Source organism: Cellulomonas wangsupingiae (assembly GCF_024508275.1).
GTDB lineage: Bacteria > Actinomycetota > Actinomycetes > Actinomycetales > Cellulomonadaceae > Cellulomonas > Cellulomonas wangsupingiae.
In genome coordinates this window covers 4013313-4118098 of the sequence record NZ_CP101989.1, presented here as the reverse complement: position 1 = coordinate 4118098, position 104786 = coordinate 4013313, and the positions used below count along the sequence as shown (strand labels likewise).

The window sequence follows — 104786 nt, the reverse complement described above, 5'->3', positions numbered from 1 at the left end:
CACGCCGGGCCGGCACCACGGCGACACGCGTGACCTGCGGTAATGGGACGGGGGCCTGGGACACGGAGGCTCGGGTGCCGTCGGAGGCGTCCGTCCCCATTTGACCCCGCCGCCGGGCGCGGCGTAACGTGGTCCAGCCTTTCAACGGCTCCGTCCGGCGCGCCCTGACGCCGTCGCACGCCTCACCGCGTGCGTTCCCTGGAGCAGTGGACACGGCATCAGGACCTGGTCGCGCGACTGCGTGCGATCGCTACGACAAACGTGTGGAGAACGTCGTGACCAAGCGCACCTTCCAGCCGAACAACCGGCGCCGGGCCAAGACCCACGGCTTCCGTCTGCGCATGCGCACGCGCGCCGGCCGCGCCATCCTCGCGGCGCGTCGCCGCAAGGGGCGCACCGAGCTCTCGGCCTGACGCACGTCCGGTGCTCCCCGCAGCGCACCGGATGCGCCGCTCTGCCGACTTCCAGCAGGCGGTGCGTCGGGGCGCGCGCGGGGGCCGCGACACCCTCGTCGTCCACCTGACGACCACGACCGACCCCGGCCCGCCGGCGGTCGGTCTCGTCGTGTCCAAGGCGGTCGGCAACGCCGTGACGCGCAACCGGGTCAAGCGACGTCTCCGGGCGCTCGTGACGGCGCGGCTGGACGCGCTCCCGGCCGGTTCCCTGCTGGTCGTCCGGGCCCAGGCCGCGGCGGCCGGTGCCACCTCGAGCCGGCTGGCGCAGGACCTCGACGCGGCCCTGGCCGGCGCCGGGCGTCGGCTCGCGCGTCGGCAGGACGGGTAGGTCGTCCCATGAACCTGCGCGAGGTGTGGACGACGGTCCGGCGGCTGCCGGGCGGCGTGCTCCTCGGGCTGCTGTGGGTCTACCAGCACCTGATCTCGCCGCTGAGGCCGCCGACGTGCCGGTTCTACCCGTCGTGCTCCCAGTACGCGGTCATCGCGGTGCGGCGCCACGGTGCGCTGCGCGGGGCGTGGCTCGCGGTGCGCCGGGTGGCGCGCTGCCACCCCTGGAACCCCGGTGGTGTCGACGACGTTCCTCCGTCGCGCGACGACCACCACTCGCTCGACGCGGCCTCCGCCGCGCACTGACGCTCTCGAGGAGCACAGCTTCATGGACTGGATGGACGGCCTGCTCTTCCCGTTGATGGTCGTGGTCGCGTGGATCATGGTCCGCTTCCACGAGGCGCTGACCTGGATCGGGCTCGACCCGGCGAGCGGTGCCGCGTGGGGACTCTCGATCGTCGGCCTCGTGATCGTCATGCGGATCCTGCTCATCCCGCTGTTCTTCAAGCAGATCCGGGCGATGCGTGCGACCCAGCTGATCCAGCCGGAGCTCCAGGCGCTGCAGAAGCGGTACAAGGGCAAGACGGATCCGGCCTCCCGTGAGGCGCAGAGCCGGGAGATGATGGAGCTCTACAAGAAGCACGGGACGAACCCGCTCGCCTCGTGCCTCCCGATCCTCCTGCAGTCGCCGATCTTCTTCGCGCTGTTCCGGGTCCTGTACGAGCTGCCCCGCATCGCCGCCGGGACGTACGACCGCGCCGAGTCGATCGGCCCCATGACGCAGGACCTCGCCGCTCAGGCCGAGGCCGCGACCATCTGGGGTGCACCGCTGTCGGGGACGTTCCTCAACGCGGACGGCAACTGGCACATCCAGGTCGTCACGGTCGTCCTCATCATCGCGATGTCGGTGACGACGTTCACGACCCAGCGGCAGCTCACGATGAAGAACATGCCGCCGGCTGCGCTGCAGGGCCCGATGGCCCAGCAGCAGAAGATCATGCTCTACATGCTCCCGCTGATCTTCGCGTTCTCCGGCGTGAACTTCCCGATCGGTGTGCTCATCTACTGGACCACGACGAACCTGTGGTCGATGGGCCAGCAGTTCTACACGATCCGTCGCATGCCGGCGCCCGGCTCCGAGGCGGAGAAGGCGTACAAGGCGCGCCAGGCCCGCAAGGCGGCGGCGCGCGGGCAGGTCGTCGAGGACAGCGGGACCACCGCGGTCATCGAGGAGAAGCCGCGCGGGCAGCGTCAGCAGCCCAAGCGCAAGGACCGCGCCAAGGTCCGTCCGACCCAGCCCGGCGGTCCGACCACCCCCTCGGACGCCCAGACGCCGGACGCACCCACTGACGCACCCGTCGAGGACGTTCGCGACGCGACGCCGGCGCCCGAGACCCCCACGACGACACCGAAGAAGAAGCGCAAGGGCTCGCCCTCTGGCTCGACCGACGGCCCCGCACGATCCTGACCACCGCCCGCGCGCACGTCCGACGACGGACGTGTGCGGGCGAGACCTTCCTGAACGGAGAAGAGATGACCACATCGGAGCCGAGCACCGTCGACGACGGTGACCTCGTCACGCGCCTCGAGGAAGAGGGCGAGATCGCGGCGGACTACCTCGAGGAGTTCCTCGACATCGCCGACCTCGACGGCGACATCGACATCGACGTCGACCACGGGCGTGCCGCGGTCGAGATCGTGGCCGAGGACGGCACCGTCGACTCCCTGCGCCGCCTCGTCGGCAAGGACGGGCAGGTGCTGGACGCGCTCCAGGAGCTGACGCGCCTCGCCGTGCAGACGAAGACGGGGGAGCGCAGCCGCCTCATGCTCGACGTCGCGGGCTACCGCGCCGAGCGGCGCGCCCAGCTCGTCGAGATCGCGCGCGGTGCGATCGAGCAGGTCAAGGAGTCGGGCACCGCGGTGACGCTGGAGCCGATGAACCCCTTCGAGCGCAAGGTCGTCCATGACGCGGTCGCCGAGGCGGGGCTGGTCAGCGACTCGGAGGGTGTCGAGCCGGAGCGCCGCGTGGTGATCCGCGCGAGCTGACTGCAGCAGGGCACGACGAGAGGCGGGTGGCGACGCCACCCGCCTTTCGTGTGCCCGTCGTCGGGGAGTCACACGGGCGCCCGGAGAGCGGGCTGGGCGCAGAGACGGCGCACCGGGCGGTGTGTGTCGGGACCGGCGCGGTCGTCGCCCGCGCCGGGCGTCACGGCCGAGGTCGCCGTTTCACGTGAAACTGGCCCCCGGGCGGGCCTGTTTCACGTGGAACCGAGCGCTCGGTGCCGTCACTGAGTTACGGGCGGTAGGCGTTCGCAGGTCCGGGCGCGGTACTCAGCGAGGACGAGGTCGGGAACGTCGCCGCTATCCCGAACGGACCGCTCGACGGCCTGCGACAGGGCTGCGACGGCCCGTGACAGGTCTGCGACGCACGGATCCGTCGAGGACCGGACGACGTCGGGTGCATCCGGGAACGCTCCTCGACGGGAAGAGGGGGCAGGGCGTCGACGACGACGCCCCGCGGTGCGCACGCGTGCCGCCCGACCGCCCGCAAGGAGTCCTTCCATGAGGATCCGTCGTCTCGCAGCGTCCCTGGCCGCCACCGCCCTCGCCGGTGGTGCGGTCGTCGGTCTGGCACCGGCCGCGTCCGCCGCCGGCACCACCAGCCTCGCCTCGGTGCTCGCCGCCGACGGCGCGGGGTTCGACCGCAGCTGGTACGACTACGACATCGTCGACAACGCGGTGGCCGCCGTCCTCGCCGCCAAGCCCGGCAGCCCGGTCGCCGTGCTCGCGGACGGCACGGTCCCGCTCACCGCGTTCCTGCCGAACGACCGGGCGTTCCAGGTGCTCGCGTACGACCTGACGCACCGCTGGTACGGCTCGGAGGAGAAGGTGTTCGGTGCCCTCGCGCAGGCCGTGGGGATCGACGCGATCGAGCAGGTGCTGCTGTACCACGTCGTGCCCGGGGCCACGATCGACTCCGCCACCGCGCTCGCGTCCGACGGTGCGGCGCTCACCACCGCCCAGGGCGGCACCTTCACGGTCGACGTCCTGTCCAAGCGGATTCCGATCGTCGTGCTGCGCGACGCCGACCGCAACGACCTGAACCCGCTGCTGGTGCGCAGCCAGCTCGACATCAACGCCGGGAACGCGCAGATCGCTCACGGGATCTCGTTCGTGCTGCGCCCGCTCGACCTGTGACCCCCCGGCGCCCGCCCGGTGCCGACCGGGCGGGCGCCGGCACTGCGAGGCGTCGCAGGTCCGTCGGGCCGGGCCGCGCGCCGCTGACACAGCGCGCGCCGCTGGTGGCGCACGGGGGCGGCTGACGGATCCGAGCAGTGGCGCTTGCTTTCCACCCGCTACGACAGGTTCGCCGTCGGCCGCCCGGACGGGGCCGTGCTGGCCGCGATCCCCGCATCACTGCGCCGCTGAGACAGCGACGACCTCCACGGACCGACGGTCTGGGCGACCCACCGAAGACGGCGAGAGGCCCATCGCGCCCGCAGCACGAGGGCCTCCTTCGGACCCGGCCCGGCTCGAACGGGCGGCCAACCCCACCGACTGCGGGCTGGGCGCGCCCTACCGGGTAGACGCGCCTTGGGCGGCTCGGCACGGAGGTACATCGATCGCGATCAGCCGGATTGATGGAGAGACACGCCCTGGTCTGGGCGATCCCCCGGACGATCCGGTGGGACCCGCGACCGACGAGCGCCGCGGCTCGTTTGCGACGTGTTCACCTGGAGCTCCGGGTGCGGTTGCTCAGACGGGGGCGGAGACCTGGTGGTGCGGCCCGCGAGGAGTGGCGACCGCGTGGCTATCGCTGGTTCCACGTGAAACGCAACATTGGGCCGGCTCAGAACCCGCGCGTTGTCGCATCCCGACGGGAGTGGGTTCTGCGTCGCCGGGACGTCTTCGCCGACCGTGACATCCGGTTTTCGGGAAGGGCGTGGGTCTCGGCAGCCATGCGACGTGCGGCGCGGTACTCGAGGGAGCCCGCCGAGGGCCGGTGTGGCCAGCGGGAATCGTGTTTCACGTGGAACGGGGTAGAGCCCCGCCAGAAGCGGGGCGCGTTTCCCGTGAACAGCGTCTGGTCAATGACCAGCGGACTCGTACTCGCGTCGCGTTCGACGGGTAGCTCCAGTACGTGCTCGACGGGGCGTCGCCCGTTGCGGCGCCGGCCACACCGCCACGCGGAATGTGAATGGGCGCTGCCGGCGGACGGCCCCCGCGACTGTCGCCTGTTGCCGCCTCGCCGCGTGCGCCACCGCACCGCCACCACGCGGGCGCCCGGACGGCGGACGAGGGATACCGCCGCGGCGTCGTGGCTACGGTTGAGGGATGAAGCCCACCGTCACCATCGATGCGTGCGCGACGAGCCATCAGCTGCTGCTGGCCGGGCTCGCGCCGCTCGACGACGGGGACTTCCGTGCGCCGTGCCTGCTGCCCACCTACTCGCGGGGCCACCTGGTGACCCACGTCGCGAACAAAGCGCGAGCCCACGTGCGGATCTTCGAGGGCGCCGCCGTCGGCGAGGTGCGCAGGATCCACCCGGACGGGTACGACCCGGATCAGGCGGCGGGGGCAGGAGCGACCCGCCCGGCAACCGAGCTCCGTGCCGATCTGGCTGACTGCCTGCAACTCCTCGAGGGAGCGTGGGCGGCACTTGACGATGAGCAGTGGGCGGCGCGGGGGATCATGGCCGCCGGCCCTCGGACGATGGTCGAGATCATCGGCCACCACCTGCGGAACATCGAGGTCCACCACGTGGATCTCGACATCGGTCATCGCCCGTCCGACTGGCCGGCCCTCCTCGTCGAGACCGAGCTGCCCAAGCGTCTGCGGGCACTGCCCGACCGGGCCAGTCGTGCCGGCCTGCTCGCGTGGCTCATCGGGCGAGGGCCTGCGCCGGATCTGCTGGGGGAATGGTGAATGCAACCTGGTCGGTCGCCCTTGGTTGCCGGCCTTGCAGATTCTAGCCCTCTGGGGCGGGCGCCAGGGAGCCGGGCTGATGGACGAGAAGCTGACCAGTCAGCGACATTCCTGTCCCCGGCGGCGGTGATTGTCGAGGTGCGATTCCCGCGGGTTCAGACGGTCCGCCTGCTGGTGACGCAGCCGTCGGGGAGGGGTGGCGGGCCGTGGTGATGTGTACTTCCACGGGTCTCATGCACCCGACGACCGGCGTCCCCACGAGCCGCGCGACCCGGTCGGCACCGTTCGCGTCGTTGCTCGACGTGGCGCGCAGCATGCTCGAAGGCGATGTCGCGCCGGCCACGGGCGTGGCGAGGGACCCCGCGCGCACGGACGACACGCTCTAGCGGTGCGAACCTGCAGGTCAGTGCACTGAAGTGAGCCTGCGTGCCCGAGGTTGGGTCACCACGGGAGTGCTCGCTGTCCGGCCGGCGGACGGCCCGGCGCCCTTCGCGCGGCGCGCAGTTCGCGTGTGCGCGCGCCGGCGGTCGACGTGGTGTACCTGGGGGCCGGCCAGCCTGTGTCGCCTGTCGCTCAGCGGTCCACCACGGGTTCGTGGCGCGGGCGGGCTCGCGCATCGCCGTCTGCGAGGAAACCACATCGGCGAGCCCGACGCGCACCAGCGGAAAAGTGGACCGGCGGACAGGCACATGTGCCCAGCCGCACCGGAAGCTGGCGTTCTGCATGAATGGCTTGGTGAACGACGACGAGAAGTGCACGGGGATGACATTCTGGCCGAGAAATGCGGGGGTGGCGTTGTCACGTTGCTCTCCCGCGGATGTCAGCCGGTGCAGATGTGCCGGGCGGGCAGGAGGCCCGCGACCGGGTCCCCTGGACGTCGGCGTCGCGCTCGTAGCGACGGAACGAGACGTCGGTGCGTGGCCTGTCACGCGTCCGCCCTGGGGAGTGGGCGGGGACCAGCCACCGCAACATCGTTCCGGCGCGTAGCGGGGACTCGGCCCGTTGCACGCCTGGGCCGCGGGTCCTGGATCCGATGAGGCGGAGTGGCCCGGGGGGTGCCGAGGCACGTGCACGATCATCGGCAGTTCCAGACCGGCACAGGAGCGGCCAGGAGCGCCGAGGATCGCAGACAGTGCCCGCACGCTGAGAGGGAAGGCGCGCGCGGGAGCGCCAGGAGCGTGTTGCGGCGGTGACGGGTACCCCGACGCGTTGATCCACGAGGTCTGCCTCTCTAGCAGGTGGCCGCGTGGCGGCGAGAGGAGTGCCCACGCCATCATCCACACGCCCGGTGCGTCTGGCTCGCCCGCTGGCCACGCAGTCGCGTCGCGTCAGGTGGGCACACGGGTCTCCGAGCATGTGGTCCATACGCTCGGCCCAGGTCGGCGCTGGTGGGGCACGAGTGTGGTGCGTGCCGCGAGCGGGTTGGCGTGGTACTCGCCGCCAGTTTCACGTGAAACCGTCTGTTCCAGATCCGGGCCTGTTTCACGTGGAACGTGCGGGGCACGCCGCTGTGCGACATGCGCACAGGGATAGCCCGGGACCGTGTGCGGTGGGTCTCGGCGTCACCGCACCGGCGAAGCGTCAGGCGAGCAGCGTCTCGGGGCCACCGCCCACGGAGAGACGTGTGGCGGGCGGCATCTGGCGACCCACACGATCGTTGCCAGCTGCGCGGCAGCGGCGGGTGCGAGCGTGGGTCTGCAGGCGCTGCGCGGCCGTGGTGCGGAGGCGTGGTCGAGCGCGGGGGCGAGGCCTCGGCGCGGGTGCCCGCGGGCCGAGTGCGGGTCAAGGGGCACGTCTCGCCACAGGTTGTGCACCGGCCGGAGTGGGCTCCACCGGCGGGGGGTGTGGCGGGGTAGCGTAAGCGCGCGACGAACGTGCGACAGGAGCGGACGCGCGCCAGTCGACGTTCGTTTCACGTGGAACAGGAGCCATCGGGTGCCAGACGTGCCGCGCGACGACGCAGCGACCAGCGATGACGAGGGCGTGGCGGCTCTCAGCGCCGATCGTCCCGGCGTCGAGGGTGGCTCGCGCGAGGACGAGGTCGTGGCGGACCCGTGGGACGGGGACCCGCGCCTCCCCGCGTTCTTCGCGGACGCGTGGCCGGCTGTGGACGCGTTTCACCAGCTGCTCGTCGAGGAGGGCGAGCTGCGTGGGCTCATCGGACCGCGTGAGCTACCGCGCTTGTGGGAGCGGCACCTCCTCAACTCAGCCGCCGTGGTTCCGTTCCTGCCCGCACGTGGCCTGATCGTCGACGTGGGCTCGGGTGCCGGCCTGCCCGGTGTCGTCATCGCGGCGATGCTCCCGCAGGCCGAGATCGTGCTGGTGGAGCCGATGGAACGCCGCGTGACGTGGTTGCACGACGTCGTCGATCGCACGGGCCTGACCAACGTCGAGGTCCGACGCGCTCGTGCCCAGGAGCTCGAAGGTGCCCTCGAGGCAGATGCGGTCACCGCGCGTGCGGTGGCGTCACTGGACAAGCTGTTCCGCTGGACCGCTCCTCTCGTTCGTGAGGGCGGAACCGTCATCGCCATGAAGGGCGCGCGGGCTGAGGAAGAGCTCGCCGCAGCCTCGAAGGCGATGCGGGCGTCCGGTCTCACGAACGGCCAGGTGCACGAGGCGACGACCATCGCCGGAACCGAGCCCACCCGGGTCGTCTCCGCCGTCCGAGGAAGGGGTCCGCGTGTTCGGTAGGAAGAAGCGCCGCGAGGAGCGTGAAGCGGCGGAGCGTGCTGCAGCCGCCGGTGCGCAGCAGTCGGTCGGCACTCCGGATCCGGTGGCATCGGTCGCCAGCGCGGCAGAGGCAGGTGCTGCGCCGCTGCTGAACCCGGGCGGATCAGGAGGCACTGGTGCACCCGCAGTCGTGGGGGAGCGCAGTGCGGGAGACGGGACACCCCCGCCCTCGCCCTCGCCCTCGCAGCCCGTACCCGCGGTGCCGCAGATGGCCGCGTACGATGCGTCCTCCCCAGCGCAACCACCAGCGGGCCCTGGGCCCGATGCGCTCTCGCCTGCGCACCCGACCGCGACCGTCCCGGTCCCCGCCGCGACCGCGCCCGATCTGAGTGACACCACCACTGTTGGCCTCGACGATTCCAGTGACGGTTCGGGACCGGCTGCGATGGTCTCGTCGGCTGTGACACCCGCGGACGAGTCACCCCTCGTGTCCCGGACGCCGCGGTGGACGGCGAGAGACCTGGCAGGCGGCGCCGAGGTCGAGGCCGACTCCGAACGCTCGGCATCGCCGACGAACGCAGCAGGAGATGCCACGGACGGGGTGCCGCAGAGCATCCTCGGGTCTCAGGCTCCGGCCGATCCGTCGGAAACGGAAGATGCCACGGGTGCTGCCTCAGGGGCCGGCTATGTTCCACGTGAAACACGCGCCGCGGCGCAGGCCGAGACGTCGGATGCAGGCGCACCCGACGCGCCCGACGTCGTTTCACGTGGAACAGACGTTGCCCCCGAGGTGCGATCGCGCCGGACCAACCGGCCGCAGCCTGTGTCGGTCGCCGAGATGGGTGCCGCCTACCCGTGGCAGACCGAGGCGGGACAGCTGGCCCCGGACCTGAGCGGCGCGGCAGCGGCCCTCGGGGGCGAGCGGGCGAGCGACACGACCCGCGACGACATGAAGGCGTCACCTGCAGACGTCACCGAGCGAGCGACGGCAGCCGACGAGCCGGGGACCCCCGCGAACCCTGGCGACGTGCCGCTACCCCCGTCGGCTCAGGTGGCTTCGCCGGAGCGTCCGTCAGTCGACCAGCACCTGACCAGCGACGACGCGCCGAGCGGCGCGGGCGAGGACGAGAGAGGCATCGTGGAAGACCTGCCGGACCCGCACCGCGGGACCGACGCACTCACCGGTCCGGGCGCCACCGCGGCCGACCAGGACGCCGCACGCCGAGCCGAGCTCGTCGACAGCCTGCCCCGCCCGACCGCCGACACTCCGCTGCTCGCCGAGCTGCAGATCGACGCGCGCCGACGCATCGAGCTGCGCGGGCGCAAGTTCCCCCGGCCCGAGCGCACGCGGGTCATCACGGTCGCCAACCAGAAGGGTGGCGTCGGCAAGACGACCACCACGGTGAACCTGGCCGCCGCGCTCGCGCAGGCCGGGCTGCAGGTGCTCGTCCTCGACAACGACCCGCAGGGCAACGCCTCGACCGCTCTCGGCATCGACCACCGCGCGGGTACGCCGTCGATCTACGAGGTGCTCGTGGACGCGGCGCCCATGCACGAGGCCGTCCAGGAGAGCCCGGACGTGCCCGGCCTGTGGTGCCTGCCGGCCACCATCGACCTGTCCGGTGCCGAGATCGAGCTCGTCTCGATGGTCGCCCGTGAGACGCGCCTGCGGACGGCCCTGGACGGCTACTTCGACTGGCGGCGTCAGCAAGGGCTCGAGCAGATCGACTACGTCTTCGTCGACTGCCCTCCGAGCCTCGGTCTGCTCACGGTCAACGCCTTCGTCGTGGCACGCGAGGTCCTCATCCCCATCCAGTGCGAGTACTACGCGCTGGAGGGCCTGTCGCAGCTGCTCAAGACGATCGAGCTGATCCAGGCGCACCTGAACCCGCAGCTCGCTGTGTCGACCATCCTGCTGACGATGTACGACGCGCGGACGAACCTCGCGCAGCAGGTCGCCCAGGAGGTGCGCACGCACTTCCCGGAGCGCACGCTGCGCACGACCGTTCCGCGGTCCGTGAGGATCTCGGAGGCGCCGAGCTACGGGCAGACCGTGATGACCTATGACGGCGGCTCGTCCGGCGCCCTCGCGTACCTCGAGGCCGCCCGTGAGCTCGCCGAGCGTGCCGTGCGTACCTCCACCACCACCGACATCCCCGCCGGCGTGCCGGGCGGCCCCCCACAGGAGGACCAGTGAGCGAGAAGCGTCGCGGTCTCGGCCGCGGTCTGGGTGCACTCATCCCGACCGGCCTGGACACCCCGCGCAGCACCGGCGACCGCCCGGTCGACGTGTTCTTCCCGGACAACCGCAAGACGACGCCGGACCCGACCCAGGTCCCGGAGGCTGCCCCTGCGCCGTCCGCTGCGTCGGTGACCGCACCCGCACCGACGGACGTGCTGGTCAGCGAGCCGGCGGTGACCGAGGCCGCCCCGTCGGACGCCACCGCGGGATCGACCACCGGACCCGCGTCGGCGGGGGAGACCCCGGCTGACGATGCGCCGACGGACGCCTCCTCCGCCGCTTCGGCGACGCCCACGAGCCTGCCGGACTGGGACAGCGGGGACGTCGACGGGCTCGTGCCCGTGCCCGGCGCGCGGTTCGCCGAGCTGCCGGTGGACACGATCCGGCCGAACCCGCGTCAGCCCCGGCACGTCTTCGACGAGGACGCGCTGGCCGAGCTCGTCGGCTCCATCCGCGAGGTCGGGGTGCTGCAGCCCGTCGTCGTGCGGGCCGTCGACGACGGCTACGAGCTCATCATGGGCGAGCGCCGCTGGCGTGCCACCCAGGAGGCGGGCCTCACGACGATCCCCGCGATCATCCGGGAGACCGAGGACTCCGACCTCCTGCGGGACGCGCTGCTGGAGAACCTGCACCGGTCGCAGCTCAACCCGCTCGAGGAAGCGGCCGCGTACCAGCAGCTGCTCGACGACTTCGGCTGCACCCACGAGCAGCTCGCGACCCGCATCCACCGCTCGCGGCCGCAGATCTCCAACACGCTGCGCCTGCTGCGCCTGCCGCCCCTCGTGCAGCGCCGCGTCGCCGCGGGGGTCCTCTCGGCGGGTCACGCCCGGGCGCTGCTCGGACTGAGCGACGGCGCTGCGATCGAACGGCTGGCCCAGCGCGTCGTGTCCGAAGGCCTGTCGGTGCGTGCGGTCGAGGAGATCGTCGCCCTCGGCGGCGACGAGAAGGAACCGACACGGCGGCAGCGGCCGCGGGCCGGGATCCGGAACGAGGCGCTCGACGAGCTGGCTACGCGCCTGTCGGACCGTTTCGAGACCCGCGTCAAGGTCGACCTCGGCAAGACGCGGGGCAAGCTCACGGTCGAGTTCGCGTCCGTGCAGGACCTCAACCGCATCCTCGCGTCGCTGGCCCCGGAGGACCCCGGGGTGCTCAAGCCCTGACGCTCCGGTCCCTGGGTGTGTCGCGAGGCGGCCACCGCGTGCGGGTGGCCGCCTCGCGGCGGCTCCGGGCCCGTCCGCGACGACCTTGACGGCTCACCAGGGAGCCCGCGCGCCGGCCGTCGCGCCAACAGGCCGTGCCCGAGATGCCACGTCTGCCCCGATATCGCGGGCACTGTGAGTTCGTCAGGAACGATCCTGAGCGCCGGCGCGACCCGATCGGGACGCGATCACGGGCCGGATCGAGCCTCGTCGGCGCCTGGCGAACGGTGGACAGGGCCGTCACGCGTGTCGTGGACGTCGCGACGGCGGCCGTCTGTCGGTCCTTCGGCATCGGCGTCGGCGAGCATCACCCGTGCCGTCAGCTTCGCCGGGACAGGTGCCGCATGCCAGGGGGGAGACGAGGCACCTTCCCCCGATACCGGCCCCAGGTTCCGGTACGTACATCGCACGCCGGCTCATCTGTACGACAACCGTGCGCCACCGGACGCTTCAGCCCTGCACCAGCCGAGCCGGGCCGTCGGCCTGCCCGACGATCAGGCCTGCGCGGCGAGCAGCTCCTCGACGGCTTCCTTCAGCATGGCCTTCGGGCGAGCGCCCACCAGGCTCTTCTCCATCTCGCCCCCGGTGAAGAAGGCCATGTACGGGATCGACTGGACCTTGAAGTCCTCGCTGAGCCCCGGGTTCGCCTCGGTGTCGATCTTGACGAACTTGACGCGTCCGGCGTACTCCTCGGACAGCTCGTCGAGGACGGGGGAGACGAGCCGGCACGGCCCGCACCACTCCGCCCAGAACTCCACGACGACCGGCACGTCGCTGCGCAGCACCTCGGCCTCGAAGGTGAGATCGGTGACGTCGATCGTGCTCATGCCCGCACCTCCGGCAGACCCTCGGCCACCAGGGCCGAACCGGGCGACACGGGGTCGACGACGTCCGTCAGCGCCGCGAGGAAGTGCTGGGCGTCGAGCGCCGCGGAGCAGCCCGAGCCCGCGGCCGTGATCGCCTGGCGGTACGTGTGGTCGACGACGTCGCCGCACGCGAAGACGCCGGACAGGTTCGTCCGGGTGGAGCGGCCCTGCACCCGCACGTAGCCGTTCTCGTCGAGGTCCACCTGCCCGGCGAGGAGCTCGGTGCGCGGGACGTGCCCGATCGCGACGAACAGCCCGCCCGCCGCGACCTCGCGGGTCTCACCGGTCACCGTGTCCTGCAGGGTGACGCCGGTGAGCTTGTCCTCGCCGTGGATCGCGACGACCTGGGAGTTCCACGCGAACGAGATCTTGGGGTCCGCAGCGGCGCGGTCCGCCATGATCTTCGACGCCCGGAGCTGGTCACGGCGGTGCACCATCGTCACCGTCCTGCCGAACCGGGAGAGGAACGTGGCCTCCTCGACGGCCGAGTCGCCGCCGCCCACGACCAGGATGTCCTGGTCGCGGAAGAAGAACCCGTCGCACGTCGCGCACCACGAGACGCCGCGACCGGACAGGCGCTTCTCGTCCGGCAGGCCGAGCTCGCGGTACGCCGACCCGGTCGCGAGGATCACGGCGCGGGCGCGGAACACGTCACCGCTGCCCGTCGTCACGACCTTGACGTCGCCGGTGAGCTCGACCGACGTCACGTCGTCCCAGAGCACCTCGGCACCGAACTTCTCGGCCTGCTTCTGCATCGAGTCCATGAGCTCGGGGCCCTGGATCCCGTCGGGGAAGCCGGGGAAGTTCTCGACCTCGGTGGTGTTCATCAGCGCACCACCGGCCGTCACCGAACCGGCGACGACGACGGGCGCGAGCCCGGCCCGGGCGGCGTAGATCGCCGCGGTGTAGCCGGCCGGGCCGGAACCGACGATGACGAGGTCGCGCACGGCGGAGGAGGTGGGCTGCAGGTCGGGTTCGGTCACGGGGTGCCTCGCTGGGTCGGTCGGCGTCGCCGCGGGGGCGACGGGGCCGCAGGGTGGCCCGGTGTCTGGGTCGTCCAACCGATCGTAGGGCCCTTCTGTTCCCGGCACGTTCGGCGCCCCGGGGCGGGCCCGACGGCCGTGTCAGGAGACGGTGATCTCGGTGACCTCGACGCGGAACAGGCCCGCGGGGTTCGTCGGCAGCTCGGTGAAGTAGAGGACGAGCGTGGACGTGGTGACCGGCTCGGAGAACGTCAGGAGCGTGTCCTGGCTCAGCGTCCCCGACGCGAGGACGTCGCCCTGCGTCGGCGTGTCGCCGGACGTCGCCCGCACCTCGACGTTCCCGCCCGTGCCGTTGACGTGGAGCGTCACGCCGCTGACGGGGCTCTCGGCCGCGAGCGTGAGCTCCAGGCCCATGCCCTCCTTGAGGCCGGCGAAGTCGGGCGCCTTGTACGTGTAGGAGAACCAGAACGTCGAGGGGTCACCGTCGACGGCGAGCTCGACGTTCTCGACGCGCTCGCCCGCGGGGTCGGTGGGGTCGAACGTCCGCACGGAGGCGATGACGGGAGGCGGTCCCGCCTGCGGGGCCTCCTCGCTCGGCTCGTCGGCAGGGGACGGCGCGGCGTCCCCGCTGGGCTCCGGCTGCTGCTCGCTCGAGGTCTCGCCGGCGGCGGGCTCACGCTCGCCCCCGGGCGCGGCGAACAGCGCGCGGGCCGCGAAGATCAGCCCGATGAGCACGGCGATGCCGACGATCACGAGGACGAGCGCGGTCGGGTCGAACCGACGGCGTGGCTCGTCCTCCTGCTCCACGAACGCGAACGGGTCGTCCGTGAACCCGGGGCCGTCGTCCCACAGGTCGGGCTCGGGGTTCCGTGCCACCGGCGGGAGCGCGGCGGGCAGGGAGGGCGGAGGCGCCGCGGCACCGGACGCTGCTCCGACCACCGCGGTGGGAGGCGTCCCGCGGGCGTCCCCGCGCGGGGGGAAGGAGCTGCCTCGCGCCGGCACGGCCGGCGGCGGCGTGCCCGGACGCGGCACCCCTGCCGGCAGCTCCTCGAACGCCGAGCGCACGGACTGGCGTGCGACACGCACCGGTGCGGTCGGGCGCTCCGGGTCGGACTCGGGCGCGGCGAGCCCGCCGGCGGCAGCGGCCGCCACGGCCCCACCGACCCCGGCTGCGGCGTCGGTGTCGTCGGCGAAGCGTCCGACGCGGATCTCACCCCACGGCTCGAGCTCGTGGACCAGGTCGCCCGGCGTGTGCGGGCCGTCCTCGTGCGGGCCCAGGGTCACGGCGCACAGCGTGTCGAGGTCGTTGGGGACGTCGGCGACGAGCTCACCGGGCGCCACGGGCGCACCGTCGAGCACGGGTGCGGGCTGCACGGACGACTCGTGGACGTCGTCACGTCCAGCGGGCCAACGGCCGGTCAGGCCCGTGTAGAGCAGGCGCACGAGGTCGACGGTGTCGGAGCGGCTGGTGGCGCGGGCGTCACCGTGGGCGATGCCGAGCAGCGCCGCGTCGATGGCGAGGCCGGAGACCAGGACGCGCCCGTCGGCGGACACGTGCACGACGGCGGGGCGGAGCGCCAGGTGGTGCACGCCGCGGCGGCGCGCGACCTCGAGCGCCGCCGCCGCCTCGCCGACGACGGCACGGGCCTGGTCGGGCGTCAGGGGGCCGCGCTCGACGAGCTGGGCGAGGGACGCGCCGGTGATCTGCTCCGAGACGACGTACCCGACGCCCTCGTGCATGCCCACGTCGAGGACGCGCACGAGCCGCGCGTCGGTGACGAGGGCTGCGCGGCGGGCGGCGTCGAGCGCCGGCGCGACGGCACCGGACTGCAGCACGCGCACCCGCACGGGACGGTCGAGGATCAGGTCGGTCGCATGCCACACGGAGACGCCGGCGAGGTCCGTCGGCAACGGGTCGACCACCCGGTAGCGCCCGGCGAGCACGGTGCCCCGGCCGACCTCTTCCGTCACGGTGCCACCTCCGACGTCGCCCCCGACCTTGGGGCCTGCGGTCGCAGGTCCCGTGAGCATGCTAGACGGACCGCCGTCAGCGGCGCCCCCGGACGCGTCGCAGCACGGGCCCGAGCAGCTGGTCCAGCTCCCGCACCCGCAGCAGGCGCAGCAGGCCCAGGTAGACCAGGGTCATCACGGTCCCGACCGCCGCGCACTGCACGACGGCGCCCGGGAAGCCGTCCGGCCCGGTGCCTCCGACGGCGGCCAGGACGCCGTACCCGACGCCCCCGGCGACGAGCGCCGCGAGCCCCGCACGGGCGTGGGTCCGCAGGACGCGTGCGCCGTCGACCGCGCCGCCCAGCCGGCGCCGGAGCGCGAACATCGCCAGCAGGGTCCCCACGACGTACGACACGCTCATCGAGAGCCCGGCGCCCGCGACCCACGCGCTGTTGGGCAGCACCGCCTGGCCCAGCAGCGTCCCGGCGACCACGACGGTCGCCATCACGACCTGCACGGGGACCATGCCCTTGGCGTCCTCGTACGCGTAGTACACGCGCTGGCACATCGACCACGCACCGAACGCCGGCAGCCCGACGGCCATCGCCACCACGACGCCCGCGATCGCGTCGACGGTGCCCTGGGGCTGGCTCGGCAGGATGATGCGGACCACGGGCTCCGCGAGGACGACGAGGCCCGCGCCGGCGAGCAGCGTGAACAGCCCGACGACCCGCAGGCCGGACGACAGGCTCGCGCGGACCCCGGGCACGTCGCCGTCGTGCGCCTGCGCCGACAGCCGCGTGAAGAGGGCCGTCGCGAGGGAGACCGTCACCAGCGAGTGGGGGAGCATGAACAGCATGAACGCGTAGTCGTACGCCGCGTTGCCCGCGATCTGCGTCGTGGGGCTGCAGGTGGCGCCCGGCGCGGCGGAGGCGACGCGCGACACGACGACGTACCCCAGCTGGCCGATGGCCAGGCCGATGAACGTCCAGGTCGCCACGGTCCCCGCCCGGCCCAGGCCCGACCCGCGCAGCCCCCACCGCCACCGGTAGCGCACGCCTGCGCGACGCAGGAACGGCACGAGGACGAGGGCCTGGCACGCGACCCCGATCGTCGCGGACCCCGCGAAGAGCGCGATCTGCGCGTCGCTCCAGTCGTCGGCGGAGCGCACCTGCCCGGACAGCGCGATGAACAGGCCGAACCCGGCGATGGAGACGAGGTTGTTGACGACGGGCGCCCACATGTACGGCCCGAACGACCCGCGCGCGTTCAGCACCTGGCCGAGCAGCGCGTACGCGCCGTAGAAGAACAGCTGCGGGACGCACCAGTACGCGAACGAGGTCGCGAGCGCGATCTGGGCGTCGCTGCACGGGTCGGCGTACAGCCGCACGAGCCACGGCGCCGCCAGCGTCAGGACGACGGTGGCACCGGCGAGCACCGCGAACCCGAAGCTCAGGAGCCGGTCGACGTACTCCTGACCCGCGTGACGCTTGTAGGCCCGCACGACCTGCGGCACCAGCACCGCGTTGAGCACGCCGCCGGCGAGCAGCATGTAGAGCACGTTCGGCAGCTTGTTGGCCACCGAGAAGGCGTCGGCCGCCTGGCCCGTGCCGCCGATCGCGACGGCCAGCACCATGGCGCGCAGGAACCCCAGGAGGCGCGACACCGCGGTGCCGCCGGCCATGAGGGCCGCGCCGCGCCGGACGCCGTCACCGGGTCGTTCGGCCGGCCGGTCACCCCCGGCCGGCCGGTCGCCCCCGGTCGGCCGGACCGGCTCCGACGGCGACGCGGGGTCGCCCGGCAGGTCCTGCGGATCGCCGGGGGGCGGGGTCGCGCCGCTCACGCGTCCACCTCCGGGCTCCCGCCGAGCACCGGCAGCGGGCGCGTGCCCTCGTCGTCGTGCACGAGGCGGGCGCCGCGGCGGGCGCTCTGGCCGCGTCGGACGGTCCGCACGACGCCCAGCACGAGCCCCACCGCGAGCAGCACGCCGACCACGGCCGTGCCCACCGACTCCACCGTCGGCGACGCCCGCACCACGAACGTCACGGGCTGCGCCAGCGCCGTCCCGTCCTCGCTGGTCAGGAGCGCCTCGACCACGACCTCGCAGTTGGCGATCGCGTGCACGGCGACGGTCACGACCTCCTCGCCGGCGGGTGGGACGACGACCGCTGCGCTGGGCTCGGTCTGCAGGCACGCCTTGCGGGGCGTGGCCCGGACCCGCACCGTGGCCGCGGTCGGCAGGTCGTTGCGGACGGAGAACCGCACCTCGGTGTCCGCGCTGATGAGGTTCTGCGTGCTGGTCGGGGCCAGCGTCAGGCCGATGCGGCGCGCGTCGACCGCGGCGACGGCCGCGTCGACGAGGCGCCGACGGTCCGGCGGGTCCTGGCGCCACGCGGTCGCGAGCGGGGCGAGGACCGTCGTGTCCACACCGTCGAGCAGCGTCGCCGCGTCGTCGGTGACCTCGGCGAACGCGATGGTGGCGTCGCGCGACTGTGCCAGGCGCCGCACCTCGTCGGGCTCCAGCACGTCGGGCGCGCTCGCGTAGGCGGGCAGCGCCGCGCGGTCGTCCTCGCCGGTCGACCCGAGCAGTGCCGTCAGCGGCGCCGTGCGGGACCACGGAGCGTTCTGCACGGCGTCCAGCACGGCGCCGACGAGGGCGGGGTCGGGGTCGGCGTCACGCGGCAGGGCGATGAGGACGTGCTGGAGGCCCTCGTCGGAGCCGCGCGCCAGGATGGACAGCTCGGCGAGCACGCGCTGCGTGACGGTCGCCGGCGTGGCGTCGGGGTCGAGACGCTCGGGGTCCGCCAGGAGCGCGCCGAGGGTCCCGTCGGGCACGAGGCCGACGAGGGGGCCGGACGCCGTCGGCAGCGTGGTCCGGGCGCCGACGGCGTCGGTGTCGGAGGGCACGTCGTCGGGTGCCAGCACCAGCACCGAGGCGCCGCCGCGCGCCGCGAGGTCGGCGGTCGCCTGGTCGGTCGTCGGACCGGGCGCCCACATGACGTCGGTGCGGGCGGCCAGCGGCCTGCCGCCGTCGACGGCACCGGCCGTGGCGGCCGCGGACGACTGCACGGCGGCGTCGAGCAGCCCGACGGTGTCCGCGTGGGCCAGCGCGGTGAGGTCGGGGTCGGACCACGGCAGCGCGACGACGTCCCGGCCCACCGCCGTCGCGGCCAGCGCGTCCGCCCAGGCCGCGACGTCCTGCCCGCCGGCACGGGCGGCCGCCACGAGCGCGGGGTCCACGACCAGGGCGACGTCGGGGCTCGTGCGCGCGATCTCGAGCGTCGACGCGAGCCGTCCGCCCGGCTGCACGAGCTGCGCGAGCGTCGGCGGCCCGGGCGCCGGCACGTCGAGGTCCTGGGGGACGGTGGGCGGGCCGACGGCCGGGGCGAGCAGCGACACCCGCGCCTGCGCGACGTCGCCGCCGGTCGCCCACAGCACGAAGGACCGCTGCAGACCGACGCGGGCGCCGTCGGTCGCCTCGACCGCCAGCCCTCGTGCCCCCCACGTGTCGGGACGGTCGAGGAGCCCCACCTCGTCGGCGGGGACGGTGACCTGGAGCTCGACGGAGGCGCCGGGCTCGAGCGGGCCGTCCGCGGCCACCCAGGCGGCGCGGTCCCCGGCCCGCCGGCCCGTCGCCGGCTCGTCGAGCCAGCTCTGCAGGTCCTCGCGGGTGCCGGGCCGGACGCGCTCGAGCCGCACCACGGCCCGGGGTGCGGCGATGGTCTGGCTCGAGGTGTTGGTCAGCCGTGCGCTGACCACGAGGTCCTCGCCAGGGCTCAGCACGACCGGCGTGACCTGCGTGATCTGCACGCGCACCGGCAGCGCCCCGTCGTCGCCCGCGGCGGGTGACGGGCGTGGCGTGGCGGTGGCGGCCGGTGCCGTGAGCCCCGCGAGCGCGAGGAGGGCGACGAGCGCCACGAGCAGGAGGGACGAGGCCCGGCGGGCTGCTGTGCTCATCCGTCGGTGAGGACCGTCAGCGCCATGCCGGCCAGGCGTCGTTCGTTGGGGTAGGCGAGCCGCTCGGACAGGTCGGCCACACGGACCCACTCGACGTCCTCCGCCTCGCCGTCGGGGTCGTTCTCCACCGTGAGCTCACCGTGCAGGGCACCGAGCAGGAAGTGGTGGACCACCTTGTGCACCCGGTGCTCGTCCCCGGAGAACCAGTAGTCGATGACCCCGAGGCGGCGCAGGATCCGACCCGTGATGCCGGTCTCCTCCGCGATCTCGCGGACGGCGGCCTCCTCCGGCGTCTCGTCGCCCTCGAGGTGGCCCTTCGGCAGGCACCACTCGAGGCGGCCCGCCCGGTTGCGGCGCGCGATGACGGCCGCCGCGTAGTGCCCTTCCTGCCGCAGCACGACCAGTCCACCCGCGGACGTCTCGTCGACGACGGGCAGCGCGACGTGCGTCCGGTGGGCGATCCGCGACGGGTCGATGCGCAGGGGATGCCCTCCCGGCGGCGCCGGCACTCGCCCGTGACCGGGCGGACGGGCGGCGGTGGACATGCCGACACTGTAACGACTCCTCCTGACCCGTTCCGTTCGTGCCGACGACGTGTGCCTGCGCCGGTGCCCGCCCACGCCCCCCCGGGCCGTCCCGGCGACGCACGCCGGTCGCGACCTCTGGCACGCTTGTGCGGTGCCCGACGTCCCCACCGACCAGCCCGACGCCGCGGCCGTGCAGCAGCTGCGCCGCCGCGCCCTGGAGTCCCTCGCCGCGATGGCGCCCGACGCGATCGACCTGGGTCAGCGGTTCCGCGCCGCCGGCCACGAGCTCGCACTCGTCGGGGGGCCCGTGCGCGACGCGTTCCTGGGGCGCGTCAGCAACGACCTCGACCTGACGACGTCCGCGACGCCCGACGAGGCCGAGCCGTTGCTCGCTGCGTGGGGCGACGCGCACTGGGACATCGGCCGGGAGTTCGGGACGGTCGGGGCGCGGCGCTTCGCCGGCCGGCGCGGCGCGACGCAGGACGTCGTCGTCGAGGTGACGACGTACCGCACCGACGCGTACGACCCGACGTCCCGCAAGCCGCTCGTGCAGTTCGGCGACACCCTCGAGGGCGACCTGTCCCGGCGGGACTTCACCGTCAACGCCATGGCGGTGCGCGTGCCGGACCTCGTCTTCGTCGACCCCTTCGACGGTCTCGCCGACCTCGCGGCCGGCGTGCTGCGGACGCCCATCGACCCGCGCCGGTCCTTCGACGACGACCCGCTGCGGATGATGCGGGCCGCGCGCTTCGTCGCCCAGCTCGGGTTCCGGCTGGACGACGAGGCCCGCGCGGCGATCGTCGACATGGCGGGACGCATCGAGATCGTCTCGGCCGAGCGTGTCCGTGACGAGCTCACCAAGCTGCTGCTCGCGCCGTACCCCCGCGCGGGGCTCGAGGTGCTCGTCGACACCGGCCTGGCGGACCACGTCCTGCCCGAGCTGCCGGCGCTGCGGCTCGAGATCGACGAGCACCACCGTCACAAGGACGTCTACGAGCACTCCCTGATGGTGCTGGAGAAGGCGATCGCGCTGGAGACCGGCCCGGACGGCGCCGTCCCCGGCCCGGACCTGACGCTGCGCCTGGCGGCCCTGCTCCACGACATCGGCAAGCCCCGCACGCGCCGGTTCGAGCCGGCGGGCGGCGTCAGCTTCCACCACCACGAGGCCGTCGGCGCGAAGCTCGCGGCGAAGCGGCTCAAGGCCCTGCGGTTCGACAAGCAGACCGTCAACGACGTCGCCCGCCTGACCGAGCTGCACCTGCGGTTCCACGGGTACGGCGAGGGCGAGTGGACGGACTCCGCGGTCCGCCGGTACGTCACGGACGCCGGCCCGCTGCTGGAGCGGCTGCACCGCCTGACCCGTTCGGACTCCACGACGCGCAACCAGCGCAAGGCCGCACGTCTCAAGGCGGCGTACGACAGCCTCGAGCAGCGCATCGCCACGCTGCGCGAGGCGGAGGAGCTCGCGTCGATCCGGCCCGACCTCGACGGGACGCAGATCATGGAGATCCTCGGCATCCGTCCCGGGCGCGAGGTCGGCGAGGCGTACCGGTACCTGCTCGAGCAGCGCATGGAGCACGGACCGCTGGGCCAGGAGCGGGCGCGCGAGCTGCTGCTGGCGTGGTGGGCGCAGCGCGGGTCCTGAGCACCCCAACCGTTCTCGCCGTGCGGACGTTGTTCAGCGTGTGACGACCACCAGGCCCGGGGCGCGCGCGTGACGCGCTCCGACGACGTGCTCGACGAGCTCGTCCGCGTCCGCTACCCGGCGCTGCTCGCACGTGCCCGCATGCTCGTGCGGGACCCCGCGGCCGCGCAGGACCTCGTGCAGGACGCGCTCGTCGCGACGTTCGTCGGCCGCGCCCGGTTCGGCAGCGTGCCCGCCGCCGAGCAGTACGTCCGACGCGCTCTGGCGACCAGGTACGTCGACGGCCTGCGCCGCGGCGGCCGGGAGCGTGCGGGGGCCGCACGGCTCGCGGCACTGCCCGTCGCGGCTGCACCGGACCCTGCCGAGGCGTCGACCGCGCTCGCCGACGACGTCGAGCGGGCGCTCGCGACGCTCGCACCCCGCGAGCGGGCGTGCGTCGTGCTGCGGCACCTCGAGGACCTGTCGGTGCACGAGACCGCGGTGCTGCTGCGCCTGTCGGACGGGGCGGTCAAGCGCTACACCGCCGACGGGGTCCGCGCGCTCCAGGCGCTGCTGGGCGTGCGGGCGCCCGACCCCGAGCGGGCAGGCGTGCGCGTCCGCCTCGTGCCGACCGAGGAGGAGTCCCGTGGCTGAGTGGACGCCGGACCTGACGGACGTGCTGCACACGGCCGAGGCGCAGCGCGAGGCCGCGCTCGCGGCGTCGCCGACGGAGGCGAGCGTGGCGAGCGTGCGGACGGCGGTCCGCGCGGCCCGCACGCGCCGCACGGCGCTCGCGGTGACGGGCACGGCGGCCGCCGTGCTGCTCGTCGGCGGCGTGGTCCTGTGGTCGCCCCGCGCGCCCGTGCCGCCTGCGGCGCCCGCGTCGACGGTCCCGCAGCCGACCCGGCCGACGGCCTCCCCGACCCCGGCGGCGTCACCCCCCGTCGCGCCGAGCACGGCGACCGTCGAGGTCGGCGGGCTGCCCCCGATGCTGTCCGCCGCACCGGACGAGCTGCGCGACGCACCCCCCGGGACCGTCCTGGCGCTGTGGACGCCGGACACGCTGCTCGATCTCGCCGACGGTGCCCCGGACGCGGGGCACCGGGAGGTGCACCTCCTGCTGGTGCGTCCCGACGGCGAGGTGCGCCACGTCGTGCGCGCACCGGACCACGCGGTGACGGTCGGCGGGTGGGACCGAGCCGCGGCGTCGGCGAGCGTGATCACCGCGACGGGCGGCGGGGACAGCGAGAGCATCGCCGTCGACCTGCTGACGGGCGCGACCACGCCCGTGCCGCCGTCGGCGGAGAGTCTCCTGCCGACCTCCCCGGACGGCACGACGACCGCGGACGTCCAGGGCGCCGTCGTCCGCCTGCGGGCCGGCGCCGGCGAGCGCGAGCTGGAGCTGCCGAGCCGGTGGTGCCGGCCCGCGGGCTGGTCCGACGCCACGCACCTGCTCCTCACGTGCTTCGACCGCGAACCGCGCACGCTCGTCCCCGCCGAGGCCGACGGTCCGGCGCTCGTCCTCCTCGACACCGTCACCGGCGGCACGACCCGGCGCGCGCTGGTCACCGGTGACGTCGTCCCGACGGACCGCACGGGGATCCCGCTCGGCGACGGCAGCGTGGTGGCACAGGTCGACGTCGTCGGGCGCGAGGTGGACGGGGACGCGGTGGCCCGCGTGTGCGGGACCGGCCTGGGACGCTTCGACGGCCTGGCGGGCACGCCGCTTCCCGCGGTCCCTGCCGGGGACCTCGTGCACCGGGGACTCGTCGCGGCCCCGGGGCGCGTGGTCGTCGCCGGGCCCCCGGGGTGCCCCACGGACCTCACGGCCTCGGGGATGTGGGCGCTCGACCTCGCGACGGGCCGGGTCGACGAGCTCCTGCCGGTGCACGAGGACCCGGCGGCCCCGTTCGGCCTGCTCTCGTCGACGACCTGGCGCTGACGCGCCTCAGTCGAGCCGGACCACCAGCAGGCACACGTCGTCCTCCTGGTGCTCGTCGACGAGCGCGTCGGTGAGCGCGTCGCACACCTGCGTCGCGCTCGCGTCGTCCGGGACGGCGGACAGCGCGGCCGACAACGCGTCGATGCCCTCGCGCAGGCCGCGGTCGCGGCGCTCCACCAGACCGTCGGAGTAGAGCACCATGATCGCGCCGTGCGGCAGCTCGCCCGACACCTCGGGGACCGTGCCGGGGCGGACCGGGGGCAGGCCGATGGGTGTGCTGCGCCCGCCGTCGAGGCCGTGCACGTGCCCGCCGGGCAGCCGGACCAGCACCGGGGGGTGACCCGCGCTCGCCCAGGTGAGGTGCGCGCCGTCGTCGGTGCGCTCCCAGCGGACGAGCACGCAGGTGGCGACGTCGGCCACGTCGAGCGCCCGCACCAGGCCGTCCAGGCGCTCCAGCGCCTCACCGGGGCGGTCGCCCCGCCACACGGCCGCGCGCAGCAGCGAGCGCAGCTGCCCCATGGAGGCCGCGGCCCGCAGGTCGTGGCCCACGACGTCGCCGACGGCGAGGCTCACGGCACCGTCGGGCAGCACGAACGCGTCGAACCAGTCACCACCGACCTCGGCCCGGCGCCCCGACGGCAGGTACGAGGCGGCGACGTCGAGGCCGCCGACGTCGCCCAGCACCGGCAGCAGGCTGTGCTGCAGGGTGAGCGCCGCGTCGCGCTCCGCGAGGTACAGCCGCACGTTCTCCAGCAGGACGCCCGCACGTCGTCCCAGGTGGGCCGCGGTGACGACGATCTCGCGGTCGAACCCGTCGACCTCATGGTGCACCAGGCACAGCACGCCCAGCGCCCGGTCCCGGCCCGTCAGCGGGACGAGCAGCGCGCTGCCCAGGCCGAGGGTCTGCAGCAGCTGCAGCTCGTCGGGGGTCGTCCGCCCCGGGAGGCTCGCGATGTCCACGGGCAGCGGCATCGGGACGTGGTCGACGCCGGCGGCCAGCGTCTGGGCGACCCGCGGGGAGTGCATGAGCCACGTCGTGCCCTGCGTGCCGAGCGCGTGCGCGGCCGACGCGTGCTCCGGGTCCGACGCCACGACGTGGACCCGCTCCAGGCGGCCCGTCTCGGAGGTCATCGCGACGAAGCCCCACGTCGCCAGACGCGGGACCACCAGGTCCGCCAGCGCGTCGACGGCGTCGTCGTACTCCAGGTGCCGCGACACCTCCTCGCCGACGCGCGCGAGCAGCTCGAGCCGGTCCGCCGTGCGGTGCATGAGCGACAGCTCCAGGTCGCGGGCCGCGTCGCCCACGGCCTCCGCGGTCACGTCGACCTGCACGCCGACCCGGTGGGTCACGCGGCCCTCGTCGTCCCGCAGCTGCGTGATCGCCAGCTGGTTCCAGAACTGCGAACCGTCCTTGCGGGCGTTGAGGAGCACCTCCTGCACGTCGTGGCCGCGCTCCAGCGCGGCGCGGATGCGCGCGACGACCTGCGGGTCGGTGTCCTCGCACTGCAGCAACCGGCAGTTGCGGCCGCGGACCTCCTCCGCCGTGTACCCGGTCAGGGACGTGAACGCGGCGTTCGTCCACACCAGGGGGTCGCCCGGCAGGCGCGGGTCCGACACCGCCATCGCCAGGGGCCCGCCCTCGAGGATCGCGTGGGCGAGGGGCCCCGACAGGAGGTCGTCGGGACCGAGCGCGTCGTCGTACGCCGGCGCGCCGTCGGGCGTGACCGTGCCCGCGTCGCTCATGTGGGGGCACCGACCACGGGTGCCTCGACGACCGCCGGCGTCCGCGGTCCGCGGGCGAACGTGATCGCACCGGCCAGGTAGACCGCCGCGAGCGCCGCGAACAGCACCGGCGACCACCCCGTGTCCGGCAGCGCGACGGCGGCGAGCGCCGCGGCGCCGACGAACGCGGCGTTGTACATGACGTCGTACAGCGAGAACGCGCGGCCGCGGTACGCGTCGGCGGTGTCGTGCTGCACGATCGTGTCGACCGCGATCTTCGCGCCCTGCGCCGCGAGGCCCAGCGCGCCGCCGGCCAGCAGCACGGCGGGCAGCGACACGTTCACGACGAGGACGAGCTGGCTGACCACGGCGAGCAGCAGGCACAGCACGATCCAGACGTGCGGGCCGACGCGCGGGCTGAGCACCGGCGTCAGGACCACCGCGAGCGCGAACCCGACGGCGCTCGCGGCCAGCACGCTGCCGAACGTCGCCAGGCCGGCGGCCGCGTCCGCGGGGTCGGAGAGCAGGTTGCGGGAGATGAGGATGCTGGCGATGAACACGGCGCCGTAGCAGAACCGGTGCAGCGCCATGATGCCCAGCGCGTACGCCGGCGTGCGGCGCGCCACCAGGTACCGGGCCCCCGCGACGAGCCCGCGGGCCAGCTCGCCGAGCGCGGCGCGCACGTCGGAGCCGGCGGCACGCTGGTCCGGGCCGAGCTGGTCCGGCGCCAGCCGCGTGGCCAGCGCCGACGCGCAGCCCATGACGGCGGCGGCGACCAGCAGGCAGGCCGCGTCGCGCACCCGGCCCGTGGGCAGCAGCAGCCCCAGCACGAAGCCGAGCGCCCCGCCGACGCCCGCAGCGGCGGCCCCGAGCGTCGGGGTCAGCGAGTTCGCGGTCAGCAGCAGCGGGCCGTCGACGACCTTCGGCAGCGACGCGGACAGCGCCGCGAGCAGGAACCGGTTGACCGACAGCGTCACCAGCGCCAGGACGTACACCGCGGGCCCGACGCCGCTGGTCAGCATGATCGTCGCGATGACGAGCGTCAGGGCGACCCGCACGAGGTTGCCGTACAGCAGCACCTGCCGGCGCCGCCACCGGTCCAGCAGGACCCCGGCCCACGGCCCGACGATCGTGAACGGCAGCAGCAGCACCGCGAACGCGGCCGCGACGCCCGTGGCCGTCGACGCGTTCTCCGGCGAGAAGAAGAACAGGGTGGCGAGCCCGATCTGGAACATGCCGTCGGACGCCTGGCTGACCAGGCGGACGGCGAAGAGCCGGCGGAAGCCGGTCAGGGGCCACAGGGCCCTGAGGTCGGAGATCACCTGCACCTGCCAAGGTTACGTCCCCGTACCCCGCAGGCAGCCGATCGCCCCCCCAACCTTTCGGGGACGGGCTCCGTTCTCCATCCTGGGGTCCGCGGACGAGGAGGACGGTGTGGCCAGGAGCTGGGAACGGCTGCTCGACGAGGTGGCGCGGGAGCGCTACCCCCGGCTGCTGGCGCGCGCGGCGCTGCTCGTCACGACGCGCGCGGACGCGGAGGACCTCGTGCAGGACGCGCTCGTGGCGACCTTCGCGGGGCGGGCACGGTTCACGTCGGTCGGGGAGGCCGAGCAGTACGTGCGGCGCGCGATCGTGACCCGGTCCATCGACCGGGCACGGACGGCCGCCGCCGAGCGCCGCGCCGTCGAACGTCGCGTGTCCTGGCCCGACCCCGCCGACGAGCTCGTGCCGACAGGCCTCGACCGCGACATCGTCGAGGCCCTGCAGACCCTGTCGGTGCGGCAGCGCGCGTGCGTCGTCCTGCGGCACGTCGACGACCTGTCCGTCGAGCAGACCGCCACCGCTCTGGGCCTGAGCGCGGGGGCCGTCAAGAGGTACACGTCCGACGGCACCGCGCGCCTGCAGGCGCGCCTCGGGACCCCCGCGCTCACCGGTGGCACCGTCCCCGTCGAGCTGATCCCCGCACCGGAGGTGCGTCGTGACTGACCTCGGACACCTGCTCGGCGGCGTCGAGGAGCACGTCGAACGTGCCCACGCGGACGCCCGACCGTCCGACGCCGCGCTCGCGGTCGCCCGTCGCACGGTCCGTCGCCGTCGCGTCCTGCGCGACGTGCGCCGCGGTGGCGTCGGCGCGCTGGTCGTCGTCGCGGCGGCGGGACTGACGACGTGGGGTCCCCAGGGCGGGGTCGTGCCGCCCGCCGCTGTCGACCCGGTGCCCTCGGTCACGCCGAGCGCCGCCGTGCCGAGCGCCGCCCCGACCGCGTCGCCGGGCACCCTGCTGCCGCTGGGCGCACCGGTCCAGGTGGCCTCGCCGCGGGACGTCCCGGTCGCGGACCTGCTCGCGGCGGCCGGTCCCGGCTGGACGCTGGCGACGGTCGTCGAGGAGCGCGCGGGGCAGGGCGGCGCCGCCCCGTGGGACCCCGCGAACCGGCGCACGGTGATCGCGCTCGTCGCACCCACGGGCGAGCGGACCCCGCTGCTCGACGTCGACGGGGCCTTCGCCGCCGGTGTCGACGACTGGCGCGTCGGGGAGCCCACCGCCTTCGCAGCCGCGTCCCCCTGGGAGGGGGAGGGGTCCTTCGAGGGTCTGCTCGACCTGACCACCGGGGTCCTGACACCCGTGCCGTTCGACTGGGAACGTCACCCGCTCGGCCTCACCGCGACCGGGGAGTCCGCGTGGCTGTTCTCCGAGATGCCGGCGGAGCTGCTCGCGCTCGACGCGGAGCAGCGCTCCCACTACTCGCCGATCGCACCCGGGTACGGCGTCGCACTCGATCCGGAGCAGGCGGTGGCGGCGACCGGCGAGGACCCCGCGGCGGTGCTGCACACCGCCGGCACGCTGCGCCTGGTCGCCGCCGACGGCACGACCCGCGACCTGGGCGACGTGGCGCTGCCGCACCGGCTGCACCCCCTGAGCCCCGACCGCGCGTGGCTCGCCCTGCACGCGCCGGACGGCGGGCTGCTGGGCCTCGACGTGCGCACCGGCGCCACGCATCCCGTCGCCGGCGCACCCGCCGACCCCGCGTGCCGCCTCGCCGGGTGGGCCGGCGCCCACGCGGTGCTCACGGCCTGCCCGGACGGTGCCGGCGCGTGGCGCCTGGCCGCCGTCGACGTCGCGCAGGACCGACCCGCGACGCCCCTGGCGACCAGCGACGTCCCCGTGCGGGACGCCTGGCCCCTCGGTGACGGGCGCGTCGGGCTCGGACGGGTCGTGATGCCCGCGCCGTGCGACGTGACGTCCGACCCGGCCGTGCTCGAGGACGGCACGGTCCGCTCGCTCACCGAGGGCTGGTCGCCGTACGACCACGGCACGGACCTGACCTTCGCCGGCGGCGGCGTCTGGACGTTCCTCAACGGCTGCTACGCGGGTGGCCGGGCGGATCCGCAGCGCACCGTCCGCGTCGACCTGGCGACGGGTGACGTCACGACGGTGTCCTGGTTCGAGGACCGGGGCGACGTCGACCAGGTCGTCGAGGACGGGGACTGGCGGGTGACGTCCGTCGACGTCGTCCCTGCCCGCTGACGACCGTCGGCGCGAGGTGTGCAGGGTTGGTGGTGCTCAGGACCACGAACCCTGCACACCCACCCGGCAGTCGGGGGAGCAGCGGGCAGGTGAGCCGGGCCAGCCGCGGGCGCGCAGGGCCGCGGCGAGCTGGGCGGCGGTCGCGCACGGGGCACCCGCCACGTGGCGCCAGCGGTACCGCAGGGTCACGTCGCCGCGTTCGACGCGCACGGCGTTGTCGCGCCACACGTCGGCGTCGACGCGGCCGGCGTGCACGAGCCGGCCGTCGAGCTCGACCCGCACACCCCAGGCGGCGTACCGCCGGTCGGAGCGGATCCGTCGGCCGTCGACGCGGTCCGCCACCTGGCCGAGCGAGCGCGGCAGCCCGTGGGCCCGCTCGACGTCACGGTCGTACCGGTGCTCCAGCGGGGACTCGACCCGCGCCGTCGGGTCGCCGAGCACGTCCAGGAGGAGGGCACGGTGGCGCAGGCCCGTGCGCCCCGCGGCCTCGTCGACCACCTGGGAGGTCGGCACGCGCAGCCGCGCCGCGTCGCACAGCACTGCGACGACCGCGTCGTCGTCGGCCGTCTCGTGGACGAGGTCGAGCACCGTGCCGAAGATGTCCACGCTGCGCAGCGAGCCGGACGAGCGCGGCATCGTCCGTCGCCGTCGCACGGTCAGCCCTGGCCGGGCGACGACGTACCGCTGCGCCGGGACGCTCACGACGAAGCCGCTGCCCGGGTCGCGCAGGAGACCGTGCACGAACCCGGCCGACCGGTGCGACAGGGCGGCGCCCGGACCGGCGGCCAGCAGGGCCGCCCGGGCGAGCTGACGCCACGTCGGCGGGCCGGACTGCAGCACGACCACGCCGCGCACGGCCCGCTGCCAGTGGCCGCTGCGCACGCGGCGAGCCACGACCGACCTCTCGACGCCGCCGGCGGCGAGCTGCGCGGTCGTCGCGACACCGTCCTGCCGCACGACGGTCGCACGCAACGCGTCGCCCAGCTCCCGAAGCGCCGGGATCCCGCCGACGTCGACCCGCCGCGCCGACGCCGCGCCACGGCCGGACAGCAGCATCGACGCCCCGGGGACCGACCCCACCGAGCGCACCACGGACGAGCTCACCCCGCCACGCTCCCGCACCGGACGGCCCCCCGGGCCGGCGGACGCCGACCTTGTGGACGACGCGCCGGGGTGTGCAGGGTTCGTGGCGCTGAGCACCACGAACCCTGCACACCCGCGGGTCGGGACGGTCGTTGCGGTGTGCGCGACGGACGCACGGGCCGCGGCCGGTCGGCCCACAACCGGCGAGGGCCCTGCGACGTTGTAGTGCGAACGGCCGACGTGGGCCGGCGGAGACGGGGACGCTGAGATGACGGGGACGACGTGAGCCAGGGATGGGCGCCGATGCTCGACCGGCTCGTGCAGGAGCGGTACGGCGGGCTCGTGGCGTACGCGACCGTGCTCACGGGTGATCGCGCGCAGGCCCAGGACGTGGTGCACGACGCGCTGGTGAGCACGTTCAGCGCCCGGGCGTCGTTCGGGTCGGTGCCGCAGGCCGAGGCGTACGTGCGCCGGGCGGTGGCGTCCCGGTTCGTGGACGGCACGCGCCGCCGGGCCCGCGAGAGGACCGCGGTGGTGCGTCTGGCGCACGCCACCGCCGAGGACACCGAGCTGCGCTCGGAGATGCTCGACGCGGACGTCGCGGCCGCGCTCGGCTCGCTGTCGCCCCAGCAACGGGCGTGCGTCGTGCTGCGGCACCTCGACGACGTGTCCGTACGGGACACCGCACGTCTGCTCGGCATCAGCGAGGGGGCCGTCAAGCGGCACGTCTCGGACGGCGTCGCGACCCTCGACGCCCTGCTGGGCACCAGATCGGCTCCGGACGCCGAGGCGTCGTCCGTCACGCTCGTCGACCGTCGAGGAGGTGCGTCATGAGCGACGACCTGACCAGCCGCCTGGAGCGGAGCCTGCAGGTGCAGGAGCAGCTCGAGACCGGCACCCAGCCGTCCCCGCAGGCCCTGGAGGACCTGCACGCGCGGGTCCGCCGGGCGCGCCGGGGCCGCACGACGTCGTACTCGGCGGTGGCTGCCGCGACCGTGCTCGTCGTCGGTGCCGCGGGGTGGTTCGGGTTGCAGGACCGCGACGTGCCGCTGCCGGCGCACACCCCGACGCCGGCGCACACCCCGACGCCGACGTCGCCCGTCTCACCGCGACCCGTCGCGAGCCCGACGGCCACGGTGGACGCCGTGGAGCGCGTGGCCGTGGAGCGCGTCGGCATGCCGCCCATGCACGCGCTGGACGCCGCGACCCTCGCGGCGATCGGCCCCGGGTGGGGCGTCGTGGGCTACCAGAGCACCGGAGGTGACCCGTTCCAGGAGGACGGCACCGCTCTGCCGGTCGTCCTCGTCGTCGTCTCGCCGGCGGGGGAGCTCTTCCACGCCGTCGACCTGCCTGCCGACGTCTCGCCGGCGCCCGTCGCCTGGCCCGACGCCGACACGGTGGTGCTGGCCTCCGGGGGCCCGGACGAGACGCGCACGGTCGTCGACCTGCGCACCGGCGCCGTCACCCCCGACGGCCGTGGCCTGCCGCCCTACACGCTCCACGTGGGCAACCAGCCCGACGGCACCGAGGTGTGGCAGCAGATGAGCATGGGCGGGGTCGGGTCGACCCTGTGGACGGTGCCGAGGAGCGGTGCGGCGCAGCAGGTCCCGGGCGGGCCCTGGCTGCTCAGCCACCGCGCACAGCTGAGCCCCGACGGCCGGCGTGCCCTCCTGTGGCTCGACGCGTACCTCGACCCGGGGGGCAGCGGCGTCGAGGTCGTCGAGCTGGCCACCGGCACGTCCCTCAGCGCCTCGCTCGTGCCGGCCGGTCAGCAGTGCCGGCCGGGGGGGTGGACCGACGCGACGTCCGTCCTGCTCGTGTGTGCCGACGCCGGCACGTCCACGCCTCCGTCCGAGTCGTCGACGCGGCCGCGGCTGGTCCGCGCGGACGTGACGGGACAGCGGGAGCCGCTCGTCGTGCGTGAGCTGGTGACCGGCGACCCGGTGCCGTGGTTCGGTCAGCCGGCCGGGGACGGCGCACTGGCCGCTGGCGTCGCGCCGCTCGGCACGTCCCTCGATCCCTGGTGCACGACCCCCGCCGTCCTGGCGGCCGACGGGACGGTGCGACCGCTCGTCACCGACCGCGACATGGACGGTGCCGGGGGCGGTGTGGAGCCCGACCACGGCAACGGCGGGCTCCTGCCCGTCTCCACCGGCCCGGGGCCGTGCCCTGGTGACGGTTCGCCGCTCACGCTGCTGCTCGTCGACCCCGTGTCCGGCACCAGCGTGCGGGTGCCGCACGGCCCGGAAGGGCCGGACATGCTCAACCCGGTGGCGGCGGTGGCAGCGCCCCGAGGGTGACGCCCGGCACGACGCGCGAGGGCCCGGTGCGTGGTGCACCGGGCCCTCGGGGTGGAGCTGTCAGCGACGCCTCAGCGTGAGCTCAGCGCTCCAGCTCGCCGCGGATGAAGGCCTCGACCTTGACGCGGCCCTCGGTGTCCTCGGTCTGCACCGGCGGGGACTTCATGAAGTACGTCGACGCCGACAGCAGGGGGCCGCCGATGCCACGGTCCTTGGCGATCTTCGCCGCGCGCACCGCGTCGATGATGATGCCGGCCGAGTTCGGGGAGTCCCAGACCTCGAGCTTGTACTCCAGGCTCAGGGGCACCTCGCCGAACGCGCGGCCCTCGAGGCGCACGTACGCCCACTTGCGGTCGTCGAGCCACGCGACGTAGTCCGACGGGCCGATGTGGACGTTGCGGTCGTCCTTCTTGCCGGCCAGCGGGCCGTCGGTGAGGTTCGACGTGACGGCCTGCGTCTTGGAGATCTTCTTGGACTCCAGGCGCTCGCGCTCGAGCATGTTCTTGAAGTCCATGTTGCCGCCGACGTTCAGCTGGTACGTGCGGTCCAGGATGACGCCGCGGTCCTCGAAGAGGCGCGCGAGCACGCGGTGCGTGATGGTCGCGCCGACCTGCGACTTGATGTCGTCGCCGACGATCGGGACGCCGGCGGCCTCGAACTTCGCGGCCCACTCGGGGTCCGACGCGATGAACACGGGCAGCGCGTTGACGAAGGCGACGCCCGCGTCGATGGCGCACTGCGCGTAGAACTTCGCGGCGGCCTCGGAGCCGACGGGCAGGTAGCAGACCAGGACGTCGACCTGCAGGTCCTTGAGCGTCTGGACGACGTCGACGGGCTCGGCGTCCGACTCCTCGATCGTCTCGGAGTAGTACTTGCCGAGGCCGTCGAGCGTGTGACCGCGCGACACCGTCACACCGAGCGGCGGGACGTCGGAGATCTTGATCGTGTTGTTCTCCGAGCTGAAGATCGCCTCGGACAGGTCGAAGCCGACCTTCTTGGCGTCCACGTCGAACGCGGCCACGAACTCGATGTCGCGGACGTGGTAGTCGCCGAACTGCACGTGCATCAGGCCGGGGACCTTGCCCTGCGGGTCGGCGTCCCGGTAGTAGTGCACACCCTGGACAAGCGACGCGGCACAGTTGCCGACGCCGACGATGGCGACGCGGATGGAGGTCATCCTCGCTCCTTCTCGTTTCGCGCCTCGGAGATGCCCTCGGCGTCGTCTGCAGCGGCGGCCGGCCGGCCACCGCCCTCGGGGCGAGCGCGACGTACGCCGCGCTCGTTGTCGATGAGGTCGTCCAGCCAGCGGACCTCGCGCTCGACCTGCTCGAGACCGTGGCGCTGGAGCTCGAGCGTGTACTCGTCCATGCGCTCGCGGGTCCGGGCGAACGACTGCCGGACCGTCTCGAGCCGCTCGGTCAGCCGGGTGCGCCGCCCCTCGAGGATGCGCAGCCGCGTCTCGGCGTCGGTCTGGGCGAAGAACGCGAACCGTACGTCGAAGTTCTCGTCCTCCCACGTGGCCGGGCCGGACGAGGAGAGCACCTCCTGGAGGTGCTCCTTGCCGTCGGCGGTGAGCTCGTAGACGATGCGTGCGCGCTTGGAGGCCACGGCGCGGTCGCTGGGCGCCTCGGTGCCGACGATCCAGCCGCGGTCCGCGAGCCCCTTGAGGCACGGGTACAGCGAGCCGTACGACAGGGCGCGGAACGACCCGAGCACGAGGTTGAGGCGCTTGCGCAGCTCGTACCCGTGCATGGGGGACTCGGCGAGCAGGCCGAGGATGGCGGGCTCGAGCACGTCTGAACGTCCGCGCACCGGATCCTCCTGTCCTCACACGTCGGCTGCGGAACCGACTGTTCGGCGGATCCGATGTATCAACTCGATACATCCGGAGACTATGTCGATCTCGAGCGTCCGCACAACACGCGCGTGGGGGGCAGGCGGGGTGAGCGCGTCGACGCCCCGTGCCGATCGTGTGAAGGGTCGTGCCGATCCGGACGTCTTGGGCGTCGTCACGGCAGGCCGGCTCCGGACGTTCGTCCATACTGGGCGCGGCAGCGTCCGCCCGGCGCGCCCGGTGACGGGTGCCCGGCGACGCCAGGCAGCACCGTCGTCGGCACGAGAGGTCACCCGTTGGCAGCCAGCAAGCGCCGTGCAGCGCCGTCGCGCGCCAGGCGATCGACGCGTCGCACCGCGTCCGAGTCCGCCCCGCAGGAGTCCCGCGGGTTCTGGAACTACCCCCGCCGGGAGCACACCGGGCTGCACCGGTGGCTGCCCTCGTGGCGCGTGGTGCTGGGCACGTTCATCGGCGGGATGTTCCTCGTGCTGGGTGCCGGCGCGGCGGCGTTCGCGTTCATCGACCCGCCGTCCCCGCTCGCCGAGGCGAAGTTCGAGACGACGACCGTGTACTTCGCCGGTGACCAGCCCGGCCAGCCCGGTCCCGTCATGGGCACCTTCGCCGAGCAGCGGCGCGAGATCGTCGACTACGGGACGCTGCCCGCGCACATCGGCCAGGCCGTCGCCGCGGGCGAGGACAAGACCTTCTTCACGAACCGCGGCGTGTCGATCACCGGCATGGCCCGCGCCTTCATCAACAACATCCAGGGCAAGCCGACGCAGGGCGGGTCGACGCTGACCCAGCAGTACGTCGAGCGCTACTACCAGAACACCACGACGGACTACCTGGGCAAGGCCAAGGAAGCGATCCTCGCGATCAAGATCGCGCAGAGCGAGTCCAAGGAAGAGATCATGGGCCGCTACCTGAACACGATCTACTTCGGTCGTGACTCGTACGGGATCCAGGCCGCCGCGAAGTCCTACTTCGGCAAGAACGCCGCCGAGCTCACGGTCTCCGAGGCCGCGATGCTCGCCGCGCTGATCCCGTCGCCCAACAACTGGGACCCCGCCGTCGCGCCCGAGAAGTCCCAGCAGCGCTGGGGCCTGGTGCTCGACTCGATGGTCGACTCGGGGTGGCTCAGCGCCGAGGAGCGGGCCGCGCAGACGTTCCCGGCCACGATCCCGTTCCAGCAGTCCGAGACGTACCGCGGCCCCAACGGCTTCCTGCTCGAGATGGTCGAGAACGAGCTGCTCGCCACCAAGATGTGGACGGCCGGCGAGCTGCGCACCCGTGGCCTCGACATCATCACGACCATCGACCCCGCCGTGCAGCACATGGCGGTCGAGTCCGCCGAGGCGCTGCGGGCCGGCCAGCTGTCCGACGGCGAGCCGCCCAACGAGCGGCTGCGCGTCTCCGTGGTGTCCGTGGACCCGGCCACCGGCGGGATCGTGGCCCTGTACGGCGGCCCGGACTACCTGACGGACGCGAAGAACACGGCCACGTTCGACGAGATCCAGGCCGGTTCGACGTTCAAGCCGTTCACGCTCGTCACCGCTCTGCAGCAGGGCATCAGCCTGTCGAAGAAGTACGACGGCAGCTCCCCGCAGCGGTTCCCCGAGTGGGACGGCGGCAAGGTCGACGTGCAGAACTACGGCAACAAGGGCGCGGGCACGATCGACCTGGTCGAGGCCACCGCCAACTCCGTGAACACGGTGTACGCCGCGCTCAACATCGAGGTCGGGCCCGAGAACACGGCCAAGACGGCCGAGGCGGCGGGCATCACGACGCCGTTGACGACGGTGCCGTCCAACGTGCTGGGCTCCGACCACGTGCGTCCCCTGGACATGGCCGGTGCCTACGCGACGTTCGCCGCGCAGGGCGTGCGCCGCGCCCCGCACATCCTGCAGGTGGTCCTCGACAACGACGACCAGGTCGCGTGGCAGCCCGACACGACGGGGACGAACGCGTTCCCGGCCGACGTCATGGCGGACGCCACCTACGCGATGACGCAGGTCGTCGAGCGGGGGTCCGGCAAGGCCCAGATCAACAAGCTCGACCGGCCGATCGCCGGCAAGACCGGGACGTCGTCCTTCAACAAGTCGGCGTGGTTCGTGGGGTACGTGCCGCAGCTGGCGACGGCCGTGGCGCTGTCCCAGCAGGGTCAGGACGGCAAGTCGCTCGACACGATCAGCGAGTGGGGCGACTACAAGGAGATCACCGGGTCGTCGTACCCCGCGGTGCTCTGGGCGGACTACATGGGCAAGGTCTTCACGCACCCGAAGTACCAGGAGGTGCAGGACTTCCCGGCACGCGCCAACATCGGCGGCAAGGCCACTCCGACGCCCACGCAGACCGAGACCGCCACCCCGGAGCCCACGCCCGAGGAGCCCGCGCAGCCGGCCGACGTGCAGGTGCCGGGCGGGCTGGTGAACCGGACCGAGGCGGACGCCTCCGGCGTCCTGCAGGGTGCGGGCCTCGTGGCCGCCGTGGTCACCGAGCAGTCGCAGACGGTGCCCAAGGGCCGCGTCATCCGTGCGGAGCCCGGCGAGGGCGCGACGCTCCCGGCGGGGTCCACCGTGACGCTCGTCGTCTCCAGCGGTCCGCCGCCACCGCCGCAGCCCAGCCCCACACCGGCGCCCAGCACCAGCCCGAGCGCGCCCCCGGTCGAACCGCCGGGCGGCGGCGAGGACGCGGGCGGCGGAGCCTGATTCGGTTCCCGGCGTGCCACCCGGTACGCTGGGCCACCGCCGTCCGTTCGCGGACGGTTCGTCGTGCCCACTCTCCTGACACTCGTCGGGGACGGGCACGTCGAGACGCTTGAGAACCCTCCTGTCACGGAACGACCGTGACCGCGAAGACCAGAGGAGGTGGGTATGAGCCTGCGTCAGTACGAGATCATGATCATCCTCGACCCCGAGATCGAGGAGCGCACCGTCGCCCCGTCGCTCGACAAGTACCTGACGGTCGTCAAGACCGACGGTGGGACTGTCGACAAGGTGGACGTGTGGGGCCGTCGTCGCCTCGCGTACGACATCCAGAAGAAGGCCGAGGGCATCTACGCCGTCGTCGACTTCACCGCGTCGCCCGCCACGGCCAAGGAGCTGGACCGTCAGCTCGGCCTCAACGAGGTCGTCCTGCGTACGAAGGTCCTGCGCCGCGAGGCCTGAGACCTGCGTGTCGGTGCCCGTCGCTAGCGTCGGGCCCCAGCATCCGCGGCACCACGCCGCAGCCGAACCTTCCGAACGAGCGAGGAGGCCGTCATGGCCGGCGAGACCACCATCACGGTGATCGGGAACCTGACCGGGGACCCGGAGCTGCGCTTCACCCCGTCCGGTGCCGCGGTCGCGAACTTCACGGTCGCGTCCACGCCCCGCACGTTCGACCGCCAGTCCAACGAGTGGAAGGACGGCGAGACGCTGTTCCTCCGCTGCTCGATCTGGCGTGAGGCGGCCGAGTCCGTCGCCGAGTCCCTCACCAAGGGCACCCGCGTCATCGTGCAGGGCCGGCTCTCGCAGCGGTCGTACGAGACCCGCGAGGGCGAGAAGCGCACCGTGTACGAGCTGCAGGTCGACGAGGTCGGCCCGTCGCTGCGGTACGCGACCGCCAAGGTCACCCGGACCCAGCGCTCCGGCGGTGGCAACTTCGGTGGCGGTGGCAGCGGCGGTGGTGGCGGCGGCTTCGGCGGTGGCGGCTTCAGCGGCGGTGGCTCGTCCTCCGGCGGCGGCCAGACCGACGACCCGTGGGCGACGCCCGCGGGTGGTGGGTCCGGCGGCGGCTACTCCGACGAGCCCCCGTTCTGATCGGCGCCTCGCACACCTGAACTCTCATCCCCGAGCACGGCAACGCTCGGGGCTCCATAGACAAGGAGCACCGCGATGGCCAAGCCCGTCGTCCGCAAGCCCAAGAAGAAGCAGAACCCCCTCAAGGCCGCCAAGATCGACACGGTCGACTACAAGGACACGGCTCTGCTCCGCAAGTTCATCTCCGACCGCGGGAAGATCCGCGCGCGCCGAGTGACGGGCGTCTCCGTGCAGGAGCAGCGCCAGATCGCCCGTGCCGTCAAGAACGCACGCGAGATGGCTCTCCTGCCGTACTCGTCGTCGGCTCGCTGAGAAAGGACTGACCCATGGCGAAGATCATCCTGACCCACGAGGTCACCGGTCTCGGTGCACCTGGCGACATCGTCGAGGTGAAGGACGGGTACGCCCGTAACTACCTCATCCCGCGCAGCCTGGCCACGCCGTGGACCAAGGGTGCCGAGAAGGACGTGTCCGCGATCCGTCGTGCCCGCAAGGCCCGCGAGATCGCCACGCTCGACGACGCGAAGGCCGTGCGGGACTCCCTGCAGGCCAACCCCGTCACCGTCTCGGCCAAGTCCGGCGAGTCGGGTCGTCTGTTCGGTGCCGTCACGACGGCCGAGATCGCTGCCGCGATCAAGGCCGCCGGTGCCCCGGCCGTCGACAAGCGCAAGATCGAGGTCGCCCAGGCGATCAAGTCGACCGGCGAGTACACGGTGAAGGTCCGCCTGCACCCCGAGGTGTCGGCGGACGTGACCGTCAAGGTCGTGTCCGTCTGACCTGACTCGCTGCACGCGAGCTCGCGAGGCCCCGTACCGGTGATCCGGTGCGGGGCCTCGTCGTTCCACCGGTGCCCCCACGGGGTGAGGAGCGCGTCGGCCGGCCTCGTCCTTTCGATGGAGGGCCGGTCGTCCTGGAGGGGGTCGGCAGACGTCGGCCGGCTGCGTAGCGTCGGGAGCACGACGCGGGAGGGCCGCGACGGCACCGGGAGACGCAGATGAGCATCAGGCAGAGCTGGACGCGGGGCGAGCCCTGGCCGCCTGCCGTGCAGGTGGCGGCGAGCGTGGCGCTCGGCGTCGTCGTGGTCGTCATGGGCGTCCTGCGGGTGGGTCACGACCTGCCCATGGCCGTGGCGCTGATGACGATGGGGGTCGCGTCCCTGTCGCACGCCGTCATGCAGGTGTGGCGCGGCCGCGGGGCCGGTGCGGACGGCGCTGCCGTCGAGGCGGGCGACCGTCGCAGCGACCGGGACCTCGAGCCGGACGAGCTGACCCGGGCGTCGTCGGGCCGCGCCCTGGTCCTCAGCCGGTGAGCGGCGGCCCGCGCGACGTGGCCACAGGCTCGTTCTCGAGGCTGACCCCGTAGTTCGTCCCCGGGGCGGTGTCCCGGTCCCGGTGCTTCTCGTAGCGTCGTCATCATCCACGTACCCCCGACACCAGGAGACGAGATGACCGACCAGCGCCCCACCACCCGCCCCGCCCTCGCCGCCCTGTGGGCGGCCGCCTCCGCGATCGGGTTCGTCCTCCTGCTGCTGGGGCTCCGTGACGAGAGCGTCGTGGGGACGGCCCTCGTGGCGGGCGCGATCACGTGCTTCGTCGTCGCCGCAGGGGCCGTCGCCGCGGCTCGCGGTCGCCGCGTCCCGGTGCGAGGCTGACGGTCCCGTGACCGATGTCGAGGAGCGCACCGCATGACTGACGAGCAGGACGAGGCCGAGCGCGCCGTCGACGAGGGTGCGCAGGCTCCCGGCGACGCCGAGTCGCGGACCGACACGCAGGACGGGGCGTTCCTCGCCCTCGGGCTGGTGTTCTTCGTCCTGGGGCTCTCCGGCGTCGCCGGCGGGGACAGCAGCCGCACGGTCTTCCTCGCCGTCGGTGTCGTCTTCATCGCGCTGGCCGCGTCCCGGACGACGGCATCGCGTCGTGGCGGCCGCCGGGGTGGGCGCGGCGACGGATCGCCCGGCAGCTGACTGCCCCGCGGCTGACTGCCCCCGGCTGACTGCCCGCGGCTGACTTCCTGGCGGCGCGTCAGTCGCCCACGACCATCCAGGACGTCCCGCGTGCGCGCAGGCCCGTCGTGACGGCGCGCGCCGCCATGAAGAGGCCCGCGAAGGCGACCCACAGCCAGGCCAGCCCGGCGGCCCCCGACGGCGCCCACGCGTGCACCGCGAGGGCGGCCGGGACGTAGGCGACCAGCGTCGCGACCCCCGCCCAGGCGAGGAACCGGCCGTCACCGGCTCCGATGAGCACGCCGTCGAGGACGAACACCCACCCGGCCATCGGGAGCGCGACGGCGGCGACCACGAGGCCGGCGACGGCCGCGCGCTGGACGTCGGCGTCGGGGGTGAAGACCCGGACGTACACCGGCGCCAGCAGCCCGATCAGCAGGCCCATCACCGCGCCGGCGCCGACGCCCCACTGCAGCGTGCGGCGCAGCACCGCGCGGGTGCGGGCGACGTCCCGGGCGCCGAGCGCGTGCCCGACGAGCGCCTGCGCGGCGATCGCGAGGGCGTCGAGCGCGAAGGCGGTGAGGCCCCACACGGCGTTGACGACCTGGTGGCCGGCGAGGGCGGTCGCCCCCAGCCCGGTGGCCGTCCAGACGGTCAGCAGGATGGCCAGCCGCAGGGACGCCGTGCGGACCAGCAGCGGGACGCCGGCGCGCGCGTTGGCCCAGATGCCGCCCGCGGCGGGGGTCAGGCGCGCTCCGGTGCCCCGCGCGCCCCGCACGACCACGACGACGAGCCACGCCGCCATGCCGAGCTGCGCGAGCGCGGTCCCCAGGCCCGAGCCCGCGATGCCGAGCCCGGCACCGTAGATGAGCACGGCGTTCAGGGCGGCGTTGGCCACCGCGCCCGACGCGGCGACGACCAGCGGCGTGCGCGTGTCCTGCAGGCCGCGCAGCGCGCCCGTGGCGGCCAGGACGAGCAGCATGCCGGGCAGCCCGGGCACGGACCAGCGCAGGTAGCTGACGGCCTGCGTCGCGACCGCCCCGTCGGCGCCCAGCGCGCCGAGGAGCCAGGGTGCGGCGGCCCACGTCGCGGCCGCCAGCACGAGACCGAGGCCGAGGGCGAGCCACATGCCGTCGACGCCCGTCTGCAGCGCGCTCCGCAGGTCCCCGGCGCCGAGGCGGCGTGCGACGGCGGCGGTGGTGGCGTAGGCGAGGAAGACGCACAGACCGACGACCGTGACGAGGACGGTCGACGCGAGCGCGAGCCCCGCGAGGGCGTCGGTGCCCAGGTGCCCGACCATCGCGGAGTCGACGAGGACGAACAGCGGCTCGGCCACCAGGGCGCCCAGCGCGGGGACGGCGAGGGCGAGGATCTGGCGGTCGACGCCCGCGGGCCGGTCGGGGTGACGCGGTGGGGGATGCGCGGGAGCCACGGGGTCGTCGCGGTGTCCCCCGGACGGCCCAACGGGGCCGGGCGTGCCAGGGGAGGACGAGTCCGGGGTGTCCGAGGGCCGGTTCAGACGTCCACCAGGTGAACAGCGCAGGAATGTTCCTCGTTCCACAGCACGTGTACAGCGTAAGTGCCGGTCGGACGGCCTGCCGGGCGTCGTCACCCGCTCTGTCCACAGGTGTGTCCCCAACCTGTGCACACAGGGCCGAAGGGCTTGTCCACAGGCCGTCCACCGGTCCGTGCACACACCCGTTTGGGTCCCGGCGGTTCGCCGCCTAACCTCGCGAGGGCAGGTCCCCGGTGGGCGTCGACGTCCGTCAGGGACGCTCGAGGGGTGACTGTCAGAGGGTCCCGGTAGAACACGTGTTCGGCGGGGTGGGGACGAGCAGGAGCAGGTGACAGGTGACCATCGAGGACCTCCAGTACGGCGCGCCGCCGGACAGCGGGCGCAGCAGCGGCGGCGGCTTCGACCGCACCCCGCCGCAGGACCTCGAGGCCGAGCGTTCCGTGCTCGGCGGCATGCTGATCAGCAAGGACGCCATCGCCGACGTCATCGAGCAGATCAAGGGCACGGACTTCTACCGCCCGGCTCACGAGGCGATCTACGACGCGATCCTCGACCTGTACGGCCGCGGGGAGCCCGCCGACGCGATCACCGTCGCCGACGAGCTGACCAAGCGCGGCGAGATGGCCCGCGTCGGCGGTGCCGCGTACCTGCACACGCTCATCGCGGCTGTCCCGACCGCGGCCAACGCGGGCTTCTACGCGCGGATCGTGCGGGAGCGGGCCATCCTGCGCAAGCTCGTCGAGGCCGGCACCCGCATCGTGCAGCTCGGCTACGCGACCGACGGCGGCGACGTCGACGAGCTCGTCAACAACGCCCAGGCCGAGGTGTACGCCGTCACGGAGCGGCGCGCGTCCGAGGACTACCTGCCGCTGTCCGAGGTCATCGGCGGCACGGTCGACGAGATCGAGCGTGCCGGGCACCGTGGCGAGGGCATGATCGGCGTGCCGACCGGGTTCGCGGACCTCGACCGGCTGACGAACGGGCTGCACCCGGGGCAGATGATCGTGGTGGCGGCGCGTCCGGCAATTGGCAAAAGTACCCTGGGAATCGACATTGTCCGTTCTGCGGCCATCAAGAACAACCAGGCCGCAGTTGTCTTCTCCCTCGAGATGAGCCGCAACGAGATCACGATGCGTCTGCTCTCGGCCGAGGCGCGCGTGCACCTGCAGAAACTGCGCACGGGCGCGATGGGCGAGGACGACTGGGCCAAGATCGCCGCGACCATGGGCCGCATCAGCGAGGCCCCGCTGTTCATCGACGACTCGCCAAACATGTCGCTCATGGAGATCCGCGCCAAGTGCCGGCGCCTCAAGCAGCGCCACGACCTCAAGCTCGTCGTCATCGACTACCTCCAGCTGATGACGTCCGGCAAGCGCGTCGAGTCCCGCCAGCAGGAGGTCTCGGAGTTCTCGCGTGCGCTCAAGCTGCTCGCCAAGGAGCTCGAGGTCCCGGTGATCGCGATCTCGCAGCTGAACCGTGGTCCCGAGCAGCGCACCGACAAGCGGCCCGCGATGAGCGACCTGCGTGAGTCCGGCTCCATCGAGCAGGACGCCGACATGGTCATTCTTCTGCATCGTGAAGACGCCTATGAGAAGGAGTCTCCGCGCGCCGGTGAGGCTGATCTGATCGTTGCCAAGCACCGTAACGGCCCGACCGACACCATCACCGTGGCATTCCAGGGGCACTACTCGCGGTTCGTGGACATGCAGATGTAGGTGCGTTGCGTTGCGTTTATTGTTGTCGAGATGCAAGATAGTTTGACTAGACGGCGTCGATAGTCTGACCACCCAGTCGCGCGCCCCCCCCGACGACGACGAGGACGCCGGCACGCCCAGGGCTCGCTTGATTGGTAACGGTCGCGAGCGTGACTACCCGGTTCGAAGCGGATAGCGCTCAAGCACTTCCACGATGTCGTCCGACCACCAAGCGAGCGTCACCTCGTCTGCGGTCGCGCTGATGGGTAGTAGCTCCCTCAGGATCGCCACGTCGGTCTCGGGGAGTGCCTCGCCGATGGACAGGTGAGGCACGACCTCGTCGAACATCCCGCCGTACGGCGGCCACTGCGGAAAGGCCGCGGAGAAGATCTCCGTGAGCCGGATGAACGGCGCGCCAGGGTCGGGCACCAGGTACGTGAGTCCGCCGGCGAAGCGGCCGACCGCGGAGAGCTTGAAGCCAAATGCTCGGACGGGAGCCAGGAGCTCGCGGATGGTGCCGACGAGGGTTTCATCGACTCGGACCGATCGACGAACGGTCCGAGCAACGTGACGTGGGGGCACACGGGCGCGACCTCGAGCCGCGCAGCGATCGACTCCAGCACTGGAACGGGAACCTGGATCACCGTGTGCCCCATGCCCACCAGTCTGCCCATGAAGGCGCGGATGGACCGACGCAGCTTGCTGGCGGACCTGTCCGGACGACTGGGCCGTCAACGCACGACGCCTGACGCCGGTCAATCTGTCCTGCATTTCCACACCAGAATGGGCCGATGGACTTGAGCCCCGGCGAACACGCCGTGTACCACCGCAGCCGCCTGGCCTTCGGCGCGGCCACAGCAGCGGGTCTGCCGGGACGCTTCGAGGCATTCGAGCTCGGGGGCCTACGGGCGCTGCTGACCAACTCGCCCGGGCTGGGGTTCCTGAACTCGGTGACCGGGGCGAACGCGCGGACGGTTGCAGCTCTTCGGGATGTCGTTGCAGTCTTCACGGCCGCCGGTGCTCCGCTACCCGCGGTGGTGGGTACCTCAGGCGATCTCCCCTCGGCTGAGCGGCTGAGCGATCTTCGTGCGGCCCCCGGCCCTGTCCGACCGATCGCGGTGCTCGATCCGAGAAGCCGTGACGAACGTGTCGTCCCGAGCGACCACCTGCAGGTGCGACCGGCGGTGGGCGAGGACCTGGCGACCTTCTTCGAGGTGCTCTCCGCCGGCTACGCGGCACCGGTCGACGTTGACCGGTTCCTCGTCGCCGAACACTCGGACCCGAAGGTGCTGCGTTTCATGGCCTGGAAGGAAGACCGGCCCGTGGCAGCGGCGGCGATGTCATTGCACGACGACGTGGCGGTTCTGGGAGGAGCGGCGACCCTGCCGACCCACAGAAGCTGCGGAGCGCAGACCGCACTGCTGCACAGCCGCCTCGCCGCAGCAGCAGCCGCCGGTGCCCGCGGCGCTGTGGCGACTGCGGCCCCGGGCTCTCCCAGCGTCCGCAACCTGGCCCGCAATGGCTTCACCGTGCACCTACGCCGCAGTTGGCTCCTCGCTCCCGCCGAGGTGTGAGCTCCGGGACAGTTCGACCGACCCCGAGCGTCGTACTTTGACCGCTCGTGCCGCTGTCGAGATGCACGACACCTTGACTCCCTGGGGTCGGTAGTCTGACTAGCTGCTGCGCGGCACGCCCGGCCTCGTCGTATGCGGGCTGCGCGGCTGCGGCGGATGCCGGATCACGGAAACGCGCGTTGCGCGGACCGGGCGCGCGAACCCGTCAGTCGATCGGTGCGCTCGTCGCCGCTGGTAGGACCAGGCCGCCGCTTCAACCGATAGGAGCTCAGTGGGAGACGGCGCGGCAGCGGAGCTCCACGCGCTTGTCGCCGCCGCGCCCCGCCGTCCCGTCCTGGTCGGTATCGACGGTCAGGGCGGGCAAGTCCACGTTCGCCCGAGCTGTCGTCCCTCTGCTCGCCGGTGCAGTCGTCGTCGAGGGTGATGACTTCTACCGCGACATGGACAGCTGCACGCGTGCCGCGCTGTCTTCCGCTGCCGGTGTGCAGCGGTACTTCGACTGGCAGCGGCTGCGGAGCGAGGTTCTCGAGCCTGTACGCCGAGGCGACCCGACGCTGCGCTACCAGAGATACGACTGGGTACTCGAGGAGATGGGCGGGTGGGTCGAGATGCCCATGCCTGATGTCGTCCTCGTCGAGGGCGTGTACACCCTGCGGCCTCAGCTTCTCGACCTCGTCGACATCGCGGTGTGGGTGGACGCATCTGCGGAGACCCGCCTGCAGCGCCAGGTCGAACGCGGCGAGAACGCCGATGAGTGGATTGCTCGGTGGGTCGCTGCGGAGGACCACTATGTGGCTACCTACGACCCCCGTTCTGCGGCGGCCATGCGCGTCCTGGGCGCCTGACCACAGCCACCGCCGTACGGCGGCCGCTGCGGGAAGGTCGCGGTGAGGATCTCCCTGAGCCCCGTCACCACCAGGCTGCCCATGACGGCGCGGATGAACCGACGTAGTTTGCCCGCACACCCCTCCGGACGGCTGGACGGTCAAAGTACGACGCCTGACGCCGGTCGATCTGTCCTGCATCTCGACACCTACTTTGAAAATCCGCGACAGGTTCATTAAGTACGGCGCGCGCGAACTAATTGGCAGCCCGCGGCATGCTGTCCGTACGGGGGACGGGCAAGCGGACGTGGCGTCGGGACCGTCGGCCATGACGGGCCACCCTTGGCTCGACGAGGAGCCCGGAGAGCCGGACCGGTGACCCGCCGCCTGGAGCCGATGGACCGAGTGCGCGAGCTCGGGGACGCCTCGGTGCCGTTCACGTTCGACGTGCACGCCCTCTTCTTCTCCGAGGACGCGTTCGGCATCGAAGCGATGCTGCACCGGCACTTCGCAGACCAGCGTGTCAACCGCATCAACACCCGCCGGGAATTCTTCTACGCCACCCCCGAACAGGTGCTCGAGGTGCTTCGCGAGCACAAGGTCGCCCTGGTCGAGTACACGACCGAGGCCGCCGCCGAGGAGTTCCGCGCCAGCCGGGAACTTGCCGCCGCGGGGGCGTGAGCGGCTGGTTCCATCATCCGCTCGGGATCACCGTAGGCGGCGGCGCGACACCGCATCGAGTCTCGAAGCGTCCCAGATCGCACGCCTCCGGCGTCACGTCGTGCGTCGGGTCAGTACGGGAGCTCGTCGCGTCCCGCTGCCTGCATCATCTGTTCGTACCAGCGCAGCAGTTGAGCCGACCGTGGCCCGTCCACGTGACTGGAGAGCGTGTCTCCTTGAACGAAAAGGCCGGGGAACCTGCGGCCGGGTTGTTGCGCCAGCTGCGCGTTGCCTTGCCAGACCAATCGCTCGAGCGGCTCGAGCGGCCCACCGGTGGGATCCGCCCCTGCTACCCACCAGTCCACCGACACCACCGGGGACTCGAGCCGTTCCATCCGGGAGAGCACGTACTTCTCGATCGTCCCGGGAAGTCGGACACCGTGATCCTCGACGTAGTGCGTCAAGCCCTCCGGCCAGACCAGTACGCCGTCGGTGAACTCGGACGCGCCGTTGTGCTTCCCGCAGAACCGGCATGGGGACATGCCCATGCAGCCGCGCAGGTATGTTCCGGACCTGAAGTAGGCGCCGACCGCGTAACGGTCGTCCGCATCCCAGCTCTCATCGACGAGCTCACGAGGGTCGGGGTACTCGGGGTGCTCGTCGTTGCGCCAGTAACCAATCAGCCGCAGGTGCACAGGTCCCTCCCTCGCCGCGCGCCGTCGCGACGCGTCCTGGCGCGAGAATGTCACGGCCGGTGCGGTACTGCGGAGAAACTCGCGTGCGCGGTCGGACCGCTCCTCGTACTCCGCCCGCGTGACAAACGGCGTCGGAGGCGAGGTCTGGAGGATGGTCAGCCCGGGAGACTACCCGCCGGGCGGGTGGACCTCCGTCGCCTCACTGCTCCCCGACGCGGACTGGTTCTGGTGGTCACTTCAGCGGTTCTGCGTCCCTGACTGCTGTGGCCTGGCGCCTGCACCTATCGGCGAAGTCCGTCGCGTGGGCCTGCGGGTGGGGTGCCGAGCGGCAGCCTGGTCGGAATGGCGCCACGCGTTGACGTATCGCCGACGCACCGTGCCCGGATCGGCAGACTTTCCCGCGCCCAACGCGCCGACCGCACGCGAGCGGGTGGCCACGCGTGCGAGTGAGAAGATCCGCCATGGTCGATGGGACGGGTGAGCGGTACCTGCTCGACGATGCGTGGTTCCCGGTGACGCACGGCATCACGTTCCTCGCGGCGGATGCCGCGACGTGCGCGGACGTGCTCGTGTCCTGGCGTGGCCGTGCCACGACCGAGCTCACCGGCGGCGTCTTGCGCACGCGGCGTGTCGAGGGCGCGCTCCCGGAGCTGCTGGGCACCCTGCTGCCGCTGAGGACGGCGTACGTGACGCGCTACCTTCTGCTGCCGACCGCCGGTGCGCGCTGGACGGCCATGCTGGACAACTCGTGGCGCGGGAGCGAGGCGATCAGCGACGCGGGAGGGATGGCCGCGCAGCCGGGCGGCATGCGCGCGGTCGGCGTCGTGGACTCCCCGCAGACGTTCGACCGCCGGACCAGAACAGGGTGGTGGGGGGCACGCGGGGTCGCGGTGTTCGACCCGGATCCGAGCGCGAAGTGGGGTGTGCGCGGCTCGAGCGTGAAGGTGCAGGTGTCGGACACGGGTCACCGCTGGGAGCTCACCGAGCCGGACGAGGAGTGGCCGCTTCCCGACCCCCTGGACCGCGAGGCTCGACGCACGCAGGACAAGTTCTCCCGGGCGTCTCTCCTGCGCGTCGCGGACTCGCTCGGCATCCGCCTCCACGACGAGAGCTTCTACGCCCCGGACCGGTGGGGGGTGCTCGTCGAGCTGGTCGGCGGGCGTGGCGTGCCGGGCCGTGAGCGCACCCTCGCCCAGGCGCAGGCGCACGAGTTCCCGGAGGAACGCTGACGGACAGGGCACCACGCTGACAGACGGCTTCTACGCCGCACGGTGGCATCACTCGCCCGAGACGAGATCACGCAGCATCAGGCGCTGGCGATGCGTCGCCATGTCGGCACTCGTCAACCACGCCGTACTTTGACCGACCGCGGTGCACGACACCTCAGTGTTCGACGTGCGTCGCATCCCAACGATCCGTCTGTGTGCTGCATCTCGACATTGTTTGACTGAGGCGAGAATGAGCTGCCCGTGCGGCTCCTCCCGGGGCCACCAAGAGGCCACGAACGCGCGGAGCGCGTCGTGACCTCTTGGTGCATTCCGGCGTGATGACGGGAGCGGGTGGTACGAGCCCCTACCGCCGGCGGGAGCTTCCCCCACGCCCCCGCCAGCCGCCGTTCACCGGCGACGCGCCGCCGACTCCTCCCAGGTGCAGCGCGAGGAGGAACAGGCCGACGAACATCAGCGTCTGGGGGGTGAACGCGTCCCCGAGGTTCGCCTCGACGAGGTCGAGGAGCAGGGCGAGGGCGAAGATCGCGGCAGCGACGAGCGCGAGCATGGGCACTCCAGGGAAGGGGTCCGGCGGGCCAGCCGGAGGATCGGATGATTCGGGTGATTCGGGAGCAACCGGATCATGGCCCACGGTCACGACGACCGCTAGTGGAGAAGGGCTCCGAGATCGGAAGGACCCTGATGCGACCGTCACCGTCCAGCTCGCCGACGGCACCAGCACTGGGCCGCTACGCATCGACACGCTGTCGCGTGCGATAGACATCAGCGGTGACCGACGACCGACCGACGCAGACGATGACGCTGCGCGGCGTCCGCGGGTTCGGTCGGCTGTGGAGCGCCTCGACGGTCTCAGCGTTCGGCAGCTTCGTGACGACCTTCGCAGTGCCGTTCATCGTCGTGGACGCGCTGGACGGCGACGCCGTCGACGTCGGGCTGGTCAATGCGGCCCGCTGGGTGCCGTACCTCGTGTTCGGGCTGCTGGCCGGCGTGATGGTGGACCGGATGCGGCGCCGTCCGGTGCTGGTTGCCACCGACCTGCTGAGCGCGGTCGCGCTCGGAGCGATCCCTGCGCTGTCCATGACGGGGCACCTCGGCGTGGGGTGGCTCGTCGTCCTCATGGCCGTGTTCGGGCTGTGCACGCTGGTGGGTGATGCAGCGTTCCAGTCGTTCGTGCCCCGCGTCGTGCCGACCACGCTGCTGGGATCGGCACACGCCCGGCTCGATCAGTCGGATGCGGTCGCCCAGGTCAGCGGCCCTGCCCTCGCCGGCGGCCTCGTCCGCTTGTTGGGTGCGCCGCTCACGGTGCTCGTCGACGCCGTCAGCTATCTGGCGTCCGCGATCCTCCTGGCGACGGTCAAGGTTGACGAGCCCGCTGTGGAGCGGAGGTCGAACGCCCGGCTCCGCAGCATCGGGACCGAGATCCGGGAGGGTGTGCGCTGGGTCTACCGTCACCCGACGCTGCGTCCGCTCGCGCTGAGCACGCACGCGTGGTTCGCCTGCTCGGCCGTCGCGGGAGCGGTGATGGTGCCGTTCGCGTACAGGACGTTGCACCTGAGTGCGGGGACGCTCGGCCTGGCGCTCTCGGTTGCCGGGCTGGGGGCGCTGGTAGGCGCGTCCGTCGCGGTCCGGCTCGGACGACGGTTCGGTGCGGGCCGCGTCATCGTCGTCGCACGGTTCGGGACGGGGATCGCGTGGGGGCTCATGGCGCTCTCGCCCGTGGCGATGCACGAGGGGCCGGCCGCCGGCGGGTGGGGCGGTGGTCCGGCGTGGGTGGTGTTCGCACTGGGGCAGCTGCTGCTCGGGCTGTGCATGGGCGCGGAGAACACGAACGAGCTGGCGTACCGCCAGACCGCGACGCCGGACGCGCTGCAGGGCCGGATGAACGCCACGATGCGCTCGATCAACCGCGCGATGATCGTCGTGGCTGCGCCGCTGGGTGGTCTTCTCGGGGACGCCGCGGGGTACGGGGCGGCACTTGTCGTCGCGGGTGGGGCTCTGGTGGTCGCGACGGCCGTCACGGTCGGCTCCCGCTTGTGGGGCGCACGACTCGGTGACGCGTCCACATCGACGGCCGACGGCCTCTGAGCTGCACGACGCTCCGGGGCGTTCCCCGTAGCAGACGCGCAGGTGGGTGTCACCTGCTCGTGCTCAGCCCTGTGCCTCTCGAGCCGGAGATCGACTGGCGCGCCCCGAAGCTGTCGATGGCCCCCAGCGGGGAGCCATCACGGTGATGACCAGGTTGTCCTGGGCGTCGTGTACGCTCCCTCACGACACATACCGGACGGTCGGTCTGTGATCTGACCTCCACGGAGAGGCGTGCGATGCAGCGGTTCGAGGGCAGGGTCGCCCTGGTCACCGGCGCGAGCCGCGGCATCGGGTTCGCGATCGCCGAGCGGCTCCTCGCCGAGGGCGCGTCCGTGGTCCTCACGGGCCGCAAGCAGGACGCGCTCGACGCCGCCGTCGCCACCCTGTCGGCCCACCGCGGGGCCGAGCGGGTGCTGGGCGTCGCCGGGAAGGTCGACGACCCCGAGCACCGCACCGCGGCGATCGCCGCGACGGTCGAGCGGTTCGGGCGCCTCGACCACCTCGTGAACAACGCCGGCATCAACCCGGTCTACGGCCCGGCGCTGGAGATCGAGCTCGCGGCGGTGCACAAGATCCTCGCCGTCAACGTCGTCGCGGCCCTCGAGTGGACGCGCGACGCGGTCGCCGCCGGGCTCGGGACGGGCGAGGGGGCGTCGGTGCTCAGCACCGCGTCGGCCGCCGGGCTCACGGCCAGCCCCGGCATCGCGTTCTACGGCGTCTCCAAGGCCGGGCTCATGAACCTCACCAAGCAGCTCGCGGTCGAGCTCGCCCCGCGGGTCCGGGTCAACGCGGTGGCTCCCGCGGTCGTGCGGACCAGGCTCGGCGCCGCCCTCTACGAGGGTCGCGAGCAGGAGGTCGCCGCGCGCTATCCGCTGCGCCGGCTCGGCGAGCCCGTCGACGTCGCCGGCCCCGCGGCGTTCCTGCTGTCCGACGACGCCGGCTGGGTGACCGGTCAGACGCTCGTGATCGACGGTGGCGCCTCCGTGGCGCCGATGGGGTGAGGATGTGCGGATGAAGCAGACGAGCGTGGTGGACGACGTGACCCGGGCGGCGGTCGAGCTCTTCGCGTCCCGGGGGTACGCGAACACCTCCGTGCAGCAGGTGGTCGAGGCGGCAGGCGTGACCAAGGGCGCGCTGTACCACTACTTCCAGTCCAAGGACGACCTGCTGTTCGGCATCTACGAGCGTCTGCTGTCGCTCCAGACCGAGCACCTCAACGCGATCGTCGAGCGCGGCGAGCCGACCGCCGAGACCCTGCGCGCGGTGTGCGTCGACGTCATCGAGACGTCCGTCGACCACCTGCTCGAGGGCACCGTGTTCTTCCGCAGCGCGCACATGCTCTCGGCACCGCGCCAGCAGGAGGTCACCCGCCGCCGCCGCGCGTACCACGACACGTTCGCCGGCCTCATCGAGGCCGGTCAGGCCGAGGACCTCTACCGCACCGACGTCCCCGTCGCGGTGCTCGTCGCGCACTTCTTCTCGGACGTGCACTACCTCTCCCACTGGTACAGCCCCGAAGGCCCGGAGGACAAGACCGTGCTCGCGAACCAGCTCACCGACCTGTTCCTCGTCTCGATCTCGGCCGCGTCGGCCGGGTCAGCCCCTGCGGTCCGGCCGCACGCCGCCTCCGCGGTCGAGGGCTGACCGCCGTGCGCGCCTGGCACGTCACGGCCCACGGGGAGCCCGCGGACGTCCTGCGGCTCGTCGACCTCCCCGACCCCGTCGCGGGCGACGGGCAGGTGCTCGTGCGGGTGCGGGCGGTCGCCGTGAACTTCCCGGACGTGCTGCTCGCGCGCGGGGAGTACCAGGTGCGCCCGCCGCTGCCGTTCGTGCCCGGCATCGAGCTGTGCGGGGAGGTCCTCGCGGTCGGCGCCGGCGTCACGCACGTGGACGTCGGGCAGCGCGTCGTCGGCTCCCACATCGGGGTGCTCGCCGAGCTCGCGGTGCTCGACGCCCACGAGGTCTTCGCGGCGCCCGACGCGCTCGACGACGCCCAGGCGTCCGCCTTCACGATCGCCTACCAGACCGGGTGGTTCGGGCTGCACCGGCGTGCGGCGCTCCAGCGCGGGGAGACCCTGCTCGTGCACGCCGCGGCAGGCGGGGTCGGCACCGCGGCGGTCCAGCTCGGCGCCGCGGCCGGTGCCCGCGTCATCGGGGTCGTCGGGAGCGCCGCCAAGGCCGACGCCGCGCGCCGTGCCGGGGCGCACGTCGTCATCGACCGGTCCGTGCAGGACGTCGCGGACGCGGTGCGTGCCGAGACCGGCGGTGCCGGGGCCGACGTCGTGTACGACCCGGTCGGCGGGGACGCGTTCGTCGCGTCGACGAAGTCGGTCGCGTTCGAGGGGCGGATCGTCGTGGTCGGGTTCGCCGGCGGGACCATCCAGGACATCCGTGCCGCGCACCTGCTGGTGAAGAACTACACCGTGCACGGTCTGCACTGGGGGCTCTACGCGCGCACCCGCCCGGACCTCGTCACCGCCGCGCACGCCGAGCTGACGTGGCTCGCGGACGCCGGCGCCGTCGTGCCGCAGGTCAGCGACGTGGTCCCGTTCACCGACGCCGCCGACGCGGTCGCCCGGCTCGCCGCCGGGAGCACCACGGGCCGCCTCGTGGTCCGCGTCCAGGACTGACGCGACCGGGCTGGGACCGACTGCAGAGGGGACCACGATGACGCAGCTCGACGGACGTGTGGCCCTCGTCTCCGGCGGGGCCCGCGGCCTCGGTGCCGCGTACGTGCGAGCCCTGCACGGCTGCGGCGCGAGCGTCGTCGTCGCGGACCTGCTCGACGAGGAGGGGACCGCGCTCGCGGACGAGCTCGGGGAGCGCGCGCTGTACGTGCACCTCGACGTGACGTCGGAGAGCAGCTGGGCGCTCGCGGTGGAGGCCGCGGTCGGGCTCGGCGGGGTGGACGTGCTGGTCAACAACGCCGGGATCGCGAACGCCGGCCGGATCGAGCGGTACGGCCGGGAGAAGTGGGACGCCGTGATCGCGGTCAACCTCACGGGGACCTACCTCGGGGTGCGCGCGGTCGTGCCCGTCATGAAGGCGGCCCGGAGGGGGTCGATCATCAACATCTCCTCGGTCGAGGGGATGCGCGGCGACGCGGGTCTGCACGGGTACGTCGCGTCGAAGTTCGGGGTGCGCGGGCTCACCAAGTCCCTCGCGGTCGAGCTCGGTGCCGACGGGATCCGGGTCAACTCGGTGCACCCCGGCTTCGTGCTGACGCCGATGACGGAGCGGCTCGACGTGACGCTCCAGCGGATCCCGCTCGGGCGGCCCGCGGTGCCGGACGACGTCGTGGGCGCCGTGCTGTTCCTCGCCGGCGACGAGTCCGCGTACGTGACGGGCATCGAGCTCGTGGTCGACGGCGGCATGATCGCGGGCGTCCCGCACGCCTGACGGCGGTACCGGGCGGGCGTCCGGGAATGCGTCTGGTCTGACACATACCGTCCAGTCGGTTTCTCCTGTACTGTCGCAGCACGCCGACACGACGGAGTGCCGATGCCACCACGGGAAGCGCCCGCCCGCGCGGGTGCGATGCGACTGCAGGTCCGCGGACTGACCGTGCGCTTCGGCGGTCTCGCGGCCCTCACCGACGTCGACCTCGACGTCGCCGACGGCCAGGTCGTGGGCCTGATCGGGCCGAACGGCGCGGGCAAGACCACCGTGTTCAACGCCGTCAGCGGGCTCGTCCGCACCGCCGCCGGGACGATCACCGTCGCGGGCCGCCCCGCACCCCGCACGCCCTCGGGGCTGGCCCGGGCGGGCGTCGCCCGCACGCTCCAGGGTCTCGGGCTGTTCCCCGGCCTGAGCGTGCTCGAGAACGTCGAGGTGGGCGCACTGGGCACCCCTGACCCCGCCGCCCCCGACCCCGGCGCACCCGACCCCGCAGCCCGCACGCTCCGGGCGCTCGACGACCTCGGGATCGCCGACCGCGCCGCGCTGCCCGTCGGTGCGCTGCCCTACCCCGAGCAGAAGAAGGTCGCCCTCGCGCGCGCGCTCGTCGCCGATCCCCGCCTCCTGCTGCTCGACGAGCCCGCGGGCGGGCTCGGCGCCGCCGACATCGCCGAGCTCGACGCCGTCGTGCGGCGCGTCGCCGCGACCGGGTGCGCGGTCCTGCTCGTCGAGCACCACGTCGACTTCGTCATGGGGCTGTGCGACCGGGTCGTCGTGCTCGACTTCGGGCGGGTCATCGCCGACGGCCTGCCCGACGACGTCCGCCGTGACCCCGCCGTCACCGCGGCGTACCTCGGGATCGAGGTGACCGCCCCATGAGCGCAGCCCTGAGCGTGCGGGACCTCGTCGTCGGCTACGGCGGCGCGCCCGTCCTGCACGGCGTCTCGTTCGACGTCGACGACGGCACCGTCGTCGCGCTCGTCGGCGGCAACGGCGCCGGCAAGACCACGCTGCTGCGGACCGTGTCCGGGCTGCTCGCGCCGTCGGCCGGCACCGTGCACCTCGACGGGCGGGACCTCGCCCGCGTCGGCGTCGAGGACCGCGTGCGCCGCGGGCTCGCCCAGGTGCCCGAGGGGCGCGGCGTCATCACCGAGCTCACCGTCGAGGAGAACCTGCGGCTCGGCGGGCTCTGGCGCCGCGACCCCGCCGGCCTGCGAGCCGCGCTCGCCGAGATGTACGCGCTCTTCGAGCCTCTCGAGCGACGCCGCACGACCCTCGGCCACCAGCTCTCCGGCGGCGAGCGGCAGATGCTCGCGATCGCCCGCGCGCTCGTCGCCCGGCCCCGCGTGCTCCTGCTCGACGAACCGTCGCTCGGCCTCGCGCCCCTCGTCGTCGCCCAGATCATGCGCACGCTGCGCGAGCTGTGCGACCGCACCGGGCTCACCGTCCTGCTCGCCGAGCAGAACGTCGCCGGGGCGCTGTCCGTCGCCGACCGGGGCCTCGTGCTCGGGCTCGGGGAGGTCGTCGCGTCGCGGCCGGCGGCCGAGCTCGCCGGTGACGAGGCCCTCCGACACGCCTACCTGGGGTTCTGATGGACCGGTTCGTGTTCCTGCTCGGCACCGGGCTGGCCCGGGGCACGCTGTTCGCGCTGTTCGCGCTCGCGCTCGTGCTCATCTGGCGCGCCACCAGGATCGTCAACTTCGCCGCCGGCGCCATGGCGATCGTCGGCGTGTACGTCGGCGTCGCCGTCACCGGGCTGACCGGCAGCTACTGGTGGGGCCTGGTCGCGACCGTGCTGGCCGGCGGCGTCGTCGGCCTCGTGGTCGAGCGGGGGGTCCTGAGGTTCGCGTCGGCCCGCTCGCCGCTGTCCGGGGTCATCCTCGCGATCGGCCTCGTGATCGTGCTGCAGTCGCTGCTCGGCATCGCGTTCGGCCAGCAGCACGAGCCCGTCCCCGCACCGTTCAGCGACCGGCCGCTGCGCGTCGGCGGGGTCCCGCTGCTCTCGCCGTACGACGTGTTCGTCGTCATCGTCGCGCTCGGGCTCATGGCGGCCCTGCGGCTGCTGTTCGTGCGGACGACGCTCGGCCTCCAGCTGCGCGCCGCGGCGTTCGCGCCGGAGGTGGCCCGGCTGCTCGGCGTCCGCGTCGCACGGATGCGGACGGTCGGCTGGGTGCTCGCCGCGGCGGCCGCGTCGCTCGCCGCGATGCTCGCGGTGCCCAAGGAGCTCGGCCTCAACCCGCACGCCGCCGACATGCTGTTCGTCTACGCGTTCACCGTCGCGGTCGTCGGCGGGCTCGACTCACCGGGCGGTGCGCTCCTCGCAGGGCTCACGGTGGGGGTCGTCATGAGCCTCGTCACCGGGTACCTCGGGGCGACGCTGGCCCCCGTCGCGGTGCTCGTACTTCTCGTCGTCGTGCTGCTCGTGCGACCGTCCGGCCTGTTCGCCCAGGCCGAGGCGAGGCGAGCATGAACGCGCGCCGCACGCTCCTGCTCGCGCTCGGCGGGCTCGTCCTCGCGATCGGCCTGACGTTCCTGCTCGACCCGTACCGCAACTACCAGCTCGCGCTCGCCGCGGCCTACCTGTGCGCGACCGCCGGGCTGACCGTCCTCGTCGGGCTCAGCGGGCAGCTCTCGCTCGGGCACGCCGCACTCATGGCGGCGGGCGGCTACGGGTACGCGCTGACGTCGCAGGCGCTGACCTCGGCCGGCGTCAACGGCGTCCCGCGGTTCCTCGCGGCGACCGCCGCCGCGGCGGTGGCCGCCGGAGTCCTCGGGCTGCTGCTCGGGCTCGCGGGCGCCCGCCTGCACGGCCCGTACCTCGCCGGGCTCACGCTCACGCTCGTCGTCGCGGTGCCCGCGGTGGCCGCGAGCGTCGGCGCGCTCCAGGGCGACCGCGGCGTCCGGATCCAGTTCGAGGGCGTCCCGGGCCCGCTCAAGGCGCTCATCGCCCTCGAGCAGTGGCAGGCGTGGGTCGCGCTCGCCGTCGCTGCCGTCGCCGTGACCGGGCTCGCCCTCGTGCGCGACGGGCGCACCGGGCTGCGCATGCGCGCGGTGCGGGACGACGAGGTCGCCGCGGCGCTCGCCGGGATCGCGCCCGCCCGGGTCAAGGTGCTCGCGTTCGTCGTCAGCTCCGTGACCGCCGGGCTCGGCGGCGCGGTCCTCACGTTCGTCACGCAGTCGGTCTCGCCCGGCGCCTACACCGTGTCGCTCTCGCTGCTGCTGCTCGTCGCGGTCGTGGTCGGCGGGCTCGGCAGCCTGCTCGGCGCCGCGCTCGGCGCGGTGCTCCTGGTGCTGCTGCCGTGGCTCGTCGGCACACTGACCGACGTGCTGCCGCTCCCGTCGCAGGTCACGCAGCGGCTCGACGGCACGCTCGCGCTGCTGATCTTCGGGCTGCTGCTCATCGTCCTCGTCGCTGGCGCCCCGGGCGGGCTGGCCGGCGCGCTCACCGCCGCCCGCGCCCGCCGCCGGGCCCGCGGACGGCCCCCGGCACCCGGGCGCACCGCCGCACGGCTCGCTCCCACCGCCGGCGACGACCCCACCGGCCCGGCCGCACGCCCCGGGTCCGTCGGCCCCACCGCCACCCGCTCTGGAGAACCCGTCCGCACACCGACCGAGGGATGACGACGATGCCGCAGCTCCGTACCTCACCCACGCGCCGCCGCCCGCGGCGCACCGCCGGCCCGCTCGTCGCGCTCGTGACGATCGTGCCGCTCGCCGCCTGCTCGACGCCCGCCGCGTCCCCCGGCGTCGACGAGGAGACCGTCACGATCGGCACGCACACGCCGCTCACCGGACCGGCGGCGGCGGGCTACTCGTCGATCTCCGCGGCCGCGTCCGCGTACTTCGACTACCTCAACGACAACGGCGGGATCCACGGCCGCAGCATCGAGTACGTGGTCAAGGACGACGCGTACAACCCGGCGACCACGCAGACGGTCGTGCGCGAGCTCGTCCAGGAGGACGAGGTGCTCGCGGTCGTCAACGGCCTCGGCACCCCGACCCACTCCGCGGTGCTCGACTACCTCAACGAGAACGAGGTCCCCGACCTGTTCGTCGCGTCGGGCAGCCCGAGCTGGGACCAGGCCGAGACCTACCCGTGGACGTTCGGCTACAACGCGGACTACATCACCGAGGGCAAGGTGCTCGCCCACCACGCCCAGCAGACGTACGACGACGCCGTCTACTGCGTGCTCGGCCAGGACGACGACTTCGGCACCGACTTCACCGTCGGCCTGACGACGGTGCTCGACGATCTCGCGAGCACCCAGACGTACTCGGTGTCCAACCAGGACGTGACCGCGCAGATCGGCGCGATGCAGGCCGCCGGGTGCACCGTGAACTTCCTCGCGACCGTCAACGGCTTCACGGCGCTCGCGCTCGGCACCGCCGCGAAGATGGGCTACCGCGCGCAGTGGCTGTCCTCGTCGTCGGGCGGCGACTACCCGACGCTGGTCGGCTACCTCGGCGAGGACGTCGGGCCCGCGCTCCTCGAGGGCTTCGTCAGCACCAACTACCTCCCGTTCAGCGCCGACGACCCGTGGGTGGAGCTGTTCCGGAGGGTCAACGACGAGTACAACGACGGAGCGCCATTCACGGGGAACACCGTGTTCGGGATGTCGGTGGCGTACACGTTCGCCGAGACGCTCGCGCGCGCGGGCGAGGACCCCACGCGCGAGAGCCTGGTCGAGGCCCTGGAGTCCGGCGAGGTCGTCGGCAACGGGATCGTCCCGCTGGGGTTCGGGGCGGACAGCCGCCGGGCGTTCGGCGGCGTCGGGATCACGGTCGTCGAGGGCGGCGTGCAGGACTACGTCGGCGAGGTGTACACGACCGACACCGGCGACGGGGACGTCGTCGTGTACGACGGCGAGGCGGTCCCGCTGGAGAACGACGGGATCCCGCAGACCTGACCGGCTCGGACCGCCGGCGCGCAACGGCCCGGGTGCGATGTCGCACCCGGGCCGCTCGTCCGCGAGCTGGCCGCCGTCACCGCACGACGGGCTCCCCGGCCGCCGTCGAGTACTGCGCGACGAGCTCACGCTTGAGCACCTTGCCCGAGCCGCCGAGCGGCAGCGTCTCCACGAGGTGGACCACGCGCGGGTACTTGTAGGCGGCGATCAGCTCGCGCGTGAAGTCGACGACCTCCTGCGCGGTCGCCGCGCGGCCGGGCATGAGGACGACGGCGGCGTGGACCTCCTGGCCGTGCGCGTCGTCGGCGATGCCGAACACCGCGGCCTGCGCGACGGCCGGGTGGCGGACCATCGCGTCCTCGACCTCGCTCGGGTACACGTTGTAGCCGTTGCGGACGATCATGTCCTTCTTGCGGTCGACGATCGTCACGATCCCCTCGGCGTCGACGGTGCCGAGGTCGCCGGTCCGGAACCAGCCGTCGACGACGGCCGCAGCGGTCGCCTCGGGGTTGCCGAGGTAGCCCTTGAACAGGTTGTGGCCACGCACCACGATCTCGCCGAGCTCGCCCGGGCCGAGCAGCACGATCCGACCCTCGACCTCGGGGTCCGCCACCTCCACGTCGACGCCCCACAGCGGCCGGCCGACGGTGCCCGGGCGGATGGGCTCGCCGACGTAGTTGAACGACACGGTCGGCGCCGTCTCCGTCAGGCCGTAGCCCTCGTGCACCTCGGCACCGAACTCCTGCGCGAACGCCTCCAGCAGCGCGACCGGCAGCGCGGCGCCGCCCGAGACCGCGTACTTGAGCGGGGGCCGGGCGGGCGTGCGCGCGGCGGCCTGGACCATGCCGAGGAACATCGTCGGGACGGCGGTGAACACCGTCGCGCGGTGCCTGACGAGCAGCGCGAGCGCCTCGTCGGGGTCGAACCGGGGCAGCAGCACGATCGCGGCGCCGCGCCGGAACGCGGTGTTGAGCACGGCGGACTGGCCGAACGTGTGGAAGAACGGCAGCCCGCCGAAGATGACGTCGTCGGCCTGCAGGTCCGTGGTGTCGAGCAGCGTGACGTGCACCTGCTCGATCAGGGTGAGGTGCGAGGCGACCGCGCCCTTGGGTCGGCCCGTCGTGCCGCTCGTGTACAGGACCGTGGCCGGCGCGAGCGGGTTGACCGACGCGTACGTGTGGACCGGTTCCGCGGCGTCGGCCTCGTCCTCCAGGCGCGGGGCCGGGACCGCAGCGGCGTGCATGTCGGGTACCAGGACCGTCACAGCGGGGACGCCGGCCGCCGCGGCGGCCGGCAGCGCCTCGCCGAGCATCGGGGCCGCGGCGACGAGCAGCGTCGCGCCGCTGTCGCGCAGCACGTACTCGATCTCCTGGGCCTTGAACAGCAGGTGCACGGGCACGACGACCGCGCCGAGCGACAGGACCGCGTAGTAGACGCGCGCGAAGTCGGGCACGTTCGGCACGAGCATCGCGACGCGGTCGCCCGGCCCGACGCCACGGTCCCGCAGGGCACCGGCGTACGCGCGCGTACGGTCCCACAGCGGGCCGTAGGTCAGCGCGTCGTCACCGAAGTGGAACGCGACCCGGTCCGGGTGGCGGCGGGCGGTCTCGGCGAGGATCGCGGCGACGGAGAGCGTGCTGTGCCCTGGGCCGGTGAGGATCGGGTCGGGGGTCATCTCGGGGTCCCTTCGCATGTGGTGACTTCGTCGGCAGCTACAGCGGGGGTGGTGCGAGGTGGTGCTGGTGCGGGGTGGTGCGGTGCGGGCGGGACGTCACGTCGGGCGCGGGCGGAGCTCGGCCTTCCCGAGCGAGGAGAGGTGGACCTCGTCGGGCCCGTCGGCGATCCGCAGCGACCGTGCTGCGGCGTACATCGCGGCGAGCGGCTGGTCCTCGCTGAGCCCCGCCGCACCGAACACCTGGATCGCGCGGTCCACGACCTGCTGCACCGCGCGCGGGACCGCGATCTTGATCGCCTGGATCTCGGTCATCGCCGCGCGGTTGCCGACCGTGTCCATGAGCCAGGCGGTCTTGAGGACGAGCAGCCTCAGCGCCTCGACCTGGATGCGCGACTCCGCGGCCCACTCCCGCACGACGCCCTGCTCGGCGAGCGGCCGGCCGAACGGGGACCGGGACGCGGCGCGCTCGCGCACCAGGTCGAGCGCGCGCTCCGCCATGCCGAGCGCCCGCATGCAGTGGTGGATGCGGCCCGGTCCGAGCCGGGCCTGCGCGATCGCGAACCCGTCGCCCTCACCGCCGAGCAGCGCCGAGGCGGGCACGCGCACGTCCTCGAACGCGATCTCGGCGTGCCCGCCGTGGTCGCGGTCGTCGTAGCCGAGCACGGTCAGCGGGCGGACGACCCGCACGCCGGGGGTGTCGCGCGGGACGAGCACGATGCTCTGCTGCCGGTGCCGCGGCGCCTCGGGGTCGGTCGCCCCCATGACGACGAGCAGCGTCGCGTCGGGGTTCATCGCGCCCGTCGACCACCACTTGCGACCCGTGACCACCAGGTGGTCGCCGTCGCGGCGGATGCGGGTCGCGATCTGGGTGGCGTCGGACGACGCGGCGCCGGGCTCGGTCATGCAGAACGCCGAGCGGGTCTGCGCGGCGAGCAGCGGGTCGAGCCAGCGCTCCTGCTGCTCGGGGGTCCCGAACGAGGCGAGGAGCTCGGCGTTCCCGGTGTCGGGGGCCGCGCAGTTGGTCGCGACGGGGCCGAGGCGCGGGCTGCGGCCCAGGAGCTCGGCGACGGGCGCGTACTGCAGGTTCGTCAGCCCGGCGCCGCGCGGCCCCGGCAGGAACAGGTTCCACAGGCCCTGCGCCCGCGCGATCTCCTGCAGCTCGCGGACCACCGGGCGCGGACCCCACTCGTCGGGGGTCGCGGCGACCTGCGCGTCGAGCACCGGCTCGGCGGGCAGGACGTGCTCGTCGAGGAACGTGCGCGTGCGCGTGCACACGTCCCGGGTCCGCTCGTCGTAGGCGAAGTCCACGTCCGCTGCTCTCAGCTCGCGCCGTCGAGGCACGCGAGGCCCTCGTCGGCCAACGGGAGGACGAGGGTGCCGATGGCGTCGAAGCCCTCGCCCACGGTCTCGCCCGCGCGGTACCGGAAGTGCACACCCTCGAGGATCACCGCGAGCTTGTACGCCGCGAACGCGCGGTACCAGGACAGCTCGGGGACGGACGAGCCCGACCGGGCGGCGTACGCGTCGGCGAGCTCGGCGAACTCCGGGTAGCCCGCAGCGGGGTCGACCGCGCTCGCGGTCAGGCCGTCGGGCGGCGCGATCCGGCGGATGTCCCAGTACAGGCCGAGCATCCCGAGGTCGACGGCGGCGTCGCCGAGCGTGGCCATCTCCCAGTCGAGCACCGCCGCCACGTGCACGCCGCCCGCGCGGGAGACGAGCGCGTTGTCGAGCCGGTAGTCCCCGTGCACGAGTCCGGTGCGGACCGTCGCGGGCACGTGCTCGCGCAGGCGCTCCTGCAGCGCGTCGAGCGCGGGGAGGTCGCGCGAGCGCGAGCCGTCGTACTGCCGACCCCAGCGGTCCAGCTGGCGGCCGAGGTAGCCGTCGGGTCGGCCGAGGTCGCCCAGCCCGACGGACGCGGGATCGAGGGTGTGCAGCTCGGCGAGCAGCTCCGCGAGCTCGAGGCTCAGGGCCCGGAGCTCGGCGGGGGACCAGGCGCCGTTCTGCGTGGGGTCGCGCAGTGCCTCGCCCCCGACCCGCTCCATGACGAAGAACGGCGTCCCGGTCCCGGCGCTGCCGTCGGCGTCGTCGACGAGGTCCACGGTCGCGGGCACGGGGACGCGGGTGCTGCCGAGCGCGCGGATCACGCGGTACTCGCGGGCCATGTCGTGCGCGGTCTCCTGCACGTGGCCCAGCGGCGGCCGGCGCAGCACGAGCGGGACGCGCGCGCCGTCGACCCGGTACGTGAGGTTGCTGCGGCCACCGGCGAACAGCGTCGCGCGCAGCGGCTCGTCGGTCGCGAGCTCGGGGTGCGTGCGGCGGAGCCACGTGTCGAGGCGCGCGACGTCGAGACCGGGCAGTGCCCGTGCGGTGGTGCCGTCATCGGTCTGCCGGCCGGGCGTGGGCGGGACCTGCGGTGTGCCGGCGGACGCGGGCGGCGCGTCCGGGACGGGCTGGGTCACCGGTGACCACCTCCGCGGTTCGGGCGGGCGGCGGTGCCCGCGAACGCAAGCATACCGAACAGTCGGTATGCCGGGCGAGATCCTCAACCGTCCTCGCGACGCTCGATCTCAGGATGTCGGTGGCGTCTGCGAGCATCGCGTCCTGAACAGGTCCAGTGCACGGTGAGCGTGCACGCGTTCGTCGACGAGACGAAGGACAACGGCCTGCTCGTCGTCGCCGCCTTGGTCGCGCCGCGTGATCTGCGATCGGCTCGCGCGACGATGCGCGGCCTGCTTCTGCCGGGGCAGGCGCGGTTGCACTTCACGAAGGAGCGTCCCAGCCGACGCGCGCAGATCACCGCCGCGGTGTGCGCCACCAATGTGCGCATCGATGTGTACGACGCCCGCGGCGTGCGGGACCCGAAACGGGCCCGTGCCCTGTGCCTGGAGCGCATCGTCGCCGACTTGGCGGCGAACGGGGCGACGCGGCTGGTCATCGAGCAGGACGACTCCCTCGTCAAGCACGACCAGCGCGTGCTGCATGCGGCCGTGCGCGCCGCAGACGTCATCGACGCGCTGACCTACGAGCACCTGCCCGCGCGGAGCGAGCCGCTGCTGTGGCTACCGGACGCTGCCGCGTGGTGCTGGACCCACGGCAGTGCGTGGCGTCAGCGGCTGAGCCCGGTGCTCGGAGACGTGCACATCCTGTAGACAGCGCGAGACCCGGCTCACCCACCGTCCGGAGGGCTGCCGGGTCCACTTCACACAACTACTGCTGTGTGCCCTACCAGGGTAGGCGCCTGCGCCCACACCTACAAGAACAACGTCCCTGGCATCACGTCTCGACCACCAGGTCCCGTTCGATCGCGACCCGGATCCCCTCGGGGATCGGCGCCGGGCGGCGCGAGTCGCGGTCGACGAACACGTGCACGAACCGCCCGGTCGCGATCGGCTCCGGCTCGTCCGTGCGCAGGATGCCGAGCTCCCACGTGATGCTCGTGGTCCCCACACGGCCCGCGCGCAGGCCGACCGCGAGCGGCTCGGGGAACGACGCGGGCGCCCGGAACTCGCACGACGACGAGACGCACAGCGCGATCCGGTCGCCGCCGAGGGGGTCGAGCCCGGCGCCGATCATCCAGGCGTTGACGGTCGTGTCCATCGCCTCGTAGTAGACGGTGTTGTTGACGTGCCCGTACTGGTCGTTGTCGTTCCAGCGCGTCGGGAACGGCGCGCGGTGGCCGTAGGTCATCGGGGCTCCTCGGGGCGCAGGACGAGGTCGAACGCGGCGCGGGCGCGCTCGGCGCTCGGCGCGTCGCCGGTGATCAGGTCGGCGTACGTGAAGGACTCCGAGACCCGCACGAGCAGGTAGGCGAGGTCGGCCGGAGCGATGTCGCGCCCGAACGGCCGGTCGCCGAGCTCCTGGCGGACCAGCTGCTCGACGACGGCGACGTACCGGCGCTGGATCTCGCTGTCGTTGGTCGTGAGCAGCCGCAGGGCCCGCGCGGGCTCCCGGCTCAGGAACGACCGGAAGTAGTCGGCGGTGATGAGGTCGTGCGCGAACGAGGTGAGGATCGCGACGACCCGGTGGCTGCCGGAACGCCCGTGGGTCGCGGCGTCGGCCTGCTCGAGCGTCGGGACGGCGAGCGACCACAGCACCTCGGACAGCAGCGCGTCGCGGTTGCCGACCCAGCGGAACAGCGAGGTGCGGTCGACGCCCAAGCGGGTCGCGAGCCCGCCCATGTCGATGCGCTCGCCGGCGATGAACGTCTCGCGTGCGATGCGGAACGCCCGGACGGCGTCCTCGTGCGTGCCGTCCTCGAGGCGCTGGGACAGCCGGGACGGCGCGACCGCGGTGCCGACCCGCGCGAGCGAGCTCCGGTGGGTGGGGGCCGTCATGCGCCGCACTCTAGCCCCGGCCCGGCAGGGGGTTGCAACATTCCTGAGAATGATGCAACCCTGGCAGCGGGACGCGCGCGCACCGGGGCGCAGCGCGCCGATCGACGACGATCGAGGGCCGAGATGACCGACACCGCCACGACGGACCACGCCGCCACGGACCGCACCGCCGACCGTCCGGCCGCCGCCGGGAGCGCCGCGACCGCCGCCGGCGCGTACCTCGTCCCCGGCACCGACCGTCTCGCCGCCGACTTCTACGGCTTCCAGGACGAGCTCACGCCCGTCGAGCTCGAGGCGTCGCTGCGCCTGCGCGACTTCATGGAGCGCGAGGTCCGGCCCATCGCCACCGACTACTGGGACCGCGCCGAGTTCCCGACGCAGATCATCCCCGGGCTCGCCGACCTCGGGATGTTCGGCGCGATGTGGCCCGAGACGCAGCGGTTCGAGAACAGCGCCGTGTGGCGCGGCTGGGCGGCGCTCGAGCTCGGGCGGGTCGACCCGTCGACGGCGACGTTCGTCGGCGTGCAGAGCGGCCTGGCGATGAGCTCGATCGCGATCGGCGGCTCGCCCGAGCAGCGCGCGCAGTGGCTGCCGCCCATGGGCCGTGGCGAGCTCATCGGCGCGTTCGGCCTGACCGAGCCGTTGTCCGGCTCCGACTCCTCGAAGGGCCTGCGCACGACCGCCGAGCGCCACGGCGACACGTGGGTGCTCAACGGCGCCAAGCGGTGGATCGGCAACGCGACGTTCGCCGACGTCGTCGTCATCTGGGCGCGCGACGTCGCCGACCACCAGGTCAAGGGCTTCCTCGTGCGCCGCGGGACCCCCGGGTTCACGACCACGAAGATCGAGCGCAAGCAGGCCCTGCGGATCGTGCAGAACGCCGACATCACGCTCGACGGCGTCCGCGTCGACGAGGCCGACCGGCTGCCGAACATCCACTCGTTCCGCGAGGTCGCGCTCGTGCTCCGGCTGACGCGCGCCGAGGTCGCCTGGCAGGCCGTGGGCGTGCAGGTCGGCGCGTACGAGGCGGCGGTGCGGTACGCGGGGGAGCGTCAGCAGTTCGGCCGGCCGCTGGCGTCGTTCCAGCTCGTGCAGGACCGCCTCGCGCAGTGCCTCGGGAACATCACCGCGTGCATCGCGCTGTGCCTGCAGGCGTCGCGGATGCAGGACCAGGGACGCCAGGGCGACGAGCACGCGGCGCTCGCCAAGGGGTACGCGACGACCCGCATGCGCGAGACGGTCGCGTGGTGCCGCGAGCTGCTCGGCGGCAACGGCATCGTGCTCGACCACGGGGTCGCCAAGTTCTTCGCCGACGCGGAGGCCGTCTACTCGTTCGAGGGCACGCGCGACATGAACAACCTCATCGTCGGGCGCGCGATCACCGGGGTCGGCGCGTTCGTCTGACCGGCACATCCGTCCGACCCGTCGTCGTCCACGAGAGGACCGCCCGCCATGCCCGAGGCCTACGTCGTCGCCACCGCCCGCTCACCCATCGGCCGCGCGTTCAAGGGCTCGCTGCGCAGCGTGCGACCCGACGACCTCGCCGCCGCGATGGTGCGCGCGGCGCTCGACCAGGTGCCGGCGCTCGACCCGACGCGCGTCGACGACCTGCTGCTCGGCTGCGGGCTGCCCGGCGGCGAGCAGGGGATGAACATGGCGCGGGTCGTCGCGGTGCTGCTCGGGCTGGACACCGTGCCCGGCACGACCGTGAACCGGTACTGCTCGTCGAGCCTGCAGACCACGCGCATGGCGTTCCACGCGATCAAGGCCGGCGAGGGCGACGTGTTCGTCTCGGCCGGCGTCGAGTCGGTCAGCTCTCTGGCGCGCGGGTCGAGCGACTTCATCCCCGGCGAGGACCTGACCAACCCGGTGTTCGCGGAGGCCGTCGAGCGCACGGCCCGGTCCGCGAAGGGCGGCAGCACGTGGCGCGACCCGCGCGAGGACGGGGAGCTGCCCGACGTCTACGTCGCGATGGGCCAGACCGCCGAGAACGTGGCGCAGCGCACGGGCACGACCCGCCGCGACCAGGACGAGTACGCCACGTCGAGCCAGAACCGTGCGGAGGCCGCGCTCACGAGCGGCTTCTGGGAGCGGGACATCACGCCGGTCACGCTCGCGGACGGCACGGTCGTGTCGCGCGACGACGGTCCTCGCGCGGGGGTCACGGTCGAGGCGCTCTCCGCTCTGGACCCCGTGTTCCGGCCCGACGGAACCGTCACCGCCGGCAACTGCTGCCCGCTCAACGACGGCGCGGCGGCCCTCGTCGTGGTCAGCGACCGCGTCGTCGACGAGCTCGGCCTGACGCCGCTCGCGCGCATCGTCTCGACGGGCGTGAGCGCGCTGTCACCCGAGCTCATGGGTCTCGGGCCGGTGGAGGCCAGCCGACGGGCGCTCGCGCTCGCGGGCCTGTCGATCGGCGACATCGACCTCGTCGAGCTCAACGAGGCGTTCGCCGCGCAGGTCCTGCCGTCCGCGCGCGAGCTCGGCGTCGACCTCGACCGGCTCAACGTGCACGGCGGCGCGATCGCGGTCGGCCACCCGTTCGGCATGACCGGCGCCCGGATCACGAGCACGCTGCTGCACGGCCTCCAGGAGCGCGACGGGACCCTCGGGCTCGAGACCATGTGCGTCGGCGGCGGACAGGGGATGGCGATGGTGCTGGAGCGGGTGAGCTGACGGCGTGCCCGGCGGCTGACCGCTCCTGCAGGCGGTCGACGGCCGTCGAGGTCACGCGTCACGGGCGCCACTCCTCGTTGTAGTCCGGGTGCTCGGCATGCACCTCGGCGAACCAGCGCAGCACGCGGTCGTACGCCGAGCCGGCGACCAGCTGCATCGACGCCATGGTCGACTCGGCAGCTGCCAGGGTCTTCTCGCGGACGAACGGGAGGCCCGCCGCGACCGCGGCGGCGCTCTCGGCGGTCAACGCGAGGTAGGTGTCCACGACGTGCCGCTGCGCGGCGCAGACCGCGAGCACCCGCTCCGGCGACCCCGCTCCGCCGGACGCGGCGGCAGCGCTGGACGGGTCGGCGGAACCGGGACCGCCGTCGCCGGCGTGCGCAGCGAGCCGTCCCCGTGCGTCGTCCTCGTCCTCCTCGAGCCGGGCGATCAGGAAGTCGGTGAGCTCCATGCCGGTCATCCTCGCTCCCCGGACGGGGTCCGGGTGCGAGCGCCCGGCGTGCCTCAGGCGGGCACGAACAGCGCGATGGTCCGCGCGACGAGCGCCGGGCGCGGCGCACCCTCGATCTCGACGGTCACGGTCGACGACACGCGCACGCCCTGCGCGGTCGGCTCGGCGCCCTCGACCACCGTGGTCGCCCGCACGCGCGACCCCGCGAGCACGGGCTGGAGGAAGCGCACGCGGTCGAGCCCGTAGTTGACGACCATCGCGGTCCCGCCGACGTCGAGCAGCCCGGCGGTGAGCGCGGGGACCAGCGCGAGCGTGAGGAAGCCGTGCGCGACGGGCCCGCCGAACGGCGACTCGGCGGCGGCGCGCGCGGGGTCGACGTGGATCCACTGGTGGTCCTCGGTCGCGTCGGCGAACAGGTCGATGCGGCCCTGGTCGACGACCCGCCACTCCCCGGTGGCGGACTGCCCGACGGCGGCGCCGAGGTCCTCGGGCGAGATCACGGTGATGGCGGTCATGCGCGCGGCCCTCCGGCGACGTAGAGCACCTGCCCGGACACGTAGGACGCGTCCTCGGAGCAGAAGAACGAGACGGCTGCGGCGACGTCGTCGGGCCGGCCGACCCGGCGCACCGGGACCTCCTTGGCAGCGGCGGCCATTAGGTCGTCGTACGCCATACCGGTCCGTTCGGCGACGGCGCGCATCATGTCGGTCTCGATGAAGCCGGGCGCGACGGCGTTCACGGTGACGCCGAACGGCCCGAGCTCGATCGCGAGCGTCTTGGTGAACCCCTGCATGCCGGCCTTGGCGGCGGCGTAGTTCGCCTGGCCGCGGTTGCCGAGCGCCGACGTGCTCGACAGGTTGACCACTCGCCCCCAGCGGGCGGCGACCTGGTGCTGCTGGACCGTACGGCTCACGAGGAACGCGCCGCGCAGGTGCACCGACAGGACGGCGTCCCAGTCGTCGACCGACATCTTGAACAGCAGGTTGTCACGCAGGATCCCCGCGTTGTTGACCAGCACGGTCGGCGGCCCGAGCTCGTCCGCGACGCGCGCGACCGCGGCGGCGACCGCGTCCTCGTCCGCCACGTCGGCGCCCACGGCCAGCGCGGTGCCACCCGCCTCGCGGATCGCGGTGGTGGTCGCCTCGGCGTCGGCCTCGCGCAGGTCGAGCACGGCGACCTGGTAGCCGTCGGCGGCGAGCCGACGGGCGGTCGCGGCGCCGATGCCGCGGGCGGCGCCGGTCACGAGGGCTGTCGTGGTGCGCGCTGTCGTCACGGGGTGGTCCCTTCGTCGAAGGTCAGGAGCTGGCGGAGCTCGCCACCGGCCGCGAGGCGGTCCATGGCGGAGTCGAGGTCGTCGAGCGCGATGTGCGAGGACACGAGCCGTTCGAGGGGCAGCCGGCCGGAGCGCCACAGGTCGACGTACCGGGGGACGTCACGCTCGGGCACCGCGGAGCCGAGGTAGGAGCCGACGACCGTGCGCGCCTCCGCGGTCAGCGTCAGGGGGGAGAGCGAGGCCCGCGCGGCGGGGGAGGGGAGTCCGACGGTGACGGTCGTCCCGCCGGGCGCGGTCGCCGCGAACGCGGTCTCGAGCGCGCGCGCGGAGCCGGCGGCCTCGACGACGACGGGCGCGCGCAGCCCGCGCTCGACGAGCTCGGCGGGCGTGCACGCGACGCTCGCCCCGAGGTCCCGTGCCGTGGCGAGCTTGTCCGGCACCGTGTCGACGCCGGTCACGTCGTGCCCGAGCGCGACGGCGACGAGCAGCGCGGCCATCCCGACGCCGCCGAGCCCGACCACGACCACGGGCTCGCCGGGCCGCGGTCGGCCGGCGTTGACGACCGCACCGCCGCCGGTGAGCACCGCGCAACCGAGCAGGGCCGCGACCTGCGGGGGGACGTCGGGGTCGACGCGCACGAGCGAGGTGCGGCTGACGACGGCGTGCGACGCGAACCCCGAGACGCCGAGGTGGTGGTGCACGGGTGCGCCGTCGCGGTGCAGCCGGGTGCCGCCGCCGACGAGGGTCCCGGCGGCGTTCGCGGCGCTGCCGGGCACGCAGGGGAGCCGTCCGTCGGCGGCGCAGCCGGCGCAGTCGCCGCACCGGGGCAGGAAGGTGAGCACGACGCGATCGCCCCGCGACAGGTCCGTCACACCGGTGCCGAGCGCGGTGACGATCCCCGCGGCCTCGTGCCCGAGCAGCATCGGCGTGGGACGGACGCGGTTGCCGTCGACGACGGACAGGTCGGAGTGGCACACGCCCGCGGCCTCGATGCGCACGAGCACCTCGCCCGGGCCGGGGTCGTCGAGCTCGAGCCGCGAGACCGTGAACGGCCGCGACTCGGCGAAGGGAGCCGGGCTGCCCGACCGTTCGAGGACCGCCCCGACGATCTCCATGCGTGACCTCCTGCCGAGCGCCGCCGACTTCTGGTCTCAACCTACCCGGTGTCCATACCGACCGGTAGGTATGTCGCTTGCATCGCACGTACCTCTCGCGACCGAGGCGATCGATGCGCCGTTCCACTGTGTCGCTCGGGATCCCCCTAGCCTGGGCGGATGTTCGAGGACACGACCCTGATCCAGGCTCGCAGGGCCGTGACCGGCTCCTCGGGGACAGCGACGACGATCGGCTCGAGGGCGGTGACGGTGACGACGTGCTGGACGGGGGAGCGGGCGCCGACACGCTTTTCGGGGCCAACGGCAGCGACATCCTGGTCGGAGATGCGGGCGACGACCGGCTCGACGGTGGCGACGGAGGCGATTCGATCCGAGGTTGGGACGGTGACGACCTTCTGTTCGGTGCGAACGGCGACGACACGCTGGTCGGTGGTGAGGGCGCCGACAGCATCCAGGGCGGCGACGGCCACGACAGGATCGACGCCGGCACGGGCGACGACACGATCACTGGCGCGAACGGCAACGACGTCATCGCCGCGGGCGACGGCGACGACCTCGTCTCCGAGGGAGAAGGCGCGGATGTCGTCGATGCCGGCGACGGGGACGACCGCGTGCTCGCCGGCGGCGGGGTCGACGTGGTGCACGCCGGTGCGGGGGACGACCCGGTGGAGGGCGGCGAGGGGAATGACCGGATCCTGGGCGAGGACGGCGACGACAGGCTGTTCGGGCAGGGTGGTGACGACGAGCTCGACGGAGGTGCCGGTGTGGACGTGATCGACGGCGGGACAGGCCGCAACACCGTGCGGGACGCCCCCTAGATGGGCCGCGTGGCCCGTGCGGTCGTCGCTGTGCTTCTCGCCTTGGCGCTCTCGGGTGCCGGCGCGGCCGGTGGTGCCGCGGTGCACTGGTACGTCGTGCAGCCGAGCGACGACGAGCTGCGCGCCGTCGCCGCGGGCCTGCCCCTGGGCGACCTCCGGGACGTGGCCGGGCGCGGGATCTCCGGACGGTGGGCACCCTCGTTCGACCGCGGCTCCCTGCACTGGGACGCGGTGTCCGAGCGCGCAGTCGCGACCGGCGACGTCGCGGGCGCGCTGCGCGGCGAGGGGTGGACCGTCGAGGAGCCGGCTGACCGGGGTGCGGTGCACGGGCGCCGGAACCGTGTCGTCGTGGACATCCGCCTGCGTGGGCTCGACGAGGGAGGGACGACCGCGAGCATCAACGTCGCACGCGGGAACGTGCCGCCCTCGCTGGGGCTCACGATCGGTCTCGGAGCCGGTCTCGGGGCGCTCGTCGGGGTGCTCGGCGGCCGGCGCTCACGTCGCGCGGACAGGGTCACGCGCGACGGCGCCCTACCTCGCTCGACAACCCGTGGCTGGGGCAGGTGGAGGCGTCGCTGGCGCGCAGCCTGGGCTTCCAGGCCAAGGTGGCGACCGTGCACCAGGCTCGACGCGAGGGCCGGCTCTGACGACCCGGCGGGCGGCGTGCAGGACCAGCTGCTCGGGCACGGCAGGGCTGGAGTGCGACGCGCGCCGTCGGTCCACCCGCGGTCGAGATGGAAGCCAGAAGCGCGCCAGCCGGGCGGGGTCGTACGCGTCGAGGGCGAGGCCGTCAGTCGGCAGGACATGTGTCGTACGCCAGGCGGGACGCGGATCTCGGGCAGGGCTTTTTTCCGGTGTACCTCTCGCGGACGGCATCGAACGGGACCAGGTGGGATCAGCCCGGCGCGCGCCCGAGGTAGACGGTGTTGGTGGCGTCCCGATCCTGCAAGGGGTTCGGGAAGGCGACCACATCCGCCCGGACGTCGACCAGCAGGGTGCGGAGGAGCTCCAGGTACGCCTCGTCCGGCGGGTCGTTGGACCACAGCGCGAACACGCCGCCGGGCTTCAGCTGCTCGCGCAGCCGCTCCAGGCCGGCCGGCGTGTAGAAGCTCGCGTGCCTGGGGTTGAGCAGGTGGCGGGGCGAGTGGTCGATGTCGACCAGGACGGCGTCCCACCGGCGGCCGGGCATGCCGGGGTCCAGGCCGTCGTCCGACGCGAGGGCGGCGAAGAAGTCGGCGTGCACCAGCCGGCACCGCGGGTCGGCGGTGAGGACGGCGCCGGCCGGGATCAGGCCGGCCTGGTGCCAGTCGATCACCTCGGCGAGCGCGTCGACGACGACCAGCGAGCCGACGCGCGCATCCTCGAGCACGGTGAGCGCGGTGTACCCGAGCCCGAGGCCGCCGACGACGACGTCGAGCGGAGCCGCACCACCGTCGGCGGACGACCCGGTCATGGCCAGCCCGAGCCGCGCGAGCTCCTCCTCGGCCACCGTGAACAGGCTCGACATGAGGAACTCGTCGCCCAGCTTGACCTCGAGCACGTCGGCTCCGGTCACCGGGTCCTGGCGTCGACGCAGGCTGATGTCGCCCATCGTCGTCGGCTCCCAGGCGAGCTCCTCCACACGCGGACGTCGTACTGGTTGCTCGGGCATCCGGTCAGCCTAGGCCGGAGCGCTGGGACGCCCGGGCGAGGAGCCAGCCACCCGCCTACAGAGTCAGACGGTCGCCAGCGACGACCAGACCCCGTCCGGGCAGCAGTCGAGATGCACCAGCGCCTCTCGACGGCTGACCGCGCGGGTCCGGGCCGGCCCCGGCCAGGTGGCGTGCGCGTTCCGTCCTGGTCCCGCGCGGGAGCGCTGAGACCGGCCCTCGTGTGTCGCCGGCGTGCGAGGACGTCGTCAGGCGATGCCGCGCCTCAACGCCCGTGCGGCGGACTGGCCCGACCAGACGTCCCGCGTGGCGAGCCAGATCCTCCGACGATGTCGACGAGCTCGTCCAGCGTCGCGATCCGGTGCCGAGCCGCGGAGAAGTCCCCGGCGCGGGTGAAGTGGTTGTCCACGACGGCGCAGTCGATCCCGGCTGCCACGGCAGACCTCAGCCCGCGGACCGAGTCCTCCACGACCAGGGTCTCGGACCGGGCGGCGCCGAAGCGCCGCAGTCCCGCCAGGTACGGCTCGGGGTCCGGTTTCGCGTGCTCGTAGTCCTCACGGACGAGGACGAAGTCCATGAACGCGCGGATCTGCCGCTTCTCGTGGATGAGGTCGAAGTCGGCACGCTTGGACGTCGTCACGATCGCCAGGCGCGCGTGCCGGGACAGCTCGGTGAGCACCTCCAGGACGCCGTCGATCTCGATCGGCTGCGTCCGCAGGTAGTCCTGGTAGTAGCCGTCGCGGGCCGAGCGGAGCCTGTCGATCGTCGGCTCGTCGAGGCCTGCCGCGCGGGCCTGGACCCACGTGCCCAGCCCTTGGCTCATGTCCCTGAGGTACTGCGCCTGGTCCAGAACCACACCCACGTCGGCCAGGGCGCGTTCGCCGGCCTTGAAGTACCACGGCTCGGTGTCCACGAGGACGCCGTCGTGGTCGAAGAGGATGTACTTCTTCACGGACGTCCAGTCGCTGCGCCCGGGGTCCACGTACCGAAACACTGCTCGGCGTCGTACGCCTCGACGCGCTCGACCTCGACGAACCCCAGCCTCGCCGCGTCAGGCGATGTGTAGAGCTCGACGAACGCCGCGCGATCGCGCGCCTCCGGCGGACGGAGCGCAAGCCGATCGGTAGCGAGAGGTTCGGGTGGCCACGTGACGTGCCCCAGCTGTGCCATGACTCGACGGTACGGACGCGGCCCTGACGATGCCCCCTCTGCGGCGGACGGGCCGACGTTCCTGTGCGGTGGGGTCACCTGGTGACGATGGTCTGGATCTCCGCGACGGGGAGCTCGCGACGTCGCGTCTGGTGCTAATTTGGTATCTCACGAAATACGGAGGAAGCCATGGCGGACGGTGTGTTCGCTGCGTTGTCGCACCCGACGCGGCGCGCGGTGCTGCGTGAGCTGGCCCGACGGGACTGGATGCTCGCCGGCGAGCTCGCCGACGTGCTCGACGTCCCCGGGCCGACGCTGTCCGGGCACCTGCGCATCCTGCGCGAGGCGGACCTCGTGCTCGCCGAGCGCCGCGGGACCACGATCCGGTACAGCGCGAACGCGTCCGTCGTCGAGTCCGCGTTCGCCGCCTTCCTCCAGTCGCTCGGCGTCGGCCGCGCGGCACCACCCACCGAGTGAGCAGGGGGACCACATGCATCACGAGACGACCACGGCCGGCGCCCCGGACCGCACCTTCCCGACCCGAGGAGTCACCGTCGCGGCGGTGGGCCTGGTGGCCATGGCGGGCCTGTCGGCGTACGTCTGGGGCCGGCTGCCCTGGGTCCTGACGCTCGAGGGCGGCGGGCAGGACGGTGCCGACGCCCACGTCCCGAAGCTCGTGCTGGTCGCGCTGCTGCCGCTGGTGCTGCTCGGCATCGGCGGAGTCCTGCTGCTCGCCCAGCGCGCCCGCGTGCGCGTCGCCAAGGCGGCCTCCGTCCCGCTGTGGCGCACCGCGGAGACGGACCGTCGCTCGGTCGACACCGCACTGTCCATCCTCACGCCCGTCGTCGTCGCCCTGCACGTGTTCTTCCTGAGCTTCGCGAGCGGCGACGAGCGCACGGGTCGTGTGGTCGTGGCGGCGGTCCTCGCGCTGGTCGCGATCGTGATCGGCAACGCCCTGCCCAAGGTGCCCGTGCCGGACGCCGCGGCGTCGCGCGCGATGCGCCTCGACGAGCGCCCGACGCTCGACCGTCTGCTCATGGCCGCGCGTCGCGGGCAGCGCCGCGCCGGGGCCGTCGTCGTCGTGCTCGGCCTGCTCGCGCTCGTGCTCGCGTTCGTCGACCCGACGGTGTCCCTGGGCGTCTCGGTGCTCGCCGTCGTGGCCATGGGGGGCGTCACCGGCGTCGTCGTGCTGCGCACCGCGATCCGCTCGACCCGCGCCTGACACAGCGGCCAGGCACGAGGCTCGTGGCGGACCCCGGCACCCCTCACCGCGTGAGCACCGCGCGCACCCGCTCCGTGTCCGGGGCCGTGCACCCGTCGGGCGGCACCACGCCCACCCACCCGTCGAGGAGTCGATCTCCGCACGCCGCGCAGCGAACATGCGGGACCTCGTCACCGCCCTCCGTGTGACCGGCGAGCTGCGCACCGACCTGACGGACGAGGAGATGGCGGACGTCATCTGGAGCATGAACGGGCCGGAGTACTGTGCGCTCCTGGTGCACGAGCGCGGCTGGTCCGGCGAGCGGTTCGGCGCCTGGCTGGCCGACGCCTGGGCGCGGGCTCTGGTGGCCGGCTGAACGCAGCCATCCGGGTGATCCACGCCCCATCCTCCTGCCGGCGGCGTGCCCGCCTGGGAACGCCTGGGAAGGTTCGGGGATGACGTCACGCCCCGTGCACGACGAGCTGCTGCTGGGTGGTCGTTGGCTGCCCCTGACCAAGTCGATCCTCTTCGTCGAGCAGGAGGCCGAGGAGTTCGTCAAGACGTACATGGCGTGGCGCGGCGCCGTCATCACGCGGAACACAGGGTGCGCCCCGGTCGTGTCGCGGATCGGCGGGACGCTCGAGGACGTGCTGGCGGCGATGCTGCCGCTCGTGACGGCGGTGCCGAGCAAGTGCCTCGTCATGCCGACGGCCAACGGGTGGTCCGCGGTGGTCGAGAACGACTGGATGGGCACCGAGGTGCAGCTCACGCCATGGGCGCTGGCTGCCAACGGCCTGCGCACCGTCGCCGTGAGCGAGGCCCCTCACACCTACAGCGCCCGGACGAATCTCGGGTGGTGGGGTGAGCGGAAGGTGAGCACCTTCGTCCCCTCCGTGGAGCACCCGGACGAGCCCGACGGGTGGACCGTGGGCGTCCGGACGACCGACGGCGGGCGGTGGGAGGTGGCGGAGCCCGCCACCCCGCCACCGTTCCCCGACCCGACCGACCGCACCGCCCGGCGCATCCGCGACCGGTTCACCCACGCGCACCTGGTGGAGGTCGCTGAGTGGTTCGGCCTGCGCCCGACGGAGGCGGACTTCTACCTGCCCGGCGGGGAGGCCTTCCTCATCGAGCGGACCGAACCGCGTGACCCTTCCTGGAAGGACCTCACCCTCGACCAGGCGTACGGGATCGGACGGTCGTGGTGAGGACGCGCGCAGCGGCGTACCGGGTCGGGGACTGGTTCGCGATCCCTCTTGCCGACGGCACGTTCGCCCCGGGGCGGGTCGTGTTCCACACGCCGCCGCAGGGGGTGCTCGGCTACGTCTTCGCCCCGCGACCGACGCTGCCCACGCGCGCCGAGCTGGCGGATCTCGAACCGGGGGACGCGCTGCTGGCACAGGAGTTCTCGGGGCTGCACATCGGTGACCCGTGGCCGCTGCTCGGCGGCGCGGGCGACGTCGACCGCAGCAGGTGGAAGACACCGGAGTTCGAGACGGACCTGCGCGACGTCTACCCCGAAGGACGTGAGGTGCGGGTGGACCTGGTCGACGACCAGCTGCGCCGGGTCCACTTCTTCCACGCACCCCTCAGCGAGCTCGGCCGACGCCAGTACGGTGGCGCGATGGGCGCCGAGCTGCTCGAGCGGTGGCTCCTGCAGCAGGTGCGGGCGAACGCGCTCGTCCCGTTGCGCACACAACCGTGGTGGGACAACCCGACGCCCGTGCCGCCGGGCGCGGCACCGCCCCCGGCGCCCGAGCCTCCGTCCGACCGTGTCGTCGTCGTCGTACCGGGGCGTGGGCGCTCGGTGGGCGACATCGTCGAGATGACGTTGATGCTCGGGCTCGCGCCCGACGTCGGCGAGGTGGACGGCGCGATGCGCTCGAGGGACGAGACCGAGATCAGCGTCTACGGTCCCGACGGCCGACGGCTCGCTGACCGGGTCCTCGAGCTCGTGGGCCCGCTTCGCGCACCTGGGCTGCACCTGCTGGTCCGCGCCGGTGACCAGGAGTGGACCCTCAGACCGAACGAGTGAGCACGCGCCGAGAACGGGACTGCCCCTGGTTCGCCTTCGGGCCACGGGTCCAGCAGTCGGACGTCCCCCTAGCCTGGGCGGGTGTTCGAGGACAAGACCCTGATCCGCGTCGATGGTGTCGGTGTCCTGGTGCGTCGCCGTCCCGGTGGCACGACGTTCGACATCGAGTTCGAGCACGAGCCGCAGGACGGCCCACCCGGGTACACGTTCGGCAGCAACGGCCCCGTGACCGAGGCGCAGCTGCTTGCCGAGATCGCCGCGACGATCCGGTCGTACCGGGCTGACGGGGTCCGGTTCGTCCAGGACCCGCCCGCGAGCACACCCTAGGCACAGCGAGGGCGTCCTCGGCCCTGCGGTCCTACGCGCCGTCGCCCTGGCCTCGGTAGTCCAGGCACGGGGTGCCGGCGCGCGCCGCTGCTACCGGATGTGGCCGATGCCGACCGTGACGCGCCGCAGCTGGTACCTCCACGCCGCCAGCCGCGGCGCGTCCAGCGCGAGGCCGGCGTCGGTGGCGATCCACTCGACGACCTCGTCGGTCGTCTTCTGGTCGGTGTGGACGTGCGTGGCGTAGCGCTCCTGGTCGAGGGCGGCGACGCAGCGCGGGATCTGCTGCATCGCCCAGGTCTCGCGGCGCAGGCCGGAGCGCACGAACGCGATGCGGGTGCTCAGTCGCATGCGCAGCGTCTCCGGGCTCGCGATGAGGGCGTAGTGGCGGACGTCCACCCCGCGGGAGATCAGCCCTCCGACGATCTCGTCGAAGTAGTCGTCACGCACGATCGTCATCGGCACGAGCACCGGGCCGGCGTGGGCGGCCTCGGCCTGCTGAAGGACGTCGACCACGGCCGAACGCCACGGTGCGAGGTCCTGGAAGTCATGGCGCGCTGCGGGCGGGAGCGTCCGTTGGAACGCGAACCCGAGGAGCTCGGGGTCGGCGACGTGCGCGTCGACCAGCCGACGGCGGAGCTCGAACGCGGTCTGGGTCTTCCCTGCACCGAATGCACCATTGATCCAGATGAGCACGCCCCGGAGCCTAGATGACCCGTGATGGCGTCGGGGCAGCCGCGGGCTCCGAGCGTGGTGCCGTTCGCACCAGCCTGCAGGATCGGTCAATCTGTGCCGCATCTCGACAAAGATGCTGTTGTCGAGATGCCAAGATGGTTTGACCAACCGGCTCGAATAGTTCTACGCCATCCCCATCCCGCCCGTCGCTTCGCACGTTCCCACAATGCAGATCTGCAAGCCCTGAGGAGATCGCCATGTCCGCCGCCGAGGTCACGCACGCGCTGACCGCATGGGAACAGCGACTGCGTGACCTCGGCGCGCGGGGAGTGTCCTGCCTGCGCCCAGGACTCCCTCTGGACGACATCGACGCCCTCGCCGCCGAGCACGACCTCAGGCTCCCTGAAGACGCCCGTGCCGTCTGGGCGTGGCACGACGGCGAGGACACCGCCGCACGGTCACCTGCGCTGGCGCCGTACCGGGAGTTCCCGCCGCTCCGGACCGCTCTCGAGCTCGCGCGCACGTGGGCGCAAGACGCCATCGACTGGGGCCTGGCCGACGACGAGGACCTCGCTGACGTCATCTACCGCCCGCAGTTCGTGCCGGTCCTCGGCTACCAGCACCCGCTGGTGTTCGACTGCCGGACACGAGCGTCCACCACGGCGATGTGGACTCCTGACGCCGGCCTGGGGCAGACGCCCCATCTGACGATGGTCGAGCGGGTCCGGTGGTGGCACTGGGCGCTGGACCACGGGGCGTGGTCGATCACCCCCGAAGGGCTGTGGGCTGTCGACTTCTCGCGGTACCCAGGCGCAGGCGGTGACCTGAGCGTCAAGGACGTCCTGGTCTGACTTTCAGTGCTGTGGCTCGTGAGTGGCGCCGGCGGTCAATCTTCGCCGCCGCTCGAGGAGAACGACGAGTTCTTCGTCACGATGCCAGCCTCCACGAGTGCCGCTCGAAGTCGAGGAACATCCACGAAGCGGTGCGTGACGATCCCGAGGTCGGCCGCTGCGGCAAGGTTCCTGGGCGCGTCGTCGATGAAGAACATCTCGCCGGCACTGAGCTCCAGGGCATCGAGCACGTGGTGGAAGGCGGCAGGATCTGGTTTGGCATGGCCGATCTCGGCGGAATTGACGGTGTCGTGCTCGAGCTCACCCTCGAGCAGGCGGGACCGGACGGTCGTGGTGAGGACGCGCGGGGCGCACGCGCCTGACGGGTCGGCTGCGTCCTGCGGCGGATGTCCGACCGTGCGCCTACGGTGAGGGGGTGAGCGCCATCACTTCCGGTCCGGGCGTGCTCGTGATCGGTCTGGACCCCTACCGGGTGCCCGGCCCCTGGGACCCCGAGCCGGTCGCGCGCGCGGTCGCCGAGGGGATGACGCGTTTCGACCAGGCCGGCGTCACCGCGGTCCGGTGCCTGGTCGGTCTGGACGGGAGCGACGACGTCGAGCAGGTCGTCACCGCCGCGCTCCGCTCCCGCTCCTGGCAGGTGGTGGTCGTCGGCGGCGGCATCCGCAAGCGTGAGGACCTGCTCGGGCTGTTCGAGCGCGTCGTCAACCTGGTGCACCGGCACGCCCCGCAGGCAGCGATCGCGTTCAACACCGTGCCCGACGACGTCTACGACGCCGCGGCCCGCTGGCTCGACTGACCCGCACCCGACGCCGAGGTCCGCCGGGCGTCCATGGACGTGGCGCGGCACCGTGGCCGTCCGCCACGGTGCCGCGCGCTCCCACCTCGACAGGGTCAGGCGGTCACCAGCGACGACCAGACCTCGTTGGGGCTGTTGGTGCAGGCACCCCAGGTGAGCGTGGTGGTGCGGAAGTCCTCGATGCAGCCGATGCCCCAGTCGAGCTGGTGGATGCGGCCGTCGCTGGTCTGTCCCCAGCGCACCAGCAGGCCGCTGTCGCAGGCGGTCACGAAGATCCCGGAGGAGCTGCCGGTGGCCAGGCACCGGCCGTCCGGGGTGCGGATGGTCTGGTCCGCCGCTGAGTAGACCCAGCGCTGCGTGGCCGAGCCGTTGCACTTCGTGGTGAACGCAGCCACCGGCCGCTCGGGGTGCTCCCGGCGGTCGACGCACAGCCCGGTGTCCTTGTTGCGCAGCTCGCCGCCGGGAGCGGCGGCCTGTGCCGGCTGTGCCGCGCCGAACAGGCTCAGGGCCAGCAGGGCGGATGCCGCCAGGGTCGAGATGATCTTTCGCACCATCGTCGGGCTCCTTCTCGCGAGCTGAGGTCGGACCGTCACCGCCGATGCCTGACGACGTCGGCGGTGACGTCGATCTCTGGAGGTAGTGGAACTTTGCACTACCCATGGTGCGCGTCGGGATTCAAGGTGCTTTGAGAATCAGGCCGGACACGTGGCGTGGACGACCCCGGGGTGCTCGCGAACGTGCTGGTGGCAGGCGGCCGCGATCGCCCAGGTAGCAGCCGGGCGGACGAGGTCCCGCCCCACCTCACGGTCCGCCGCGCGGGGTACGCGTCCTGCGACGCACCAGTCCCCGCGCACCGAGCGCGACCAGCACGCCGAGCACGCCGAGCGCGAGCGGTCGCAGCGTCAGCGCCCACGGCCAGGACGGCCCGGCGAGCGGCAGGCCGTCGACGGGGTACTCGAGGACCTTCGCCGTCCACCGTGCGGTGGCCACGTCGGTCGTCCGTGCCAGGTCCTGCAGCACGGCGTCGTACGCGAAGCCCGGCCGCTCGTGGGGGTGCACGGCGTCGATCCCCGGGACGGTGGGGTGGTCGGTCGTCCCCGGGAGCACGAGCCGGTCGAGCCCGGCGACCGACGCGGTGCGCGGCACGAACGTCAGCCCGTGGCGCGACGTCACCGGCCCGTCGCCCACGGCGACCGTGTCCGCGGCCAGCGACTGCGCGTACGTGTCGAACACCGAGGCGAGCTCGACCTCGCCCACCCCGTCGGTGAGCTGGACGCCGATCCGCGGTCGGTCCCAGCCGAAGGCGCTGTGGAGGGCCACGACCGCGTCGGACGGTGCGAGCCGCGTCCGCGCCATCCGCGGCGGGCCGCTCGACGCCTCGTACGGCCAGCCGATCGCCCGTGCGGCGCGCACCGCGGCGGCCTCCCCGACCAGCCGCTGCACGGCGTGCAGGGTGCCGTCGATCCCCGACAGGACGCCGGCCGTGCTGATGACCGCACCGTCGTCCACGTACCGGGTCCCGGCGACCCAGTCGACGCCGGGGTAGGTGCCGGCCCACTCGTCGAGGCGCAGCCAGTGGGCCGTGGCGCGGTGGCCGTCGAGCAGTCCGGCCGAGGCGACCACGGCGGCTCCGTTGCAGACGCTGAGGATGACCGAGCCCCCGTCTGCCTGGGTGGTGAGCCATGCCGTGACGGGCTTCGTCGTAGGGCGGCCGACGTCGGGCATCGCGGGCACGACCACGAGGTCGGCCGGACCACCCAGGAGCTTCTCGAGCCCGGCGAACGTGAGGTCCGGGACGAGGTCGAGCCCGCCGGTGAGGGGCACCGGGTGGCTCGCGGGCGCCACGGTGTAGACGTTGAACGCACCCGTGCCGGCGAGGATCTCGTACGGGGCCAGGACGTCGGACGCCACGGCGCCCGCGTCCCCGACCACGACGGCCACGGTCGGTCTGGTCGGGTCGTACGCGACCGGCGCCGGGGTCGGGGACACGGCGTCGGTCCGAGGGGCGTTGAGGCCGGTGACGGCGTGGACGGCCGTCGGGGCGCCCAGCGCCGCCGGGAGCGCCAGAGCGGCGAGCACGAGCAGGACGACCTTGAGGAACGCGCGCACCGGGCTCACCACCCGTACTCGTGACGGCGCCGCAGCATCACGGCGAGCATCGCGGCCAGCATCAGCACGTGCCCGGCCGTCATCAGCTGCATGGCGGTCACGGCCCCGGCCAGGCTGAACGGCAGCAGCAGCAGGAACGGCAGGTACATCGCGGCGGCCATCTCGGCGACGGAGGCCGCCCCGTGCCCCCGGACCCGCATCCACACCGCCATGCCGATCGACATGTTCGTCGCCATCACCAGCGTCTGCGCGGTGGTGCTCTCGCGCAGGCCCGGCCAGGCGAACGACCAGACGGGCTCCAGCAGGACCATGCCCGCCACCATCGCGGCCACCATCTCCACCGCGTGCCGCGTGAACCGCCGCGCCGGGTGGCGGGCGATGCCGTGCTCTTCGTGGTTCATCTCGACTCCTCGTGGATCCGACGTGCGGACACACGACAGCCTCGGCCGACCGCACGGCCGCGTCAGGTGCCGATCGTCATGCCGCGGGTCACCCTCCGGGAGTGACCCGGGCGACCGGCGACGGTCAGAGGATGCCGAGGTCCCGGGCCCGCAGGGCCGCCTGCGTGCGGTCGCGCACCTCGAGCTTGGACAGCACGCTGCTGACGAGGTTCTTCACGGTCCCCTCGGCGAGGTACAGGGCGCCGGCGATCTCGCGGTTGCTGCGCCCGTCGGCCAGCAGCCGCACCAGCGCGACCTCCCGCTCGGAGAGCGGGTGCGTCGACGGCTCCGCGTCCGCGGGGATCCGCACCACCCGCGCGACGACCTGCGCCACCACGGACGGCTGCAGCACGGTCTCCCCGCGAGCGGCTGCGACGAGCGCCTCGACGAGGCGTGCCGCGCTCACGTCCTTGAGGAGGTAGCCGACCGCACCGGCCCGCAACGCGGCGAGGACGTCCTCGTCGTCGTCGAACGTCGTCAGCGCGATCACCCGCACGTCGGGCTGCTCGGTACGCAGCCGGGCCGTGGCGGCGATGCCGTCGAGCACCGGCATCCGCAGGTCCATGAGGACCACGTCGGGTCGCGCCGCGGCGCTCGCGCGGACGGCCTCCTCGCCGTTCGCCGCCTCACCGACGACCCGGATCCCCGGCTGCACCTCCAGCAGGGTCGTGAGCGCCTCGCGGAAGAGGGCCTGGTCGTCGGCCAGCACCACGCGGATCGTCACCCGGGCACCTCGACGACGAGGGTCGTGACGCCCTCGGTCGGGGTCGAGCCCAGGGACAGGCGCCCCCCGACGCCCGCCATGCGCTCGCGGAGCCCCGCGAGCCCGAAACCGTCCGCCGGCTCCTGCGCGAGGCCGCGTCCGTCGTCGCGCACCTCGAGCCGGACGTGGTCGTCGTCGCGGAAGTCGAGCACGACCGCGGTGCGCGTGGCGGCCGCGTGCTTCCTGACGTTCGTCAGACCCTCCTGGGCCGCGCGGAAGAGGGACTCGTCCACGTCGGCGCGCAGCGGACGGGCCGTGCCCCGGACGTCCAGCTCGGTCAGGACGCCGGCCTCCGTCGCCTCGGCGGCGAGCGTCCGCAAGGCGTCCGCGAGGACGGGACGGTGCTCGCGCAGCGCCGCCACCGACCGCCGGACCTCGGCGAGGGCACGCCCCGACTGGTCCTGCGCCTGCGCCAGCATGGCGTCGAGGCGGTCGGGGTCCGCGGTGGGGATGACGGCGCGCGCCGCTTCGAGCAGCATGCGCACGACCGTCAGGTGGTGGCCGACACCGTCGTGGATGTCGCGCGCCAGGCGGTTGCGTTCCTGGGTGGTGGCCAGCTGCTCGGCCTGCGCGGCGTACCCGCGCAACCGCTCGTGCGCGGCCGCCAGCTCGGCCCTGGCCCGCTGCTCCCGCACCAGCAGCTCGGTCACGACCACCGTGAACGTGCTGACCGCCAGGGTGCTCAGCGCCTCGCCGAGCACGCGCGGCCACTGCATGCCGAGGTGGACGAGCGGGACGACGACGGCCACGCCGATCGCCGCCGGCAGCGGCAGCAGCAGGACCGACTGCGCCACCAGGACCACCAGGAGCAGCACGGCGCCCACCGCGGCACCGGACAGGGAGAAGACCGCGAAGCCGAGCACCAGCTGCACGCCGACGTACCCGGCCGCCCACCCGGCAGGACGCCCTTCGGCGAAGCGGAATCCCACGATCGCGAGCGCGGAGTACGCGAGCCCGACCAGCAGCGTGGGCGCGAGCTCCGCGGAGCTCGCGGACCCGAGCGGCAGCGTCAGGTAGGCGACCACGGTGAGAACGGCGAGCGCCCGGTTCACCCGATTCACTGTGCAGGAGGAGGTGTCGCCGGTCAATGACGCGACGCTGGGTCAGGCGGGCCCGGTCAGACGGCGACCCGCGCCACCAGCGCCGTGAGCGTGGCCTCGGCCTCGGGCGTGAGCCTGCTGACCGCGAACGACGTCGGCCAGGCACCGGCGTCGTCGTCGAGGTCCGCCTCGGTGGTGAACCCGAACGTCGAGTAGCGCTCCTTGTCGACGTCGCCGCTGCGGAAGAAGCACACGACCTTGCCGTTGCGCGCGTAGGCCGGCTGCCCGTACCAGAGCTTCGGCGCCAGGTCGGGGGCCGTCGTCGTGACGATCGCGTGGATGCGCTCGGCGACGGGGCGGTCCGCGTCGCTCATGTCCTGGATCTTGGCGAGGACGTCGAGCTCGTCGGCGGCCTTCTTGTTGCCGCGCCCGCGGGTCTTCTCCTTCCTCAGCTCCGCCGCCCGCTCCTTGATGGCGGCGCGCTCCTGCTCGGTGAAGCCCTCGGCCGTGCCGTTGGTGGTGGTCATGTCGTCCCGCTCCCGTCCTCGTCCGGTTCGTGGTGCGTCCACCGTAGGGACGGCCGGGTGCGGGCACTTCTCGATTGCTGACCGGATCGCGTGGTGGGGTGGTGATCCGGCGGCGCGACCAGGTGCTCCGCGGAGGACTGCACGTAGTCCGCTGCGTCGTCCTTGGTCGGCAGCGCCCAGGGGTCCCCGGGGAACGGGCGTCGGGCAGCCCGCCGAGCCGGCCGTGTCGTCGCCGATCTCTGGGAATCCGGGGAGCTGACCTTGTCAGGACGGTTCCGGCGGCCTGCTGACCCGGACCTCGTCGAGGCTCACCGTGGTGCCGGTACGCAGCGTGCCGTGCACCTCGGCGATCGCGTCGACGTGGGCGACGAGCTCGCGCACCTGCTCCTCGGGGGCCGGCGAGATCACCGAGACGCGGTACGACACGTCCCGCGCACGCGCACCGGGGGCGTCGAACCACCCCGCCACCTCGACGTCCACCGCGACCACGGGCAGGGACCGGGCGGCGGCCTCGCGGTAGACGTCGTTGGTGGCGCACGTCGCGAGGGCCAGGAAGAGCAGCTCGCCGCCGCTGACGGCCGAACCCGGCGCGCCGCTGCGCGCGGGGAGGTCGAGCGCCCGGCCCTGTCCACCGGCGGTGACGGTGACCTCGTGGCTGCCGGGCGTGCTGCGGATCGAGGCGGTGTACTCCACGTCGACCGCCCTCCTGCCTCGTGGACCGGTTCGGTCCGTCGAGTCTCGTGCGTGCGCTGCCGCCCGTCCAGAGCCGCCCGCCGACCTGTACGGACAGACCCGTGGCCGTGCGTCGTCGACCGGTGCCATGGTCGACGCGTGGCGTGCTCAGGGCGGGCGGTCGTCCAGCCCGTCGGTACCGTGGGCCGGTGGTCCACGACGAGGTCCCGCTGCCGCCCGTGCCCGAGCCGCCGCCGTTCGAGCGCGGCGCACCCGTCGTGCTGCGCAGCGTGCGGGACCTGGGCCGTCCGCACGGGGTCGCCGTCGGCTACGCGGTCGCCGGCACGGTCGTGCTCGACGACGACGACGTCGTGGTCGTGTCGACCCGCCCCGGCTCCGGGGTGCGCGTGCGTGCCGGGACGGGTGGCGGACCGAACGGTCGGATCGTGCTGCCTGCGGCGTGGGACGGCACGTACGACGAGCGCGTCTGGCAGGGGCACACGGTCGTGCGCGTGCACCGGCGCGGTGACCGGTGGTCCGTGTGGCGGTGGCACGACGGTCAGCGCTGGACGGACCGCTGGTACGGCAACCTCGAGTCGCCGTGGCGCCGGTCCCCGGTCGGCTTCGACACGCAGGACTGGGCTCTCGACGTGGTCGCCGCAGGCAGCCCGCTCGGCGGCCCGTGGGCGGTGGGCTTCAAGGACGAGGACGAGCTCGCGTGGATGGTCGGCCGCGGCTACGTCACCGACCTGCACGCCCGCCACGTCCGCGTGGTCGGCGCCCGGTTGCTGCAGCACGCGCGGGACGCGGGCTGGCCGTTCGACGCCGACTGGGACGCGTGGCTGCCTGACGAGAGCTGGCCGACCGTGCCCGTGCCGGACGGCTGGGAGCACCTGCCCCGCGAGGACTAGGCGACGGGAAGGCTCAGTGCTGCTCACCGGCGGACGCTGCGTGCCCGTCCACCTTCCACAGGAGCAGCGCGGCGCCGGCGAGGGCTGCTGGTCGTCGGCTTCCACCTCGTGAACCTCGGCTTCGTCGCCCTCGTGCTCCGGGTGAGCGCGCCCGTCCTGTCGACCCGGCAGGCCATCGAGGCGCTGGCCTCCAAGCTCGGGGCGGTGGCACTCCTGCTCGGCGCGTTCCACCTCGCCAACGTCCTGGTCCTGAGCCGTGTGCGTCGACGCCGCACGGCCCCGCCCGGCCGCACATCCCTCACGGGGCGGCGGCGCCGCAGGCCGGGCAGGGGACTGCTCCTCCGTACGGCGGACCGACGGCGCCGTACGCCTGAGGTCGTCACAGCGGGAGCCGCCACGACGTCCCGCCCGGGCGGACGGACGGTTCCGTGGGGTGAGGTTGCTGGACGCCTGTGCCACCTGACACTTTGGAGCATGACCGGAGCAGCCCTCGGGCCGGACGCCCTGGCGCAGGTGTTCGAGGGCGAGCGTGCACGCCTCCTGAGGCTGGCGCACCGCGTCCTCGGGTCGCGGTCCGACGCCGAGGACGCCGTCCAGGAGGCGTGGCTCCGGCTCGCGCGTCAGGAGCCGGGCTCGATCGACAACCTGGGGGCATGGCTCACCACCGTCGTCGGCCGTGTGTGCCTCGACATGCTGCGCTCGCGGAGAGCAGCCCCGGGAGTCCCGCACGACGAGTGGCTGGCCGGGCTGGAGGTCGTTGCGGACGACGCTCCGACACCCGAGGACGACGCGGTCCTCGCCGACTCGGTCGGGCTGGCTCTCCTGATCGTGCTCGAGACCCTCCGGCCCGACGAGCGGTTGGCGTTCGTGCTCCACGACGTGTTCGCGGTGCCGTTCGAGCAGATCGGCCAGATCATCGGCAGGTCCACCGACACGACGAAGATGCTCGCCAGTCGCGCGCGCCGCAAGGTGCGGGGCACGCCGCAGCAGACCGACAGGCAGCAGGCCCGTGCGGTGGTGGCCGCCTTCGTGACGGCGGCGCGGACGGGGGACTTCGACGGGCTCCTCCGCGTGCTCGACCCCGACGTGACGCTGCGCAGCCACACCGCGCGCGGTGTGCTCGTGAAGATCGGCGCCACCGCGGTCGCGACCGCTGCCCAGCGGGGGACGGTGTTCAGGGGGCGCCCCGTCCTCGTCAACGGTGAGCCGGGGCTCGTGCTCTGGGACGCGAACGGGCGACCGCGTGCGCTGATGGCGTGCACCGTCGTGGGCGAACGGATCGTCGACATGGTCTCGATCCTCGATCCCGCGCGACTGGAGCAGATCGACCTGCCGGAGCCCCCGCCCGCGACCTGAGGCTCACGCGAGCGGCTGCGCCACGAACCGCCCCCACGCCACGAAGGCGAACAGGAGCAGGAAGCCCAGGTCGCCCACGAGGAACGTCCACTCGCTCCGGCGGAACCGCGTGGTGCCCGCACCGGCCATGTAGAGCATCAGGCCCGTCGCGGCCAGCGGCACCAGCACGGGGGCGACGCCGACGAGCGCCGGCAGGACCAGACCGAGCGCCCCGGTGACCTTGATGGTCCCCATGACCTTCATCTGACCGTCGCTGAAGTCGTCGACCCAGTGGCCGCTCGCGCCGGCCAGCGCGCGGTACCGCTCCTTGGGCATCAGGAGGAAGGTCAGTCCGCCGATGAGGTACGCCGTCGCCAGCCCGCCGGCGACGACCCACAGTGCTGTGTCCACGGTCAGCTCCTCCTCGGTCGGCCTCAGCCCGTCGGGCCGTCACCGTGATGACGCGGCCGGGCGCAGGAACGTAACCGTTCGGCGCCGCGCCGGCCGTCCGCGTCACGCCACCGGGAACGTCACTCCCGCCAAAAAGCTGTCGTGGTGCGTGTCGAGCGGGGTTAGCGTGGTCGGGCCGTGCGAGACGACGAGGAGGTGGTACCCGTGGACGCAGGATCGACAGGGGTGCTCCCCTCCGGCGTCACGGTCGGACGGTAGGTCGTCCGGGAGCCCCGCCCTCCGCAGGCTCCCGAGAGGCACGACCATGCGATTCACCTCTGAGCAGCACCTCGACGACGGCGTCCTGGCACGCGAGCTCGTCGTCGGCGAGATCCCCGGGACGCTGTGGACGCCCCGGCTCATGCCCGCCCCGCTGATCCTCATGGCGCACAACAACGGCCTGCCCCGGACCGACGCCCGCCTGGTGGCCCGCGCCCGGTACGTCGCCGCGGAGTACGGCTACGCGGTGGCGAGCATCGACGCGGCGGGGTGCGGGGACCGGCCGCGGTCCCCGTCCGACGAGCGGGCCCGTGCCGAGCTGCGCCGGGCGGTGCAGGCCGGGGAGCAGGCAGACGAGCTCCTCGAGTCGGTCGTCGGCCCGCTCGTCGAGGCCGCCGCCCCGGACTGGCGCACCGCCCTGGACGCCCTGCTCGCGCTGCCCGGGATCACCGGCCCGGTCGGGTACTCCGGGTGGGCGGCCCTCGGCATCCGGCTGGCCGCCGTCGAGCCGCGGATCGCGGCCGTGTGCCTGTACGCCGGCGGCTACGTGCCCCGCGCCCAGCGCGAGGAGGCGCGGCGGGTGACGGCTCCGCTGCTGCTCCTGCTGCAGTGGGACGACGAGGGGAACCCCCGCCGGCACGCCCTGGACCTGTTCGACGCGTTCGGCAGCACCGAGAGGACGCTGCACGCGAACCGGGGCGGGCACCTGGCGACGCCGCGCTTCGAGCTGGAGGACTCGTGCCGGTTCCACGACCGGCACCTGAGGTGACCCCGGGCCGGGACCAGCGGACGTGTGGACCTCGCGGTCAGCGCCCGTCGGCCGTGCGCATCACGTGCTCGGCGGCCTGCGCGCCGTCCCACAGCGTCAGGCAGAAGAGGTGCCCGGCCGGGTCGGCGTAGACCAGGCAGTGGTCGGCGTTGGGTTGGGTGTCCATGCGGGTGGCGCCGGCGGCGAGAACCCGCGCCTCGGCTGCGGCGAGGTCCTGGACGTGGAGGTCCAGGTGCATGTGCATGGGCACGTCGCCGTCGGGCCAGGTGGGCGGACGGAAGTCGGCGACCCGCTGGAACCCGATCTCCCCACCGGGCCCGACGACGTGCGCCCACTGCGCCGCGCCCTCGGCCCGGCCCCCGGTGATGTCGGCGTAGAACCGCGCCAGCGCGAGGGCGTCGGGGGCGTTCAGCGTGACCGCTCCGAGGCGGACGTCGTCGCTGCTCACGCGAGCCCCACCGCCTCGTACGCCGGTGCCAGCTCCGTCCACCGGTGCTCCCACCGGGGTGCGGGCCGGTCGGTGGACCAGCCCTCGGGGTGGGCGGTGGCGTCGAGCGCGAGCGCGCGTCCCAGGTCCTCCAGGTGGGTGTGCCAGCCCGCCGCGTGGTGGTGCAGGACCTCGAGCGGTAGACCGCGCTCCTCGACGACGAGGCGCGTGCCGTCGTCCTCGGTGGTCAGCCACGCCTCGATCCAGCCCTCCTCGCCGCCGTCGGGGGAGGAGGTGCGCAGGAGCAGGTGGTGGGGTGCGTCGCACCGCTCGACGCGCGCGGTGCCGGACCACGAGCTGGTGAAGGTCACCTCGACGGTGCCGCCGGGCCGCAGGTCGCCGGAGACCTGTGCCACCCAGCGCGCGAGACGCTCGGACGTGGTGCACGCCTGCCAGAGGTCGTCGATGTCGGTGTCGTACACGTCCTCGACCCGGACCGCTCCGGTCGTGGCGTCGAGCGGACGCATCGTGGCGATGGGGCTCATGACCTGGCCTTCTTCCCTCGGGCGATCTCGGTGTGCAGCGCGTCGAGGCGCTGGGTCCACAGCGCGCGGTAGTCCTCGAGCCACTCGTCGACCTCGACGAGCGCCTCCGGCCGCAGCCGGTAGATGCGCCGCTGCGCCTCCTGCCGCGACTCGACCAGGCCCGCCTCCCGGAGCACCCGCAGGTGCCGCGAGACGCCGGGCCGGGCGATGGGCAGGGCGTCGGCGAGCTCGCCCGCCGTCGCCTCGTGGTCGCGCAGGATCGCGAGCACGGTACGACGGCTCGGGTCGGCCAGGGCCTGGAGGACGGCGTCCATGGGTCGAACGTACCCGGTCTGGTACGTAACCGGAAGGGTACCCATTGGATCGAGCGAGACCGGCATCACTTGAACATGTTCAGACGAGCCTCTACGTTGGACGTGTTGAACATGTTCAACTAGCCGGGACCACCCGGCTGACGTCCGGCACAAGGGAGCGACCCATGAACGCGAACGTCCTCACCTACCTCGTCTACCTCGCGGTCAGCGTCGGGCTGACGATCTGGGTCGCCCGGACCCTCACGCGCAACGGGGAGGTCTTCCTCGTCGACGTCTTCCGCGGGGACGAGAGGATCGCCGCCGCCACCAACCGGCTCCTGGTCGTCGGGTTCTACCTCGTGAACCTCGGCTTCGTGGCCCTCAACCTGCAGGTGAGCCACCCGATCGTCTCCACCCAGGACGCCATCGAGGCGCTGGCGTCCAGGCTCGGCGGGCTGGCCCTCCTGCTCGGCGTGCTCCACCTCGTCAACGTCCTGATCATGAGCAACATGCGCCGCCGCCGCTCCGCCCCCGCCGCGCCCCACGGACCCTACGGTGCGACGCCGCCGTACACCGGGCAGTGGACCGGCCCGGTGTACGGCGGGCCGCCCGCACCGCGCGCCTGAGTGCCGCAGACGCGTGCCGGTAGTCTCCGCGAGCCGACCGATCCGCGAGGACGCCGTCCCCGCCCGGCACGGCGGGACGACGTCGTGGCGGAGGAGACCGTGGAGTTCACCGAGTACGACACGCGCGTGGCGGCCTACGCGGTCGTCAGCGACGGCGAGCACATCCTGCTCACCTGGTTCAACGGGTCCACGCCGAGCTGGACCCTGCCCGGCGGCGGCGTCGAGTTCCACGAGTCCGTCGAGGAGGCGGTGGTGCGCGAGGTGCGCGAGGAGACGGGCTACGAGGTCGAGCTCGACGCGCCGTTGACGACCCACTCGTTCACCCGACCGGCCGGCGACGGTCGACGTCCCGTCAAGTCCGTGCGCGTGCTGTTCGGCGCCCGGGTGGTGGGCGGCGAGCTCGGGACGACCGAGGTCGGGGGGACGACCGACTTCGCCGCGTGGGTGCTGCTCGACGAGGTCCCGCTCGGTGCCCCCACGCCGGAGATCGTGCGCCTCGCGGTCGAGCACGTGCGGTCCGGGCGAGGGGCCTGAGCGAAGGACGTGCTCACCCGGCCGGCCGGGACGTCGCCGCGTCCGGCCACGGGCTCGTGTCGTGCGAGGTGTACGGGACGCCGTCCCGGCTGGGTCCGGGCTGAGCGACGCCCGCGGGGCTCGTCCGGCTGCGCCGCACCACACCCGCGTCAAGGCGCGCCCTGTCGCGTCCACACCTGCGCCACCGCGACCCCGAGATCACGACGCCGACGACGCCCGCGGCCGGTGCGAGCCGCGGACGACGGTCGGTCCGGGGCGTCCGGCGCTCCGCCGGTACGGGTCGGCTGCGCGCAGCACGTCGTCGGCACCCTCCGTGCTCACTCTCCTCCCACGTCCTGCGTCGCGGGGCGCCCGGCCCTCATCGCCGCAACGACCAGCGCCAACGCCGTCACCAGCAGGACCGTGTTCTGGGCGAAGCCCCCTGGCGGCTGCGGGTCGGTCGATGCGACCGACTGGAACCCGACCAGCGCCCGCGCCACGACCGCCGCCCCCGCGACGGCCGCAGCATGCCGCGGACCCCACGACGCGGACCGCGACCACCGCGTCACGACGAGCGCGACCACGAGCACGACGGCGGTCCCGAGCGCCACGCCGAGCCAGGTCGACGGAATGGCCTGGTAGCCGGCAGCCGCGACGAGGACGAGGCCGAGCACCATCGCCGGCCGCGGCACTCGTCCCTCGGTGGGAGCCGGCAGGCGGCGACGACCGAACGTGAACGCGACGGCCACGAGCGCGGCCGCCAGGGCGAGCGCGGCCGCGATCTGCGCAGCGGAGGCCTGGTCGCTGCCCGCGCCGCGGATGTCGGACCAGACGAGCACCGACGCGAGCGCCCACAGCACTCCGAGGACGACCAGCCCGACGCGGCCCAGCCAGGGCTGCCGTCCGGGCCGGCGGTCGAGCGCCTCGACGAGCGCGACCGGCGCGCTGATGCTCCAGATGACGTGCCCGAGCAGGAAGTTCAGGGCGAACGCACCACTGACCCCGAGCGGCGGGATCAGCGTCCGCGCCGCCACCTGTCCCCACCACGCGTAGCCGGGGTAGTGCTGCGCGAACAGCGACTGGTCCACCACGCCCGCCTGCACGACGCCGAACGCCCCGGCCATCGCGAGGATGCCCGTCCAGTGCATCCCGGTGCGTGCCGCGAGCTCCCGGATCAGGACGGCGGGTGCGCCGTACAACGGTCCGATGATGACCAGCCCACCGATGAGTGCGGCCGGCTGACCCGTCACCTCCGGGTCGTAGGCGGTCAGGTACTCCGCACAGACGGGCGCGACGAGGAAGAGCAGCAGCGCGAGCAGGCGGAGCCGCGTGCGCGACGGCCGGAGGCCCCCCGTCCCGGTGGACACCACTGCATGCTCGCAGGCCCACCGACCGCCTGTACACGACCCGGGTGCAGCCCTCCCGCCCGACGGTTCGAGGTCTTCCGGGGCCGCTACGTCCGCGACGTCAGGACGTGGCCAGGTCCGCCTGGATCATGCGGATGACGGTCGCGAGGACGCCGGACGCCAGCAGCCCCGACCCGAGCGGTCCCGCCGTGTCCTCACCGAGCAGGGGGAGACGCCGCAGCGCCGCCCGGGTGTCCGCGCTCATGCGGTGCACCTGCTCGCGGACCTCCTCGTCGAGCGCGTCCGGGCGATCCGGGAGCGCGAGGCCGGCAGCCTTCGCGGCGTAGGCCGCGGCCCCCAGGGCGTGCGCACCCATGTGGGCGACGCCCGAGGCCTGCGCCGCCGCTCTGGCCGCGGCGACGGCCGCGGGCGAGCTGACGGCGTTCGCGGCGCGGCCGGCGACGAAGCGCCGGCGGATCTCGTCGGCGGCGCGCAGCTCACCGCGGCTGAACGCCCGGGCGCGTGCGATCGCGTCGCGCGGGCGGTCGTCGTCCGGTGCCTCCGCCTCGAAGAGCGGCAGGACGCGCTCCGCGCAGTCCGCCGCCCACCCGGCGACCGTGCGCCGGTCCGCCTCGCTCAGTGCCTGGGGAGAGACCACGTCCCGACACTAGGGCGGCGGTGGCCCCGGACGTCGAGGAACGGACGCAGAGGATCGACCTCGCGGCATCGAGCGCCGGCACGGCGACGGCCGCCGGTCACGAGGACCGACGGCCGCCGTCGACCCCGGGGGACGCCCCGGGCCGTTCTGCTCAGGAGCAGGACGCTCCGTTCACCGTGAAGCCCGTGGGCGCCGCGTTGGTGCCGCTGTACGAGCCGTTGAACCCGATGCTCGTCGACCCGCCCGCCGCGAGCGAGCCGTTCCAGGCCGCGTTGGTCGCGGTGACCGCGGCGCCGCTCTGGCTCCACGTCGCGCTCCAGCCCTGGGTGACCTTCTGGTCGCCCGGGAACGTGAAGCCGAGCTGCCACGACGACCACGCGGTCGAGCCCGTGTTGGTCACCGTGACCGCGGCCGTGAAGCCCGTGCCCCACGAGTTCGCCGTGTACGTCACCTTGCAGGAGGCGGTCGGTGTCGGTGTCGGGGTGTTGCGGGGCGACAGGTCGACGGTGACCGGCGCGGAGACGCCGGAGAGCTGGCCGGCCGAGTCCCGGGCGCGCACGACGAACGTGTACACGCCGTCCGCCGCGAGCCCGGTCAGGGTGACGGACGGGGTGGTCGACGTGGCGACGACCGTCTGCGTGCCGCCCTCGACCCGGAGCACGTCGTACCCGGCGACGCGGACGTCGTCGGTGGACGCCGCCCATGTGAGCGTCAGCTCCGTCGTGGCCACGGCCGAGGCGACGGGCGTACCGGGCGTCGACGGCGGGGCGTCCACGGGTGTGCCGCCGCCCGTGGTGCGGACGGAGACGGGCGCCGACGTCGACGTCAGGCCCGCGCCGTTGCGCGCGCGGACCGTGAACGTGTACGCCGTGTCCGCCGTCAGGCCGGAGACCGTCGCGCTCGTCGTGGTCGACGTCGCGACGACGGCACCGGCGGCATTCACCACGTCGTACCCCGCGACCCCGCTCTCCGCATCGGTCGACGCCGCCCACGCCAGCGTCACCGACGTGTCGGCGACGGCGCTCGCGGTGGGGGCGCCCGGGGCGCTGGGTGCGGTGGTGTCGGCGGGCGTCACCTCGCCCGCCTGCTCGGCCGCCCACGCGGTCAGCCACGCGAGCGCCGAGTTCCAGTTGATCGCGACCTCGTTGACGGAGTACGCCTCGATGTCGTCGACGAAGCACTTCTGGGGCGCGCAGCCGGCGAGCTCGGCGGCGGCGACCGGGTCCTGCAGCTCGCTGTTGGGGCCACCGGAGAACGACCCGGGCGGCGCGATCGGCAGGGACGCGTCGTTCTGGTTCGCCCAGAACCGGTGGTGCACGTTGCGCACGGCCTTCTCGCCGTAGCCCGCGACGTACGACTGGTTGAGCGGGTTGCGACCCTGGAAGTAGTCGAGCGCGCCGTACACGGCGGTCCGGTACTTCGCCTCGCCCGTGAAGTCGTACGCGAGGGCCAGGGCGTTGGCGTTGTTCGCGACCTGGCCGTTCGAGCCCCAGTAGTAGACGGTCCCGGCGTTGTTGGGCGCCGGGTAGGCCTGGTTCGCCAGCCGCGTCAGGGCCGCGTCGGCGAACGACACGATCGCGGAGCGCGTCGCCGCGACATCGGCCGCGGGCAGGCCCGTCGGCACCAGGGCGAGGGTGGTGTCGCCCAGGCCAGCCGTCCAGCCCCAGTCGTAGCCGCGCTGCGCGAAGCTCACACCCTTGTAGAACGAGGACCCGGTGACGTCGGCGCGGTAGGACGACTCACCCGTCGTCGCGTACAGCTCGGCCGCGGCCCAGTAGAACTCGTCGGTCACCGAGGCGTCGCTGTAGGCGCCGCCGCCCGTGCCGTCGGTGCTGGACGCGAGCCGGTTCGGGTTCGCCTCGGCCGCCGCGTACGCGGTCTGCGCGGCCGTCAGGGCCCGGGCGGAGAACGCGGGGTCGTACGACTCCCACAGGCGCGAGGCCTGGGCGGCGACGGCCGCCATGTTGAGGGTCGCGGCCGTGCTGACCGGCGCGAGAATGCGCCGCTGGGCGTCCTGCGACGGGATCGTCGGGATCCCCGTCCAGTTCTCGTCGTGCATCTTGTGGTGCACCATGCCGGCGTCGGTGCGGCCCGCGGGCACCTGCATGCGCAGCAGGAACTCCACCTCCCACCGCGCCTCGTCGAGCACGTCCGGCACGCCGTTCGCGCGTTCGGGGATCGCGAGGGTCCCGTCGCCCAGCGCCTCGGGGTCCGCGCCGTCGACGTGCAGCGTCCGCTCGTACGCGTTCTGCAGCTGCCACGTCGCGATGCCGCCGTTGACGACGTACTTGCCCTGGTCACCCGCGTCGTACCAGCCGCCGCGCACGTCCAGGCTGTACCCGCACGACGTGCGGCACGGGACGTTCGTGTCGCCCTGGTTGGGCGCGACGCCCAGGTGCCCGGCGGCGCGCGCGTACGTGCTGCCGACGTACTGCGCCTCGATCGCGATGCCCGAGCGCTGGTGGTAGAAGAACGCCAGCGAGTCGTACCGGAGCTTCTTCAGGGGGTCGGCGGAGATGTCGAACGGCAGGCTGCTCGAGCCGCCCGCGGACAGCACGTACCCGGAGCCCGGGGTGTCGTACGACGAGAAGTCGATGAGGTGCGTCCGGTCGCCGGACAGGGTGTCGGCGCCCTTGACCGTGGACGTGCCCTCGGCGACGGTGCGGCCGGCCGCGTCCCGCAGCGTCCAGGCGACCGGAGTGGTCGACGTGCTGACGAGCGTCGCGACCTTGGCGACGCCGGGCACGTAGGCGACCTGGTTGACCTTGACCGGCGTGCCCGGGTCCGGGGCGGCGACGGCCGCAGGGGCCGTGGCGCCGGCGACGGTCAGGGCTGTGGCGACCGCGACGACCGCGAGAGCGGCGGCCCGGACGCGGCGCGGCGCGCGCCGTCGGGTGATCGGAGACATGGCAGTCCTCAGGTGGGCGACGACGAGGCGGCGCTCGCACCCGGTGGCCGCCCGACGCTGGGCCCGGCCGCCGTGGAGCGCTTCCCCACGGTAGGTCGGGGACGCGGCCGCGCGGTCGGCCGCCCGTCCCCGGAATCGATTAAGGGACGGGCGCCGAGCCGGCCGCTACGACGCGACGGGGATCTTCGACGTCGCGAGCGCGCTGTCCATGACGACGCGGGTCAGGACGGTGAGGTCGAACTGTCCGCCGGTCATCTGGAAGAGCCCTTGGACGGCGAGCCCGTAGACGACGGGCCACTGCTGCGGGTCCGGTGCCAGGGGGACGATGTGCGCGAGCATCGGCTCCCACGCCCCCAGGTGGTCGATGGGCAGGGCAGTCGGCGCCGTGCGGGGCGCGTACCGCGGCCGGCCGAACTCGGGTCCGCCGACGGTGGCAGCGCTGTGCCGGACCAGCTCGTGCACGTCCGGCAGGGGAGCGCCCTGGCTCTGGGCGTACCCGGCGACCAGCGACCACACGGAGTGCGGGCTCTCCAGGAGCGGCCAGCTGATCGCGGGACCCATCACGAAGGTCCGCCCGTCGGAGGTCCCGACCTGGAGGTCGTCCCGCCCTGCGTACTCGGGGCGACGGCTTGCGCGGCCGTCCCGCGCGGCCAGGTGGCACGCACGCCCGGACAGGGCCCCCAGTGCGGTGGCGACGTTCTCCACCTGCACGCCGCGCTCGTCCTTGAGTGTCGCGAGCACGCGCTGCAGGACCTCGCCCGCGGCGAGCTTGTTGCCGACCATGGGCTCCTGCGCTATCCGTTCCCGGACCGCCGGGGACAGTCCCAGCGGGGGTCGGCCGTCCGGCACCGGGCCAGGCGCGGCGTCGTGCCCCTTCTTCCGGCCGAACAGTCCCACGTCGTCTCCTCGGGTCACCGTGCGCGCACGTCCGCGTGCGGAATCTAGCGCGGGACGTGGGACGACCGTGGCCGGTTCACGGACGACCTCGGGTGAAGTGGGCTGACCGGTCAGGACGAGGTGCCGGGCGCCTGGACCCGGTACAGCACGTGGCGCCGCAGCGGGTGCCCCTCGGGTCTCGGCGGGTAGTCGAAGTCGTCGGCCGGGTCGCGCGTCATGCCCAGCCGCCGCATGACGGCCCGGGAGCGCTCGTTGGCGACCGCGGTGAACGAGACGACCTCCGTCAGCCCGAGCTCGTCGAATCCCACGGCGAGGGCCTGCCGCGCGGCCTCGGTGGCGTAGCCGTGACCCCACGCCCAGCGCGGCAGCCGCCAGCCGACCTCGGTGAGGGACGGGTTCCACGACGGGCGGGCCAGCCCGGTGAAGCCCGCGAACCGGCCGTCGACCTCGAGCGCCCACAGACCCCAGCCGTTCTCCTCCAGCCACGCCTGCGCGCGGGCGGCGAGCGCGTCGCTCTCCTGCCGCGTGAGCGGCGCGGGGAAGTACCGCATCACCTCGGGGTCGGCGTTCATCTCGGCGAACGGCTCCAGGTCGGCGGCCGTCCAGGGGCGCATCAGGATGCGGGCGGTGCGGCGTTCGAGCGTCATCGCCGCACCGTAGCGCCGCCGGCGCCGGTGTGGTGGTGGTCACCGGTCCTGGATACCGCGGCCGGACCCGTCGTACCCTGGTGGCAGCTCAGGGGCAGGATTCCGTGTGTGGGGTGGGGCGCACGGGTACTCGACGCACCCGGAGCACCCACCTTGACGCACCAGCTCGCGCCCTCGCGCGCGGACTCCCTGCCTGCTGTCCCCGCGGCCCGCCTCTCGCTGCCGGCCGCCGGCGGCCTGCCGTTCCTCGCCACCGCGCTCGTCGGCCGGATCCCCTCGTCGATGATCCAGCTGGGTCTGCTGATGTTCGTGGCCTCGTCCGGGCTCGGCGTCGGGCTCGGCGGCGCGACCGTCGCGGCCGTGGGCATCGGCACGGCCGTCGGCGCCCCGCTGGTGGGGCGCAGCGTCGACCGGTGGGGGCCGCTGCCCGTCGTCGCGGTGGCCACGGCCGTGCAGGTGGTCGGGCTGCTCGCCGTCCTGGTGGTCACCACGCGAGGCGCCGGCACGTGGGCCCTGGTGGCGTGCGCCGCGGTGGTCGGGGCGGCGAACCCGCAGATCGGGTCCATCGCCCGGTCGCGGTGGTCGCACCTCGCCCGGCGCAGCGCGAGCCCGGACCTCGTCCGCCGCGCACTGGGGTACGAGGTGGCGGCCGACGAGGTCGGGTTCATCGTCGGGCCCGTGGCGGCCGGTCTGCTGGTGGCGGTGCTCGGCCCGGTGCCGGCGCTCTGGGTCCTCGTCGGCTTCGCCGTGGCCGGGCAGGGCGCGTTCGCGGTGCACCTGTGGGCCGACCGGGCGCAGTGGCCGCGACGCACCGCCCCGGGCGCCGGAGCCGGCCACCCCGTCGCGCGGCTGCACCTGGGTCCGCTGGTCGCGCCGATGCTCGCCTGCCTCGCGGTCGGGGCCGCGTTCGGCGCGACGCAGACGGGCCTGACCGCCGTCAACGCCGCACGCGGCACCGAGGAGCTGACCGGCCTGGTCTACGCGTGCGCCGGCGTCGGCAGCGCGATCGCGAGCCTGGCGATCTCCCGGGTGGTCCGCCGCGGCAGCATCGCCGTGCGCGTCGTCGCCGGGGGAGCGGCGGTGCTCGCCGGTGCGCTGGGCCTCGCGACGCTCCCGGGCGCGTGGGGTGCGGCGACGTACGCGCTCGTCCTGGGCGTCGGTGCCGGGACGCTGCTCGTCAGCAGCTACGCGCGTGCCGAGCAGGTGGCGCCGCCCGGGCTCGTCGCGTCGACCATGGCGCTGATGGCCACCGCGCTGGTGCTCGGGGTCTCCGCGGGCGCGGCGGGCAGCGGTGCGCTCGCGGGCTCCCTGTCGCACGCGTTCTGGCCCGCCGCCGCGGCGGGCGTCCTGGGGATCTGCGCGGGGGTGGCGCTGCGCACGGGACGTCGTCCCGCCTGACGGGGACGCCGACCGGGTCCCGCTCGGTGACGGCGGTGGGGCCCCCGCGTCGGTGACGACGTCGGCGGAACCGGGACGGTTCGGACCGCGAGGGGTGTGCAGGGCGCTACGGTGGGCGCGGCTCGCAGCACGTCGACGACGCAGGCGCGGGCCGGTGCCCGCGCACCTGCGCGCACCTGTGCCGGACGTGGACGGAGCGAGCCCGTGGTGACGACCGACAACCCGGTCCGGGAGCAGGGGGCCGTCCGGTGGCGGCGCGGCGTGCTGCTGCTGGGACTGGTCCAGGTGGCGGTCCTCGTGCCGGTCGTCCTCGCGCCACGGGCGGTGCCGTCCCTCCTGGCCGTCCTGCCGGTCCTCGGGCTCACCCTTGTCGTGGCGGGCGCCCGTGAGCGGGCTCCGGGCCGGTGGTGGTTCGCGCTCGCACCGGCCGCCGCGCTCGTCGTCACGACGGTCGTGCTCGGCGCGTCCGTCCTGGCGGCGAGCCCCTGGTGGCTCGTCGGGGCGCTCGCGGCCGGGGTCCCGGCGGTGGTCGTCGCGGTGACCTCCCGGACCCCTTGACACCCCCCGCCCGGCGCCCGCTAGGTTCGGAAGGGTTCTCGTAGAGAACGTTTGCCAACGCCGACCCCCTGCGCAGCGCGGCGCGGGGGAGTGCCCTGGAGGGATCCCCATGTCGGGTTCACGACCGGACGCCACGACGACCCCAGGGACGAGGCCGTCCCGCGGCGCCCGCCCGGGGAGGGGGGCCACCCGCCCCGCCCTCGCCACCCTGCTCGCGGGACTGCTGACGGTCACCGCGCTGGGGCCCGCCCACGCGGCCGTCGCGGCCGAGCCGGAGCTGCCGCCCACCGGGCAGACCTTCGAGCACTACCCGCCGATGAAGGACGTCTACGAGGACTACTTCTCGTTCGGCATCTTCGGCGCCGGTGAGGTCGAGGGCCTGCTGTACAACTACGCCTCCTACACCCCGGGCAACGAGATGAAGCCCGAGAGCACCCAGCGGGACAAGGGCGTGTTCACGTTCGACCCGGCCGAGGCGGCGTTCGCGCGGTACACGACGCGCAACCCGGACCTCGACCTGTACGGCCACACCCTGGCGTGGCACTCCCAGACGCCCACCTGGATGTGGGACGCGCCGCCGGCCCGGTTCGACCAGCCCGGCACGTTCGACCGCACGGTCGCGCTCGACAACCTCAACACCCACATCGAGAACGTGCTCGGCCACTTCGGGGGCCGGCTCGTGGCGATCGACGTGGTGAACGAGGCCGTCGGCACCGCGAACCCCGCCGACTGGCGCGCCTCGCTGGCCAAGGGCGAGGGCTGGTACCAGGCGCTGGGCGCCGACTGGGTGGAGCTCGCGTTCCTCAAGGCGGCCGAGGTGGTCGACGCCCACGGCTGGGACGTCAAGCTCACGTACAACGACTTCGGGCTGGACTCCCCGGCCAAGGCGCGCGTGGTCTACGAGATGGTCAAGGACATCAACGAGCGCCACGCCGGCGTGCGCCCGGACGGCAAGCCGCTGATCGAGGTCATCGGCATGCAGGGGCACTACAACCTGGCCACGGACGTCGCGAACGTCGAGGACAACATCAAGCTCTTCGCGACGTTGGGGAACGTCGAGGTCCACGTCACCGAGATGGACATCGCCCTGCCGCCCGGCGAGCTGACGCCGGAGAACGAGAACAACCAGGGCATGAAGTACGCCGAGCTGTTCCAGATCTACCGCGACCACGCGGCCGGCCCGGGCAACACGACGGACAACCCGAAGGTCGTCGCCGCCGTGAAGCTCGCGGGCGTCCGCGACGTGCGCACCGGCTGGAAGGGCGGCGAGTTCGCCATGCCCTACGACTACGACGGCAGGGCCAAGCTCGCGCTGCTCGGCATCCTCTACCCCGAGCAGTTCCTCGCCACCCACGAGTACATCGACACGACGGGCGGCGAGGAGCGCCCCCCGGTCCCGGGCGTCCACGTCTTCGACACCTCCGCCGGCGACTCCTGGAGCGGCGCCAACATCGTCCTGGGCGACGACGCGTCCGCCTGGCCGTGGTCCACCACCGACGACGGTGAGGTGGCCTTCCGGCCCGAGCCGGGTGCGACGTACCGCGTCGCGGTGAACTACACCGCCAAGGGCACCACGGCGATCCGCGTCCGGTGGCTCAAGGACAACTCCAACGGCGGGTACACGACGGCCGACGGCGCCCTGGTCAACGCCCACCCGTACGCCGCCGACCAGGTCGCCACGCAGCTGCCCGCGTACTTCAACAGCGGCATGGTCAACATGGGCAGCTACACGCTGGTCAGCGAGATCACCTTCGACGGGTCGCAGCCGGCCGAGGGCCTGGTCGGCAACATCGGCATCCGGGGTGGCGCGGGCGGCAACGCCTTCTCGATCAACGCGATCACGGTCGAAGAGGTCACCGACGCCGGCGACGAGCTGCTGGTGAGCTGGCCGCAGGGGATCGCCGAGCCCGAACCCGAGCCGTCCGTGCCGCCCGCGACGACGCTGACCTACCAGGGCACCAACTGGGTGACCGTGTCGCTCGACGCCCAGGTCACGGCGCCGGCCATCCTCGCCCGCACCGAGTACCGGGTCGACGGCGGCGCGTGGAGCGCCTACGACGGTCCGTTCCGGCTCAAGCGGGCCGACCGGCAGACGCTCGGCTACCGCAGCGTGGACTCGACGGGCGCGGTCGAGGAGGAGCGGTGCGTGACCTTCGGGCCGGGCGGCGGCAAGGTCGACGTCGTCGTCGCGCCGGACGAGGTCTGCGGCGCCTGACCCGCGACGGGGGCGGCGGCGCGGCGGGGTCAGCGACCCAGCCGCTCCGCCTGCCACTGGTGGATCCCGGTGACCCACTGCCATCCCTCCGGCGCGGACGACCCGATGCGGGGGTCGTCGGGGTCCGTGCCGTCGCGCAGGGCGTGCACGTAGGCCCGGTCGAGGGCGATGCGGGCGCCGATCGCGGGGCCACGGGCGACGGTCCCGTGCCCAGGGACGGCGACGTCCGCGTCGGCGGCCACCGCCTCGAGGAGGTCGAGGGCGGCGAGGTACTCCTCGACCGGGTCGCCGTCGGAGTCCAGGTCCAGCATGGGGACGAAGACGTCGGACAGCATGTCGCCCGCCGCCAGGACCCCCTGCTCCTCGACGAGCAGGGCGGCGTGCCCGGGTGCGTGCGCGCGGTGCTCGGCCACGCGGACGCGCGGCCCGTCCCACGGCAGGTGCGTCGTCCCGTCCGGCAGCGAGGTCAGCAGCCCGAGCCGCTCCAGGGGGACCTGCCCGTGGATCTCGGGCGGCAGGTGCTCGGCGATGCGGACGATCGTCTGCGGGTCGCGCAGCAGCCGGGCCATGGTGTCGGCGGCCCGGCCGGTCGCGTAGCGCGGCGCGTCCCCGAGCGCCGGCCGCCACAGCACGTGGTCCCAGTCCGGGTGCGTCGAGAAGGCGACGACCGCGGCCGTGCCGCGCGCGGCGAGGTCGGCCGCCAGGCAGTCGATCTCGCCGCTCGTCACGCCGGGGTCCACCAGCAGCGCAGCCGCCCCACCTTCGACGATCACGGCGTTGCTGAGGACGAACCCGCTCGTGTGCACGTGCGTGGTGTCCGCGACCTGGGTGAGCATGGCGACTCCTTTGCGCGGTACCGAGGCTCCTGGTGGAGTGCTCCTGTCTGTCGACCCCCGGGGGTGCGTTCACTCATCGGGGTCGACGTCCTCCCGCACCGGCGGACGGGCGAGGGTGCTTCCCCTCGCGCGACCTGCCCGGTTGTACCGACACCGCGTCGACAGAGCGCGGGCCGGCTCGCGTGACGCGCCGTCCGCGCGACAACGGTCGGTGACGGTCGTCCGCCCAGGCGGACGCCGCGCGCTTCGTCGAGCTCTACGGCGACGCCGTCGTGGGGACCGTGGAGGTGACGCTCGTCGTCGCGACGACGCCGTGGCGCTCGGTCGTGGGACGGGTGCTCCTGCCAGGGGCGTCCTTCGAGCGGACGTGGACCGCACCGACGTCGACCCTCGACGCCGGCCACGTGAGCGTCACGGGCGTCAAGATCGCCTCCTGGCAGCCCGCGAGCACGACGTACGAGGCCGGTCACACGGGCGCGACCTGCGGCTGAGCCGGACGGCGGCGCCGGAGCACCGGTCCCTGCGGGGGCCGGTGCTCCGACCGTGGGTCCGACAGAGGCTCCGCCTGCGTCAGGCGGGAGCACCGACCACGGACGTGCCGGACCGGGTGATCACGTACGTCACCTGCTCACCGCTCCAGAAGTGGAACGTCAGGGTGACCTGCCCGTCCCGGACCTCGTTGAAGAACTCCGGCGTCAGCAGGATGGTCCCGGCGTCGACATCGGGCCGGAAGCTGCTCCAGAACTCCTTGTACGAGGTCCACGAGGCCGGCCCGGCGTTCGAGCCGTCGTCGTAGCGGGCCTCCATGGTCGCCAGCGTGTCCCCGCGGAACTGCGTGGGGATGGCGAACGAGCCGGTGGTGCCGGTCGCGGCCCCCAGGACCGGGGTGTCCGCGGTGATGATGCTGATCTCCCAGGGCACGCCCTGGGAGAACCGGGCCTCGACGGTGGCGTTGACGCCGTGCTGCCGCGCTCCGGCGAGCCGGCTCAGCGCCGAGGCGGTCAGGGCCAGCACGTCGCCGTCGAGGGTGTAGTCGGTCCCGCGGGTGAGGTCCTCCCCACCGTGCCGCAGCCCCTGGAACGACGTGCCGTTGAGATTCAGCGTGAGCGACGCGGCCGTGAGGGCGCCGTCGGCGGGCAGGTACACCTGGTCCGACGACGCCGTGCCGGAGCGCTCGGTCCAGCTCGACCGCATCATCGCGTGCACGCCCGCGTCCCTCCACCGCAGGGTGCTGCGGTCGAGGAACTGACCGGCGTCCCACACCATCGTCGTCAGGCCGCGGGTGCGCGCGTGGTACCCGACCGCCTCGAGGTACTTGAGGAACTCGCCGCGCTGGATGATCCCCGGACGGGTGTGGTCCCAGGCGAGCAGCGCCCACTCGCCGATGACGACGGGGATGTCCCGCTCGACGAACGTGCTGGTCACGCGGTCGAACGAGCTGACCAGATCCTGCTCCACCTCGCTGCTGTACCGGGTGCCCCCGGCGATGTTCACGCTGAAGGGCCACCACCCGTAGAAGTGGACGGTCGCGGCGATGTTCGGGTCGTCGAGATCCTCGATGGTCTCGGCCAGCGCGTCCAGGCGCGGCTGCTCGCTGCTCGTGTGCAGGGTCGGCAGGACGAGCAGCCGGGTCGCGTTGCCGCCCCCGGTGCTGCGCACCCGCTCGACGAAGTCGGCGTTGAGCTCCTGCACGAAGACGTCACCCTGCTCGTCCGGGGTGTCGGTGAACTGCGGCTCGTTGATGCTCTCGAGCACCAGCCTCGACGAGCGGTCGCGGAACGTCGTGGCCAGCTGGTCCCACAGGGCCCGGTACCGCGCCAGGACGGCGGCCTCGTCGGTCGGGTACGAGTCGGCCCACTCCCAGGAGTCGTGGTGGAGGTTGAGCATCACGTAGAAGCCCTCGTCGAGGGACCAGTCGACGATCTGCTCGACCCGGGCCAGCCACGCCGGGTCGATCGTGTGGTCGGGTGCGGGCCCGAAGTGGCCGTTCCAGGTCACCGGGATCCGGATGCTGTTGTAGCCCTCCGAACGGACGTGGCGCAGCAGCTCCCGGGTCGTCAGCGGGTTGCCCCACGCCGTCTCGTCGGGGATCGCGTCGAGGGTGTTGCCGAGGTTCCAGCCCGGCTGCATCGCGGCGACGGTCGCCATGGCGTCGAGCGGTACGGACGTCGGCGTGGGCCTCGGCGTGACGGTGGGCCTCGGCGTCACGC

At 73.4% G+C, this 104786-nt stretch carries 107 protein-coding genes (1 of these 107 only partly in view); 61 read left to right on the top strand and 46 right to left on the bottom strand.

The window, feature by feature from the left end; genetic code table 11:
• Positions 1-275 precede the first annotated feature (275 nt).
• The 10 genes from rpmH to NP075_RS18975 all read left to right on the top strand — a co-directional run bounded on the left by rpmH (position 276) and on the right by NP075_RS18975 (position 11780).
• The gene (gene rpmH / locus NP075_RS19020; RefSeq protein ID WP_191783193.1) at positions 276-413 is read left to right on the top strand and encodes a 50S ribosomal protein L34; all 138 of its coding nucleotides are present in this window, start codon (positions 276-278) and stop codon (positions 411-413) included.
• A gap of 10 nt (positions 414-423) precedes the next feature.
• The gene (gene rnpA / locus NP075_RS19015) at positions 424-783 is read left to right on the top strand and encodes a ribonuclease P protein component (protein WP_227563662.1); all 360 of its coding nucleotides are present in this window, start codon (positions 424-426) and stop codon (positions 781-783) included.
• Between the two features lie 8 nt (positions 784-791).
• A complete protein-coding gene (gene yidD / locus NP075_RS19010; RefSeq protein WP_227563661.1) occupies positions 792-1088 on the top strand; it encodes a membrane protein insertion efficiency factor YidD in 297 nt (98 codons plus the stop codon).
• Between the two features lie 22 nt (positions 1089-1110).
• Positions 1111-2250 carry a membrane protein insertase YidC gene (yidC, locus tag NP075_RS19005; RefSeq protein ID WP_227563660.1) on the top strand — a complete coding sequence of 380 codons (1140 nt, stop codon included), beginning with the start codon at positions 1111-1113 and terminating at the stop codon, positions 2248-2250.
• A gap of 65 nt (positions 2251-2315) precedes the next feature.
• Entirely contained in the window at positions 2316-2828 is a 513-nt protein-coding gene (locus NP075_RS19000; protein ID WP_227563659.1) for a Jag family protein, read from the top strand.
• Between the two features lie 516 nt (positions 2829-3344).
• Positions 3345-3980, top strand: a complete 636-nt coding sequence (locus NP075_RS18995) for a fasciclin domain-containing protein (protein ID WP_227563658.1) — start codon at positions 3345-3347, stop codon at positions 3978-3980.
• 1137 nt (positions 3981-5117) lie between these two features.
• Positions 5118-5708, top strand: coding sequence for a maleylpyruvate isomerase N-terminal domain-containing protein (locus NP075_RS18990; protein WP_227563657.1), 591 nt, complete (start codon positions 5118-5120; stop codon positions 5706-5708).
• 2106 nt (positions 5709-7814) lie between these two features.
• Positions 7815-8399, top strand: a complete 585-nt coding sequence (rsmG, locus tag NP075_RS18985; RefSeq protein ID WP_256791330.1) for a 16S rRNA (guanine(527)-N(7))-methyltransferase RsmG — start codon at positions 7815-7817, stop codon at positions 8397-8399.
• 1117 nt (positions 8400-9516) lie between these two features.
• Positions 9517-10575 carry a ParA family protein gene (locus tag NP075_RS18980; protein WP_372456688.1) on the top strand — a complete coding sequence of 353 codons (1059 nt, stop codon included), beginning with the start codon at positions 9517-9519 and terminating at the stop codon, positions 10573-10575.
• Positions 10572-11780 (top strand): ParB/RepB/Spo0J family partition protein, encoded by a 1209-nt coding sequence (locus NP075_RS18975; RefSeq protein WP_227563655.1) that lies wholly within the window; start codon positions 10572-10574, stop codon positions 11778-11780. The genes NP075_RS18980 and NP075_RS18975 overlap by 4 nt, the downstream gene beginning before the upstream one ends.
• Positions 11781-12313: 533 nt before the next feature.
• Here NP075_RS18975 and trxA read toward each other — a convergent pair.
• The 6 genes from trxA to NP075_RS18945 all read right to left on the bottom strand — a co-directional run bounded on the left by trxA (position 12314) and on the right by NP075_RS18945 (position 20120).
• A complete protein-coding gene (gene trxA, locus NP075_RS18970) occupies positions 12314-12646 on the bottom strand; it encodes a thioredoxin (RefSeq protein WP_227563654.1) in 333 nt (110 codons plus the stop codon).
• Positions 12643-13668, bottom strand: coding sequence for a thioredoxin-disulfide reductase (gene trxB / locus NP075_RS18965; protein WP_227563653.1), 1026 nt, complete (start codon positions 13666-13668; stop codon positions 12643-12645). Before trxB ends, trxA begins: the two co-directional genes overlap by 4 nt.
• A gap of 141 nt (positions 13669-13809) precedes the next feature.
• A complete protein-coding gene (locus tag NP075_RS18960) occupies positions 13810-15639 on the bottom strand; it encodes a protein kinase family protein (RefSeq protein ID WP_227563652.1) in 1830 nt (609 codons plus the stop codon).
• Between the two features lie 76 nt (positions 15640-15715).
• The gene (gene murJ / locus NP075_RS18955; RefSeq protein ID WP_227563651.1) at positions 15716-17461 is read right to left on the bottom strand and encodes a murein biosynthesis integral membrane protein MurJ; all 1746 of its coding nucleotides are present in this window, start codon (positions 17459-17461) and stop codon (positions 15716-15718) included.
• A complete protein-coding gene (locus NP075_RS18950) occupies positions 17458-19575 on the bottom strand; it encodes a DUF6049 family protein (RefSeq protein WP_227563650.1) in 2118 nt (705 codons plus the stop codon). The genes murJ and NP075_RS18950 overlap by 4 nt, the downstream gene beginning before the upstream one ends.
• On the bottom strand, positions 19572-20120 hold the full coding sequence (locus NP075_RS18945; protein WP_227563649.1) for an NUDIX hydrolase: 549 nt from the start codon (positions 20118-20120) through the stop codon (positions 19572-19574). The genes NP075_RS18950 and NP075_RS18945 overlap by 4 nt, the downstream gene beginning before the upstream one ends.
• A gap of 214 nt (positions 20121-20334) precedes the next feature.
• Here NP075_RS18945 and NP075_RS18940 point away from each other — a divergent pair, with 214 nt between their 5' ends.
• The 3 genes from NP075_RS18940 (at position 20335) to NP075_RS18930 (ending at position 23668) form a co-directional block, all read left to right on the top strand.
• Positions 20335-21747 carry a CCA tRNA nucleotidyltransferase gene (locus tag NP075_RS18940; RefSeq protein WP_250788356.1) on the top strand — a complete coding sequence of 471 codons (1413 nt, stop codon included), beginning with the start codon at positions 20335-20337 and terminating at the stop codon, positions 21745-21747.
• 69 nt (positions 21748-21816) lie between these two features.
• On the top strand, positions 21817-22380 hold the full coding sequence (locus NP075_RS18935; protein ID WP_227563647.1) for a sigma-70 family RNA polymerase sigma factor: 564 nt from the start codon (positions 21817-21819) through the stop codon (positions 22378-22380).
• Positions 22373-23668, top strand: a complete 1296-nt coding sequence (locus NP075_RS18930; protein WP_227563646.1) for an RAD23 family protein — start codon at positions 22373-22375, stop codon at positions 23666-23668. Before NP075_RS18935 ends, NP075_RS18930 begins: the two co-directional genes overlap by 8 nt.
• Positions 23669-23674: 6 nt before the next feature.
• Here the strand turns inward: NP075_RS18930 and NP075_RS18925 are convergent, their stop codons facing one another.
• Both NP075_RS18925 and NP075_RS18920 read right to left on the bottom strand, forming a co-directional pair.
• Positions 23675-25411, bottom strand: coding sequence for a SpoIIE family protein phosphatase (locus NP075_RS18925; RefSeq protein ID WP_227563645.1), 1737 nt, complete (start codon positions 25409-25411; stop codon positions 23675-23677).
• Positions 25408-26718, bottom strand: coding sequence for an MFS transporter (locus tag NP075_RS18920; protein WP_227563644.1), 1311 nt, complete (start codon positions 26716-26718; stop codon positions 25408-25410). Before NP075_RS18920 ends, NP075_RS18925 begins: the two co-directional genes overlap by 4 nt.
• A 106-nt stretch (positions 26719-26824) precedes the next feature.
• On the opposite strand from NP075_RS18920, the gene NP075_RS18915 reads away from it, so the two are divergent.
• Positions 26825-27376, top strand: coding sequence for a sigma-70 family RNA polymerase sigma factor (locus tag NP075_RS18915; protein WP_227563643.1), 552 nt, complete (start codon positions 26825-26827; stop codon positions 27374-27376).
• Positions 27369-28913: a hypothetical protein gene (locus tag NP075_RS18910; protein ID WP_227563642.1), complete on the top strand. Its 1545-nt coding sequence runs from the start codon at positions 27369-27371 to the stop codon at positions 28911-28913. Before NP075_RS18915 ends, NP075_RS18910 begins: the two co-directional genes overlap by 8 nt.
• A gap of 36 nt (positions 28914-28949) precedes the next feature.
• On the opposite strand, the gene NP075_RS18905 is transcribed toward NP075_RS18910, so the two are convergent.
• On the bottom strand, positions 28950-30017 hold the full coding sequence (locus tag NP075_RS18905; RefSeq protein WP_227563641.1) for a type IV toxin-antitoxin system AbiEi family antitoxin domain-containing protein: 1068 nt from the start codon (positions 30015-30017) through the stop codon (positions 28950-28952).
• 261 nt (positions 30018-30278) lie between these two features.
• Here NP075_RS18905 and NP075_RS18900 point away from each other — a divergent pair, with 261 nt between their 5' ends.
• Together NP075_RS18900 and NP075_RS18895 are read left to right on the top strand one after the other, a co-directional pair.
• Positions 30279-30830, top strand: coding sequence for an RNA polymerase sigma factor (locus NP075_RS18900; RefSeq protein WP_227563640.1), 552 nt, complete (start codon positions 30279-30281; stop codon positions 30828-30830).
• The gene (locus NP075_RS18895; RefSeq protein ID WP_227563639.1) at positions 30827-32296 is read left to right on the top strand and encodes a hypothetical protein; all 1470 of its coding nucleotides are present in this window, start codon (positions 30827-30829) and stop codon (positions 32294-32296) included. The genes NP075_RS18900 and NP075_RS18895 overlap by 4 nt, the downstream gene beginning before the upstream one ends.
• A gap of 82 nt (positions 32297-32378) precedes the next feature.
• Here NP075_RS18895 and NP075_RS18890 read toward each other — a convergent pair whose 3' ends face one another.
• The gene (locus NP075_RS18890; protein ID WP_227563638.1) at positions 32379-33473 is read right to left on the bottom strand and encodes an inositol-3-phosphate synthase; all 1095 of its coding nucleotides are present in this window, start codon (positions 33471-33473) and stop codon (positions 32379-32381) included.
• Positions 33470-34108: a PadR family transcriptional regulator gene (locus NP075_RS18885; RefSeq protein ID WP_227563637.1), complete on the bottom strand. Its 639-nt coding sequence runs from the start codon at positions 34106-34108 to the stop codon at positions 33470-33472. The genes NP075_RS18890 and NP075_RS18885 overlap by 4 nt, the downstream gene beginning before the upstream one ends.
• Before the next feature lie 318 nt (positions 34109-34426).
• Between NP075_RS18885 and NP075_RS18880 the strand changes: the two genes are divergently transcribed.
• From NP075_RS18880 to NP075_RS18845, 8 genes are all read left to right on the top strand, one after another.
• Positions 34427-36838 (top strand): penicillin-binding protein, encoded by a 2412-nt coding sequence (locus NP075_RS18880; RefSeq protein WP_227563636.1) that lies wholly within the window; start codon positions 34427-34429, stop codon positions 36836-36838.
• 165 nt (positions 36839-37003) lie between these two features.
• Positions 37004-37297, top strand: coding sequence for a 30S ribosomal protein S6 (gene rpsF, locus NP075_RS18875; protein ID WP_191783233.1), 294 nt, complete (start codon positions 37004-37006; stop codon positions 37295-37297).
• 93 nt (positions 37298-37390) lie between these two features.
• Positions 37391-37930 carry a single-stranded DNA-binding protein gene (locus tag NP075_RS18870; RefSeq protein ID WP_227563635.1) on the top strand — a complete coding sequence of 180 codons (540 nt, stop codon included), beginning with the start codon at positions 37391-37393 and terminating at the stop codon, positions 37928-37930.
• A gap of 75 nt (positions 37931-38005) precedes the next feature.
• Positions 38006-38242 carry a 30S ribosomal protein S18 gene (rpsR, locus tag NP075_RS18865; protein WP_062101988.1) on the top strand — a complete coding sequence of 79 codons (237 nt, stop codon included), beginning with the start codon at positions 38006-38008 and terminating at the stop codon, positions 38240-38242.
• Between the two features lie 14 nt (positions 38243-38256).
• The gene (gene rplI, locus NP075_RS18860) at positions 38257-38706 is read left to right on the top strand and encodes a 50S ribosomal protein L9 (protein ID WP_227563634.1); all 450 of its coding nucleotides are present in this window, start codon (positions 38257-38259) and stop codon (positions 38704-38706) included.
• A gap of 218 nt (positions 38707-38924) precedes the next feature.
• On the top strand, positions 38925-39239 hold the full coding sequence (locus NP075_RS18855) for a hypothetical protein (RefSeq protein WP_227563633.1): 315 nt from the start codon (positions 38925-38927) through the stop codon (positions 39237-39239).
• A 135-nt stretch (positions 39240-39374) separates the two neighbouring features.
• A complete protein-coding gene (locus NP075_RS18850) occupies positions 39375-39581 on the top strand; it encodes a hypothetical protein (RefSeq protein WP_227563632.1) in 207 nt (68 codons plus the stop codon).
• A 33-nt stretch (positions 39582-39614) separates the two neighbouring features.
• Entirely contained in the window at positions 39615-39893 is a 279-nt protein-coding gene (locus tag NP075_RS18845) for a hypothetical protein (RefSeq protein ID WP_227563631.1), read from the top strand.
• Between the two features lie 58 nt (positions 39894-39951).
• On the opposite strand, the gene NP075_RS18840 is transcribed toward NP075_RS18845, so the two are convergent.
• On the bottom strand, positions 39952-41304 hold the full coding sequence (locus NP075_RS18840) for an MATE family efflux transporter (RefSeq protein ID WP_227563630.1): 1353 nt from the start codon (positions 41302-41304) through the stop codon (positions 39952-39954).
• Positions 41305-41729: 425 nt separating this feature from the next.
• On the opposite strand from NP075_RS18840, the gene dnaB reads away from it, so the two are divergent.
• On the top strand, positions 41730-43103 hold the full coding sequence (gene dnaB, locus NP075_RS18835) for a replicative DNA helicase (protein ID WP_227563678.1): 1374 nt from the start codon (positions 41730-41732) through the stop codon (positions 43101-43103).
• A gap of 153 nt (positions 43104-43256) precedes the next feature.
• Here the strand turns inward: dnaB and NP075_RS18830 are convergent, their stop codons facing one another.
• Positions 43257-43664 carry a 2'-5' RNA ligase family protein gene (locus NP075_RS18830; protein ID WP_227563629.1) on the bottom strand — a complete coding sequence of 136 codons (408 nt, stop codon included), beginning with the start codon at positions 43662-43664 and terminating at the stop codon, positions 43257-43259.
• Between the two features lie 209 nt (positions 43665-43873).
• On the opposite strand from NP075_RS18830, the gene NP075_RS18825 reads away from it, so the two are divergent.
• The 3 genes from NP075_RS18825 (at position 43874) to NP075_RS18815 (ending at position 46161) form a co-directional block, all read left to right on the top strand.
• Positions 43874-44656, top strand: a complete 783-nt coding sequence (locus tag NP075_RS18825) for a GNAT family N-acetyltransferase (RefSeq protein WP_227563628.1) — start codon at positions 43874-43876, stop codon at positions 44654-44656.
• Between the two features lie 305 nt (positions 44657-44961).
• Positions 44962-45501, top strand: a complete 540-nt coding sequence (locus tag NP075_RS18820; protein WP_227563627.1) for a uridine kinase family protein — start codon at positions 44962-44964, stop codon at positions 45499-45501.
• Between the two features lie 354 nt (positions 45502-45855).
• Positions 45856-46161, top strand: coding sequence for a GIY-YIG nuclease family protein (locus tag NP075_RS18815; protein WP_227563626.1), 306 nt, complete (start codon positions 45856-45858; stop codon positions 46159-46161).
• 110 nt (positions 46162-46271) lie between these two features.
• Here NP075_RS18815 and NP075_RS18810 read toward each other — a convergent pair whose 3' ends face one another.
• Entirely contained in the window at positions 46272-46835 is a 564-nt protein-coding gene (locus tag NP075_RS18810) for a DUF6959 family protein (protein WP_227563624.1), read from the bottom strand.
• A gap of 461 nt (positions 46836-47296) precedes the next feature.
• Here NP075_RS18810 and NP075_RS18805 point away from each other — a divergent pair, with 461 nt between their 5' ends.
• Positions 47297-48064 (top strand): hypothetical protein, encoded by a 768-nt coding sequence (locus NP075_RS18805; protein WP_227563623.1) that lies wholly within the window; start codon positions 47297-47299, stop codon positions 48062-48064.
• Between the two features lie 343 nt (positions 48065-48407).
• On the opposite strand, the gene NP075_RS18800 is transcribed toward NP075_RS18805, so the two are convergent.
• Positions 48408-48611: a hypothetical protein gene (locus NP075_RS18800; protein WP_207340015.1), complete on the bottom strand. Its 204-nt coding sequence runs from the start codon at positions 48609-48611 to the stop codon at positions 48408-48410.
• Positions 48612-48832: 221 nt separating this feature from the next.
• On the opposite strand from NP075_RS18800, the gene NP075_RS18795 reads away from it, so the two are divergent.
• The 10 genes from NP075_RS18795 (at position 48833) to NP075_RS18750 (ending at position 58452) form a co-directional block, all read left to right on the top strand.
• Positions 48833-50149 (top strand): MFS transporter, encoded by a 1317-nt coding sequence (locus NP075_RS18795; RefSeq protein WP_227563621.1) that lies wholly within the window; start codon positions 48833-48835, stop codon positions 50147-50149.
• Between the two features lie 236 nt (positions 50150-50385).
• Positions 50386-51150, top strand: a complete 765-nt coding sequence (locus NP075_RS18790) for an SDR family oxidoreductase (protein ID WP_227563620.1) — start codon at positions 50386-50388, stop codon at positions 51148-51150.
• A gap of 10 nt (positions 51151-51160) precedes the next feature.
• Entirely contained in the window at positions 51161-51793 is a 633-nt protein-coding gene (locus NP075_RS18785; RefSeq protein WP_227563618.1) for a TetR/AcrR family transcriptional regulator, read from the top strand.
• A 5-nt stretch (positions 51794-51798) separates the two neighbouring features.
• The gene (locus NP075_RS18780) at positions 51799-52779 is read left to right on the top strand and encodes an NADPH:quinone oxidoreductase family protein (protein WP_227563617.1); all 981 of its coding nucleotides are present in this window, start codon (positions 51799-51801) and stop codon (positions 52777-52779) included.
• 37 nt (positions 52780-52816) lie between these two features.
• A complete protein-coding gene (locus NP075_RS18775) occupies positions 52817-53548 on the top strand; it encodes a glucose 1-dehydrogenase (RefSeq protein WP_227563616.1) in 732 nt (243 codons plus the stop codon).
• Positions 53549-53686: 138 nt separating this feature from the next.
• Positions 53687-54424 carry an ABC transporter ATP-binding protein gene (locus tag NP075_RS18770; RefSeq protein WP_227563615.1) on the top strand — a complete coding sequence of 246 codons (738 nt, stop codon included), beginning with the start codon at positions 53687-53689 and terminating at the stop codon, positions 54422-54424.
• The gene (locus NP075_RS18765; protein ID WP_207369720.1) at positions 54421-55137 is read left to right on the top strand and encodes an ABC transporter ATP-binding protein; all 717 of its coding nucleotides are present in this window, start codon (positions 54421-54423) and stop codon (positions 55135-55137) included. The genes NP075_RS18770 and NP075_RS18765 overlap by 4 nt, the downstream gene beginning before the upstream one ends.
• Positions 55137-56015: a branched-chain amino acid ABC transporter permease gene (locus NP075_RS18760; RefSeq protein WP_227563614.1), complete on the top strand. Its 879-nt coding sequence runs from the start codon at positions 55137-55139 to the stop codon at positions 56013-56015. Before NP075_RS18765 ends, NP075_RS18760 begins: the two co-directional genes overlap by 1 nt.
• On the top strand, positions 56012-57166 hold the full coding sequence (locus tag NP075_RS18755) for an ABC transporter permease subunit (protein ID WP_227563613.1): 1155 nt from the start codon (positions 56012-56014) through the stop codon (positions 57164-57166). The genes NP075_RS18760 and NP075_RS18755 overlap by 4 nt, the downstream gene beginning before the upstream one ends.
• Positions 57167-57171: 5 nt before the next feature.
• Positions 57172-58452 (top strand): ABC transporter substrate-binding protein, encoded by a 1281-nt coding sequence (locus NP075_RS18750; RefSeq protein ID WP_227563612.1) that lies wholly within the window; start codon positions 57172-57174, stop codon positions 58450-58452.
• Between the two features lie 76 nt (positions 58453-58528).
• Here the strand turns inward: NP075_RS18750 and NP075_RS18745 are convergent, their stop codons facing one another.
• The 3 genes from NP075_RS18745 to NP075_RS18735 form a co-directional block, all read right to left on the bottom strand.
• Positions 58529-60127: a long-chain-fatty-acid--CoA ligase gene (locus NP075_RS18745; RefSeq protein WP_227563611.1), complete on the bottom strand. Its 1599-nt coding sequence runs from the start codon at positions 60125-60127 to the stop codon at positions 58529-58531.
• A 96-nt stretch (positions 60128-60223) separates the two neighbouring features.
• Positions 60224-61435 (bottom strand): acyl-CoA dehydrogenase family protein, encoded by a 1212-nt coding sequence (locus NP075_RS18740; protein ID WP_227563610.1) that lies wholly within the window; start codon positions 61433-61435, stop codon positions 60224-60226.
• 11 nt (positions 61436-61446) lie between these two features.
• Entirely contained in the window at positions 61447-62586 is a 1140-nt protein-coding gene (locus NP075_RS18735; protein WP_227563609.1) for a phosphotransferase family protein, read from the bottom strand.
• 162 nt (positions 62587-62748) lie between these two features.
• Here NP075_RS18735 and NP075_RS18730 point away from each other — a divergent pair, with 162 nt between their 5' ends.
• On the top strand, positions 62749-63276 hold the full coding sequence (locus NP075_RS18730; protein ID WP_227563608.1) for a hypothetical protein: 528 nt from the start codon (positions 62749-62751) through the stop codon (positions 63274-63276).
• 124 nt (positions 63277-63400) lie between these two features.
• Here NP075_RS18730 and NP075_RS18725 read toward each other — a convergent pair whose 3' ends face one another.
• Both NP075_RS18725 and NP075_RS18720 read right to left on the bottom strand, forming a co-directional pair.
• Positions 63401-63814, bottom strand: a complete 414-nt coding sequence (locus NP075_RS18725; RefSeq protein WP_227563607.1) for an acyl-CoA thioesterase — start codon at positions 63812-63814, stop codon at positions 63401-63403.
• On the bottom strand, positions 63811-64461 hold the full coding sequence (locus NP075_RS18720; protein ID WP_227563606.1) for a QsdR family transcriptional regulator: 651 nt from the start codon (positions 64459-64461) through the stop codon (positions 63811-63813). Before NP075_RS18720 ends, NP075_RS18725 begins: the two co-directional genes overlap by 4 nt.
• A gap of 123 nt (positions 64462-64584) precedes the next feature.
• Between NP075_RS18720 and NP075_RS18715 the strand changes: the two genes are divergently transcribed.
• A complete protein-coding gene (locus tag NP075_RS18715) occupies positions 64585-65865 on the top strand; it encodes an acyl-CoA dehydrogenase family protein (protein ID WP_227563605.1) in 1281 nt (426 codons plus the stop codon).
• A gap of 48 nt (positions 65866-65913) precedes the next feature.
• Positions 65914-67137, top strand: a complete 1224-nt coding sequence (locus tag NP075_RS18710) for an acetyl-CoA C-acetyltransferase (RefSeq protein ID WP_227563604.1) — start codon at positions 65914-65916, stop codon at positions 67135-67137.
• Between the two features lie 58 nt (positions 67138-67195).
• Here the strand turns inward: NP075_RS18710 and NP075_RS18705 are convergent, their stop codons facing one another.
• Genes NP075_RS18705 through NP075_RS18690 form a run of 4 tightly spaced genes read right to left on the bottom strand, consistent with a single transcriptional unit; the run spans position 67196 to position 69976 of the window.
• Complete coding sequence (locus NP075_RS18705) at positions 67196-67597, bottom strand: DUF6221 family protein (protein WP_227563603.1); 402 nt, start codon at positions 67595-67597, stop codon at positions 67196-67198.
• 44 nt (positions 67598-67641) lie between these two features.
• Complete coding sequence (locus tag NP075_RS18700) at positions 67642-68103, bottom strand: MaoC family dehydratase (RefSeq protein WP_255629062.1); 462 nt, start codon at positions 68101-68103, stop codon at positions 67642-67644.
• Entirely contained in the window at positions 68100-68861 is a 762-nt protein-coding gene (gene fabG / locus NP075_RS18695; protein ID WP_227563602.1) for a 3-oxoacyl-ACP reductase FabG, read from the bottom strand. Before fabG ends, NP075_RS18700 begins: the two co-directional genes overlap by 4 nt.
• Entirely contained in the window at positions 68858-69976 is a 1119-nt protein-coding gene (locus tag NP075_RS18690; protein WP_227563601.1) for an alcohol dehydrogenase catalytic domain-containing protein, read from the bottom strand. The genes fabG and NP075_RS18690 overlap by 4 nt, the downstream gene beginning before the upstream one ends.
• A 128-nt stretch (positions 69977-70104) precedes the next feature.
• Between NP075_RS18690 and NP075_RS18680 the strand changes: the two genes are divergently transcribed.
• A complete protein-coding gene (locus NP075_RS18680; protein ID WP_284439906.1) occupies positions 70105-70794 on the top strand; it encodes a calcium-binding protein in 690 nt (229 codons plus the stop codon).
• An 895-nt stretch (positions 70795-71689) separates the two neighbouring features.
• Here NP075_RS18680 and NP075_RS18675 read toward each other — a convergent pair.
• A complete protein-coding gene (locus NP075_RS18675) occupies positions 71690-72445 on the bottom strand; it encodes a polyamine aminopropyltransferase (protein ID WP_227563600.1) in 756 nt (251 codons plus the stop codon).
• Positions 72446-72708: 263 nt separating this feature from the next.
• Complete coding sequence (locus tag NP075_RS18670) at positions 72709-73425, bottom strand: HAD family hydrolase (protein WP_256791321.1); 717 nt, start codon at positions 73423-73425, stop codon at positions 72709-72711.
• Positions 73426-73781: 356 nt separating this feature from the next.
• Here NP075_RS18670 and NP075_RS18665 point away from each other — a divergent pair, with 356 nt between their 5' ends.
• From NP075_RS18665 to NP075_RS18640, 6 genes are all read left to right on the top strand, one after another.
• A complete protein-coding gene (locus NP075_RS18665) occupies positions 73782-74069 on the top strand; it encodes a metalloregulator ArsR/SmtB family transcription factor (RefSeq protein WP_207339987.1) in 288 nt (95 codons plus the stop codon).
• A 13-nt stretch (positions 74070-74082) separates the two neighbouring features.
• Positions 74083-74814: a hypothetical protein gene (locus NP075_RS18660; protein WP_227563598.1), complete on the top strand. Its 732-nt coding sequence runs from the start codon at positions 74083-74085 to the stop codon at positions 74812-74814.
• Positions 74815-74971: 157 nt separating this feature from the next.
• Positions 74972-75169 carry a hypothetical protein gene (locus tag NP075_RS18655; RefSeq protein ID WP_227563597.1) on the top strand — a complete coding sequence of 66 codons (198 nt, stop codon included), beginning with the start codon at positions 74972-74974 and terminating at the stop codon, positions 75167-75169.
• 79 nt (positions 75170-75248) lie between these two features.
• Complete coding sequence (locus tag NP075_RS18650; RefSeq protein WP_227563596.1) at positions 75249-76001, top strand: hypothetical protein; 753 nt, start codon at positions 75249-75251, stop codon at positions 75999-76001.
• Entirely contained in the window at positions 75998-76828 is an 831-nt protein-coding gene (locus tag NP075_RS18645; protein ID WP_227563595.1) for an immunity 26/phosphotriesterase HocA family protein, read from the top strand. The genes NP075_RS18650 and NP075_RS18645 overlap by 4 nt, the downstream gene beginning before the upstream one ends.
• An 81-nt stretch (positions 76829-76909) precedes the next feature.
• Positions 76910-77155, top strand: a complete 246-nt coding sequence (locus tag NP075_RS18640; RefSeq protein ID WP_227563594.1) for a hypothetical protein — start codon at positions 76910-76912, stop codon at positions 77153-77155.
• 90 nt (positions 77156-77245) lie between these two features.
• Here the strand turns inward: NP075_RS18640 and NP075_RS18635 are convergent, their stop codons facing one another.
• Positions 77246-77848: an AAA family ATPase gene (locus tag NP075_RS18635; protein ID WP_227563593.1), complete on the bottom strand. Its 603-nt coding sequence runs from the start codon at positions 77846-77848 to the stop codon at positions 77246-77248.
• A 236-nt stretch (positions 77849-78084) separates the two neighbouring features.
• On the opposite strand from NP075_RS18635, the gene NP075_RS18630 reads away from it, so the two are divergent.
• Positions 78085-78678, top strand: a complete 594-nt coding sequence (locus NP075_RS18630) for an SMI1/KNR4 family protein (protein ID WP_227563592.1) — start codon at positions 78085-78087, stop codon at positions 78676-78678.
• Positions 78679-78713: 35 nt separating this feature from the next.
• Here the strand turns inward: NP075_RS18630 and NP075_RS19160 are convergent, their stop codons facing one another.
• Positions 78714-78992, bottom strand: coding sequence for an HAD-IA family hydrolase (locus NP075_RS19160; protein WP_227563675.1), 279 nt, complete (start codon positions 78990-78992; stop codon positions 78714-78716).
• Positions 78993-79093: 101 nt separating this feature from the next.
• On the opposite strand from NP075_RS19160, the gene NP075_RS18620 reads away from it, so the two are divergent.
• A complete protein-coding gene (locus NP075_RS18620) occupies positions 79094-79474 on the top strand; it encodes a hypothetical protein (RefSeq protein WP_227563591.1) in 381 nt (126 codons plus the stop codon).
• A gap of 95 nt (positions 79475-79569) precedes the next feature.
• On the opposite strand, the gene NP075_RS18615 is transcribed toward NP075_RS18620, so the two are convergent.
• The 7 genes from NP075_RS18615 to NP075_RS18585 all read right to left on the bottom strand — a co-directional run bounded on the left by NP075_RS18615 (position 79570) and on the right by NP075_RS18585 (position 85046).
• On the bottom strand, positions 79570-80028 hold the full coding sequence (locus NP075_RS18615; RefSeq protein WP_227563589.1) for a ricin-type beta-trefoil lectin domain protein: 459 nt from the start codon (positions 80026-80028) through the stop codon (positions 79570-79572).
• A gap of 247 nt (positions 80029-80275) precedes the next feature.
• Positions 80276-81595 (bottom strand): DJ-1/PfpI family protein, encoded by a 1320-nt coding sequence (locus NP075_RS18610; protein ID WP_256791315.1) that lies wholly within the window; start codon positions 81593-81595, stop codon positions 80276-80278.
• Positions 81589-81984, bottom strand: a complete 396-nt coding sequence (locus NP075_RS18605) for a hypothetical protein (RefSeq protein ID WP_227563587.1) — start codon at positions 81982-81984, stop codon at positions 81589-81591. The genes NP075_RS18610 and NP075_RS18605 overlap by 7 nt, the downstream gene beginning before the upstream one ends.
• 124 nt (positions 81985-82108) lie before the next feature.
• Positions 82109-82747 carry a response regulator gene (locus tag NP075_RS18600; protein ID WP_227563586.1) on the bottom strand — a complete coding sequence of 213 codons (639 nt, stop codon included), beginning with the start codon at positions 82745-82747 and terminating at the stop codon, positions 82109-82111.
• Positions 82744-83838, bottom strand: coding sequence for a sensor histidine kinase (locus NP075_RS18595; protein ID WP_227563585.1), 1095 nt, complete (start codon positions 83836-83838; stop codon positions 82744-82746). Before NP075_RS18595 ends, NP075_RS18600 begins: the two co-directional genes overlap by 4 nt.
• Positions 83839-83903: 65 nt before the next feature.
• A complete protein-coding gene (locus NP075_RS18590) occupies positions 83904-84353 on the bottom strand; it encodes a DUF1801 domain-containing protein (protein ID WP_227563584.1) in 450 nt (149 codons plus the stop codon).
• A gap of 264 nt (positions 84354-84617) precedes the next feature.
• Positions 84618-85046 (bottom strand): OsmC family protein, encoded by a 429-nt coding sequence (locus NP075_RS18585; protein ID WP_227563583.1) that lies wholly within the window; start codon positions 85044-85046, stop codon positions 84618-84620.
• A 188-nt stretch (positions 85047-85234) separates the two neighbouring features.
• Here NP075_RS18585 and NP075_RS18580 point away from each other — a divergent pair, with 188 nt between their 5' ends.
• Entirely contained in the window at positions 85235-85936 is a 702-nt protein-coding gene (locus NP075_RS18580; protein WP_227563582.1) for a ribonuclease FAU-1 family protein, read from the top strand.
• A gap of 474 nt (positions 85937-86410) precedes the next feature.
• Complete coding sequence (locus tag NP075_RS18575; protein WP_227563581.1) at positions 86411-87292, top strand: sigma-70 family RNA polymerase sigma factor; 882 nt, start codon at positions 86411-86413, stop codon at positions 87290-87292.
• 3 nt (positions 87293-87295) lie between these two features.
• Here the strand turns inward: NP075_RS18575 and NP075_RS18570 are convergent, their stop codons facing one another.
• Positions 87296-87682 carry a DoxX family protein gene (locus NP075_RS18570; RefSeq protein ID WP_227563580.1) on the bottom strand — a complete coding sequence of 129 codons (387 nt, stop codon included), beginning with the start codon at positions 87680-87682 and terminating at the stop codon, positions 87296-87298.
• Positions 87683-87986: 304 nt separating this feature from the next.
• On the opposite strand from NP075_RS18570, the gene NP075_RS18565 reads away from it, so the two are divergent.
• A complete protein-coding gene (locus NP075_RS18565; RefSeq protein WP_227563579.1) occupies positions 87987-88709 on the top strand; it encodes a dienelactone hydrolase family protein in 723 nt (240 codons plus the stop codon).
• A gap of 37 nt (positions 88710-88746) precedes the next feature.
• Here the strand turns inward: NP075_RS18565 and NP075_RS18560 are convergent, their stop codons facing one another.
• From NP075_RS18560 to NP075_RS18550, 3 genes are read right to left on the bottom strand one after another with little or no spacing between them, the layout of a single operon-like run.
• Complete coding sequence (locus NP075_RS18560) at positions 88747-89157, bottom strand: VOC family protein (protein WP_227563578.1); 411 nt, start codon at positions 89155-89157, stop codon at positions 88747-88749.
• A complete protein-coding gene (locus NP075_RS18555; RefSeq protein WP_227563577.1) occupies positions 89154-89681 on the bottom strand; it encodes an SRPBCC domain-containing protein in 528 nt (175 codons plus the stop codon). The genes NP075_RS18560 and NP075_RS18555 overlap by 4 nt, the downstream gene beginning before the upstream one ends.
• Positions 89678-89995, bottom strand: coding sequence for an ArsR/SmtB family transcription factor (locus tag NP075_RS18550; RefSeq protein ID WP_227563576.1), 318 nt, complete (start codon positions 89993-89995; stop codon positions 89678-89680). Before NP075_RS18550 ends, NP075_RS18555 begins: the two co-directional genes overlap by 4 nt.
• Before the next feature lie 164 nt (positions 89996-90159).
• On the opposite strand from NP075_RS18550, the gene NP075_RS18545 reads away from it, so the two are divergent.
• Together NP075_RS18545 and NP075_RS18540 are read left to right on the top strand one after the other, a co-directional pair.
• A complete protein-coding gene (locus NP075_RS18545; RefSeq protein WP_227563574.1) occupies positions 90160-90600 on the top strand; it encodes a hypothetical protein in 441 nt (146 codons plus the stop codon).
• An 84-nt stretch (positions 90601-90684) separates the two neighbouring features.
• Positions 90685-91134 carry an NUDIX hydrolase gene (locus NP075_RS18540; protein WP_284439905.1) on the top strand — a complete coding sequence of 150 codons (450 nt, stop codon included), beginning with the start codon at positions 90685-90687 and terminating at the stop codon, positions 91132-91134.
• 317 nt (positions 91135-91451) lie between these two features.
• Here the strand turns inward: NP075_RS18540 and NP075_RS18535 are convergent, their stop codons facing one another.
• The 5 genes from NP075_RS18535 to NP075_RS18510 all read right to left on the bottom strand — a co-directional run bounded on the left by NP075_RS18535 (position 91452) and on the right by NP075_RS18510 (position 97569).
• Positions 91452-92480 carry a hypothetical protein gene (locus NP075_RS18535; RefSeq protein ID WP_227563573.1) on the bottom strand — a complete coding sequence of 343 codons (1029 nt, stop codon included), beginning with the start codon at positions 92478-92480 and terminating at the stop codon, positions 91452-91454.
• A 100-nt stretch (positions 92481-92580) separates the two neighbouring features.
• The gene (locus tag NP075_RS18530; protein ID WP_227563572.1) at positions 92581-93117 is read right to left on the bottom strand and encodes a putative immunity protein; all 537 of its coding nucleotides are present in this window, start codon (positions 93115-93117) and stop codon (positions 92581-92583) included.
• Between the two features lie 151 nt (positions 93118-93268).
• Complete coding sequence (locus NP075_RS18520) at positions 93269-96025, bottom strand: glycoside hydrolase family 9 protein (protein WP_284439904.1); 2757 nt, start codon at positions 96023-96025, stop codon at positions 93269-93271.
• Positions 96026-96190: 165 nt separating this feature from the next.
• The gene (locus NP075_RS18515) at positions 96191-96808 is read right to left on the bottom strand and encodes a hypothetical protein (protein WP_227563571.1); all 618 of its coding nucleotides are present in this window, start codon (positions 96806-96808) and stop codon (positions 96191-96193) included.
• 224 nt (positions 96809-97032) lie between these two features.
• Entirely contained in the window at positions 97033-97569 is a 537-nt protein-coding gene (locus NP075_RS18510; protein ID WP_227563570.1) for a GNAT family N-acetyltransferase, read from the bottom strand.
• A gap of 153 nt (positions 97570-97722) precedes the next feature.
• Here NP075_RS18510 and NP075_RS18505 point away from each other — a divergent pair, with 153 nt between their 5' ends.
• From NP075_RS18505 to NP075_RS18495, 3 genes are all read left to right on the top strand, one after another.
• On the top strand, positions 97723-98967 hold the full coding sequence (locus NP075_RS18505) for an MFS transporter (RefSeq protein ID WP_227563569.1): 1245 nt from the start codon (positions 97723-97725) through the stop codon (positions 98965-98967).
• Between the two features lie 204 nt (positions 98968-99171).
• Positions 99172-99525, top strand: coding sequence for a hypothetical protein (locus tag NP075_RS18500; protein ID WP_227563568.1), 354 nt, complete (start codon positions 99172-99174; stop codon positions 99523-99525).
• Positions 99526-99634: 109 nt separating this feature from the next.
• Positions 99635-101740 (top strand): endo-1,4-beta-xylanase, encoded by a 2106-nt coding sequence (locus NP075_RS18495; RefSeq protein WP_227563567.1) that lies wholly within the window; start codon positions 99635-99637, stop codon positions 101738-101740.
• Between the two features lie 29 nt (positions 101741-101769).
• On the opposite strand, the gene NP075_RS18490 is transcribed toward NP075_RS18495, so the two are convergent.
• Complete coding sequence (locus tag NP075_RS18490) at positions 101770-102576, bottom strand: MBL fold metallo-hydrolase (RefSeq protein ID WP_227563566.1); 807 nt, start codon at positions 102574-102576, stop codon at positions 101770-101772.
• Between the two features lie 272 nt (positions 102577-102848).
• Here NP075_RS18490 and NP075_RS18485 point away from each other — a divergent pair, with 272 nt between their 5' ends.
• The gene (locus NP075_RS18485) at positions 102849-103067 is read left to right on the top strand and encodes a hypothetical protein (protein ID WP_227563565.1); all 219 of its coding nucleotides are present in this window, start codon (positions 102849-102851) and stop codon (positions 103065-103067) included.
• 79 nt (positions 103068-103146) lie between these two features.
• On the opposite strand, the gene NP075_RS18480 is transcribed toward NP075_RS18485, so the two are convergent.
• Positions 103147-104786: the 3' portion of a cellulase family glycosylhydrolase gene (locus NP075_RS18480; RefSeq protein WP_227563564.1), read on the bottom strand. The gene runs 448 nt beyond the window's last position; 1640 of the gene's 2088 nt are visible here — the last part of the coding sequence; the start codon falls outside the window, past its right edge — the gene reads right to left on this strand; it ends in the stop codon at positions 103147-103149.

Bases quoted from the DNA above. Each gene is read 5' to 3' on its own strand.
- yidD (WP_227563661.1), top strand. From the start codon at position 792: ATGAACCTGCGCGAGGTGTGGACGACGGTCCGGCGGCTGCCGGGCGGC.
- yidC (WP_227563660.1), top strand. From the start codon at position 1,111: ATGGACTGGATGGACGGCCTGCTCTTCCCGTTGATGGTCGTGGTCGCG.
- NP075_RS19000 (WP_227563659.1), top strand. From the start codon at position 2,316: ATGACCACATCGGAGCCGAGCACCGTCGACGACGGTGACCTCGTCACG.
- NP075_RS18995 (WP_227563658.1), top strand. From the start codon at position 3,345: ATGAGGATCCGTCGTCTCGCAGCGTCCCTGGCCGCCACCGCCCTCGCC.
- NP075_RS18990 (WP_227563657.1), top strand. From the start codon at position 5,118: ATGAAGCCCACCGTCACCATCGATGCGTGCGCGACGAGCCATCAGCTG.
- trxA (WP_227563654.1), bottom strand. From the start codon at position 12,646: ATGAGCACGATCGACGTCACCGATCTCACCTTCGAGGCCGAGGTGCTG.
- NP075_RS18950 (WP_227563650.1), bottom strand. From the start codon at position 19,575: ATGAGCACAGCAGCCCGCCGGGCCTCGTCCCTCCTGCTCGTGGCGCTC.
- NP075_RS18945 (WP_227563649.1), bottom strand. From the start codon at position 20,120: ATGTCCACCGCCGCCCGTCCGCCCGGTCACGGGCGAGTGCCGGCGCCG.
- NP075_RS18940 (WP_250788356.1), top strand. From the start codon at position 20,335: ATGGCGCCCGACGCGATCGACCTGGGTCAGCGGTTCCGCGCCGCCGGC.
- NP075_RS18925 (WP_227563645.1), bottom strand. From the start codon at position 25,411: ATGAGCGACGCGGGCACGGTCACGCCCGACGGCGCGCCGGCGTACGAC.
- NP075_RS18895 (WP_227563639.1), top strand. From the start codon at position 30,827: ATGAGCGACGACCTGACCAGCCGCCTGGAGCGGAGCCTGCAGGTGCAG.
- NP075_RS18890 (WP_227563638.1), bottom strand. From the start codon at position 33,473: ATGACCTCCATCCGCGTCGCCATCGTCGGCGTCGGCAACTGTGCCGCG.
- rpsF (WP_191783233.1), top strand. From the start codon at position 37,004: ATGAGCCTGCGTCAGTACGAGATCATGATCATCCTCGACCCCGAGATC.
- NP075_RS18870 (WP_227563635.1), top strand. From the start codon at position 37,391: ATGGCCGGCGAGACCACCATCACGGTGATCGGGAACCTGACCGGGGAC.
- rpsR (WP_062101988.1), top strand. From the start codon at position 38,006: ATGGCCAAGCCCGTCGTCCGCAAGCCCAAGAAGAAGCAGAACCCCCTC.
- rplI (WP_227563634.1), top strand. From the start codon at position 38,257: ATGGCGAAGATCATCCTGACCCACGAGGTCACCGGTCTCGGTGCACCT.
- NP075_RS18855 (WP_227563633.1), top strand. From the start codon at position 38,925: ATGAGCATCAGGCAGAGCTGGACGCGGGGCGAGCCCTGGCCGCCTGCC.
- NP075_RS18850 (WP_227563632.1), top strand. From the start codon at position 39,375: ATGACCGACCAGCGCCCCACCACCCGCCCCGCCCTCGCCGCCCTGTGG.
- NP075_RS18845 (WP_227563631.1), top strand. From the start codon at position 39,615: ATGACTGACGAGCAGGACGAGGCCGAGCGCGCCGTCGACGAGGGTGCG.
- NP075_RS18825 (WP_227563628.1), top strand. From the start codon at position 43,874: ATGGACTTGAGCCCCGGCGAACACGCCGTGTACCACCGCAGCCGCCTG.
- NP075_RS18805 (WP_227563623.1), top strand. From the start codon at position 47,297: ATGGTCGATGGGACGGGTGAGCGGTACCTGCTCGACGATGCGTGGTTC.
- NP075_RS18800 (WP_207340015.1), bottom strand. From the start codon at position 48,611: ATGCTCGCGCTCGTCGCTGCCGCGATCTTCGCCCTCGCCCTGCTCCTC.
- NP075_RS18790 (WP_227563620.1), top strand. From the start codon at position 50,386: ATGCAGCGGTTCGAGGGCAGGGTCGCCCTGGTCACCGGCGCGAGCCGC.
- NP075_RS18785 (WP_227563618.1), top strand. From the start codon at position 51,161: ATGAAGCAGACGAGCGTGGTGGACGACGTGACCCGGGCGGCGGTCGAG.
- NP075_RS18775 (WP_227563616.1), top strand. From the start codon at position 52,817: ATGACGCAGCTCGACGGACGTGTGGCCCTCGTCTCCGGCGGGGCCCGC.
- NP075_RS18770 (WP_227563615.1), top strand. From the start codon at position 53,687: ATGCGACTGCAGGTCCGCGGACTGACCGTGCGCTTCGGCGGTCTCGCG.
- NP075_RS18765 (WP_207369720.1), top strand. From the start codon at position 54,421: ATGAGCGCAGCCCTGAGCGTGCGGGACCTCGTCGTCGGCTACGGCGGC.
- NP075_RS18760 (WP_227563614.1), top strand. From the start codon at position 55,137: ATGGACCGGTTCGTGTTCCTGCTCGGCACCGGGCTGGCCCGGGGCACG.
- NP075_RS18755 (WP_227563613.1), top strand. From the start codon at position 56,012: ATGAACGCGCGCCGCACGCTCCTGCTCGCGCTCGGCGGGCTCGTCCTC.
- NP075_RS18750 (WP_227563612.1), top strand. From the start codon at position 57,172: ATGCCGCAGCTCCGTACCTCACCCACGCGCCGCCGCCCGCGGCGCACC.
- NP075_RS18745 (WP_227563611.1), bottom strand. From the start codon at position 60,127: ATGACCCCCGACCCGATCCTCACCGGCCCAGGGCACAGCACGCTCTCC.
- NP075_RS18725 (WP_227563607.1), bottom strand. From the start codon at position 63,814: ATGACCTACGGCCACCGCGCGCCGTTCCCGACGCGCTGGAACGACAAC.
- NP075_RS18720 (WP_227563606.1), bottom strand. From the start codon at position 64,461: ATGACGGCCCCCACCCACCGGAGCTCGCTCGCGCGGGTCGGCACCGCG.
- NP075_RS18715 (WP_227563605.1), top strand. From the start codon at position 64,585: ATGACCGACACCGCCACGACGGACCACGCCGCCACGGACCGCACCGCC.
- NP075_RS18710 (WP_227563604.1), top strand. From the start codon at position 65,914: ATGCCCGAGGCCTACGTCGTCGCCACCGCCCGCTCACCCATCGGCCGC.
- NP075_RS18705 (WP_227563603.1), bottom strand. From the start codon at position 67,597: ATGACCGGCATGGAGCTCACCGACTTCCTGATCGCCCGGCTCGAGGAG.
- NP075_RS18700 (WP_255629062.1), bottom strand. From the start codon at position 68,103: ATGACCGCCATCACCGTGATCTCGCCCGAGGACCTCGGCGCCGCCGTC.
- NP075_RS18690 (WP_227563601.1), bottom strand. From the start codon at position 69,976: ATGGAGATCGTCGGGGCGGTCCTCGAACGGTCGGGCAGCCCGGCTCCC.
- NP075_RS18675 (WP_227563600.1), bottom strand. From the start codon at position 72,445: ATGCCCGAGCAACCAGTACGACGTCCGCGTGTGGAGGAGCTCGCCTGG.
- NP075_RS18665 (WP_207339987.1), top strand. From the start codon at position 73,782: ATGGCGGACGGTGTGTTCGCTGCGTTGTCGCACCCGACGCGGCGCGCG.
- NP075_RS18660 (WP_227563598.1), top strand. From the start codon at position 74,083: ATGCATCACGAGACGACCACGGCCGGCGCCCCGGACCGCACCTTCCCG.
- NP075_RS18655 (WP_227563597.1), top strand. From the start codon at position 74,972: ATGCGGGACCTCGTCACCGCCCTCCGTGTGACCGGCGAGCTGCGCACC.
- NP075_RS18650 (WP_227563596.1), top strand. From the start codon at position 75,249: ATGACGTCACGCCCCGTGCACGACGAGCTGCTGCTGGGTGGTCGTTGG.
- NP075_RS18630 (WP_227563592.1), top strand. From the start codon at position 78,085: ATGTCCGCCGCCGAGGTCACGCACGCGCTGACCGCATGGGAACAGCGA.
- NP075_RS18615 (WP_227563589.1), bottom strand. From the start codon at position 80,028: ATGGTGCGAAAGATCATCTCGACCCTGGCGGCATCCGCCCTGCTGGCC.
- NP075_RS18605 (WP_227563587.1), bottom strand. From the start codon at position 81,984: ATGAACCACGAAGAGCACGGCATCGCCCGCCACCCGGCGCGGCGGTTC.
- NP075_RS18590 (WP_227563584.1), bottom strand. From the start codon at position 84,353: ATGACCACCACCAACGGCACGGCCGAGGGCTTCACCGAGCAGGAGCGC.
- NP075_RS18575 (WP_227563581.1), top strand. From the start codon at position 86,411: ATGACCGGAGCAGCCCTCGGGCCGGACGCCCTGGCGCAGGTGTTCGAG.
- NP075_RS18565 (WP_227563579.1), top strand. From the start codon at position 87,987: ATGCGATTCACCTCTGAGCAGCACCTCGACGACGGCGTCCTGGCACGC.
- NP075_RS18555 (WP_227563577.1), bottom strand. From the start codon at position 89,681: ATGAGCCCCATCGCCACGATGCGTCCGCTCGACGCCACGACCGGAGCG.
- NP075_RS18550 (WP_227563576.1), bottom strand. From the start codon at position 89,995: ATGGACGCCGTCCTCCAGGCCCTGGCCGACCCGAGCCGTCGTACCGTG.
- NP075_RS18545 (WP_227563574.1), top strand. From the start codon at position 90,160: ATGAACGCGAACGTCCTCACCTACCTCGTCTACCTCGCGGTCAGCGTC.
- NP075_RS18520 (WP_284439904.1), bottom strand. From the start codon at position 96,025: ATGTCTCCGATCACCCGACGGCGCGCGCCGCGCCGCGTCCGGGCCGCC.
- NP075_RS18515 (WP_227563571.1), bottom strand. From the start codon at position 96,808: ATGGTCGGCAACAAGCTCGCCGCGGGCGAGGTCCTGCAGCGCGTGCTC.
- NP075_RS18510 (WP_227563570.1), bottom strand. From the start codon at position 97,569: ATGACGCTCGAACGCCGCACCGCCCGCATCCTGATGCGCCCCTGGACG.
- NP075_RS18495 (WP_227563567.1), top strand. From the start codon at position 99,635: ATGTCGGGTTCACGACCGGACGCCACGACGACCCCAGGGACGAGGCCG.
- NP075_RS18490 (WP_227563566.1), bottom strand. From the start codon at position 102,576: ATGCTCACCCAGGTCGCGGACACCACGCACGTGCACACGAGCGGGTTC.